Genomic DNA, 115,343 nt, shown 5'->3' with positions numbered 1-115,343 from the left:
AATGTGGGAGCTGGCCTGCCAGCGATGCGGCCACCTCGGTGTGTCAGTCAGACCGAGGTGATGCTATCGCTGGCAGGCCAGCTCCCACAGGGTTACTGCATGTCAGGTCGAGGTCAGACGCCCAAGTAATCCAGGATCCCTTCAGCCGCATTGCGGCCTTCGAAGATCGCCGTTACCACCAGGTCGGAACCGCGCACCATGTCGCCACCGGCGAAGATTTTCGGGTTGCTGGTCTGGTGTTTGTACTGGCCTTGTTCCGGCGCTACGACGCGGCCTTGGCTGTCGGTCTGGATGCTGAACTGTTCGAACCATGATGCCGGGCTTGGACGGAAACCGAAGGCGATGACCACGGCGTCGGCCGGGATGATCTCTTCGGAGCCCGGGATCGGCTCAGGGCTGCGACGGCCACGGGCGTCCGGTTCGCCGAGACGGGTCTCGACCACTTTCACGCCTTCGACACGGTCTTCACCGACGATCGCGATCGGCTGGCGGTTGTAGAGGAATTTCACGCCTTCTTCCTTGGCGTTCTTCACCTCTTTGCGCGAGCCCGGCATGTTCGCTTCGTCACGACGATACGCACAGGTCACCGACTTGGCGCCCTGACGGATCGAAGTACGGTTGCAGTCCATCGCCGTGTCGCCACCGCCCAGCACCACGACCTTCTTGCCTTTCATGTCGACGAAATCTTCCGGCGACTTTTCAAAGCCCAGGTTGCGGTTGACGTTGGCGATCAGGAAATCCAGCGCGTCATACACGCCCGGTAGATCTTCACCGGCAAAACCGCCCTTCATGTAGGTGTAGGTACCCATGCCCATGAACACGGCATCGTATTCTTCGAGCAGTTGCTCGATGGTCACGTCCTTGCCCACTTCGGTGTTCAGGCGGAACTCGATGCCCATGCCGGTGAAGACTTCGCGGCGATTGCTCAGCACGGTCTTTTCCAGCTTGAACTCGGGGATGCCGAAGGTCAGCAGACCGCCGATTTCCGGGTTCTTGTCGAACACCACCGGGGTCACGCCGCCACGTACCAGCACGTCGGCACAGCCCAGGCCGGCAGGGCCCGCGCCGATCACCGCAACACGCTTGCCGGTCGGTTTGACCTTGGACATGTCCGGGCGCCAGCCCATGGCGAACGCGGTATCGGTGATGTACTTCTCGACCGAGCCGATGGTCACCGCACCAAAACCGTCGTTGAGGGTGCAGGCCCCCTCACACAGACGATCCTGAGGACACACCCGGCCGCAGACTTCCGGCAGAGTGTTGGTCTGGTGCGACAGCTCGGCGGCCTGCAGGATGTTGCCCTCGGCCACCAGTTTCAGCCAGTTGGGAATGAAGTTGTGCACCGGGCACTTCCATTCGCAATACGGGTTACCGCAACCCAGGCAGCGGTGGGCCTGGTCGGCCGACTGCTGGGGTTTGAACGGTTCGTAGATTTCCACGAACTCTTTCTTGCGTTGACGCAACAGTTTCTTCTTCGGATCTTTGCGCCCGACATCGATGAACTGGAAGTCGTTATTCAGACGTTCAGCCATTGTTAAAACCTCATCAAACTCTTCAGGCGCATATCACTGCGGGTTGGCACGGGTGCTGGAAAGCAACGATTTCAGGTTGGCAGCCTTGGGCTTGACCAGCCAGAAACGACGCAGATAGTCATCGAGGTTTTCAGCGAGGTTACGACCCCACTCGCTGTCGGTTTCCTCGACGTATTCGTTCAGCACGCGTTGCAGGTGGCTGCGATAGGCTTCCATCGCCTCACCGCTGATCCGCTGGATTTCCACCAGTTCGTGGTTGACCCGGTCAACGAAGGTGTTGTCCTGGTCGAGCACGTAGGCGAAACCGCCGGTCATGCCTGAGCCGAAGTTGTAGCCAGTCTTGCCCAATACGCAGACAAAACCACCGGTCATGTACTCGCAGCAGTGATCGCCAGTGCCTTCCACGACAGTGTGAGCACCGGAGTTACGCACCGCGAAACGCTCGCCCGCGGTACCGGCGGCGAACAGCTTGCCCCCGGTGGCGCCATACAGGCAGGTGTTGCCGATGATGGCGCTGTCCTGAGTCTTGTAGATACTGCCCTTCGGCGGAACGATGACCAGCTTGCCGCCGGTCATGCCCTTGCCGACGTAGTCGTTGGCATCGCCTTCCAGGTACATGTTCAGGCCGCCGGCGTTCCACACACCGAAGCTCTGACCCGCCGTGCCTTTGAAGCGGAAGGTGATCGGCGCGTTGGCCATGCCCTGGTTGCCATGCTTGCGAGCGATTTCACCGGAGATCCGCGCGCCGATGGAACGGTCGCAGTTGCAGATATCCAGGGCGAAATCGGCGCCGCTCATGTCGTTGATGGCCGAGGTGGCCAGATCGACCATCTGCTCGGCCAGCAGGCCTTTGTCGAACGGCGGGTTGCGGTCGACCTGGCAGAACTGAGGCTTGTCTGCCGGGATGTGATCGCTGCCCAGCAACGGGGTCAGGTCCAGGTGATTCTGCTTGGCGGTCTGGCCTTCGAGGATTTCCAGCAGATCGGTACGGCCGATCAGCTCTTCGAGGGAGCGCACGCCCAGCTTGGCCAGCCACTCACGGGTTTCTTCGGCGACGTAGGTGAAGAAATTCACCACCATGTCGACGGTACCGATGTAGTGATCCTTGCGCAGCTTCTCGTTTTGAGTCGCGACGCCGGTGGCGCAGTTGTTCAGGTGGCAGATACGCAGGTATTTGCAGCCCAGGGCGATCATTGGCGCGGTGCCGAAGCCGAAGCTCTCAGCGCCGAGGATCGCTGCTTTGATCACGTCGAGGCCGGTTTTCAGGCCGCCGTCGGTCTGCACCCGGACCTTGCCGCGCAGGTCGTTGCCACGCAGGGTCTGGTGAGTTTCGGCCAGGCCGAGTTCCCACGGTGCGCCCGCGTATTTGATCGAGGTCAGCGGCGATGCACCGGTGCCACCGTCGTAGCCGGAGATGGTGATCAAGTCCGCGTAGGCCTTGGCCACACCGGCAGCGATGGTGCCGACGCCGGCTTCTGCAACCAGCTTCACCGAGACCAGCGCCTTCGGGTTGACTTGTTTCAGGTCGAAAATCAGCTGCGACAAGTCTTCGATCGAATAGATGTCGTGGTGCGGCGGAGGCGAAATCAGGGTCACGCCCGGCACTGCATAGCGCAGCTTGGCGATCAGACCATTGACCTTGCCGCCAGGCAGCTGACCACCTTCGCCGGGCTTGGCGCCCTGAGCGACCTTGATCTGCAGCACTTCAGCGTTGACCAGATATTCCGGGGTTACACCGAAACGGCCAGTGGCGACCTGCTTGATTTTCGAGCTCTTGATGGTGCCGTAGCGCGCCGGGTCTTCGCCGCCTTCGCCGGAGTTGGAACGCGCACCGAGGCGGTTCATGGCTTCGGCCAGGGCTTCGTGAGCTTCCGGCGACAATGCGCCCAAAGAGATGCCCGCGGAGTCAAAGCGCTTGAGCACCGATTCCAACGGCTCGATCTCGCTGATGTCCAGCGGCGTGTCCAGGGTCTTGACCTTGAACAGGTCGCGGATCATCGACACCGGACGGTTGTCCACCAGCGCCGTGTATTCCTTGAACTTGCTGTAGTCGCCCTGCTGCACAGCGGCTTGCAGGGTGCTGACCACGTCCGGGTTGTAGGCGTGATATTCGCCACCGTGGACGAACTTCAGCAGGCCGCCTTGCTGGATCGGCTTGCGCGGGCTCCAGGCTTCGGCCGCCAGGGCTTTCTGCTCGGCTTCGATGTCGACGAAACGCGCGCCCTTGATGCGGCTTGGTACGCCACGGAAGCTCAGGTCGCAGACTTCTTCGGACAGGCCGATGGCTTCGAACAGTTGCGCACCGCGGTACGAGGCGATGGTGGAGATGCCCATCTTCGACAGGATCTTCAGCAGGCCTTTGGTGATGCCTTTACGGTAGTTCTTGAACACCTCATAGAGGTCGCCCAGCACCTCACCGGTGCGGATCAGATCGCCCAGCACTTCGTAGGCCAGGAACGGATAGACCGCCGAGGCGCCGAAACCGATCAGTACCGCGAAGTGATGCGGGTCGCGAGCAGTGGCGGTTTCCACCAGGATGTTGGAGTCGCACCGCAGGCCTTTTTCGGTCAGGCGGTGATGCACCGCACCGGTCGCCAGCGAAGCGTGGATCGGCAACTTGCCCGGGGCGATGTGACGGTCACTCAGCACGATCTGGGTGCGACCGGCGCGAACGGCTTCTTCAGCCTGATCGGCAACATTGCGCACTGCGGCTTCGAGGCCGACGCTCTCGTCGTAGTTGAGGTCGATGATCTGGCGTTCGAAGCCCGGACGATCGAGGTTCATCAGCGAGCGCCACTTGGCCGGGGAAATGACCGGCGAGCTGAGGATCACGCGTGAGGCGTGTTCCGGCGACTCTTGGAAAATATTGCGCTCGGCACCGAGGCAGATTTCCAGCGACATGACGATGGCTTCACGCAGCGGGTCGATCGGCGGGTTGGTGACCTGCGCGAACTGCTGACGGAAATAGTCGTACGGCGTACGCACACGCTGGGACAGCACGGCCATCGGCGTGTCATCGCCCATCGAGCCAACGGCTTCGTAGCCTTGTTCGCCGAGCGGACGCAGCACCTGGTCGCGCTCTTCGAACGTGACCTGATACATCTTCATGTACTGCTTGAGTTGATCGACGTCGTAGAACGCCGAACCATGGTCGTTGTCTTCCATGGTCGCCTGGATGCGCAGGGCATTCTTGCGCAGCCATTGCTTGTACGGATGACGGGACTTCAAGCGGTTGTCGATGGCATCGGTGTCGAGGATCTGACCGGTTTCGGTGTCCACGGCAAAGATCTGGCCAGGGCCGACACGACCCTTGGCAATCACGTCTTCAGGCTGGTAGTTCCAGACACCGATTTCCGAGGCCAGGGTAATGAAGCCGTTCTTGGTGGTGACCCAACGCGCAGGACGCAGACCGTTACGGTCGAGCAGGCACACCGCGTAACGACCGTCAGTCATTACCACGCCGGCCGGGCCGTCCCACGGTTCCATGTGCATCGAGTTATATTCGTAGAACGCCCGCAGATCCGGGTCCATGGTTTCGACGTTCTGCCACGCAGGCGGAATGATCATCCGCACGCCACGGAACAGGTCGATGCCACCGGTGACCATCAGCTCGAGCATGTTGTCCATGCTGGAGGAGTCGGAACCGACACGGTTGACCAGCGGGCCGAGTTCTTCCAGATCCATCAGATCATTGGTGAACTTGGTGCGACGGGCCTGAGCCCAGTTGCGGTTGCCGGTGATGGTGTTGATCTCGCCGTTGTGGGCGAGGAAGCGGAACGGCTGAGCCAGCGGCCATTTCGGCAAGGTGTTGGTGGAGAAGCGCTGGTGGAACACGCAGATTGCGGTTTGCAGGCGCTGGTCGCTCAGGTCTGGATAGAAGGCGGTCAAATCCGCCGGCATCATCAGGCCTTTATAAATGATGGTCTTGTGGGAAAAGCTGCAGATGTAGTGATCGACGTCGGCGGCGTTGGCCACGGACGAACGACGACGGGCGCTGAACAGCTTGATCGCCATGTCCTGATCGCTCAGGCCTTCACCGCCGATGTAGACCTGCTCGATTTGCGGCAGGCGCTCAAGGGCCAGGCGGCCGAGGACGCTGGTGTCGATCGGCACTTTGCGCCAGCCGACCAGTTGCAGGCCTTCGGCCAGGATCTCGCGGTTCATGTTCTCGCGAGCGGCTTCGGCTTTCACCGGGTCCTGGTTGAAGAAGACCATGCCCACCGCATATTGCTTGGGCAGTTCGACGCCGAAGGTTTCCTGGGCAATCGCACGCAGGAATACATCCGGCTTTTGAATCAGCAGACCGCAACCGTCACCGGTCTTGCCGTCGGCGTTGATCCCACCGCGGTGGGTCATGCAGGTCAGGGCCTCAATGGCCGTTTGCAAAAGGGTATGACTGGGCTCGCCCTGCATATGGGCTATCAGGCCGAAACCGCAGTTATCCTTGAATTCATCTGGTTGGTACAGACCTGCTTTCATAGACACTTTCTCACCAGGCTGCCTCTTATCGAGGCAAATTTCTTTTCAATTCAGCCAGTTACCATCCACGCCGAACGTACGCCAGCTTTGCGGGGGCAAAAGGGAGGTCATTGTACACACCGACATAGAGGCTCACAAATTTGACGACGAAATGTCGCAAATCCATGTCGCATTTGTGAAAGGTTTAAAGCGATATGCTGTGCTAGTCAAAACTTTTTTAATTTTGACCGCAACGACTCAAAGACCACTGTGACGCAGACACCACAAGGCACGCGGCCTGGAGAGGCGGCATGCGCTTGCAGAAATTTTGAGGTGCTTGGAGAGGCGGCCTGGGTAAGGCCGCCGAATCTTCAGCGAGTTGTTGCCAGTTCCTGTTGGACGCTGGCGACAGTGCGAGGCCAAGGTTTACCAGCCTGAACCTTCGCTGGCAAGGCCTTGATGGCGGTAACGGCTGCATCGCGGTTGGCGAAGCTACCGTAGGTGATGACGTAAAGCGGCTTGCCGTTGAGTACTTTCTTGAAATAACGGTACTCGCCGCCCTGCTCTTTGACGAAGCTTTGCGCGGCCGATTCGGAGCTGGTGCCGAGGATTTGCACCACGTAGTTACCCGGCGCCTGGCCTGCGTACCAGCTGCCACCGGCGGCTTTAGCCACGGCGACTGGCTTCTCGGCAGGTTTGGCGGCGGCGACCGGCTTGGCGGGCGCTGGAGCCGGTTTGGCAACAGGCGCAGGCGCTGGCTTGGCGGTCGCGACCTGAGTCGGCGCTGGAACCGGTTTGGCCGCAGGTGTTGGCGCCGGCCCCGGCTGGATGCCGGCAGGCGGCGCAGTCGTGGTCACGGTTGGCGGTGTAGCGCTGGAACCTTCGACCGGCACGCCGTCGTCGCCTTCGGTGATACCACCGGCCGCTTCGGCCAACGGGCCACGCATTACCGGCTGCGAGTTGCCGACCAACGGCAATGGCATCGGTTGTGAATTACCGGCGAACTCTACGGCGGGAGCGCCACTGCTGTCAGGTTGTGGCGCGTCCTGGCCCAATGGCAGTTGTGCCTGTTCATTGGCAGGCGCGCCGGTGGTCGGTGCTTTGCTGCGACCCGGCATCAACCAGGCGGCGGCTACCGCGACCACGACTACGGCGGAAATCGCCAATACGTGTTTCTTCGGCATGTTGAACCCCATACTTGGACGCTTCACCGCTGAGCGGCTGGCAATCATGGCTTCGATCATTGCATCGCGGGCGACCTGGTTGATGGTGCCAGGCCAACCGTCGGAGCTTTCGTGAATATCAGAGATCTGATCCGCGGTGAAAAGTTCGATACCCCGGCCAGCGCCTTCAAGACGCTGATCCAGATATTCGCGGGTTTCTTCTTCGGTGTAAGGCTGCAATTCGATGACGTGGAAACGCTCTTCCTCAAGGCTCAGCGCGTCAAGTTGAGCAATCAGCGAGGACTCGCCGAACAGGAACACGTGGGGGCGACCTTCCGGCGCCCCCGCGGCTAAAGCCAGCAAGGCTTCCAGCGCGGATTCGTCGAGTTGCTCGGCATCATCCACCAGCAAATAGACTTCCTGCCCCGTGAGGGCAAGCTGTACCACCTGGGCCAGAATGGCGCCGATTTCGGCCTGTTCGACATTCAGCGCCTGAGCCACCTGACGCAGCACACCAGCCGCATCGCTGGCGCCACGGGCGGAAACCACCACGCTCTGCACTGACTGTTTGTTGGTGCTGGCCACCAGGGCCTGGCGCAACAGGGTTTTGCCGCTGCCTTGAGGGCCAGTGACCACCAGCAACAACTGGCTGTAACGGGCCAGATGATGCAGTTGCCCCAGCACCGGTTTGCGCTGGGCCGGGAAAAATTTGAAGCCAGGCACCCGTGGAGCGAAAGGGTCATGACTTAACTGGTAATGGCCGAGGAAAGCCTCGTCGGCATGCAAACTAGTCATCGGGATCTTATTAACCTTTAAGCTGAGCCAGGGCGCGGTAATCCGCTCCCAGCGTGGCCTGTAAAACCTCTTTCGGATAATCGTCGGTCACCACTGCTTCGCCCATGTGGCGCAGCAGCACCAGGCGCAAACGACCGTCGATCACTTTCTTGTCAATTGCCATGTGTTCGAGAAAATCGGTTTCAGTCATCTCTTGCGGCGGGATGACCGGCAGGCCGGCCCGCTGGAACAGGCGAATACCGCGATCACGTTCCTGTTCGCTGATCCAGCCCAGGCGCGCGGACATTTCCAAAGCCATTACGGTGCCAGCAGCGACTGCTTCACCATGAAGCCAGACACCATAGCCCATATGGGTTTCGATCGCGTGGCCAAAGGTGTGGCCCAGGTTCAACGTGGCACGAACGCCCGTCTCTTTCTCGTCGGCACCCACCACCGCAGCCTTGGCCGCGCAGGAGCGTTCGATGGCATAAGTCAGGGCGGTCTGGTCCAGCGCTCGCAGGCGATCGACGTTTTCTTCGAGCCAGGTCAGGAATGGCTCGTCGCAGATCAGCCCGTATTTGATGACTTCCGCCAACCCGGCAGACAGTTCGCGGGGCGGCAAAGTATTGAGCGTGGCGGTATCGATCAGCACCACGTTAGGCTGATAGAAGGCGCCGACCATGTTCTTGCCCAGCGGGTGATTGATCCCGGTCTTGCCGCCCACCGAAGAGTCGACTTGCGACAACAACGTGGTCGGTATCTGGATGAAATCGACGCCTCGCTGGTAGCAGGCGGCCGCAAAACCGGCCATGTCGCCGATCACACCGCCACCGAGAGCGATCACCGTGGTACGGCGATCGTGCCGTGCAGTCAGCAGGCCGTCGAAAATCAGTTGCAGGGTTTCCCAGGTCTTGAAGGCTTCGCCGTCGGGCAGCACCACAGAAATCACCGAGAATTGCGCGAGGCTGCGGGTCAGACGCTCGAGGTAGAGCGGCGCGACGGTCTCGTTGGAGATGATCGCCACCTGCCGCCCGCGGATATGCGGGGCCAGCAGCTCAGGCTGATCCAACAAACCTTCGCCAATATGAATCGGGTAGCTGCGCTCGCCTAGATCGACCTTGAGTGTCTGCATGTGTCCCCACAGTGAAGATGGAATCAGGCATCCTGCCTTGAGTTTACGAATTCCATGGCGTCTGCCGGTGTGACGCCGCTCGGTAGCCAGCCGCCACAACCTTGAGCGGCTGCGACAGGACGTCGAGGATAGCGCATTTCGCGCCGCGCATTAACGGGGCGGTAGCTGCTGCAAGCGTTCGAGGATGTCGAGCACCACCATCCGCGGTGGCCGCTCATCGGTTTCAACCACCAGGTCGGCAATTTCCCGATACAGCGGATCACGGATCGCCAGCAAGTCCCGCAGGGTTTTCGCCGGGTCGGCGGTGCGCAGCAGTGGCCGATTGCGGTCGCGAGCTGTTCGGCCGACCTGCTGCTCGACCGACGCATGCAGATAGACCACCCGACCACCGGCGTGCAGCGCCCGGCGATTGGCTTCGCGCATCACTGCGCCGCCACCGGTCGCCAATACCACACCGTCGCATGCACACAGCTCGGCGATCATCGCCTGCTCACGGTCACGAAAGCCCGGTTCGCCTTCCTTATCGAAAATCCACGGGATATTGGCGCCCGTGCGCAATTCAATTTCCTTATCGGAATCTTTGAATGGCAGGCGCAGCTCTTTGGCCAGCAACCGGCCGATGGTGCTTTTTCCAGCCCCCATCGGTCCAACAAGAATCAAATTTCGCACAGAATCAATGACTCACAGCAATCGCCTGATTGTTCATGATACGCGGAGTGAGAAATACCAGCAGCTCGGATTTTTTCTCCGAAACCACGTCACGCCGGAAAAGGCGGCCAAGATACGGCACATCACCGAGAAATGGCACCTTATCTACAACCTTGCTCTGAGTATTTGAGAAAACCCCACCAATGACGATGGTCTCGCCGTCGTTAACCAACACCTTGGCGTTGACCTCGTTTTTCTTGATTGGCGGTACATCCTGCACTTTGTTCAGGTAATCCGGTTCATCCTTGGTGACCTTGACCTCCATGATGATGCGGTTGTCCGGCGTGATCTGTGGGGTCACCTCCAGGGACAGCGAAGCCTCCTTGAACGACACCGAGGTGGCGCCGCTGGAGCTGGCTTCCTGATAGGGAATCTCGGTGCCCTTGAGGATTTTCGCGGTTTCCTTGTCGGACGTGACCACCTTGGGCTGCGAGACGATTTCCCCGTTGCCGGTTTTCTCCATGGCCGAAAGCTCAAGGTCCAGCAGCACATTGTCGGTAATGAAGGCGATGCCGATCCCCGAGGTATTGGCAGAGGCCCCCAAGTCGACGAACGGCGAGTTAGTGCTGGTGCTGCCTGGCGTCCCTATGGTGGTCGAAGAGCCGTTGACCCCGGAGGTGTTCCAGTTACCCTTCTGCACCGAACCGCCCCAGCGCACGCCAAGGCTTTTGTCGTAATCGACGTTGGCCTCAACGATGCGCGCCTCGATCATCACCTGACGCACCGGAATATCCAGTTGGGCAACGATGCGACGCAGCTCGTCGAGTCGATCCTGGGTCTGGTAGGCAATGATGTTGTTGGTTCGCTCATCGACAGTGATTGACCCTCGCTCGTCGATTTTCGCTTCGGCGCTGGTCACTGACTGGAACAGCTTGGCGATATCGGCGGCCTTGGCGTAGTTGACCTGTAACAGCTCGCGACGCAGAGGCGCCAGTTCGGAAATCTGCTTCTGCGATTCCAGTTCCTGACGCTCTCGGGCAGCGATCTCATCAGCCGGCGCCACCAGCAGCACGTTGCCAATCTTGCGCTTATCCAGACCTTTGGTTTTCAACACCAGGTCCAGCGCCTGATCCCACGGCACATTCTGCAGACGCAACGTGATGCCACCCTGCACCGTGTCGCTGGCCACCAGATTGAGGTTGGTGAAATCGGCGATCAGCTGCAGCACCGAGCGCACATCAATGTCCTGAAAATTCAGCGAGAGTTTTTCGCCGGTGTAGGCAAAGCGTTCAGTGTTGCGCTTCTGCAAGTCATCGACAGTCATCGGCCGGATACTGACGGTCAGTTTGTTGTCGGTCTGATAGGTCGAATAATCGAAGGCGCCACTGGGTTCGATACTGATAATGGCCCGGTCGCCCGTGGCGCTGGCGTTGACGAACTGCACCGGCGTGGCGAAATCCTTGACGTCGAGACGTACACGCAACCGTTCAGGCAGTTGGGTCTTGGTGAAACCGACGATGATTTTGCCATCGCGTTCCTGGATGTCCGGGGCGATGGACGGATCCGACAGATCGATGACCACATTGCCCTCACCCTGGGTGCCGCGCTGGAAATCCACGCCCCGGATGGCTTTGCCCACGGGCGCATTGACCCTGGCGGGCGCTGGCGTCGCAGTGGCTGCGCGCGGTGCGCTGGCGGCCGGTTTGGGCGCCTTGCTACCAGCCCCTTGCCCGACAACCACGAACAAATTGTTGCCTTCGACGCGAGCGTTGTATGGCGTCAATTGAGTCAGGCTGATGATCAACCGCGTACGGTCCTTGGCCTCAACGACCGTGGCGCTGCGGGCATTGCCGCCGCCCAGATCCCGATTCTTGTTCGCCAGCTGACTGGTGACCCCTGGCAGGTCCAGCGCAATCCGCGCAGGCTGCTCTGTCGTGTAACCGTGGGGCTGCGGTGGCGGCCCATCGAACGACAACTTCAACTCGACACGGTCACCGGGCAGCGCGGCGACATCCAGCGCTTTGAGGTTGGCCGCCAGTACCATCGGCGACAAAAACGCTATCCATAGCGAAATACCGAAGGTTGAGAAAATCCTGTTCATTATTCGAGTTCCACTATGAGTGCTCTTTCAAAGGGATGGTCCGCGGCCGTTCCAGCCAGGCGCCTTCGCCGTCAGGAACGATTTCGACCACGTCGACTTGCGAACCGCTGATGGCGACGATCCGCCCATCGTTACGCCCCAGGTAATCGCCGACTTTCAGCCGATGCACGCCGCCCGCCCCGCGCAATAGCGCAAAGGAGCCGGTTGCATTGGAGAGGGTGCCGACCATTTCAAACTGTTCGATGTTGAAACCTTCGAGGTACTGCTTGACCCGATTGGGGTCGGGTTTGACGTTACGCGAGCCGTGCTTCTGACCGGCCAGATCGACTCTGACCTGCCGGGAGAACGGGCTACGCAGGTTGGCAGCGTTATAGGTGAATGTCGGGTAAGACCGGAATGTCGGCGTTGGTTCAATTTTGCCGGGGGCACGCAGGCGCACTTCGTTCAGGTAGGCGTCCAGGTCGCTGAAATCATTGTCGCCGCCACAACCGGCCAGGATGACCAGGCACATAACCATCGACAGGCAACGAATCGGGCTCATTTCTGCAACCCCTTGTCGTTGTAGCGATAGGTCTTGGCCAGGATGCTCATGCGTAACTTCGGACCGCCATCGGGATTAGCCGGCGCCAGGTCGAAGTCATGCAGGGTGACGATCCGTGGCAGCCCGGCCACGCCACTGACAAAAGTGGCCAGGTCGTGATAAGCGCCGGTGACGGTGATCTGGATAGGGAGCTCGATGTAGAACTGCTGGGTGACCTCCGGGAGCAGCTTGATTTCTTCGAAGTCCAGGCCGCTGCCCAGGCCGGTGCGGGTGATGTCCTCCAGCAGGCCGGGCACTTCGGTGTCGCTGGGCAATTGCCGCAAAAGCATGCCGAAGGAGTTTTCCATTTCCTTCATCTGCTGGGTGTACAGCTCCAGATTCGCCGCCATATGGGCTTTGGTCGCGAATTGCTCCCTGAGCGTCGATTCTTCCTCGCGCCTGAGTTCCAGGTGGTTTTGCAGGTCACTGATCAAGAAGCTGTAGCCAAGGGTTAGCACCAGGATCATCAGCAGGACACTTGCCAGGACCTTGATCGCCGGTGGCCAGGAACCCATGTTGTTGGTGTCCAGATCGTTGATGTCGATCTGGCGCAACCCTTCGAACCATTCGGATGGTTTCATTTAGCGCCCCCCACAATCGCGGGCTGGGTCTGACGGACGGTCAACTGAAAAACATTGGCCTGGTCCAGCTGACCGGCGGTGGTCGCCTTGACTTCCGTGAGGTTGGGCGCATCGAACCAATCGGAGGCATCAAGATTGCGCATCAGATCCGAAACCCGGTTGTTGGATTCCGCCGCGCCGGTGATGGACACGGTTTTGCCGACCATTTTCACTTCGGTGAAATAAACTCCGTCCGGCAAGGTACGCGCCAATTGATCGAAAATCCTCCCGCTGATCGGCCGGTTGCCTTGCAGGTCCTGGATGATGCGCATGCGTTCGACGAGTTGCTGTCGGCGGGCCTTCAGATCGCTGATCTGTTTGATCCGCTCGTCGACCACGGCAATCTGCTTGCCAATGTAATCGTTACGGGCGACTTGCCGATTAATGGCGCTGTTAATGACCTGGTCCGCAATCAGCAGCGCTGCCACCGACCCCACTAGCACACCGACCAATGCCAGTAAAAAGCGTTTGCGACGCCCTTCGCGCAACTCTTCACGCCAGGGTAAAAGATTGATCCGCGCCATCAGTCGAAACTCCTGAGGGCCAGCCCGCAAGCGATCATCAGTGCCGGGGCATCGCTCGCCAAGGCACCGGCGTTGACCTTGCTGCTCAGGGTCATGTTGGAGAATGGATTGGCGACCTGGGTCGGCGTACCCAGTCGCTGCTCGATCAATCGCTCCAGCCCGGGGACCGAGGCGGTGCCGCCGGCCAGGAGGATGTGATCGACCGAGTTGTACTGGCCAGAAGCAAAGAAAAACTGCAATGAACGCGACACCTGCTGCACCAACGCATCACGAAATGGCTGCAAGACCTCGCTGACGTAATCGTCCGGCAAACCGCCCTGCTTCTTCGCCAGCCCCGCCTGTTCGACCGTCAAGCCATAACGACGCTGGATCTCTTCCGTCAGTTGACGCCCGCCGAACAATTGTTCACGGGTGTAGATGATCCGCCCGTTGTGCAACACGCTCAGGGTGGTCATGGTGGCCCCGATATCGACCACCGCCACGGTCAGACGCTCCTGAGAGGCGGCCAACTGGGTTGCCAGCAGGCCGAACGATCGCTCCAGGGCATAAGCTTCGACGTCGACCACGCGCGCGGTCAGCCCGGCCAGAGCCAGGGCCGCTTCACGGACCTCGACGTTTTCCTTGCGACACGCCGCCAGCAGCACATTGACCCGCTCGGGGTTGCGCGCCGACACGCCTTGCACTTCGAAATCGATAGCCACTTCATCCAGTGGATAAGGGATGTACTGATCGGCCTCGATCTTCAGTTGGTTTTCCATCTCGTCGTCGGAAAGACCGGCGTCCATCTCGATGGTCTTGGTGATGACCGCTGAACCGGCCACAGCGACGGCCACGTTCCTGAGGCTGGTCTTGGCCTTGGATAGCACCCGCGCAAGCGCCTGCCCCACCCCTTCGAGCTCGGCGATATTTTTCTCGACCACGGCGCTGGCAGGCAGCGGCTCGACCGCATAGGCCTCGACCCGGTACCGGTCGCCTTGACGACTGAGCTCCAGTAGCTTCACCGACGTAGAGCTGATGTCGATCCCCAGAAGCGTATTGGCTTTTTTATTGAAGAGTCCTAGCACTACCAATTCCCTATGACTATCCGTGAGTTACGGACTCTGTAATATCCATTGCGTTCAATACCCTCCGTCTTGACAGAAGCGCAAATGACGCTCCCCGACGGAAAAATGCTTATAATGCTGAGCGTTTTTTCCGCTTTCACTGCAAGCGCGGGTCATTCTGTGTATAGCCTGAACCCCTGATGCCTAATTCATTCTTTACCCTGGATATCCAAAAGCCTTGATTCGTCTGCTGAAATTTTTCGGTTGGTCCATCGTCGCCGTTTTCTGCGGACTGCTCCTGGGTCTGAGCGGCGCTTTTCTTTACCTTAGCCCCGGATTGCCATCCGTGGAGGCGCTGAGAAGTATTCAGTTGCAGATTCCTTTGCGGGTGTACAGCAGCGACAACAAGTTGATCGCAGAATTTGGCGAAATGCGCCGCACGCCAATCCGTTTCGCCGACATTCCCCCCAATTTCATTAATGCGTTACTAAGTGCTGAAGACGACAATTTCGCCAACCACTACGGCGTCGATCCCAGCAGCCTGATGCGTGCCGCCACCCAGCTGGTTAAGAGCGGACATATTCAGTCCGGCGGCAGCACCATCACCATGCAGGTAGCGAAGAACTTCTTCCTGACCAGCGAACGCAGCTTCTCGCGCAAAACAACCGAAATCCTCCTGGCCCTGCAGATCGAACGGCAGTTGACCAAGGACGAGATCCTCGAGCTGTACGTCAACAAGATCTATCTGGGCAACCGCGCCTACGGCATCGAAGCAGCGGCGCAGGTTTATTACGGCAAGTCGATTCGTGACGTGAGCCTGGCGCAGATGGCGATGATCGCCGGCCTGCCAAAAGCCCCGTCGCGCTTCAACCCGCTGGCCAACCCGACCCGCAGCAAAGAGCGTCGCGACTGGATCCTGGGGCGCATGTATAAGCTCGGCAAAATCACCGAAGCCGACTACACCACTGCCATCAATGAGCCGCTGAACGCCAGCTATCATGTGCCGACTCCGGAAGTGAACGCGCCATACGTCGCCGAAATGGCCCGTGCCGAAATGGTCGGCCGCTATGGCAGCGATGCGTATACCGAAGGTTTCCGTGTCACCACCACGGTGCCGAGCAATTTGCAGGAGATGGCCAACACCGCGGTTCATGAAGGCTTGATGACCTACGACCAACGGCACGGTTATCGCGGCCCCGAGTCACGCCTGCCGGGTAAAACCCGAGAGGCCTGGACTCAGGAGTTGACCAAACAGCGAATCATCAGCGGCCTGGAACCGGCGATCGTGACCCAGGTCGACAAGAACGGCGTGCAGGTGTTGACCCGCACGGGTACCGGCGAAGAGCACGTCGCCTGGGAAACCATGAAGTGGGCTCGTCCGTTCCTGAACACCAACAGCATGGGCGCCAATCCGAAGCAGCCGTCGGATGTCGCACAGGTCGGTGATCTGATTCGCGTGCAGCGTCAGCCAGACGGTTCGCTCAAATTCAGCCAGATTCCGCAGGCTCAAGGCGCGCTGGTTTCCCTCGACCCGCAGAACGGTGCCATTCGTTCGCTGGTCGGCGGTTTCGCCTTCGAGCAAAGCAACTACAACCGCGCCATGCAGGCCAAGCGTCAGCCGGGTTCGAGCTTCAAGCCATTCGTCTACAGCGCCGCCCTGGACAACGGCTATACCGCCGCCAGCCTGGTGAACGACGCACCGATCGTGTTCGTCGACGAGTACCTGGACAAAGTCTGGCGGCCGAAGAACGACACCAACACCTTCCTCGGCCCGATCCGCATGCGTGAAGCGCTCTACAAGTCGCGCAACCTGGTGTCGATCCGCCTGCTGCAAGCGCTGGGTGTCGACCGCACCATCGACTACATCAGCAAGTTCGGCTTCAACAAGCAGGACCTGCCGCGCAACCTGTCCCTGGCCCTGGGTACCGCAACCCTGACGCCAATGGAAATCGCCACCGGCTGGGCCACCTTCGCCAATGGCGGCTACAAGATCACCCCGTACATCATCGACAAGATCGAAAGCCGCAACGGCGACACGCTATTTGTCGCCAACCCGCCGAGCGTTCCGAAAGGCGCCGTAGCCAGCGATGGCATCGCCATGCCGGCCTCCGACACCTTCACGGTCAACGCTACCCCAGGCGAAGCACCGAGCGCCCAGCCAATGCCACAAACGCCGGCCGTGGCCGAGCGCATCATCGATGGGCGCACTACTTACATCCTCAACAGCATGCTTGAGGATGTGATCAAACTCGGCACCGGCCGCCGTGCGCTGGCGTTGGGTCGCAGCGACATCGCGGGCAAGACCGGTACCACCAACGAATCCAAGGACGCCTGGTTCTCCGGCTACAACGCCGATTACGTGACCACCGTCTGGACCGGCTTCGACCAACCGGAAAGCCTGGGCAAACGCGAGTTCGGCGGCACCGTTGCCTTGCCGATCTGGATGAACTACATGGCGGCGGCCCTCAAAGACAAACCGCCCCACACCCAAGCGGAACCCGAAGGCATTCTCAGCCTGCGCGTCGACCCGATCAGCGGCCGCGCGGCCACCCCAAGCACGCCAGGCGCCTACTTCGAACTGTTCAAGGCCGAAGACACACCACCGTCGGTGAATGAGCTGAGCAACGGCAATATGCCGGGCAGCCCGCTGCCAGCCGATGAGGCAGCGCCAATCGATTTGTTCTGATCGGATAGCGCAACGCAAAGCCCCGCCTTCGGAAGAAGAGCGGGGCTTTTTTTGGCCTGCCGATCGTTCCCACGCTCTGCGTGGGAATGCAGCCCGGGACGCTCCGCGTCCCTTTCCAGAGCTGGAACGCGGAGCGTCCCTTGAGGCATTCCCACGCAGAGCGTGGGAACGATCAAACTCCCAGATACAAAAAAGCCCCGACTCAGAATGAGCCGGGGCTTTTGGTTGATGCGCTACAACGGCTTAGCCGTTGAACACGTCATCCACGCTTTTCAGCGGGTAGTTCTTCGGATACGGCAGGGTCGCCACACCGGTCTCGATGGCGGCTTTGGCCACGGCATCGGAGATCAGGGTGATCAGACGGGCATCCATTGGTTTCGGAATGATGTACTCACGACCGAATTCCAGTTTGATGCCGCCGTAGGCGTCGCACACTTCCTGAGGTACTGGCAGCTTGGCCAGTTCACGCAGGGCGTTGGCGGCAGCCACTTTCATTTCTTCGTTGATGCGCTTGGCGCGAACGTCCAGGGCACCACGGAAGATGAACGGGAAGCCCAGTACGTTGTTGACCTGGTTCGGGTAGTCCGAACGGCCGGTGGCCATGATCACGTCGTTACGGGTGGCGTGAGCCAGTTCCGGGGAGATTTCCGGATCCGGGTTCGAGCACGCGAACACGATCGGGTTGGCCGCCATGGATTTCAGGCCTTCAGCACTCAGCAGGTTCGGGCCGGACAGACCAACGAACACATCAGCACCTTTCAGCGCGTCAGCCAGGGTGCGCTTTTCGGTCGCGTGAGCGAACACAGCCTTGTACTGGTTCAGGTCGTCACGGCCGGAGTGGATCACGCCGGTACGGTCGACCATGTAGATGTTTTCGATGTTGGCGCCCATGCTCACCAGCAATTTCATGCAGGAGATGGCGGCAGCACCGGCGCCCAGGCAGACGATCTTGGCGTCAGCCAGGGTTTTGCCAGCGATTTCCAGGGCGTTGATCATGCCGGCCGCAGTAACGATTGCGGTGCCGTGCTGGTCATCATGGAATACCGGAATGTCGCACTGCTCGATCAGAGCGCGTTCGATCTCAAAGCACTCAGGTGCCTTGATGTCTTCCAGGTTGATGCCGCCGAAGGTAATGGAGATACGCTTGACGGTGTCGATGAAGGCTTGCGGGCTTTCGGAGTCGACTTCGATGTCAAACACGTCGATGCCGGCGAAGCGCTTGAACAGCACGCCTTTACCTTCCATAACTGGCTTGGAAGCCAATGGGCCAAGGTTACCCAGGCCGAGAATCGCGGTGCCATCGGAAATGACTGCAACCAGGTTGCCCTTGCCGGTGTATTTGTAGGCCAGTTCAGGATCGCGGGCGATTTCGCGTACTGGTTCGGCTACGCCGGGGCTGTAGGCCAGCGACAGATCGCGGGCGGTAGCGGTGGCCTTGGTGAGCTCGACACTCAGCTTCCCTGGACGGGGATGGGCGTGATATTCGAGAGCGGCAGTTTTCAGATCAGACATAGGGGCATTCCGCTTTTTACTGTTGGACAGACGGACCGCCGAGGATACTCGCCTCGCAAAGTCCTCACAAGACTGACCAGTCACCCCTGTCAAGCGCCCGGCCCTACGACTTTGGGCCAAGAGCCACGGAACACAAGGGATAGACTGTTCACAATTGAAAGAAAAAATGTCTACAATTTTTTCTTACGGCGCCGCCTGCAACATCGCCGGATCGGTCAGCGGCAGAAGCCAGCGCGCCTGCCCCGGTTGCAACCCACCGCGGCGCGAACGATCCACCACCCAGCCACGAGCCTCGATTTGCTTGCCTTTGAGCTTTTCAAGCGATGCGACATCGAATTGGTCCAGTAGATTGGGTGCAACCCGCAATACAACCGAATCCTGCAACTCGATCCAAACCCCGCCGCGATTGCGCTGAACCTTGCTCACACGACCACTGAGCATGGCGAAACCGGACGCGCTGATCTGCTCCGCTTTCAATACAGGTGATTGTCGCCACAGCCCGAGACCAGCCCGACGAGCACTGCGTTCGGCCGCTTGCTGGCAGGCAACCAAATCGACGTTCGGTGCCACCGCCACCTGAAAACCGAGGCCCTCGGCGAGCATCTGCGCTTCGAGGTTGGCCCCATCGACACTGTAGACATGAGCCAGGGTACGGCCGTAATGGTCCCTGCTTTCTTTACCCGGCAACAAACCGACTCGCCCATCGCTGGCAGCCACCAGCGCTTCAAGGCGTTTGCGCGCGGCCACGGCAAACGGTTCGTCGGAGCGACCCTGTTTGCCCAGCTCCGGCGTATTCAAACCGATCATGCGCACACTGCGGCCATCGCTCAGACGCAAGGTGTCGCCATCCACCACCCGTTGCACCGCGACCGGCGTCAGCCCGCTCGGCGCCGGGCAGAAGGCCTGAGCACCGGAAAGCCAAATCGCGGACACAAAAAAGGCGCCCGCGAGGGACGCCTTTTTCATCAGCAAGGAAAAGCCCATCGGGCCTTTCAACCTTACTCTGCAGCAGCAGGAGCTTTCTTGCCGAAAGCGCCGAAACGGTCTGCGAAGCGCTGTACACGACCGCCAGTATCCAGAGTCTTCTGCTTACCGGTGTAGAACGGGTGGCACTCGTTGCATACGTCGATCGCCAGAGGCTTGGCCAGGTTCGAACGAGTTTCGAACTTGTTGCCACAGCTGCAGGTAACTGCGGTGATTTCGTATGTTGGATGGATATCGGCTTTCATGATGTATTCCTCAGGCTAGCGTGCCGCCACTCAACACCATTGTTGAATACCGCACGTAATTAGGCCGCGGATTCTACCAGACCTTTGCAATCACGCAAGCTGTCCCTTACACCGACCGTCTGCTAGGCTCCCGGCCCAAAGCGCCGTCCCTGTGGGAGCGAGCCTGCTCGCGAAAGCGGTGTGTCAGACGGCATGAATACTGACTGACATTCCCTTTTCGCGAGCAGGCTCGCTCCCACAGGGTCATGGCCCTGCTGTTTATTTTCCGTTGATCGAGATCCCCCCGCGTGCCCAACGCCATTCTGCGCCTCGCCCTGCCTTCGCCTCTGCGCCGCCTGTTCGATTATCGTGCCCCGGCCGGTATCTTGCGTGCCCAGTTGCACCCTGGCATGCGCTTGCGGGTGCCGTTCGGACGGCGGGAGATGATCGGGATTCTGGTGGAGGTCACCGACACCAGCGAAGTGCCGGCAGACAAACTCAAGCCGGCCCTGGCACTGCTCGACGCCACGCCGCCCCTGCCGCCAGCGCTGTTCAAGCTGTGCCTATGGACTTCACAGTATTACCAGCACAGCCTCGGCGATACCTTGAGCTGGGCACTGCCGGTACTGTTGCGACAAGGCGAACTGGCCGAAGCACGCCAGGAACGCTTCTGGTCCGCCGCGCCCGGCGCCAGCCTTGATGACCCGCGCATCGCTCGTGCTCCGCGTCAGCGCGAAGCTCTGGCGACCCTGACTCAGCATCCCCACGGCGTCGCTCATCAGCTGCTGAGCAAACTGATGCTGAGCAAGGACAGCCTCGATCTGTTGCTGGCCAAGGATCTGGTGCAAGTCGAAATCCGCAAGCACGCCCCCGGCGCCCGCCACGAACACTGGCTGGCACAACCGGAATTGCCGCTCAACCCGGAGCAGCGCGCCGCTTACGAAGCGATTCGCGCCGGGTTCGACAGTTATCACGCGTTCCTGCTGGCCGGCGTCACCGGCAGTGGCAAGACCGAAGTCTATTTGCAGCTGATCCGCGAAACCCTCGAGGCCGGCAAGCAAGCCCTGGTGCTGATCCCGGAGATCAACCTCGGCCCGCAAACCCTGGCGCGCTTCGAGCAGCGCTTCAATGCGCGCATCGCGCTGATCCACTCCGCAGTCAATGACCGCGAACGCCTGGAAGCCTGGCTGGCGGCGCGGGATGGCGAGGCCGACATTATTATCGGTACCCGTTCGGCACTGTTCACGCCGATGAAAAACCCTGGCCTGATCATTATCGATGAAGAGCACGACGGCTCTTATAAACAGCAGGAAGGCCTGCGCTACCACGCCCGCGACCTGGCACTGGTCCGCGCCCGGCAGGAAAACATCCCGATTGTCCTCGGATCCGCCACACCTTCGCTGGAAAGCCTGCAAAATGCCTACACCGGACGTTACGGCCTCCTACGCCTGAATGAGCGGGCCGGTGGCGCCAAGCAACCGCGTTTCCTGCGCCTGGACGTGAAAAGTCGCCCGCTGGACAGCGGCATTTCCGGGCCGATGCAGCAAGCCATCGGTCAGACCCTGGCCGCCGGCCAGCAGGTGCTGGTGTTCCTCAACCGCCGAGGGTTCGCCCCGACGCTGCTTTGCCATGACTGCGGCTGGATGTCTGAATGCCAGCGCTGCGACGCGCGAATGACCGTACACCAGCGCTCCGGCGAACTGCGTTGCCACCATTGTGGCTACGTCGAACGAGTGCCCCGGCATTGCCCGAAGTGCGGCAAGGTCGATTTGCGGCCTGTGGGCGCCGGTACCGAGCGCGCCGAAGAACGCCTGGGGATTCTGTTTCCGGACGTCCCGGTGCTGCGGGTCGACCGCGACAGCACTTCACGCAAAGACGCGATGAATCAACTGTTCGCCACCATTCAAAAAGGCCAGCCGTGCATTCTGGTCGGCACACAGATGCTTGCCAAAGGGCACCACTTTCCACGGGTGACCCTGGTGTCGATTCTGGATGCCGACGGCGGGCTGTTCTCCGGCGATTTCCGCGCCAGCGAACGCATGGCGCAGTTGATCGTCCAGGTCGCCGGGCGCGCGGGGCGGGCCGAAGAACCGGGCAAAGTGATTATCCAGACGCACTTGGCGGACCATCCGCTGTTGGTGCAACTGACCGAACAGGGCTATTTCGCCTTTGCCGAACAGGCGTTGAGCGAACGCCGCTCCGCCGGTCTGCCGCCGTTTGCGCATCTCGCGCTGCTGCGGGCCGAAGCGCATAAACCGGGGCAGGCCGAAGGCTTCCTCGATGAAGCGTGCAGCGAGGCCGAGCGTTTGCTGGCCGAGCAGAATCTGACCGGTATCGAGTTGCTGGGGCCAGTGCCGGCGCCAATGGAGCGCCGAGCCGGAAGATATCGTGCACAGTTGTTGCTGCAAGCCACGGCTCGGGCGCCGCTGCATCGATTGCTGAGCAGTTGGTTGTTGGTTTTGGAGCAGATGCCGAGTGGGCGGGCGGTGCGTTGGTCCTTGGATGTCGATCCGGTCGATTTGTATTGATTTCAAAATCGCCATCGCGAGCAGGCTCGCTCCCACAGTGGGTCTGTGGTGTTCATTGGTTTTGTGATTGACGCCTATCCCCTGTGGGAGCGAGCCTGCTCGCGATGGGGCCCGATTTGTCACCACATATCCATAACCTGCCCGCTATAGTTGGCAAGCCCGTCTTCGCAACGGATAATGCCCAGTTTTTCCACCAGCGCATCGAAGCGCCGCCGCGCTAGCGGTCGAAAGAGAAGACCATGAAAGACACCATTCGCCAGCTGATCCAACAAGCCATCACCCAACTCGTCAACGAAGGTGTGTTGCCTGAAGGCCTGTCGCCGGCGATCCAGGTGGAAAACTCCCGCGACAAGAAAAACGGCGACTTCGCCAGCAACATCGCCATGATGCTGGCCAAGCCTGCGGGCATGAAGCCCCGTGACCTGGCCGAGAAAATCATCGCCGCGCTGCCGGCTGACGAGAACGTCTCCAAAGCCGAAATCGCCGGTCCTGGCTTCCTGAACTTCTTCCAGAACACTCAAGCCCTGGCGACCCGCCTGGACGCGGCGCTGGCCGACGACCACATCGGCGTGCGCAAGGCCGGCCCGGTGCAGCGCACCGTGGTCGACCTGTCGGCCCCGAACCTGGCCAAAGAAATGCACGTCGGCCACTTGCGTTCGACCATCATCGGCGACGGCGTGGCTCGGGTTCTGGAATTCCTCGGCGACGAAGTGATCCGCCAGAACCACGTTGGCGACTGGGGCACCCAGTTCGGCATGCTGATGGCGTACCTGCAGGAAAACCCGATCACCAGTGATGAGCTGTCGGACCTGGAAAACTTCTACCGCGCCGCCAAGCAGCGCTTCGACGAGTCCGAAGAATTCGCTGATCGCGCCCGTGGCCTGGTGGTCAAGCTGCAAGCCGGCGACCCGGATTGCCTGGCGCTGTGGACCAAGTTCAAAGACATCTCGTTGTCGCACTGCCAGAAAATCTACGAATTGCTGAACGTCAAACTGACCATGGCCGACGTAATGGGCGAAAGCGCCTACAACGACGACCTGATCAACGTGGTCAACGACCTCAAGGCCGCCGGCCTGCTGGTCGAGAGCAACGGCGCTCAATGCGTATTCCTCGACGAATTCAAGAACGCCGACGGCGACCCGCTGCCGGTGATCATCGTCAAGGCTGACGGCGGCTACCTCTACGCCACCACCGACCTGGCCGCCGTGCGCTACCGTAGCGGCAAGCTCAAGGCCGATCGCGCGCTGTACTTCGTCGACCAGCGCCAGGCCCTGCACTTCCAGCAAGTGTTCCAGGTAGCGCGCCTGGCCGGCTTCGTGACGCACCCGATGGAAATGGAACACATGGGCTTCGGCACCATGAACGGCGCCGACGGCCGTCCGTTCAAGACCCGTGATGGCGGCACCGTGAAGTTGATCGACCTGCTGACCGAAGCCCAGGAACGCGCCTACACCCTGGTGAAGGAGAAGAACCCGGAACTGGCCGAAGACGAGTTGCGCAACATCGCCAAGGTCGTGGGCATCGGCGCCGTGAAATATGCCGACCTGTCCAAGCACCGCACCAGCGACTACAGCTTCAACTTCGACCTGATGCTGAACTTCGAAGGCAACACCGCGCCATACCTGCTGTACGCCTACACCCGGGTGGCCGGGGTGTTCCGCAAGCTCGGCAAGGACTTCAGCGAAGTCGAAGGTAAAATCAGTCTCGAAGCAACCCACGAACATGAGCTGGCCGCGAAACTGGCGCAGTTCGGCGAAATACTGAACAACGTGTCCGACAAAGGCACGCCGCACATCCTCTGCACCTACCTGTACGATGTCGCCGGCCTGTTCTCCAGCTTCTACGAGAACTGCCCGATCCTCGGCGCCGACACCCCGGCGCAAATGCAGAGCCGCCTGCGCCTCGCCGCGCTGACCGGCCGCACTCTCAAGCAAGGCCTGGAACTCTTGGGTCTGGAAACTCTGGAGCGTATGTAAGTTGGCTGCCAAGAAAAAACCTGCACCCAAGCGTGGCGCCAGCCGTTACCAAGCTCCTGCAAAGCAACCGATCCCGGGCTGGCTGTGGATGGCCATCGGCCTGACGGTCGGTGCGTTCATTGTGTTCCTGATGAAGCTGGAGCCGGGCAAGGGCAGCGATACCGTCAAGCGCGAGAAGATCGAGCAGCAGAAAGCCACCAAGATCGCCGAGGCCAACAAGACTCCGCCGAGCCCGACGCAACCGGTGAAGCCGAAGTACGACTTCTACACTTTGCTGCCGGAATCGGAAGTCATCGTGCCGCCAGACGCGGTGCCGGAGAAAACCCTGCCGACGCCACAAGTACCGGCCATTCCGACCACGCCGGTGACGCCAGAGCAAGCGGCGAAGATCGACACGGCCCGGGCTCAAGCGGCATTGGCCGGCATCACCCCGCCGCCAGCGCCACCCGTGGCGAAAGCTGCACCGGTGACCAAGTTCTTCCTGCAGGCCGGCTCGTTCCGCAAGGAAGCCGATGCCGACAAGGTGCGTGCGCAGATCATTCTGCTGGGTCAGGCTGTGGCGGTTGAATCCGGCACCGTGAAAGACGAGACCTGGTATCGGGTGCTGGTTGGCCCATTCAGTAATCGCGAACAGCTAACCACGGCCCAGAAACAACTGGCCGGCAGCGGCTTTAGCAACCTGTTGTTACAACAACGTCAGAGTCGCTGACCCTCTGCCACCGCAGCTCCCGCAGGAGACACGAATCCTGTAGGAGCTGCCGCAGGCTGCGATCTTTTCAAGGTTTGCAGGGTGTTCCGTCTTACCCATCATCAAGAGCAAGATCAAAAGATCGCAGCCTTCGGCAGCTCCTACGCGCCTCGCACCGCTCGTCCCCCGCCGCGTCCTACAGTTGAAAAACGCTCCACCACCCCCATATGAGTTGGCATAAGGCATTTTCGCCCCGCTGCGTGGAGACTCTCCCTTGACCACCATCGTTTCAGTTCGCCGCCACGGCAAAGTCGTCATGGGCGGCGACGGCCAGGTTTCGCTCGGTAATACCGTGATGAAAGGCAACGCGAAGAAAGTTCGCCGCCTCTACCACGGCCAGGTTATCGCCGGTTTTGCCGGGGCCACCGCTGACGCCTTCACCCTCTTCGAGCGTTTCGAAGGCCAGCTCGAGAAACATCAGGGCCACCTGGTTCGCGCCGCCGTCGAACTCGCCAAAGAATGGCGCACCGACCGCTCCCTGAGCCGCCTCGAAGCCATGCTCGCGGTCGCCAACAAAGATGCCTCCCTGATCATCACCGGCAACGGTGACGTGGTTGAGCCCGAAGAAGGCCTGATCGCCATGGGTTCCGGCGGCGGTTACGCCCAGGCTGCCGCGAGTGCCCTGTTGAAGAAAACCGATTTGTCGGCGCGGGAAATCGTCGAAACAGCGCTCGGCATCGCCGGCGACATCTGCGTATTCACCAACCACACCTTCACCATCGAGGAGCAGGACCTCGCTGAGTAAGCCTGTTTTGGCCTAGCGCCACGGCTCACTTTTGCTTGAGGACCGCCAATTATTATGCCCATGACCCCCCGTGAAATCGTCCACGAACTCAATCGCCATATCATCGGCCAGGACGATGCCAAACGCGCCGTCGCCATCGCCTTGCGCAACCGCTGGCGCCGGATGCAGCTGCCCGAAGAGCTGCGCGTCGAAGTCACTCCCAAGAACATCCTGATGATCGGCCCCACCGGTGTCGGTAAAACCGAGATCGCCCGTCGCCTGGCCAAACTCGCCAACGCGCCGTTCATCAAAGTCGAAGCGACCAAATTCACCGAAGTGGGCTACGTTGGCCGCGACGTCGAATCGATCATTCGTGATCTGGCCGACGCCGCGATCAAGCTGCTGCGCGAACAGGAAATGACCAAGGTTCGCCACCGCGCCGAAGACGCCGCCGAAGAACGCATCCTCGACGCCCTGCTGCCACCTGCACGCATGGGCTTCAGCAACGAGGACTCCGCACCGTCCCAGGATTCCAACACCCGTCAGCTGTTCCGCAAACGCCTGCGTGAAGGTCAGCTGGATGACAAGGAGATCGAAATCGAAGTGGCCGAAGTGGCCGGCGTCGATATCTCCGCGCCACCGGGCATGGAAGAAATGACCAACCAGTTGCAGAGCCTGTTCGCCAACATGGGCAAGGGCAAGCGCAAAAACCGCAAGCTCAAGGTCAAGGAAGCGCTGAAACTGGTGCGCGACGAAGAAGCCGGTCGCCTCGTCAACGAAGAAGAATTGAAGGCCAAGGCTCTGGAAGCCGTCGAGCAGCACGGCATCGTGTTCATCGACGAAATCGACAAGGTTGCCAAGCGCGGCAATTCCGGTGGCATCGACGTGTCCCGCGAAGGCGTACAGCGTGACTTGCTGCCGCTGATCGAAGGCTGCACCGTCAACACCAAACTGGGCATGGTCAAGACTGACCACATCCTGTTCATCGCTTCCGGTGCGTTCCACCTGAGCAAGCCGAGCGATCTGGTGCCGGAGCTGCAAGGTCGCCTGCCGATTCGGGTCGAACTCAAGGCCCTGAGCCCGGAAGATTTCGAGCGCATCCTCAGCGAACCGCATGCATCGCTCACCGAGCAATATTGTGCACTGCTGAAAACCGAAGGCCTGCTCATCGAATTCCTCCCGGACGGCATCAAGCGTCTCGCCGAGATCGCCTGGCAGGTCAACGAGAAAACCGAAAACATCGGTGCCCGTCGCCTGCATACCCTGCTCGAGCGCCTGCTCGAAGAGGTATCGTTCAGCGCCGGCGATCTGGCCAGCACTCACGAGGACAAGCCGATCCTGATCGATGCCGATTACGTCAACAGCCACTTGGGCGAATTGGCGCAGAACGAAGACCTGTCCCGTTATATCCTGTAGGTCACCTACTCTCCTGTGAGAACGTAACACCTGTAGGAGCTGCCGCAGGCTGCGATCTTTTCCGGCTGACGCCGAAGATCAGAAGATCGCAGCCTTCGGCAGCTCCTACACAACGTTCCACATAGACGGACGACCTGCCATGACCCAACTCCCCACCGACATCAAACTCCACAAAGCCTCGAAAACCCTGTCGCTCAAATACGCGTCCGGCGAGGAATATCACCTGCCCGCCGAGTTTCTTCGCGTGCACTCTCCTTCCGCCGAAGTCCAGGGCCATGGCAAACCCATCCTGCAATTTGGCAAGATCGGCGTCGGCCTGAGCAAGGTCGAACCGGCCGGCCAGTACGCACTGAAATTGACCTTCGACGACGGCCACGACAGCGGCCTGTTCACTTGGGAGTATCTGTACCAGCTGGCAGTGCGCCAAGAAGATCTTTGGAACGATTATCTTGCGGAACTCAAAGCGGCTGGAAAGACCCGCGATCCGAATGAGTCGGTCGTCAAGCTGATGCTCTAATACAGGCCTCTGGCTGTTTAGAGGGCATTTTCTAATTCCATCTGTTTGAATGCTCCGCTGCGGTGTCAACGATTGGCCCGCTTGCGAAAAAAATTAAACTCGGGTAACCAATGGAGCTGGCAAGTTCCGTGCATTTGTAGCTATTCGCAATTAACGGTCACCCGAGCAGTAGTACCTGGCGTTTGCTGTGTGACTACACAGCTGGGCTCAGGTACTCGTCTCAGGACAATGGAGCGTCGTAGATGAGTAACAAGCTTAACGATGACTTGAAATTTCAGGCTTCGGAAAATACCTTGGGGCTGAATCCTGTTGTTGGACTACGTAGAAAGGATCTCTTGGGCTCTGCCCGAATGGTGCTGACCCAGGCCATCAGGCAACCCATCCACAGTGCCAGGCATGTCGCTCATTTCGGCATCGAACTGAAGAACGTACTGTTTGGAAAATCCGAGCTTCAACCGCAAAGTGATGACCGTCGCTTCCTTGATCCGGCCTGGAGTCAGAACCCGCTCTATAAACGTTATTTGCAAACCTATCTGGCGTGGCGCAAAGAGCTTCACGCGTGGATCGATGACAGCAATCTTTCGCCCAAGGACGTCGCTCGCGGGCATTTCGTGATTAACCTCATGACCGAAGCCATGGCCCCGACCAACACGGCGGCCAATCCGGCGGCGGTCAAACGCTTCTTCGAAACCGGTGGCAAGAGCCTGCTCGACGGTCTCTCCCACCTGGCCAAGGATCTGGTGCACAACGGCGGTATGCCGAGCCAGGTCAATATGGGCGCGTTCGAAGTCGGCAAGAGCCTGGGCGTGACCGAAGGCGCAGTGGTGTTTCGCAACGATGTGCTGGAGTTGATCCAGTACCGACCGATCACCGAGCAGGTGCATGAACGCCCGCTGCTGGTGGTGCCGCCACAGATCAACAAGTTTTATGTTTTCGACCTGAGCCCGGACAAGAGTCTGGCGCGCTTCTGCCTGCGCAACAATGTGCAGACGTTCATCGTCAGCTGGCGTAACCCGACCAAGGAGCAGCGCGAGTGGGGTCTGTCGACCTACATCGAAGCGCTCAAGGAAGCGGTCGATGTGGTCACCGCAATCACCGGCAGCAAAGACGTGAACATGCTTGGCGCCTGCTCCGGCGGCATCACCTGCACCGCCCTGCTGGGTCACTACGCAGCGATCGGCGAGAAGAAGGTCAACGCCCTCACCCTGTTGGTCAGCGTGCTGGACACCACCCTGGACAGCGATGTGGCCCTGTTCGTCGACGAGCAGACCCTCGAAGCCGCCAAGCGCCATTCCTACCAGGCCGGCGTGTTGGAAGGTCGCGACATGGCGAAAGTTTTCGCCTGGATGCGCCCCAACGACCTGATCTGGAACTACTGGGTCAACAACTATCTGCTGGGTAATGAGCCGCCGGTTTTCGACATCCTGTTCTGGAACAACGACACCACCCGGTTGCCGGCAGCGTTCCATGGCGACCTGATCGAGATGTTCAAAAACAACCCACTGATCCGCCCCGATGCCCTGGAAGTGTGCGGCACAGCGATCGACCTCAAGCAGGTGACCGCCGACATCTTTTCCCTGGCCGGCACCAACGATCACATCACTCCGTGGAAGTCCTGCTACAAATCCGCGCAGCTGTTCGGTGGCAAGGTCGAGTTCGTGCTGTCCAGCAGCGGGCATATCCAGAGCATTCTGAACCCTCCGGGCAATCCGAAAGCGCGCTATATGACCAGCACCGACATGCCGGTCAAGGCCGAAGAATGGATGGAAAACTCCACCAAGCACACCGACTCCTGGTGGTTGCATTGGCAGGCGTGGCAGGCCGAGCGTTCGGGAAAACTGAAGAAATCCCCCGCCAACCTTGGCAACAAGGCCTATCCAGCGGGTGAGGCTTCGCCGGGTACCTACGTGCATGAACGTTGAGCCTCAAATAACACGCAGTCCGCGGCACTGGGAGGTGCCGCGATCTCTATCGATTACTCTCGAGGCCAGCCTCGAACATTCTGCGACGGCCCGGGACGGCTCGACCAGCGTTTAAAACCTACAGGGCTTCGTGCATGCCGCAACCGTTCGTCTTTCGTACCGTCAACCTGGATGGCCAGACCCTCCGCACTGCGGTACGCCCCGGCAAGCCTCACTTGACGCCCTTGCTGATTTTCAACGGCATCGGCGCCAACCTGGAGCTGATATTCCCGTTCGTCCAGGCTCTGGATCCGGACCTGGAAGTCATTGCCTTCGACGTGCCCGGTGTCGGCGGCTCATCGACTCCCAATCGACCCTATCGCTTCTCGGGCCTGGCAAAACTCACGGCGCGAATGCTCGATTATCTCGATTACGGGCAAGTCAACGTGATTGGCGTTTCGTGGGGCGGCGCTCTGGCGCAGCAGTTCGCCCATGACTATCCCGAGCGCTGCAAGAAGCTGGTGCTGGCGGCCACGGCGGCTGGCACCGTGATGGTTCCGGGCAAGCCTAAAGTGCTGATGATGATGGCCAGCCCGCGACGCTATATCCAGCCCTCCCATGTGATCCGCATTGCACCGATGATCTACGGCGGCTCGTTCCGTCGCGATCCGACCCTGGCAGCCAGTCACGCCGCCAGGGTTCGCTCGGCAGGCAAGCTCGGTTACTACTGGCAACTGTTCGCCGGCCTCGGCTGGACCAGCATTCACTGGCTGCACAAAATCCACCAACCGACCCTGGTACTGGCCGGCGACGACGACCCACTGATCCCGCTGATCAACATGCGCATGCTGGCTTGGCGAATTCCCAACGCCCAACTGCACATTATCGACGACGGCCATCTGTTCTTGATTACCCGCGCCGAAGCGGTGGCACCGATCATCATGAAGTTTCTCGAGGAAGAACGTCAGCGCGCAGTAATGCATCCGCATCCGGCGCCATCGGGCGGTTAACCGACCCCGACTTTTGTTTATGAAAAGGAGTCGGCAGGAGGCCGTGCCGCGCAACAACCCGCAACAACGTCTATGGTGTTTTGTTCGGGTGTGTTTGTTTTTGGCCTGATGACGAAGGAGTGTTAACTCATGCGCGACAAACCAGCGAAGGGCTCTTTGCCCACTCCCGCTGCATTCATCAATGCTCAGAGTGCGGTTACCGGTCTGCGCGGCCGGGACCTGCTTTCGACCTTGCGCAGCCTGGCCACCCACGGCCTGCGCAACCCGGTGTATACGGCCCGGCATGCCTTGAAGCTGGGCGGCCAGTTGGGCCGCGTATTGTTGGGTGAAACCCTGCATCCGACCAACCCGCAAGACAGTCGCTTTGCCGACCCGACGTGGAGCCTCAATCCCTTTTATCGCCGCAGTCTGCAGGCCTATCTGAGCTGGCAGAAAGAAGTCAAAAGCTGGATCGACGAAAGCAACATGAGCCCGGACGATCGTGCCCGCGCCCACTTTGCCTTTGCCTTGATCAATGACGCCGTGGCGCCGTCCAACACCCTGCTCAATCCGCTGGCGATCAAAGAGTTTTTCAACTCCGGCGGCAGCAGTCTGGTGCGGGGTATCGGCCATCTGGTCGACGACGTCCTGCACAACAACGGCCTGCCAAGACAAGTCACCAAACAAGCATTCGAGGTGGGCAAAACGGTTGCCACCACTACCGGCTCGGTGGTGTTTCGCAATGAGCTGCTGGAGCTGATCCAGTACAAGCCGATGAGCGAAAAGCAGTATTCCAAGCCATTGCTGATCGTGCCGCCACAGATCAACAAGTACTACATTTTCGATTTGAGCCCCAACAACAGCTTCGTTCAGTTCGCCCTTAAAAACGGTTTGCAGACCTTCGTTATCAGCTGGCGCAATCCCGATGTGCGTCATCGCGAATGGGGGTTGTCGTCTTACGTCGAAGCCACTGAAGAAGCGATGAATGTGTGCCGGGCAATCACCGGCGCGCGCGAGGTCAACTTGATGGGGGCCTGTGCCGGTGGGCTGACCATTGCCGCATTGCAAGGGCATTTGCAGGCCAAGCGACAGCTACGACGAGTATCCAGCGCGACCTACCTGGTCAGCATGCTCGACAGTCAGATAGACAGCCCGGCCACCCTCTTCGCCGACGAACAAACGCTGGAAGCGGCCAAGCGCCGCTCGTATCAGAAGGGCGTTCTGGAAGGTAGCGACATGGCCAGGGTGTTTGCCTGGATGCGTCCCAACGATTTGATCTGGAATTACTTCGTCAATAACTACCTGATGGGCAAGGAGCCGCCGGCGTTCGACATCCTCTACTGGAACAATGACAACACGCGTCTGCCGGCAGCATTTCATGGTGATCTGCTGGACTTCTTCAAGCACAACCCGCTGAGTCATCCTGGCGGGCTGGAAGTGTGCGGCACGCCGATCGACCTGCAGAAAGTCACCGTCGACAGCTTCAGCGTGGCAGGCATGAATGATCACATCACCCCGTGGGATGCGGTGTATCGCTCGACATTACTGCTGGGGGGCGAGCGGCGCTTCGTGCTGTCCAACAGCGGTCATGTACAGAGCATTCTCAACCCGCCGAACAATCCGAAAGCCAACTACGTCGAGAATCCGAAACTGAGCAGCGACCCGCGGGCCTGGTATTACGACGCCAAACGCGTCGACGGTAGTTGGTGGACGCAATGGCTGGACTGGATTCAGGAACGCTCCGGCGCACAACACGAAACCCGGATGGCCCTCGGTAACCAGAACTATCCACCGATGGAGGCGGCACCCGGTACTTACGTGCGCGTGCGCTGACGTTTAACGAACCACGGCCACCAATGGCCGTGGCATGACTCGACCATTAAGAAGACTGGATGAAAACCCGCGACCGGATTCTCGAATGTGCCCTGCAGTTGTTCAATCAGAAGGGCGAACCGAATGTGTCCACCATGGAAGTGGCCAACGAAATGGGCATCAGCCCGGGTAACCTCTACTACCATTTCCACGGCAAGGAACCGCTGATCCTCGGGCTGTTCGAGCGCTTCCAGGCCGAGTTGACGCCCTTGCTCGACCCACCGTCCGATGTGGAATTGGCGCCTGAAGATTACTGGCTGTTCCTGCACCTGATCATCGAACGCCTGGCCCATTACCGGTTTCTGTTCCAGGACCTGTCGAACCTTGCCGGCCGCCTGCCGAAACTGGCCAAGGGGATACGCAACCTGCTCAATGCGTTGAAGCGCACACTGGCTTCATTGCTGGCGCAATTGAAAGCTCAAGGTCAGTTGGTCAGTGACACCCAGGCGCTGGGGCAACTGGTGGAACAAATCACCATGACGTTGCTGTTCTCACTGGACTATCAGCGAATTCTCGACCGTGAAGGTGAAGTGCGACTGGTGGTGTATCAGATCATGATGCTGGTGGCGCCGCACTTGCTGCCGCCTGTCAAGGTTGCGACCGAGCGGTTGGCGTTGCAGTACCTCGAAGAGCATTAAGATCAAAAGATCGCAGCCTTCGGCAGCTCCTACAGGGAATTGCATACACCGGTAGGAGCTGCCGAAGGCTGCGATCTTTTTTCGACAGACGAGCCAAATCTTGAATCTTCAAAACAAAAACGCCCGACCTTCGCAGGCCGGGCGTTTTTTTAGTCCTGAAATCAGGACTGACTGGTTGGCGTCGATGGAGCCGGCGCAGCAGTCGGGGTTACAGCAGGTGTCGGAGCAGTGGCGGAATTCGCCGTGCTGACCGGGGTTACCGGTGGCTTGGCGGCAGCCACTACTGGTTTCGGTGCAGCCGCTTTCGGGGCGGCCGGTTTTTTCACTGCAGGCTTCTTGGCTGCTGGCTTTTTCGCAGCGGCGGGTTTGGCTGCTGCGGTTTTAGCTGCAGGTTTGGCCGCCGGTTTAGCGGCTGGTTTTGCGGCCGCTTTGGCTGCAGGTTTCGCCGCGGCAGTTTTGGTTGCCGGTTTAGCGGCAGCCTTGGCCAATGGTTTGGCTACGCTTTTGGCCGCTGGTTTGGCCGCCGCGGTTTTCGCCGCAACAGGCGCAACCTTGGCACCGGTGAGTTTTTCGATTTGCTTGGTCAGGGTATCGACCTTGCTGTGCAGTGCCTTGACCTCATTGCGGCTCGGTACACCCAGGCGCGAAATGGCGCTGTTCAGACGCTTGTCGAAAGCCCCTTCCAGCTCATCCCATTTGCCCAGTGCACGATCTTTCACGCCGCTGATGCGCGACTTGGCCGACGAAGCGGAGTCCTTGGCGGCATCGACTTTCTTGCCGACAGCGCTCTTGGTGAGCTTCTCGGCTTTCTCGCCGTCCTTAACCAATGTATCGAAGAGCTTGCTGCCGTCAGTGTCGATCTTCGAGTACACGCCTAAACCAGCCAGCCAGATCTTGCGGGAGTAGTCTTCGACCTTCCCGATCCACGAGCTGCCTTCTTTTTCAGTATTCTTTTTACCAGCCATCCCGTTCTCCTTAAGATTTACGCGCGACACGTTCGAGCAATGCCGTCAGCTCATCGAGCTTAGCAGAGAGTGTCTCAACGTCATGTTTAGACGGAATGCCGATACGATTCAAGGCACTTGCGATACGTGTATCGAAAGCCCTTTCGACTTTGTCGAGTTGAAGTTCGACTTTGCCTTTGAAAGTGCTCACTTCACTCTTGGCTTCATCGATCTCGGCATTGGCCGCTTCAAGTTTTTCAGTGACTACTTTTTTGCCTTTCTTTTCAACAGCTTGACCAGCCTTGATCAGCTCTTGAACGTACTCGCTACCCTCTTGGCCGACCTTGGTGTAAGCACCCAGGCCAGCGAGCCAGATCTTGCGGGCATACGATTTGACGTCGCCCAGAGCGTTAGTTTCAACGTCGACTTTTTTCTTCAAAATAACTTTGGCCATGGTGCACCTCACGCGCAGAAGGGTCGAGGAACTGCCCGCAGAGAGTCGGGCTCAGGCACAAAGTAGTGAGAATAATTAGAAACGGCACCCTAACAAGTGACATGAATCGGTGGTGCCCTTTTGGAAAAGATCGCAGCCTCGTTTCACTCGACAGCTCCTACAGAGGATGGCGGTGCTCACCTGTAGGAGCTGTCGAGTGAAACGAGGCTGCGATCTTTTCGGCATCAAGCCAACGCTTTATCGAGCGCCCTTTCAATTTCCGATTTGATCGTGCCGCTCATGGCAGACATCAACAGGCCCAGTTCGACATCGACCTTGATCGAGTCCTCGCCCACATACACCGCCCCTTTTACGCCCGAGCGTCTGAGGTTCAGAGTGTCACCAGACCACTGCGGCTCCAGGCCATATTGTTCGGACAGTTTCTGCGCCAACTTGTCGGCCTTCTCGCGGGCCGCTTCCTTACCCAGGCCGTGGGCACGCTCAACACTAATACGGGCCATCGAATGACTCCTGCTTTATCGTGACTTGCTCAAGACATCTTGACCCTGCATGCGTCAAAACGTCCCGGTAGTTGCCTATCTTACCTTCAGCCTTGCCAAGACAAAGCAGGCCACCGGGATTAGAATGTCCCGCATTCTCTTTTGGTGACAGCGATATGACTGATCAGCGCAAAGGCAGCGATGCCGAACCCACCACTCACTTCGGCTTCAAAAACGTTCCGGAAAGCCAGAAAGCGGAAAAAGTCGCTGAGGTTTTCCACTCGGTAGCCGCCAAGTACGACCTGATGAACGACCTCCTGTCGGGCGGCATGCACCGCCTGTGGAAGCGCTTCGCAATCGAACTGTCGGGCGTGCGCACCGGTAACCGCGTGCTGGACATCGCCGGCGGCACCGGCGACCTGACCAAAAAGTTTTCGCACCTCGTTGGCCCGACGGGCCAGGTCGTTCTGGCCGACATCAACGAATCCATGCTCAAGGTCGGTCGTGACCGCCTGCTGGATCTGGGTGTGTCCGGCAATGTCAAATTCGTCCAGGCCGACGCTGAAAAGCTGCCGTTCCCGGACAACCATTTCGATTGCGTGACCATCGCCTTCGGCCTGCGCAACGTGACGCATAAAGAAGACGCCCTGCGCTCGATGTTGCGCGTGCTGAAACCGGGCGGCCGTTTGCTGGTGCTGGAATTCTCCAAACCGACCAACGCGCTGATGTCCAAAGCCTACGACGCCTACTCGTTCGCCTTCATGCCGCTGATGGGCAAGCTGATCACCAACGACTCGGAAAGCTATCGCTACCTGGCCGAATCGATCCGCATGCACCCGAATCAGGAAACCCTGAAGTCGATGATGGTCGAGGCCGGTTTCGATCGCGTGACCTATCACAACATGACCGCAGGCATCGTCGCCCTGCACCGCGGCATCAAGCCCTGATGCTGCTGGCCGGCCTGCTTGCCAGCGTTGAGCTCGGCCTGAACCGGGTGCTGCGTCTCGACAGCACGGCGCTACCGCGGCTGGCGCATTTGAGTGGCAAGGTGATTGCCGTCGACTGCCGCAGCCCGGCGTTGCAAGTGTTCATCCTGCCCAGCGATGAAGGCCTGATGCTCGCCTCCCAATGGGAAACCGGTGCCGACTGTACCTTGCGCGCACCGGCCTCAAGCCTGCTGAAACTGGCGACGAGCAAGGACAAGACTTCGGTTCTGCATGCGCCAGAAGTCGAACTCGACGGCGACAGCGGCGTGCTGCTGGAACTGGCGGCGATCCTTCAGGACCTCGAACTGGACTGGGAGTACGAACTCTCGCGCTGGCTGGGACCTGTGGCCACGCAACTGGTCGGCGGTCACCTGCGCAGTCGCGCACGCTGGTATCAACAAGGGTTCGCCAGCCTGAATCAGAACCTGGGTGAATACCTGGCCGAAGAATCGCGCGCGCTCGTCGGTCAGCGCGAAGCTGACGCCCGTTTTAATGAACTGGACCAGATCAAGCTCGATCTGGAACGTCTCGAGGCGCGTTTCGAGCGTCTTTTCCGATCCCTCGACCCAAGCGATAACGCATGAAGCTGCTTGCCGTCCGCCGTTTGTTGCGCATCCAGCGCGTTGTGATTCGCTACCGCCTCGATGACCTGCTGTTCGCCCTGCCATTGCCCTGGTTTCTGCTGGCGCTGCGCTATGCCTTGCCGTGGCGCTGGTTTCCGCGCAAAACGCTGGACCTGAGCCGTGGCGCGCGACTGCGCCTGGCGTTGCAGGACCTGGGGCCGATTTTCATCAAGTTCGGCCAGATCCTGTCCACGCGCCGCGACCTGCTGCCCGAAGACATCGCCGATGAACTGATGAAGCTGCAGGACCGCGTGCCGCCGTTCGACTCGCAAGTGTCGATCCGGCTGATCGAAGAGCAGCTCGGCAAAAAAATCAGTGAAGTCTTCAGCCGCTTCGACGTCGAACCGCTGGCCTCGGCTTCGGTGGCGCAAGTGCATGCCGCGCAGCTGAAAACCGGCGAAGAAGTCGTCGTCAAAGTGATCCGCCCGGGGCTGAAACCGATCATTGCGCAGGACCTGGCGTGGCTGTTCATTCTTGCCCGTGCGGCGGAAAAGCTCTCGGCCGACGCTCGCTTGCTGCACCCTGTAGACGTGGTCAGCGACTACGAAAAAACCATCTACGACGAACTCGACCTGCTGCGCGAGGCGGCTAATGCCAGCCAGCTGAAGCGCAATTTCGAAGGTTCGCCTCTGCTCTATGTGCCGCAAGTCTATTGGGACTGGTGCCGGCCGAAAGTGCTGGTGATGGAGCGCATCTACGGGATTCAGGTCACCGACCTCGCGACCCTGGCCGACCAGCGCACCGACATGAAAATGCTCGCCGAGCGGGGCGTGGAGATTTTCTTCACCCAGGTGTTCCGCGACAGCTTCTTCCACGCCGACATGCACCCCGGCAACATCTTCGTCAGCACCGTGCAACCGTGGAGCCCGCAGTACATTGCGATCGACTGCGGCATCGTCGGCAGCCTGACCCCGGAAGACCAGGACTATCTGGCGCGCAACCTGTTCGCGTTCTTCAAGCGTGATTACCGGCGTGTCGCGCAGTTACACATCGATTCGGGCTGGGTGCCAGCGGAAACCAAACTCAACGAATTCGAAGCAGCGATCCGTACCGTGTGCGAGCCGATCTTCGAAAAACCATTAAAAGATATTTCCTTCGGTCAGGTGCTGATGCGCCTGTTCCAGACCGCTCGACGTTTCAACATGGAAGTGCAGCCGCAGTTGGTCTTGCTGCAAAAAACCCTGTTGAACATCGAAGGCCTGGGCCGACAGTTGTACCCGGACCTCGACCTGTGGAACACCGCCCAGCCGTTCCTCGAACGCTGGATGCGCGAGCGCGTCAGCCCCAAAGCCTTGATCGGCAACGTGCAGAGCCAGTTCGAGCAGATCCCGCACCTGGCCAACATGGCCCGCGACCTGCTCGAGCGCATGTCCCAGCCCCACGCCAACGACCCGCCTCCCCCTTGGCACAAACGCAAGGATGACTGGCTCCTGCGGTTGCTCGGCACCGCTCACCTGGCGGGTGGCACGATACTCGCCGCCGGTGGCCCGTTGAACGAACTGGGGCACTGGCCCGCCGGAATCATGGTGGCGGTCGGCTTGTATCTGGTCGTTCGCCGATAGCCAGTTGGATGATCGGCTGGCACACTGTTTGAACGCTGAATTTGAACATTGGCCTCAACTATTGAAGTAGAGCCCGCGTCGGAGTCGAAGATGAAAAACTGGCTGGACGAGATCAAGTGGGACGCCGATGGCCTGGTGCCGGCGATTGCCCAGGATCACAAGACCGGACGCGTCCTGATGATGGCCTGGATGAACCGCGAAGCACTGGAATTGACCGCTGCCGAGAACCGTGCCATTTACTGGTCACGTTCCCGTGGCAAGCTGTGGCGCAAGGGCGAAGAGTCCGGCCACGTGCAAACCCTGCATGAGATGCGCCTGGACTGTGACGCTGACGTGATCATCCTGATGGTTGAGCAGATCGGCGACATCGCCTGCCATACAGGCCGTCAGAGCTGCTTCTATCGCGTCTTCGAAAACGGCGACTGGAAAACCGTCGACCCGGTGCTGAAAGACCCGCACGCTATCTACTGCGCAGGACACAAACATGAGTGACACTTTGACCCGTCTGGCTCAAGTACTGGAAGAGCGCAAAGGCGCCGCCGCCGACAGCTCGTATGTCGCCAGCCTGTACCACAAGGGTTTGAACAAGATTCTGGAAAAAGTCGGCGAAGAGTCGGTCGAAACCATCATTGCCGCCAAGGATGCCGCCATCAGCGGTGACTGCAGCGATGTGATCTACGAGACCGCCGATTTGTGGTTCCACAGCATGGTCATGCTCGCCCAACTGGGGCAGCATCCACAGGCTGTGCTCGATGAACTGGACCGTCGCTTTGGTCTGTCCGGACACGCCGAGAAAGCCTCTCGCCCGTCCGCCTGAACAACTATTAGAGAGGAACGCAACATGGGCATTTTTGACTGGAAACACTGGATCGTCATCCTGGTTGTCGTGGTGCTGGTGTTCGGCACCAAGAAACTGAAAAACCTCGGCACTGACGTGGGCGAGTCGATCAAGGGCTTTCGTAAAGCCATGAACGACGACGAGAAACCGGCCGACCCGACAGCGACCCCGGCCCAACCGGTTCCACCTGTTCAGCCACAGACCACACAGTCCGTGAACCCGCCGCACACCATCGACGTGCAGGCGCAAAAAGTCGAAGAGCCGATCCGCAAAGACTCGTGAGCACTGACTAATGTTTGGTATCAGCTTCTCTGAACTGCTGCTCGTCGGCCTCATCGCCCTGCTGGTGCTGGGCCCCGAGCGTCTGCCGGGTGCTGCGCGCACCGCCGGCCTGTGGGTCGGGCGGCTGAAGCGCAGCTTCAACGCGATCAAACAGGAAGTTGAACGTGAAATCGGTGCCGACGAGATCCGCCGGCAACTGCACAACGAGCACATTCTGTCTCTGGAGCAGGAGGCGCGGAAGATCTTCACGCCGACTCAACAGGAGCCGACGCCAGTGGAACCTGTAGCGACGCAGACGATTCATGCGCCGGCGGCTGAGGTTATGCCGACGGTTGCAGCCGCCGAACCTGCTACTCCAGTAGAACCTGTTTCTCCTGCGGCTACGCCTGTTGCGCCAGCCCCTCACGACCCAACATTGCCGCCGCGAGCCCCATGATAAGGGCCTGTCATCGGTCATTTCCTGTGTCGCGTTGTCGCCTGAAAGCGGGCCAGGCAAGGCGTAGGCCGCAGGGAATGGTTGCTCCCTTCCCAAGGACTACAACGCAGCCTGGCCCGCTTTCAGGCACAACCCGGAGGGCCGGCCTGTATTTGCGCAGGGCTGCGTTACTCGTCGCTTATTTGAAACGCCAAACCACGCTCCTCGCGCCTTGCCCTGCGCAAATACAGGCTCGGCGCGACACAGGAAATGACCGATGACAGGCCCTAATCTCCCCGAAAACGACCAGCACATGCCGCTGGTTTCGCACCTCACCGAGTTGCGCACTCGCCTGCTGCGTTGTGTCGTGGCGGTGTTCATCATTTTTGCCGGGCTGTTCGCCTTCACCCAGCAGATCTACACCTTCGTCTCCACACCGCTGCGCCAGTACCTGCCGGCCGGCGCGACGATGATCGCCACCGACGTGTCGTCGCCGTTCCTGACGCCGCTGAAGCTGACGATGATGGTCTCGCTGTTCCTGGCGATCCCGGTGATCCTGCACCAGATCTGGGGCTTTATCGCACCGGGCCTGTACAAGCATGAGAAGCGCATCGCGGTGCCGTTGCTGGTCTCCAGCATTCTGCTGTTCTACACCGGCATGGCCTTCGCCTATTTCCTGGTGTTCCCGCTGATCTTCAAGTTCTTCGCCGCCGCCACTCCGGCCGGCGTGGAAATGATGACAGACATCACCAGCTACCTCGATTTCGTCATGACGCTGTTCTTCGCCTTCGGCGTGGCGTTCGAGATTCCGGTGGCGGTGGTGCTGCTGGTGTGGATCGGCGTGGTCAATGTCGCCTACCTGAAGAAAATCCGCCCGTACGTGATCATTGGCTGCTTCGTGGTCGGCATGATCCTGACGCCGCCGGACATCTTCTCGCAGACGCTGCTGGCTGTACCGATGTGGTTGCTGTTCGAGATCGGCATCCTGTTCGGCAGCCTGATCAGCAAGCGTGGCGAGCACCCGGACGATCAGCCGGCTGACGATCACAACGACCAGCCGCCAGCGACTCAAGCGTGAATTTGCTGCTCCTCGAAGAGGCCGACTTCATTGCGGCCGACCGGGCGATCCTGCGCGATCGCCGGTTGACCCACATGCAGGAAGTCCACCGCTCGGCGGTTGGCGACAGCCTGCGGGTCGGGCGTATCGGCGGCTTGATGGGCTCGGCCGAGTTGCTGCGCCTGGACGCCGATGAAGCCGAGTTGCGCATCACCCTCGACCAGCCGCCACCGGCCAAGCTGCCACTGACTTTGGTGCTGGCGCTGCCGCGACCGAAAATGCTCCGTCGGGTGTTTCAGACCGTGGCCGCCATGGGCGTGCCGCGCATCGTGCTGGTGAACAGCTATCGCGTCGAGAAGAGCTTCTGGCAAACCCCGTTCCTGGAACCCGAGGCGATTCGCGAGCAATTGATCCTGGGTCTTGAACAGGCCCGGGACAGCGTGCTGCCAGAGGTCGTCATCGAGAAGCGCTTCAAGCCTTTTGTCGAAGACCGTCTGCCGGCCATTACCGAAGGCACCCTCGGCCTGGTCGGTCATCCCGGTGACTACCCACCCTGCCCTCGCGGCCTGGACGAGCCAGTGACCCTGGCTATCGGCCCCGAAGGCGGCTGGATTCCCTACGAAATCGACTTGCTGGGCAAGGCCGGCCTGCAACCGGTGCAACTCGGCGAGCGCATCCTGCGGGTCGAAACCGCCGTTACGGCGCTGCTTTCTCGTTTGTTTTAACCCTTCCGGATCACACCTCCCCATGTAGGAGCTGCCGAAGGCTGCGATCTTTTGATTTTCAGAATCAAGATCAAAATATCGCAGCCTTCGGCAGCTCCTACGGGATCGTGCCTTGACGCCTACAGAATGCCGTCTGCCGGCCGATACAGCTCCCATAAAACCAATTAATGGTCCGAGGGAGTAGCAGCATGTACCGATGGCTGGCCGAGAAACTGGGAAACGTAAGCGTCAATCGCAAACTGGGTGTCGGCTTCGGTCTGGTGCTGCTTCTGACCTTGTTGATCACCTTTACCGGCTGGACCGGCCTGAGCGGTGTGATCAGCCGTGGCGATACGCTAGGGTTCATTTCCAGCCTCAATGAGCTGACCAAAGACCTGCGTCTCGCCCGCCTGGATTACGACATGCGCCGTGGCGAACAAGGCCCGGGCGCCGTCAACGAGCTGATCGGTCAACTCGATACCGGCCTGAAAACCGCCCGTACGCTGATCGAACAGCCTGCCGACGTGGCCATGATCGACCAGCAATTGGCCGCAGTCAGCGAGTACAAACGCGCCTTCGCTGATATGACTCAGGCCACCGCCACCCGCGAAGATGCTCGCAGCAAATTGGGCGCCACTGCCGATAACGCTGTGGCCCGGGTCGCTGAAGTCGAAAAATCCCTGCTGCAAGGCGACAGTGTCGCCCAGTTCAACAGCGTGATCGACCTGAGCAAACTGATCCAGCAAGCACGTTTCCAGGTACGCGGCTACACCTACAGCGGCAAGCCCGAAGCCGAGCAGCCAGCGCTGGACGCCATCGGCAATGCTCTGAAAAACCTCGAAAGCCTGCCGTCTCAACTGCCGGAACAACACATCGCCAACCTGCAACAAGCGACCGACTCGCTCAAAGCCTATCGCGCGGCGGTCAGCCAATTCCGCGACTCCCAGGTCGCCAGCGCTGCCGCCCTCAAACGCATGAGCGCGCAAGGCGACATTCTGTTCGACGTCAGCAAAAAGCTCACTGTCTCGCAAACTGTCGTACGTGACACCGATGCGGCACATGCAAAAAACCTGCTGCTGTTGGCCACCGTCCTGGCGTCAGCCTTTGGTTTGTTCGCGGCTTGGGCCATCACTCGCCAGATCGTCATTCCCCTGAGCCAGACCCTCAAAGTGGCCGAGCGTGTCGCCGCGGGCGACCTGACTCACAATCTCATTTCAGAACGTCAGGACGAACTGGGTCAGCTACAGCGCGCCATGCAGAGCATGACCCTGGGTCTGCGAGAACTGATCGGTGGCATCAGCGATGGCGTGACCCAAATCGCCAGCGCCGCTGAAGAGCTGTCCGCCGTCACCGAGCAGACCAGCGCCGGGGTCAACAGCCAGAAAGTCGAGACCGATCAAGTGGCCACCGCCATGCACGAAATGACCGCCACTGTGCAGGAAGTCGCGCGCAACGCCGAGGAAGCGTCCGAAGCTGCCGTCGCCGCCGACCAGCAGGCCCGCGAGGGTGACAAGGTGGTGGGCGAAGCCATCGCCCAGATCGAGCGCCTGGCCGTCGAAGTCGGCAACTCCACCGCCGCCATGGGCGATCTGAAACGCGAAAGCGACAAGATCGGCAGTGTGCTCGATGTGATCAAGTCCGTGGCCCAGCAAACCAACCTGCTGGCGCTCAATGCCGCCATCGAAGCCGCCCGCGCCGGTGAAGCGGGACGCGGTTTTGCGGTGGTCGCCGACGAGGTCCGCAGCCTGGCCCAGCGCACCCAGAAGTCTACCGAAGAAATCGAAGAGCTGATCGTCGGTCTGCAAACCGGCACTCAGCAGGTCGCGACCATCATGGACAACAGCCGCAGCCTGACCGACAGCAGCGTCGAACTGACCCGCCGCGCCGGTGGCTCGCTGGAAAGCATCACCCGCACCGTATCGGCGATCCAGTCAATGAACCAGCAGATCGCCGCCGCTGCCGAGCAACAGAGCGCCGTGGCTGAAGAGATCAACCGCAGCGTGCTGAACGTGCGTGATGTGTCCGAGCAGACCTCGGCAGCCAGTGAAGAGACCGCGGCCTCCAGCGTCGAGCTGGCGCGGCTGGGGACGCATTTGCAGATGCTGGTGGGGCGGTTCAAGGTTTAACAACGCGTAAAACGAAAAGATCGCAGCCTTCGGCAGTTCCTACAGGTGTACACATAACCCTGTGGAGCTGCCGAAGGCTGCGATCTTTTAGAAGCGCCCCGCTTCCTTTCAGAAGCGGGGGCTTTTCGTTATGCCAACTGAGGCTGAACGCTCACAGGCTTGAGCGGCAACAGCGGCGCATGGGGATCGGCATCCACCGATGTGCGCCAAGCTTGCAGCCACTCGGTGTGGCCTTCGTTCCAGACTTGCTCATGCAAGCGACCCAATGCCACCGGATCACTCAGCAGGGCCACGCGCTCGTCGTTGGTCAGCCCGGCAGGCCCAACCTTCATCGCATGGCGAACCCGCTCGATACGCAGCCATTCGATTGGCTCGGCCTGACGGTGGCGGGATGTCGCCAGCGCACACGCCAAAGCGTTCTGCTGAGGATCGACCACCGACCGGACGAAGCCGTCGTTCAGCGCATGCCAACGGTTTTCGTGGGTGTACTGGTCGGTTGCCAGCAACGCCTGTGGCGGATTGTATTCCTCAGGGATCAGGAACAGGCTTTCGTCACGGGACTTCAGACCCAGGCCGACGCGACTGGAAATCACCGATACCGGGATCGACAACATCAGCGAACCGACGATCGGCACCAGCCACCACAGGAAGCTCGGGTTCAGCCAGATCACCAACAGTGCCCAGAAGAAGCCCAGCAAGGTTTGCGGGCCGTGGCGTTTTACCGCTTCGCTCCATGGCGTCGAATCATCGTCACGTTGCGGCGAGTTCCAGGTCGCGGCCCAGCCGAGGAACGCGGCGAGGACGAAACGGGTGTGGAAAATCATCCGCACCGGCGCCAGCAGCATGGAGAACAGCATCTCCAGCAGCATCGACAGCGTCACCTTGAACTTGCCACCGAACTCTTTCGCGCCCTTGGTCCAGATCAGGATGATGCTCAGCAACTTCGGCAGGAACAGCAGCACGATAGTCGTCGAGAACAGCGCAATTGCCTTGTCCGGCTGCCATTGTGGCCACAGTGGATAGAGCTGACGCGGTTCCAGGAAGTACTGCGGCTCCATCAAGGTGTTGACCGCCAGCAAGGCCGTCGACAACACCAGGAACAAGAACCACAACGGCGCAGACAGATACGACATCACGCCGGTCAGGAACACCGCACGGTGCACCGGGTGCATGCCCTTGACCAGGAACAGCCGGAAGTTCATCAGGTTGCCGTGGCACCAGCGACGGTCACGCTTGAGTTCGTCCAGCAGGTTCGGTGGCAGTTCTTCGTAGCTGCCCGGCAAGTCGTAGGCAATCCATACGCCCCAGCCGGCACGGCGCATCAGCGCAGCTTCGACGAAGTCATGGGACAGAATCGCGCCGGCAAACGCGCCTTTACCGGGCAACGGCGCCAGGGCGCAGTGCTCGATGAACGGCTTCATGCGGATGATCGCGTTGTGACCCCAATAGTGGGATTCGCCCAACTGCCAGAAGTGCAGACCGGCGGTGAACAATGGACCATACACACGCGTGGCGAACTGCTGCATACGCGCATAAAGGGTGTCCATGCCCGACGCACGCGGCGCGGTCTGGATGATCCCGGCGTCCGGCGTGGCTTCCATCAGGCGCACCAGACTGCTCAGGCATTCGCCGCTCATCACGCTGTCGGCGTCGAGCACGACCATGTACTTGTAGTCACCACCCCAACGACGGCAGAAGTCGTCGAGGTTGCCGCTTTTACGTTTTACGCGGCGACGGCGGCGACGATAGAAGATCTTGCCGAAGCCTTTGCCTTCACGGCAAACGTCCAGCCAGGCCTGCTGCTCGGCAACGCAGATATCGGCGTCGTTACTGTCGCTGAGTACGAAAAAGTCGAAGCGATCCAGGTTACCCGAGGCCGCAACCGATTCGAAGGTCGCCCGCAAACCGGCGAACACCCGCGGCACGTCTTCGTTGCAGATCGGCATCACCAGTGCAGTGCGTGCGTCCTTGGCGATCGGCTCGTTGCCGGCGCTGGCGCCGGAAATGCGATACTTGTCACGACCGGTGATCAGCTCGAGGAAGCCCATCAGCGCAGTCCAGAAACCGGCCGAGACCCAGCAGAACAGAATCCCGAACATAATCAGAATGCTGGTTTGCAAGGCATAGGGCAGCACTTGCGTGGCGGTTTGGGTCAGAGGTTGATGCAGGACTTCTTCAAGATCGACGAACGACCAGCCCTGGTACGGCATGATGCCTTTCATGTACCAGCCGGCGACGATCGTCTGACCGAGCATCAGCACCAGAAGAATGTAGCGTCGGATCGAACCGACGGTGCGCCAGCGAGCCGCCGGCAGCACGTTCTCATCCTTCGGCGGGGCCGGCGGATTGGTGCGACCGGTCAGCCGACGCCAGCCACGCACCAGAATGTTGGTGCGCCACGGCTCGGGCACGACTTTGGTCCGACGGATCGGTGGGGTTGCCTTCAGGCAAACCCGACCACTGGCGTCGAGCACCAGCATTTCCGCGTCCGCCAGTTCTTCGGCGGAGTTCAGGGTCAGGCGCCGGCCAACCGAGGCTTGAGCAGCCTCGGTTGGTGCGTCGAACGTCGAGGACGACAGACGTTCGTGCAGTTCACTGAAAGACTTGCAGCCCGCGAGTTCCGCGCGCTGCTCGTCGCTCATCGGCAAATGCGCCAGGTACTCGGCAAGCGTTTGTGGCTGTACGTGTGAATTACTCATCGGCGGGCAACTGATAGCTCCAGGTCTCGGTCAGGACTTGTTCAGTCGGTGCCGATTCCGTTGTGGCTGGGGCCGCTTGGGCAGCGACAGGCTGCTTGGCGTCTTTGTTGTCCTTGTCCTTGGTATCCTTGACTTGCAGGGCTTGTGATTCAGCCTGCCTGGTTTCCTTGTCCTTCTTCTCTTGCTGGCGGGCGGCAATCTTGTCGGCCTTGGCAACGGAAGAACTGGACGCTGGCGCAGCGGTCTTGAGCGCCTCGGCAGGCGTGATGTTCTTGACCAGCGCAGCGCGCATTTCGGTGGCCTTGCCCGGATCCTTGATCTTCATCCGCAAAGTCAGGCGCCAGCCCTTGGTTTCAGGGTTGTAACGGACGCTGTTCTCGACCAGTTCTGCGTTGTCGCCAACGCTCACCTGGCTGCGCACTTCAGCATCTTCCGGCAGGACTTGCAGGGACGGGCCTTGGAAATCCACCAGATAGGCCACGCTGCCGTCCGGCTGACGAATCAGGTTCGACTGCTTGACGTCACCCGTGGAACGCAGGGTCTGTTGAACCCAGGCGCTGTCCGGCGAATGCAGGGAGGCTTCGTCGATGGTCCAGTGCATGCGGTAGGCAACGTCCAGGGACTGGCCAGGCTCTGGCAGTTTTTCCGGGCTCCAGAAAGCGACGATATTGTCGTTGGTTTCGTCGGCCGTAGGAATCTCTACCAGATCGACGGAGCCTTTGCCCCAATCGCCTTTCGGTTCGATCCAGGCACTTGGGCGCTTGTCGTAGCGGTCATCGAGGTCTTCGTAGTGACTGAAGTCACGGCCACGTTGCAGCAAGCCGAAACCGCGCGGGTTCTCGATCGAGAAGTTGCTCACCGCCAGGTGTTTCGGATTGTTCAGTGGGCGCCAGATCCATTCGCCGTTGCCGGCATGGATCGACAGGCCGCTGGAATCGTGCAGCTCGCGACGGTAGTTCAGCACTTTCGACGGCTGGTTGGCGCCGAACAGGAACATGCTGGTCAACGGCGCAACGCCGAGCTTGGTGACTTTGTCACGCAGGAACATCTTGGCTTTGACGTCGACGACCGTGTCGCTGCCTGGACGCAGGGTCAGGCGATAGGCACCGGTGGCACGCGGTGAATCCAGCAGGGCGAAGATCACCAGATGCTTGTCGCCTGGCTTCGGCTGTTGAATCCAGAACTCGGTGAAGCGCGGGAACTCTTCGCCGGACGGCAACGCGGTATCGATGGCCATGCCGCGAGCGGAGAGCCCGTAGGTCTGCCCCTTGCCGATGACGCGGAAGTAGCTCGCGCCAAGCATGGTCATGATTTCGTCTTGCTTGTCGGCCTTGTTGATCGGGTACAGCACACGGAAACCGGCATAGCCCAGCTGTTCGGTGGCTTTAGGATCGAACTTCACGTCGCCGAAATCGAAACGACTTGGGTCGTATTTGATCTCTTCGACGGTGTTGGCCGTGATTTCGTTGATTTTCACCGGTGTATCGAAGTGCATGCCCTGGTGATAGAACGACAGCTTGAAGGGGGTTTTCTGGTTCGCCCATTCGGCTTTTTCCGTGAGGAACCGGATTTTTTGATAGTCCGCGAATTTCATCTCGCGAAATTCATTCGGCAGGTTACTGCGCGGGGCTTCGTACTTTTGCCCGGCCAGCTCTTTTGCCTTGACCGATACGTCATCCAGATTGAATGCCCAAAGTTGGCCGGCGCTGAACAGGCAGAGCAGTGCAGAGCCTGCTACCAGAGCGCTTCGAAACCGTTTGGCAGACAATTTTGGTGCATTACAGGGACTAACAATCACGAGCAACCCTCGCCGAAAACAGATCAAAAAACCAACGGCCAGTTAAAGTGCCAGCACGGTGTGCGGTGGAAAAAAACCGACCCTGCGAACGACTCTTGCCAAGTTGGCGAGCATTGTTCCGACTCCTATGGGGCAAAATGATTCCCCAACAGGTCTCGGACAAGTCTCTACCTAAGTCAAAACGGACCAACGAACGCTGATCCCCGTAGCGCGCGATTATCTAGCAGGCCGCGTTACAACGCATCAGGTGGAACCAAGTATTTATCGGGAAAAGCCTCGTTTTTCAGTCGAAATGCACTTAAAAAGATGTTTCAAGCGCTTTCACGTCTGTAACAGGAAGGTTACCGGGCCATCATTGACCAGATGCACCTGCATATCCGCGCCGAATCTACCTGATGCCACAGTGCCATGCATCTGTTTCGCTTTACCTGTTAGATAGTCGAACAGCTCCTCACCCAAACCTGGAGGAGCCGCAGTCGAAAAACTTGGGCGCAACCCGTTTTTGGTGTCAGCGGCCAGGGTGAACTGCGAGACCAGCAGCAACCCGCCGCCTACGTCCGCCAGGGACAGATTCATCTTGCCCTCGGCGTCGCTGAATACTCGATAGTTAAGCAGTTTATGCAGAAGTTTGTCGGCGCTGGCCCGCGTATCGTCGGGCTCGACCGCCACCAGCACCAGCAACCCCTGATCTATCGCGCCAACCACCTCTCCCGCAACCTCGACTCGCGCGCCACGCACGCGTTGTAGCAGGCCCTTCATGCTTCGTCAGGCGACAAGTCGAGCATACGACGGGCCATCAGATCGGCGGCGCGTACCAAGGCATCAGTAATACCTGTTTCGGACGCCGCATGGCCGGCGTCGCGAATCACCTGCAATTCGCTGTTCGGCCAGGCCTGATGCAGTTCCCAGGCGTTGTCCAGCGGACAGATCACGTCGTAACGACCATGGACGATGACGCCAGGCAGGTGGGCAATCTTGTCCATGTCACGAATCAACTGGTTCGGCTCGAGGAAAGCATTGTTGGTGAAGTAGTGGCACTCGATACGGGCGATGGACAACGCACGCTGAGGCTCGGAGAAGCGGTCGACCACCAGCGGATTCGGCCGCAGGGTCGCGGTGCGGCCTTCCCACATGGACCAGGCTTTGGCCGCGTGCATCTGGGCGATCTGATCGTTGCCGACCAGGCGTTTGTGGAACGCCGAGAGCAAGTCGTGGCGCTCATCCTGCGGGATCGGCGCGATGTAGTCCTGCCAGTAATCGGGAAACAGGCGACTGGCGCCACACTGGTAGAACCACTCGATTTCCTGGGGACGGCAGAGAAAAATCCCGCGCAGAATCAAACCGTGCACGCGTTCCGGGTGGGTTTGTGCGTAGGCCAGGGCCAGGGTCGAACCCCAGGAGCCGCCGAACAGCACCCATTTGTCGATGCCAAGGTGCTTGCGAATCCGCTCCAGGTCGGCGACCAGATCCCAGGTGGTGTTGTTTTCCAGGCTGGCGTGGGGGGTGGAGCGACCGCAACCACGCTGGTCGAAAGTGACAATGCGATACAGGTTCGGATCAAAATACCGGCGGCTCTGGGCATCACACCCGGCGCCGGGGCCGCCGTGGATGAACACCACCGGCAAACCTTCCGGCGAACCGCTTTCGTCGACATACAGCGTGTGGGTTTTATCGACGGCCAGATCGTGCCGGGCGTGGGGTTTGATCTGCGGGTACAAAGTCTGCATTGCGCGCTCCGTAAGGGGTCGAGGTCATCCCTGGGGGGACTTCTATTATTCTGCCGTCCGGCATCATAAACCCGAATTACGTCAATGAGCATGCCCCTTGCAGCGTCAGAGTTTGTCAGCCGTCGTCTCAGCCAAATAGCCGAGTAGGGTTTCATAGAGGCGGTCGACCTCGGCGACCTGCCCCCGCGCCCGCAAACAGCCGTGAACCAGCCCTTCCCCGTGATAAAGCGTTGCGCCCACGCCTGCTGCGTTGAGTCGCTCGGCGTAAAGTACGCCGTCATCGCGCAGCGGGTCGAACTGCGCTACGGCGATCAACGCCGGTGGCAGACCGCTGAAATCGTCGGCGAGCAAGGGCATCGCATAGGCACCCGGTTGTCGGCTACCGCCCAAATACAACGCGTGATAACAATCCAGGTCGCTGCTGCTGAGCAATGGCGCATCAGTGCATTCGCTGCGCGACGGCAATCGGTGATCGCCGCCCAGTCCCGGATAGATCAGAACTTGCACGCACGGCATAGGCTCGTCGGCATCGCGTAAAGCGAGGCACAACGCGGCGGCAAGGTTGCCGCCAGCGCTGTCGCCCACCACCAGGGTGCGTGCAGGGTCGAGCCGAAACGGTCCTGTACGCAGCGCGCGCCAGACACCCAGGCAGTCATCGAACGCCGCTGGAAACGGATGCTCCGGCGCCAACCGATAATCGACGGCGATCACCAGCACGCCGAGCACCGACGCCAGTTCGGCACAGATGAAGGCGTGGGAGTCCAGATCCCCCACCACCCAACCACCGCCGTGCAGATACACAATGCACGGCCAACCGTTGGTCGATGGCGGGACCGATGGTTGCCAGGAGCGTAGAGCTACGCCTGCCAACTCGAAATCGACCACCTCAAGCCCTGCGGGACAAGGCGGAGTAAACGCCCGACACATGTCGTTGTAGGCCTGACGCAAATCGGCGGGGCTGCTGTCGGCGCTGTTGAAGCTGAGGGTTTTCTCGACGAAAGCCGACATCTGTTCAGAGAGAGGATAAGGAGCCATGAGCCTGCAACCAGTCAGGTTTGGGATTGGAGCCCAGTTCTGTGGCGAGGGAGCTTGCTCCCGCTGGGTTGCGAAGCAGCCCCCAAACCATTCAACCGGGTTGTATCAGATACACCCGATCAGCCGGGTTTACGACGGCTGCGCCGCCGAGCGGGAGCAAGCTCCCTCGCCACAGACAGCATACTTTCCGAAGTAATGGTGGTCAGTTTTTCAAACTGGCCTGAACGGTTGCCACACCCTCCTTGCCATCAAAACTGCTGACACCTGCCAGCCAGCGCTGAAGATCTTCAGGATGATCTCGCAGCCATTGCCTGGCGACATCCTGCGGCGTCTTGCGCTCCATGATCGGCACCATCAACTGACTTTCCTGAGCGGCGGTAAAAGTCAGGTTTCCCAGCAAGCGGTTCACGTTCGGGCAGCGCTCGGCATAGTCCGGCGCAGTCACGGTGGAAACGGTCGCCGCGCCCTCGTTCGGCCCGTAGACGTCTTCGCTGCCGGTCAGGTAGGTGACGTTCATGTTGATGTTCATCGGATGTGGGGTCCAGCCGACGAACACCACGAACTCCTTGCGATTGACCGCCCGTTGTACGGCGGCGAGCATCCCGGCCTCACCGGACTCGATCAGTTTGAAGTCCTTCAAGCCAAAGTGATTGGTCTCGATCATGGTTTTGATCGTGGTGTTGGCGCCGCTGCCCGGCTCGATGCCGTAGATCTTGCCGCCGAGCTGATCCTTGAATCTGGCGATGTCGGCGAAGGTTTTCACGCCGGCAGCCGCGACATAGTCAGGCACGGCAAGGGTCGCCTGGGCATCCGAGAGGCTCGGTTTGTCCATGACCTTCACTTGATTGGCAGCCACAAACGGCGCGATGTTTTTGTCCATCGCCGGTTTCCAGTAACCGAGGAAGATATCGAGGCGTTTGTCGCGGATGCCGGCGAAGATGATTTGCTGCACGGCGCTGGTTTGCTTGCTTTCGTAGCCAAGGCCGCTGAGCAATACGTCAGCCATGCCGCTGGTGGCGATCACGTCGGTCCAGTTGACCACGCCCATGCGTACGGTTTTGCAGGATGGCTCGTCACTGGCCAGAACGCTGGTGCTCAGAAAAGCCGTGCCGCAGAGGATTGAGAGACAGCGGGTGAATAGTCGTTTCATCGGGGAGGTTCTCGGCGGCAGCGGATTATTGTCGGGCCGGTGTCTTCATGCACCGTGCCCAGAACATTACGCAGCGTCGAGAGGCTAAAAGCGAACTGTGGCGACCGAGATTTGCACAGTGGCGACAGCTCGAAAAGATCGCAGCCTTCGGCAGCTCCTACAGGACCGTATTCCAATGCAGGTTATGCGCGCACCGAAAACCCGATGTAGGAGCTGCCGCAGGCTGCGATCTTTTGATCCTTATGCTTTGTAGTGTTCCTGCCCCCACGCCAGCAACCCTTGCAGCAATTCCCTGAGCACCACTTGCGTCGGCGCCGCCAAATCCGGGCGATAACGGAATGGCTCGAACTCTTCCATGTATGTGCACTGGCCTAATTCCAGTTGCACGGCATGGGTGTTCTCGGCCGGGTTGCCGTAATGCCGGGTGATGTGCCCGCCCTTGAAGCGACCGTTCAGCACATGGCTGTAATCGCCGTGCCGTGCGCAGATGGCTTCCAGTTGGCTGGCCAATTGTGGATCGCAACTGGCGCCGTTGAAGGTGCCGAGGTTGAAGTCCGGCAGTTTGCCGTCGAACAGGTGCGGGATGATCGAGCGGATCGAGTGTGCATCGAACAGCAGCGCGTAGCCGAATTCGGCTTTCAGTCGCGCCAGCTCTTCCTGCAAGGTGCGATGGTATGGCGTCCAGATGTGCTCCAGATAAGTCGCCCGCTCTGCAGCCGATGGCTCCATGCCCTCACGGAACAATGGAATACCGTCGAACAACGTCGCGGGGTACAAACCAGTGGTGGCGCCGACATATAAGGGCTTGTCATCGGACGGTCGGTTCAGATCGATGACAAATCGCGAGTACTCGGCGGCGAGCGTGCTGGCGCCCAGCTCGGCGGCGAATTCGTAAAGCCTGGGGATGTGCCAGTCGGTGTCCGGCAGGCTTTTCGCGTCAGGAATCAACCCGGCTTCGACCGCCGGGGTCAGGCGCAGGCCGGCGTGGGGCATGCTGATCAGCAGCGGTACGCGACCTTGTTTGAAGTTCAGAACCTTATCCACAACTGCTCTCCTAAACGCTTGTTTCGACGCCGTGATGGACGACGCGTTTTTCCAGGTCGCCGCCCAGCCAGTACGACAGGTCGGCTGGTCGATCAATCTGCCAGGCGACGAAGTCTGCGACTTTGCCGGCTTCCAGCGAACCGTGAGTCTCGGCCATGCCCAGCGCGGCGGCGGCATGAATCGTTGCGCCAGCCAGGGCCTCTTCCGGGGTCATGCGCAAACAGGTGCAGGCCATGTTCAACATCAAGCGCAACGACAGCGCCGGCGAAGTGCCAGGATTGAGATCGCTGGCGATGGCCATTTTTACGCCGTGTTTGCGCAGGGCTTCCATCGGCGGCAATTGGGTTTCCCGCAGGAAGTAGAACGCGCCGGGCAGCAACACCGCGACCGTGCCGGACTTGGCCATGGCGATGGCGTCGTCTTCGGTCATGAATTCCAGATGATCGGCGGATAATGCGTGGTAACGCGCCGCCAGGCTCGAACCGTGCAGCGACGACAATTGCTCGGCATGCAGCTTCACCGGCAAACCGAGGTTCTGCGCGGCGACGAAAACCCGTTCGACCTGTTCCGGCGAAAACCCCAGGTATTCACAGAAAGCGTCCACTGCATCCACTAGCCCTTCGGCAGCCAGGGCCGGGAGCATTTCAGTGCAGATGTGATCGATGTAAGCATCGGCGCGGTCTGTGTATTCCGGCGGCAAGGCGTGGGCGGCCAGGCAGGTGCTGCGCACGCTGACTGGCAGCTCGGCGCCGAGACGACGAACGACCCGAAGCATCTTGCGTTCGTTAGCCAGGTCCAGGCCATAACCGGACTTGATTTCAATGCTGGTGACGCCATCGCGCATCAGGCTTTTCAGACGCTTGGCGGCGCTGGCGAACAACTCGTCTTCGCTGGCAGCTCGGGTGGCGCGCACGGTGCTGGCGATACCGCCGCCGGCCGCTGCAATTTCCGCATAGCTGACGCCTTGCAGACGCTGCTCGAATTCACCGCTGCGGTTGCCACCGAACACCGTGTGAGTGTGGCAGTCGATCAGGCCCGGCGTCACCCAGGCCCCGTTAAGATCATTGACTGCCGGGTACTCGCCCGACGGCAGTTCGCCGCGCGGACCAATCCACTCAATGTGCGCTCCTGACGTCACGATGGCCGCATCCTCGATGATCGAGTAGACGCCTTGCGCCATGGTTGCGACGTGGCAGTGTTGCCAGAGAGTTTTCATCCTGGCCTCCGTTAGGTTATCGATGAGAAAAATCAGGGTCCCGTGCCACCAATGCTGCCTGGCCTGCCGCCGGTTTCACCCAGGTCAGGTAGGCCAGCACCAGCAACACGATCCAGACCACGCCGACGATCAGCGCTGCCTGGGTGTCCGGGAAATAGCCCAGCACGCCGAAAATGAACAGCATGAAGGCAATCGCCGCCATTGGCGCATAGGGCCAGAACGGCACCGGGAACTTCAGTTGTGCGACCTGCTCGGCGCTCATGGAACGACGCATCGCCACCTGGGTGAACAGAATCATCAGCCAGACCCACACCGTGGCAAAGGTCGCGACGGAGGCGATTAACAGAAAGACGTTTTCCGGAATCAGGTAATTCAGCAGCACGCCCAACAGCAACGCGACGCTCATCACCACCACTGTCAGCCACGGCACACCATTGCGCGACAAGCGGGCAAAGCCTTTGGGGGCGTGCCCTTGCTGAGCCAGGCCATACATCATGCGACCCGCGCCGAAGATGTCACTGTTGATGGCCGATACCGCCGCCGAGATCACCACGATATTGAGGATGGTCGCCGCCGAGCTGATACCCAGGTTGTCGAAAATCTGCACGAATGGGCTGCCTTGGCTGCCGATCTGCTGCCACGGAAAGATCGACATCAGCACCAGCATCGTCAGCACGTAGAACAACAAAATACGCAACGGTACGGCATTGATCGCCCTAGGCAGCACGCGCTGTGGGTCTTTGGCCTCACCAGCCGTTACGCCGATGATTTCAATGCCGCCAAACGCAAACATCACCACGGCAAACGAAGCGATCAGGCCACCCACGCCGTTGGGCATGAAGCCGCCATGGCTCCAGAGATTGCTGATGTCAGTCGCCTGGGCACCAGGGGCCGTGCTGATGCCGAACAGCATGATGCCGAAGCCACCGAGGATCATCGCGACGATGGCCGCGACCTTGAGCAGCGACAACCAGAACTCCATTTCGCCAAAGACTTTGACGTTACACAGGTTCAAGCCGCCGACCACCGAAACGATGCCCAGGACCCAGATCCAGCGATCGACTTCCGGAAACCAGAAGCCCATGTAGATACCGAACGCGGTGACGTCGGCCATGCCGACGATGACCATTTCAAACGCGTAGGTCCAACCGAGGATGAAGCCCGCCATCGGCCCAAGATAGGTGCTGGCGTACTGGCCGAATGAGCCGGCCACCGGGTTGTGCACCGCCATCTCGCCGAGGGCGCGCATGACCATGAACACCGCCGCGCCACCGATCAGGTAAGCGAGCAGTACCGCCGGCCCGGCCATTTGAATGGCCGAAGCAGAACCGTAGAACAGCCCGGTGCCGATCGCCGACCCCAGCGCCATGAAGCGAATATGTCGGGCAGAGAGCCCGCGTTTGAGTCCTTTTGTTTGCTGTTGCATTGCTCGTCCCTAATTATTTTTATTCGACGCCAAACCGAATCACCTCCTGTAGGAGCTGTCGAGTGCAACGAGGCTGCGATCTTTTAAAAAGCAAGATCAGAAGATCGCAGCCTGCGGCAGCTCCTACATTGGAACCATTACAGGCTAGGCAGCAACTTCGCCACGACCAGCTCGTTCAGGCAACGCGTGGCCAACAACTCGCTCGCCGCGTTAATGTCTGGAGCAAAGAAGCGATCCTTCTCATAGAACGGCACTTCTTTGCGCAGGATCGCCCGCACCTGTTCCAGTTTCGGCGAGGTCTTCAGGCCATTGCGCAGGTCCAGGCCCTGAACCGCCGCCAGCCATTCAACCGCCAGAACACCGCGAGTGTTCTCGGCCATTTCCCACAGACGCTTGCCCGCCGCCGGAGCCATCGACACATGGTCTTCCTGGTTGGCCGACGTTGGCAGACTGTCCACCGAGTGCGGATGAGACAGCGCCTTGTTCTCGCTGGCCAATGCCGCCGCAGTCACCTGGGCGATCATGAAGCCGGAGTTCACGCCGCCATTGGCCACCAGGAATGGCGGCAGTTGCGACATGTGCTTGTCCATCATCAGCGAGATGCGGCGCTCGCTCAGGGAGCCGATTTCGGCGATGGCCAGGGCCATGTTGTCGGCGGCCATGGCCACCGGTTCGGCGTGGAAGTTACCACCGGAGATCACATCGCCTTCAGCGGCGAACACCAGCGGGTTGTCGGAAACGGCGTTGGCTTCGATGGCCAACACTTCGGCAGCCTGACGGAACTGGGTCAGGCAGGCGCCCATGACTTGCGGCTGGCAGCGCAGGGAGTACGGGTCCTGGACCTTTTCGCAGTTCTGGTGCGAGTCGGACACTTCGCTGCGCTCGCCCAGCAGATCGCGGTAAGCGGCAGCGGCATCGATCTGGCCTTTCTGGCCACGAGCGGCGTGGATGCGGGCGTCGAACGGCGAGCGCGAGCCCAATACCGCTTCAACCGTCATGCCACCAATAGCCAGGGCGCCAGCGAACAGGTCTTCACCTTCGAACAGACCACGCAACGCGTAAGCGGTGGACACCTGAGTACCGTTGAGCAGCGCCAGACCTTCTTTGGCAGCCAGGGTCAACGGGGTCAGACCGGCGACTTTCAGCGCTTCGGTGGCTTCCATCCACTCGCCTTTGTAGCGCGCCTTGCCTTCGCCCAGCAGCACCAGCGACATGTGCGCCAAGGGCGCCAAGTCACCGGACGCACCCACCGAACCTTTCAATGGAATGTGCGGGTAAACCTCGGCATTGATCAGGGCGATCAGTGCATCGATTACCACGCGACGGATACCCGAGAAGCCACGGCTCAGGCTGTTGACCTTGAGCACCATGACCAAGCGAACCAGTGCGTCGCTGATCGGCTCGCCGACACCGGCGGCGTGGGACAGCACCAGCGAACGCTGGAGGTTTTCCAGGTCTTCGCTGGCGATACGGGTCGAAGCCAGCAGGCCGAAACCGGTGTTGATGCCATAAGCGGTGCGGTTCTCGGCGAGGATCTGTTCCACGCAGGCAACGCTGGCTTCGATCTGGGCCGAGGCACTGTTGTCGAGGGTGACTTTGACCGGGTGCTGATAAACATCACGCAGTTGGGCAAGGCTCAGTTGGCCGGGAATAAGATTTAACGCAGTCATTTCATGCTCCTTTTGAGAGTTTTATTCTTCATAAATGAAGAGGACTCACCAGACGCTCCGGAGATGTCCGTTGTCCGTCGCGTCTCGCCTTCTGGGGAGCCGCGCCTTGGCACGCTGGTGTGGTGGAAATCAGTTCAGGTTCGGTAAAGCCTTGTGCAGCAAAATCGGGTCTTTCAATACGCTGGCAGCAGCGGCGATGTCCGGTGCCAGCCAGCGGTCCTGGTCGTAGGCCGGAACCCGCTCACGCAGCAGACGCCACGCCGTATCGGTGCCAGCGCCAAAGCGTTGCTCTTTGAGGAACTCAAAAGCCTGGGACGCCAGCAAATATTCAATGGCGAGGATCTGCGTGCAGTTTTCCAACGCGCGATGCAGCTTCAGCGCCGCGTTGGTGCCCATGCTCAAGTGGTCTTCCTGCAAGCCCGAGGTGACGTAGTTGTCGAGCACCGCCGGTTGCGCCAACTGGCGATTTTCCGCACACAGGGACGCGGCAACGTACTGGACGATCATCATCCCGGAATTCACCCCGGGATTGGCCACCAGAAACGCCGGCAGACCGCTGACGTGCGGGTTGATCAAGCGGTCCAGCCGACGCTCGGCGATGGAGCCGATTTCGGCCATGGCGATCGCCAGCAAATCCGCCGCCAATGCCACTGACTGACCGTGCGGGTTGGCTTGGGACACCACCCGGAAGTTGTCCGGCGTGCCCAGCAGCATCGGGTTGTCGGTGACAGAGTTGAGTTCGGTTTCGATCTGCTGTTTCGCGTGTTCAAGTTGATCGCGAGCGGCGCCGTGGACTTGCGGGATCGAGCGGATGCTCAACGCATCTTGAGTGCGAATGCCTTTGCTGCTGGCAATCACTTCACTGCCATCAAGCAATGCCCGCAAGTTGATGCCAACTTGTTGCATGCCCGGGTGAGGCTTGAGTGCGATGATCTCGGCATCGAACGCGGCGATCTGACCGCGCTGGGCTTCGAAGCTCATGGCACCGATCACATCGGCCCACTGCACCAGACGCGTCGCATCGGCAATTGCCAGACAGCTGAGACCGGTCATGCATGGCGTGCCGTTGACCAGGCACAAACCATCTTTGGCGCCGAGCTGAACCGGCTGCAGACCTTCCTCGCTCAAGGCCTGCTGCGCGGAAACGATCTGCCCGCGATAGCTGACATTGCCGACACCCAGCAGCGTGATTCCGATGTGGGCCATGTGGGTCAGGTAGCCCACCGAACCTTGGGACGGTACTTGCGGGGTGATGCCGCGATTGAGCAGTGCCAACAGGGCTTCGACCACCCGGCGATGAATGCCGGATTTGCCATGGCTATAGTTGCGAATAGCGGCGCAGATGATTGCGCGGGTCTGTTCGTCGGCCAATGGCGCGCCGACGCCACAGGCGTGACTGAGCAAGGTGTTGCGCGACAGTTGGCTGAGTTGTTCGCCTTTGAGCGAGACGTTGCACAAGGCACCCAGGCCGGTGTTGACGCCGTAGGCACGCTCGCCGCTGGCGACGATGCGCTGGACGATCGCCTGGGCGTTCTCGATCCGCGCCCAGATCTGGGGCGACAGCTCGAGCTGCGCGCCGTGACGAGCGACTGCGACCACATCCTGCCAGCGCAACGGGGCGTCGCCGATAACGATTTTTTCAGCCTGGGACATCTGGAGCCTCATACAAAATTCATGGACGTATGACACCTGTGGCGAGGGAGCTTGCTCCCGCTGGGCTGCGAAGCAGCCCCAAAAATCTTGCGACCGCTTCGCGCTCGAGCGGGAGCAAGCTCCCTCGCCACAAAAGCAGTCTCACCACCCTTCAACTTCAAACCACCGCAGCCCGCCGCTGTACGAACCGGTCCACATACTCATCCGCCGGCGAATGCAGGATCTCTCGTGGTGTGCCGACCTGAATCAGCCGGCCATCCTTGAGGATCGCGATGCGGTTGCCGATGCGCACGGCCTCGTCGAGGTCGTGGGTGATGAAGACGATGGTCTTGTGCAGGGTCTTTTGCAGTTCCAGCAACTGATCCTGCATTTCGGCGCGGATCAGCGGGTCGAGGGCGCTGAAGGCTTCGTCCATCAAGATGATGTCGGTGTCCGCCGCCAGGGCGCGCGCCAGGCCCACACGCTGGCGCATACCGCCAGACAGCTGATGCGGGTATTTGTTTTCGTAGCCCTTCAGGCCCACGGTGTTGATCCAGTGCAGCGCGCGCTCGGCGCACATCTGCTTGCTCTCGCCACGCACTTTCAAGCCGTAGGCGACGTTATCCAGCACGGTCTTGTGCGGCAGCAGGCCGAAGCTCTGGAACACCATGCTGATCTTGTGCCGGCGAAATTCGCGCAGGGCTTCCATGTCGTATTGCAGGATGTCCACGCCGTCCACCAGGATCGCGCCGCTGGTAGGGTCGATCAGGCGATTGAAGTGGCGCACCAGGGTCGACTTGCCGGAACCCGACAGGCCCATGATCACGAAGATCTCGCCGGTGCCGATGCTCAGCGACAGGTCGTTCACGCCGACCACACAACCGGTTTCGGCCAAGACCTGGTCCTTGGTCTTTTTCTGGCGAATCATTTCCAGCGCGTCTTTGGAACGGTTGCCGAAAATCTTGAAGACGTTCTTGACTTCAATCTTGCTGATGGCTTCGTTGCTCATTTGCTCACCTCATGCCGTGGCCGACCATACGCCTGAGTAATGCGGTCGATGACCACTGCCAGAATCACGATCGCCAGACCGGCTTCAAGGCCACGTCCGACGTTGAGGGTCTGAATCCCCACCAACACATCTTCACCCAAGCCACGGGCACCGATCATCGAGGCGATTACCACCATCGACAGGGCCATCATGGTGGTCTGGTTGATCCCGGCCATGATGCTCGGCAGGGCCAGCGGCAGTTGCACGCCAAACAGTTGCTGCCAACGATTGGCGCCGAAGGCGTTGATCGCTTCCATCACTTCACCGTCGACCTGACGAATACCCAGATCGGTCAGGCGGATCAGCGGCGGCGCGGCGTAGATCACTGTGGCGAAAATCGCCGGGACCTTGCCCAGGCCAAACAGCATCAATACCGGGATCAGGTACACGAAACTCGGCATGGTCTGCATGATGTCCAGCAGCGGCATCAGCACCGAACGCAGGCGATTGCTGCGTGCCGAGAGAATACCCAGCGGAATGCCGATCAGCACCGAGATGACCGTCGCTACCATCATCAGAGCCAGGGTCTGCATCAGCTTGTCCCAGAGGCCGACTGCTCCCACCAGGAACAGCAGACCGACGATGACCGACGTGGTCACGACTTTGCGGGTCGCGTGCCAGGCAACGCCCCCCACAATCGCCAGCATCAGCCACCAGGGCGCCGCACGCAGCAGACCTTCGAGATTGACGATGGCCCACAGCAGGGTGTCGGAGATGCTGCGAAACACATCGCCGTAGTTGGTGACCAGCGAATCGACCCAACTGTTGACCCAGTCGGCGATGGAAAAGGTAAAGCTTTCGGGAAACATAAGAGACTCTCAATCAAGGGCTTTTCAGCACCGCTGCGGTGCTGAAAAGCTTGCCCTTATAAACAAGCTGTTTGAAAACGTAGCGAGCGAAGGCAAGACAAGGCGAAAGCAGGCGAGAAAGCGGAGTTGACTTTAGTCAATGAGCATTTCGAGTCTGCTTTCAACGCAGTATTGCCGAGCGCAGTAGTTTTCAAAGTGCAGCGTCGATCTTTTTGGCTGCGTCTTCGCTCACCCATGCGTGCCAGACTTCAGGATGTTCCTTCAAGAAGATCTTGGCCAGTTTTGGCGATTCGATCCGCTCTTTGGCCATGCGCCCGAGGTTCTGATTCAGCAGGTCGATCGGCAGGTTGACCTTTTCCAGCACAGCCACCAGTTCCGGGGCTTGCTCGTGGAAGGTCTTGGACAGGCCGACCTTGATGGTCACGCTCTTGTCCACGCCTGGCTTTTCTTCGAGTTTGACCAGGTCAACCTGACCCATCAGCGGGGTTGGCGACCAGTAGTAGAACAGGATCGGCTCGCCACGCTTGTAGCTCGACAGCACCGCCGCATCCAGCGCCGGGCCGGTGCCTGGGCGGAAGTTGGTGTAGGTGCTTTCCAGACCATAGCTTTTGAGCATTTCGCTGTTGTCCAGCTCACAGGTCCAGCCGGCCGGGCAGTTGTAGAAACGGCCCTTGGATGGCTCTTCCTGATCCTTGAACACGGCAGCGTATTTGCCCAGATCGGCGATCGCTTTCAGGTCCGGGGCTTTTGGCTCCAGCTTGCGCTTGGCATCGCCTTCGATCACGTAACGCGGCACGTACCAGCCTTCGATGGCGCCAACGACCGGAGCGCCGACACCGATAACCTTGCCGGCCTTCTCGGCCTTGTTCCAGACTTCGCTACGACCGACCCACTCTTCGGCAAACACTTGAATGTCGTTGCTGCTCAGGGCGTTTTCCATGGTGATGGAGTTGCCTGGCAGGCTGTCAGTCTTGCAGTCGTAGCCTTTCTCCAAGACGATTTGCATCACGTCGGTCAGCAGCATGCCGCTTTCCCAGTTCAGGCCGGCGAATTTCACCGGTTTGCCCGATTCGCACCAGCCAGCCGCCTGGGTGGCGCCAGCACTGGCCAGCAGGCCCATGGAAAGCAATGTGGTCAGCAGGGTCTTGTTCGATTTCATTGTTTGACGCTCCTAATCATGAGTTGGCTTACGGCAGTCAAGAGGCATCCAGCCCTGTCCACGTCCAATCAGGCCTGCGCAGCAGCGCGACCGGCCCCGCTTGTTTCAGGTTGTACATCGCTGTCCTGCTCGACCGGCAGAATCAGGTGATCGGGTACTGCGCTGTGCCATTTTTTCGCGCACACGTAATACAGGCCTGCGGGAAGCACCAGACCGATGATCCAGGAAATATCCACACCACCCAGAGCGTCCACCAGCGGACCGGTATAGAACTTGGTAGCGATGAACGGCAGTTGCACCAGCACACCGAAGACATAGACGCTGATACCGAGCGGGTTCCAACGGCCGTAGCGACCGTTCGGATCGGCCAGCGCCGGCACGTCATAGCGCTCGCGAGTGATGCAGTAGTAGTCCACCAGGTTGATCGCGCTCCATGGTGTGAAAAAAGCCAGCAAAAAGAGAATGAAGGACTTGAACGCACCGAGGAACGAGTGCTGACCGAGCAACGCGATCAGGGTCGCAGTGCCAACGATGACCAGCACGAAGACCAGACGCTGCAAGCGCGTTACCCGCAGGTCTCCACGGAAACCGCTGATGATGGTCGCAATGCACATGAAGCTGCCGTAGGAGTTCAGCGTGGAGATGGTGACCTTGCCGAACGCGATGCTGAAGTACAGCAGCGCAGCAGTGGCACCGCTGCCGCTCAAGCCAACGATGTAAGCCACTTCGTGGCCGGCGAATTGCCCGTTGGCCATGGCGGCGGCAAACACACCGAGGATCATCGCCACCTGTGCGCCAATGACCGAACCGGCGCCTGCGGCGAAAAAAGTCTTCACCGAGGAAATCTTGCTCGGCAGGTAGCGTGAGTAGTCAGCCACGTAGGGGCCGAAGGCGATCTGCCAGGACGCCGCGAGCGATACCGCGAGCAGAAAGCTGCTCCAGCTGAAATGGCGGATTTGCAGGAGTGCGCCAACGTCAGTCTGGCTCATCAGGCGACTGAACAGGTAAACGAAGGCAATCACGCCAATGACGCTGGCGACACGGCCGATGAAATGGATCACCCGGTAACCGAGCACCGTGACCAGCACGATGACACTGGCGAAGATGAGGATCCCGATGCTGTCGCTGACGCCAAACAACTGGCCCAGCGCCTGGCCGGAAAGCACGGTGCCCGTTGCGGTGAAGCCCAAGTACATCAGGCACACCAGCACGATCGGGATGGCTGCGCCATACACGCCGAACTGTACCCGGCTGGAGATCATCTGCGGCAGGCCAAGCTTGGGCCCTTGCGCCGCATGCAGCGCCATTACACCACCGCCGAGCAGTTGACCGATCAACAGACCAATCAACGACCAAAACACATCACCGCCCAGCACCACGGCCAGGGCCCCGGTGACAATCGCGGTGATTTGCAGGTTGGCACCCATCCACAGGGTGAACTGGCTCAACAGACGACCGTGTCTCTCCGCTTCCGGGATGTAGTCGATCGAACGTTTCTCGATCAACGGTTTACTGCCTGCACGATCGTCATTAACAGCCATGATTCAACCTCTGTGGATTGTTATTCGATGTTGGTTGTATCTGCATAGAAACTGGTAGGAGCTGGTAGGAGCTGTCGAGTGAAACGAGGCTGCGATCTTTTGATCTTGATCTTCGGCGCCAATAACGACGCCAAAAGATCGCAGCCTGCGGCAGCTACTACAGGGTTCCGCGTTATTTACCGGTAATCATCGGCAGGTTCAGACCCTGCTCCTTGGCGCAATCGATCGCGATCTGGTAACCCGCATCGGCGTGACGCATGACACCGGTAGCCGGGTCGTTATGCAGCACGCGAGCGATACGCTCGGCCGCTTCGTCCGTACCGTCGCAGACAATCACCATGCCCGAGTGCTGGGAGAAGCCCATGCCGACGCCGCCGCCGTGATGCAGGGAAACCCAGGTCGCACCGCTCGCGGTGTTGAGCAGAGCGTTGAGCAGTGGCCAGTCGGACACGGCGTCGGAACCGTCCTGCATCGATTCGGTTTCGCGGTTAGGGCTGGCAACAGAGCCGGAGTCCAGGTGATCGCGACCGATCACGATTGGCGCGGACAATTCACCGCTGCGCACCATTTCGTTGAACGCCAGACCCAGCTTGGCGCGCAGACCCAGACCAACCCAGCAGATACGTGCCGGCAGCCCCTGGAAGCTGATGCGCTCGCGCGCCATGTCCAACCAGTTGTGCAGGTGGGCGTCGTCCGGGATCAGTTCTTTTACTTTGGCGTCGGTCTTGTAGATGTCCTGCGGATCGCCCGACAGCGCAGCCCAACGGAACGGGCCGATGCCGCGGCAGAACAGCGGACGGATGTAAGCCGGTACGAAGCCTGGGAAGTCGAACGCGTTTTCAACGCCTTCTTCTTGTGCCATCTGACGGATGTTGTTGCCGTAGTCGAAGGTCGGAATACCCATTTTCTGGAATTCGAGCATCGCTTTAACGTGCACGGCCATGGACTGCTTGGCGGCTTTGACCACGGCAGCCGGCTCGGTCTTGGCGCGAGCGCGGTACTCTTCCCAGGTCCAGCCGGCTGGCAGGTAGCCGTTGAGTGGGTCGTGGGCGCTGGTCTGGTCGGTGACCATGTCCGGGCGCACGCCACGCTTGACCAGTTCCGGCAGGATTTCAGCCGCGTTGCCCAGCAGAGCGATGGAAATCGCTTTGCCTTCCTTGGTGTATTTGGCGATGCGGGCCAGCGCGTCGTCGAGGTCGGTGGCTTGCTCATCGACATAACGGCTGTTCAGGCGGAAATCGATGCTGACCTGCTGGCATTCGATGTTCAGCGAGCAAGCACCGGCCAGTGTTGCAGCCAGAGGCTGAGCGCCGCCCATGCCGCCGAGGCCTGCGGTCAGGACCCAACGACCTTTCAGGTCATCGTTGTAGTGTTGGCGACCGGCTTCGACGAAAGTTTCGTAGGTGCCTTGAACGATGCCCTGGCTGCCGATGTAGATCCAGCTACCAGCGGTCATCTGGCCGTACATGGCCAGGCCTTTGGCGTCGAGTTCATTGAAGTGTTCCCAGCTCGCCCAGTGTGGCACCAGGTTGGAGTTGGCGATCAGTACACGCGGGGCGTTGCTGTGGGTCTTGAACACGCCGACCGGCTTGCCGGATTGCACCAGCAGGGTCTCGTCGTCGTTCAGGTTGGTCAGGCTTTCGACGATCTTGTCGTAGCATTCCCAATTACGTGCCGCACGACCGATGCCACCGTAAACCACCAGTTCTTTAGGGTTCTCGGCGACTTCCGGGTCGAGGTTGTTCATCAGCATGCGCAGCGGCGCTTCAGTCAGCCAGCTTTTGGCGGTCAGCTTGTTACCGCGTGCGGCACGGATTTCTACATTGCGGTATTTAGTAGGTTTCTGGGTATTGTCAGTCACGAAAAAGACTCCTCAGCGATCAATCCAAACCAACCCTGGCGGTGGGCAAGCCAGCCTGTGCGCGTCAACGCGACACAAGCGAATCAGTGGACGTTGCGAGGAGTCTCGAATCGACTCATACGCATACGTCTTTACTTGTACATACAAGCATATGCAATCGAGCGGCCAACTTCTTGGATGGGTGTTCAAGAAAAGTTTTGAAAATGGCTGGAGAGCGCCTGAATCAAGGGTTCTGGCGAAGATGAAATTTTTCTGGGGGATTTTGCGAGGGGCGTGGCTGTTGTTACTTGAGTGTGGTTTTGCGCCACGCTGGGGCGTTCGGTAACAAGTTGGTGCGCGATGGGAAATGCTGAAAAGCAAAAGATCGCAGCCTCCGGCAGCTCCTACATTGATCATGCACACCACAAATTTTGCGGATGAACATCAAACTGTAGGAGCTGCCGAAGGCTGCGATATTTTGAGAATTTTTGATCAGCGTGCAGTCAGTTCGATCACACAGCACGGGCCATTGCTGGAGACTTCCAGCAGGCCGGTGTTACCGTCGAGTTGCAGGCAATCATGGCGACCGAGCTGTGAAGTGCTGTTACCGACTTTCACTTCAAGCTCGTCGGTGACACTGAACACGAGCACGGTACCCGCCGAGCTGAAAAACCGCTGCTCGCCGTCCAGCCACTGCAACCGCGCGCTGTAACGCTGCGGTGCATAAATCAGGTTGAAGTCGCGGATCGGCCCACCGAGCAATGTGCAGGAAACCTGGCTCTCGCCGCTGAAAGCAAAGGGGTCCAGTGGTAACAATGGCCGAGTGTCCTGACCATCAACCCGCAAGGTCATGCCGTCGCCTTGCAGCACGGTGATCACCCGCTCATAGCCGGCAAAGGTGGAAAACCCGCCCGACTCTCCTATGTCGGCAATGGACAGCCGCCAGCCGAAACCCTCAAGGCCAGCACCTCCATCCCGGGTGATTTCTTCAGTGCTGCCGCCGCCGTTTTTCCACGGCATGCGCGGGTAATCTGCTGCGCGTAAAACTTTCAACTGGCTCATTTATGGCTCTTTATTTATGGAACCGTCCTTCCAGACGATGACGGGAACCGGGGTGGATCAAGCGGGCGGCGGTCACTGGCTGACGGCCGGACCAGGTGCGGCGACGAATCAGCAGGCACGGCTCGCCCTTTTCAATCTGCAGCAATTTGCATTCAGACGGCTCGGCAAGAATCGCTTCGACCACGTGCTCGCCTTCGGTCAGCGGCGCAACCTGATTCAGATAGGCGTAAGGCGTTTGCAGGGTGAAGTCTTGCTTGAGGTACTCCGGCGCCACCAGCGCGTTGACGAAACGGTCTTCGATTTGCACCGGAATATCGTTTTCGAAATGCACGATCAGCGAGTGGAACACTTTCTGCCCTTCGCGCATGTCCAGCGCCAGGGCGCGCTCGGAACCGGCGGCCTCTTCTTCGAGAGTGATCACCTTGCACGTATGGCGATGGCCACGGGAGGCAATTTCGTCGGCGATGTTGTGCACTTCAAACAGGGCGGACTGGCTTTTCGGTTCGGCGACGAACGTTCCGACGCCTTGCATACGCACCAACAGGCCATCGGCGGTCATCTCGCGCAGGGCGCGGTTGATGGTCATGCGGCTGAAACCCAGCTGGCTGACCAACTCGCTTTCCGACGGAACGCGGTAGTGCGGCGGCCAGTTTCCACTGTCGATTTGCTGGGTGATCATCTGTTTGACGCGGGCGTACAAGGGCGCCGGACTGTCGCCCAGATTGGCGCTCAGATTGGCATTCGGCGGCAATGTGGCAGAGGGAGTCGGCACGGTTAATCCTTGTTCATCTGTTAGAAGTTGCTAGCTTGCCGGAGTTTACCGAGCAGGCAAACGTCTGTATATGTATATACAAATAACACACGATGGGGTGCTGAACCATGTCCGCCTTCTTTGCCGAACGCGCGCTGCTGCCTAGTGGATGGGCCAACAATGTACGTCTTGAGGTCAGCGCCAATGGCGTGCTGACCCATATCCAGGCCGATTCTCACGCAGATGACGCCGAACGGCTGAGCGGTCCGCTACTACCGGGGATGCCGAATTTGCACTCCCACGCCTTCCAGCGGGCCATGGCCGGGTTGGCGGAAGTGGCGGGCAATCCGAATGACAGTTTCTGGACCTGGCGCGATTTGATGTACCGGCTCGTCGGAAAAATCAGCCCGGACCAACTTGGCATCATCGCGCGTCAGCTGTACATCGAAATGCTCAAGGCCGGTTACACCTCGGTCGCGGAATTTCATTACGTACACCACGACACCAACGGCCAACCGTACGCAGACCCGGCCGAACTGGCGCTGCGCATCAGCCAGGCCGCCAGCTTCGCCGGTATCGGGCTGACCTTGCTGCCAGTGCTCTACAGCCACTCCGGTTTTGGTGGCCAGGCCCCGAACGAAGGTCAGCGCCGCTTTATCAACAGCACTGAAAACTACCTCAAACTTCAATCGCGCTTGCAGCCGATCCTGGCGCAGCAACCGGCGCAGTCGCTGGGATTGTGTTTCCACTCGTTGCGCGCGGTCACCCCGCAGCAGATCAGCGAAGTGCTGGCGGCCAGTGACCAGCAGTGCCCGGTACACATTCACATTGCCGAACAGCAGAAAGAAGTCGACGACTGCCTGAGCTGGAGCGGTCGCCGTCCGCTGCAATGGCTGTACGAAAACACCGAAGTCGATCAGCGCTGGTGCCTGGTCCACGCGACCCACGCCAACCCGGAAGAAGTCACGCTCATGGCCCAGAGCCGCGCCATCGCGGGTCTATGCCTGACCACCGAAGCCAACCTGGGCGACGGGATTTTTCCGGCGGTGGATTTCCTGGCGCAGGGCGGGCGCATGGGCATCGGTTCCGACAGCCATGTGTCGTTAAGCGTGGTGGAAGAATTGCGCTGGCTGGAGTACGGCCAGCGTCTGCGCGATCAGCGGCGAAATCGTTTGTATGGCGCCGATCAGCCGATGGTCGGCCGCACACTGTACGACGCCGCGCTGGATGGCGGTGCCCAGGCGCTGGGGCAACCGATTGGCGCCCTGGAAGTCGGCAAGCGTGCGGATTGGTTGGTACTGGACGGTAACGATCCGTACCTGGCGACGGCCAGTGGCGACGGGATTCTCAATCGTTGGCTGTTTGCCGGTGGTGACCGTCAGGTGCGGGATGTGCTGGTCAACGGCCAGTGGGTTGTGCGTGACGGGCGGCATGCCGGGGAAGAAGAAAGCAATCGGGCGTTTACCCAGGTTCTGCGCGAACTGCTCGGTTAACCGAAAAAACAAAAGATCGCAGCCTTCGGCAGCTCCTGCATTGATCCGGTTGGTCGCAATAATGCGGATCAACACGGACTCTGTAGGAGCTGCCGCAGGCTGCGATCTTTTTTCGGTTGCGCCGCTAGTTGGAAGTCTTGGCCATCTGCGAATCCGACGCACGCCAGATCAGTCGCGTCGTGTCATAACCCTGCTGACGCGCCTTGCTCAGCAGTTCTTCTCGCACGACACCATTGACCGTCGGGGTGCGTGACAACAGCCAGAGGTGACGGCGGCTCGGGTCGCCGACAATCGCGGTCTTGTAATCATCGCTGACGTACAACACCCAGTACTCCCCCTTCGCCACACCCGGGATCAGTCGCGAGAACCAGGTATCGAACTCGACCCACAGCTTGTCGGCCTTGCCGGGTACTTGTGGATAAGCCGTGCCTTTGGCCTCTTCCCATTGCCAGTCCGACGTCAGGCAGCGGTTCAACACCGCCATGTCACCGTCAGGCTTGAGGGTGTAATGGGCCTCGGATTGCGCGCAGTTGCGCTGGAAATACATCGGCAGCCGCGCCAGCTCGTACCAGGTTCCCTGGTAACGCTTGAGGTTGACCGTGTTGACGGTCTTGGGTGCCAATGGATCTACGCCAGAAGTGGCGCAGCCGGCCAATACCAGGCCGGCAAAAAGAACGATCAGTAACCGCTTCATTATTCTTTTCTCCCGTGGGCGAATAGCCCCGGTTTACTTCAGGCCTTGGCCAGAAAACATCAGCACTTTGTCACCGGCATACTGCACGCTGATAAAGCTGTTTTTGTCACCCCAGGTGCAACTGGACATGCCGAGTGCGCCCGAGCAATCAGTCGGTTTGCCCAGCAAGGTCTCAACCTCGGCCTTGGGCATGCCGGTCGACAGCTTCGAATAATTTTCCTGATTGATCTTGCCGCACGCTGCCAACAACACGCAGAACGAGAGCAAGGCGATAGATCGCAGCGACATGGTGTAACTCCTGGGGCGTAGGGAATGGCATGGCTGCCAAGCTGAAGCTTAGAAGAGAAAACCCCTCTCTGGTTCCCTGACCCTGCGGCTATTTGTTCGGCCATCCGTCTGCCCTTTACGATAAATCAGCCACTTTTTCGCGCCGTTGAGTATTTCGTCGGTTTTCCCGCAGGCCGCCTAATCTTTGGTGCCGGCCAGTCGACATAGAAGCAGTGTAAAGCCTTCCACTGTGGCAAATTGACACCCCTTGTTGACCAGCCCTTCGCGGTAGCTCATTTAATGACCAGAAACATGAAATTCAGCCACAAAATCCTGTTGGCCGCCGCCCTTGTGGTGGCCGTTGCATTCGCCTGTTTCATCCTGTTCAACGATTACCGCCAGCGGCAGACTCTGCGCAGCAGTACCGAGTCCTCGATGCAGGAACTCGGCAGCCTGACCACCAGCAACATTCAGACCTGGCTGGAAAGCCGCATTCAATTGCTGCAATCGCTGGCCCAGCAAATCGCCGTGGACGGCAGCGCCCAGGCCAATCTCAAGCGCGCCATCGATCTGCCGGCCTACACCGGCAACTTCCAGCTGAGTTACTTCGGAGGCACCGATGGCGTGATGTTCTCGGTCCCGGCCGGCAATCGCGCCGCGGACTACGACCCGCGCGCCCGTGGCTGGTACAAGGCGGCCAACAACGCGCAACAGACCATCGTCACCGAACCCTACATTGCGGCATCGTCGGGCAAACTGGTGATTACCGTTGCCACGCCGGTGAAGCACCAGAATCAAATGATTGGCGTCGCCGGTGCAGACATTGATCTGTCCAGCGTCAGCGCGATCATCAACTCGCTGAACTTCGGCGGTCATGGCCATGCGTTTATCGTCAGCGCCGATGGCAAGATCCTGATCCACCCGGACAGCAAACTGGTGCTCAAGAACCTGGCTGACGCGTACCCCAACGGGGCGCCGAAAATCAGCCCGGGCCTGAAGGAAGTCGAACTGGACGGCAAAACCCGGTTCATCTCCTTCACTCACGTCAACGGCGTGCCGTCTGCAGACTGGTACGTGGCGCTGGTGCTGGATAAAGACACCGCGTTCTCGATGCTCAGCGAATTCCGCACCTCGGCGATCATCGCCATGGTCATCGCAGTGGTGATCATCATCGCGCTGCTGAGCATGTTGATCCGTGTGCTGATGCAACCGCTGCTGACCATGGGCCGCGCCATGCATGACATCGCCGAGGGCGAAGGTGACCTGACCAAGCGCCTGACCATTCACGGCCAGGATGAATTCGGCGCATTGGGCATTTCGTTCAACCGTTTTGTAGAACGTATTCATACCTCGATCCGCGAAGTGTCCTCGGCCACCGGCCAGGTCAACGAAGTCGCCTTGCGCGTAGTAGCTGCATCGAACTCATCGATGTTCAACTCCGATCAGCAAGCCTCACGCACCAGCAGCGTGGCTGCAGCCATCAACGAATTGGGTGCCGCCGCCCAGGAAATCGCCCAGAACGCCGCCCTCGCCTCGCAACATTCGAGCGACGCCCGTGCCTTGGCCGAAGACGGTCAGCAAGTGGTGGATAAAACCATCGCAGCCATGCAGCAGCTATCGGCAAAAATCAGTGATTCCTGCGGCAACATCGAAACCCTGAACAGCAACACAGTGAACATCGGCCAGATTCTGGAAGTGATCACCAGCATCTCGCAGCAAACCAACCTGCTGGCGCTCAACGCGGCCATCGAAGCGGCCCGTGCCGGTGAAGCCGGCCGTGGTTTTGCCGTGGTTGCCGATGAGGTGCGCAACCTCGCCCACCGCACTCAGGATTCGGCGCAGCAAGTGCAGAAGATGATCGAAGAACTGCAAGTCGGCGCCCGGGAAGCGGTCAGCACCATGACCGACAGCCAGCGCCAGAGCGAAAGCAGCGTCGGCATCGCCAACCAGGCTGGCGAGCGCCTGGGCAGCGTGACGCAGCGCATCGGTGAGATCGACGGAATGAACCAGTCCGTGGCCACCGCGACCGAGGAGCAAACCGCTGTGGTGGAGTCGATCAACGTCGACATCACCGAGATCAACACGTTGAACCAGGAAGGTGTGGAGAACTTGCAGTCGACTTTGCGTGCGTGCGCTGACCTTGAGCAGCAGGCGGCGCGGTTGAAGCAGTTGGTAGGTAGTTTCAGGATCTAATGAGTTGATCGTTCCCACGCTCTGCGTGGGAATGCCTCAACGGACGCTCCGCGTTCGGCTCTGGAAGGGACGCGGAGCGTCCCGGGCTGCATTCCCACGCGGAGCGTGGGAACGATCAAAGCTAGAAGCGGGATCCGGGGCCTGAAAGAAACTCCAGCTCCTCAGCCGTAGATTCACGCCCCAACACCGCATTGCGATGGGGAAACCGTCCAAACCGCGCAATGATCTTCTGATGTCGCTCGGCATAATCCAGGTTGTCGGCAAACACCGCCCGATCCGCCTCCGGTTGCTGTTCAACCAGATCCAGAAACCGCGAAACCGCTTCGTTCTGCACCGCCAGATTTTCGCAGTGCTCAAACACCAGATAGATAAACACCCGCTGGATCGGCCGCAGTTGCCGATCGAAATCCGCAGCAATGCCTTGCGCTACCAGTGCCTGAGCCCTGAGATCGCCGGAAAAGGATTTGGGGGTATCGCGAAAGATCATTCGCGGAAGTTGATCGAGTAGCAGCACCAAGGCCAGCCAACCTTCAGGGTGTTGCACCCATTCGGTCAAACCGCCGGCCAGTGCCTGCTCGACCAGGTTCCCGAAACGCGTCCGCGCTTCGAGGTCCTGGCTGTCGCGCTTGCCGAACCATAACTTGCCCTTGTCAGCCGCTATTTCGTTGGGTGATTCGAAAGATCCAAACCACCATTCGAGTAACGGCTGCCAGGGCGCAGTCATGGTTTATTCCTTGTGGTAAGCCGTGACGCGGGCAACTTCTTCTTTCGAACCGAGGAACACCGCAACACGCTGGTGCAAGCCTTCCGGCTGGATGTCGAGGATGCGCTGGTGGCCATCGGTGGAAGCGCCGCCAGCCTGTTCAACGAGGAACGACATCGGGTTGGCTTCGTACATCAGACGCAGTTTGCCCGGCTTCGACGGCTCACGGCTGTCGCGTGGGTACATGAACAGACCGCCGCGGGTCAGGATGCGGTGCACGTCCGCGACCATCGCCGCGACCCAGCGCATGTTGTAATTCTTTTTCAACGGGCCTTCTTCGCCAGCCAGCAATTCGCTGACGTAGCGTTGTACCGGAGCTTCCCAGTGCCGCTGGTTGGACGCGTTGATCGCGAACTCCTGAGTGGACTCCGGGATCTTGATGTCTTCATGGGTCAGCACGAAGCTGCCCATTTCGCGGTCCAGGGTGAAGCCTTTCACACCGTCGCCCAGGGTCAGGATCAACATGGTCTGTGGACCATAGATGGCATAACCGGCGGCCACTTGCTGGGTACCTGGCTGCAGGAAAGCCTTTTCATTCAAGGGCTCGTTCTGGCTCAGGTATTCGTTCGGGCAACGCAGTACCGAGAAGATGGTGCCGACCGGCGCGTTGATGTCGATGTTCGACGAACCGTCCAGTGGGTCAAATACCAGCAGGTACGCGCCTTTCGGGTATTTGCCTGGGATCTGGTAGGCGTTGTCCATTTCTTCGGACGCCATGCCGGCCAGGTGACCGCCCCACTCGTTGGCTTCGAGCAGGATTTCGTTGGAGATCACGTCGAGTTTCTTCTGCACTTCGCCCTGGACGTTTTCAGTGCCCATGCTGCCCAGGACGCCACCCAGGGCGCCTTTGGAGACGGCGTGGTTGATTTCCTTGCAGGCACGCGCCACCACTTCGATCAGGAAGCGCAGATCGGCAGGAGTGTTGTTGCTACGGGTCTGCTCAATCAAATAGCGACTCAAGGTAACGCGGGACATGGACGGCTCCGGTGGAATGGGGGGGCTAAAAACCCGCGCAGTTTAACGCGAGTCGGGGCGCATTTCCTCCTATCAGACGTGATACACCCAATAGAGTTCATGTGCGGGGTTGAGCGTAGTTCGAAATGGGGCCGTGATTGGCGGCAGGTTTCAATATTTTTGGTGGCCGGAAGGACGCCTTCGCGGGCAAGCCTCGCTCCTACAGGTAATCCACCAATCCTGTGGGAGCGAGGCTTGCCCGCGATCTGGCGCGAAACGCCAGCCTAGGATTTGACGGGTGGCTTGCGCAGCAAGCTGAACGCCATGGCCCCCAAAAACAGCACACTGAGCAACAGCACCGCCCACAACCCGAATTTCTTCCAGTTCGTGTCCGCCACCGCAGGCACGGTCGCCGCCGGAGTCACCACGACCCCACCCTCCACGGTCGCCTTGCCCAACGCCGCCAGCTTCGCAGCGCTGTAATCGGGAATCAGCGTCGATAATGGCAAGTTCGCCGCCTTCACCGTCGCACTCCCCAACGCCAGCGTATAAGGCCCGGCCCCGCGCGCCAGGAACACCAGTTGCGTGGAGCGCACGGCAAACCGCACGGTCGGCGCTTCGGCGCCCAGGCCTCCGCCGCGCTCATCCACCGTCAGCTTCAATTGCTGCACGGTCTGGCCCGGCAGCTGCAATTCGTTCTGTACCACGTCCTGGCCATTCTGGGTCAAGCGGTAGAGCAAACCGCTGGTCAGCGTTTGCCACGGCAGGCTGGTTTCCCGACGACCCGACAACGTCACCGGTGCCAGGCTGTTGGGCTGATTCAGCTCGATCTGCAAGCGCTGGACATTCAACCCCATCGGCAATTGCCAGATGTACTCACCGGCCTTCACGCTGGTGCCAGCCAACGGTTGTGACCAGACCAACGGCAGCGGCAAGGTGCGAGGGTTGGTGCTTTCCAGTTGCGCCGAAGTCAGCGCTGGCGCCGATTGCGGTGAGCTCCACAGCAAACGCAGATAGCGCGCCGATTGCCCCGGCAGGCCGACTTCATGCTGCTCGACCCGTTCGTCGGCAAACGTCAGACGCGCCACTTGCCCTTCGCCCCACGACTGCCAATGCTGCAAATCGTCGCTGGCTTCGATGCTGAAACGCTGGAAGCCGTCGCGATCGCTGGTCCAATCGAGGATCAATTGCTGTAACGGCGCCTTGATTCGACTGGCATCGAGTAACCAGCCGCGCAGCTCTTCTTCGCCCGCCTCCAACTGGCTGGACGGCTGCACCTCGATCAACGTGCCGTTGGTGTTCGATTGCACGCGCACACTCGGCGCGCGCTCGGTGGCATCCGCCGAGTTGTACAACGGGAACCACTTCACGTCGTGAAGCGTACGGTTTTCGCGGGTCTGCGCGGGTTCTCGGGCCAGCGCATAAGCCTGAGGCTCACCGGCGGCGTTGAACACGCGTAGATCGCTGAGATCGGTTTGCCGCGCTTTCAGTTGCACGCCCAAGGGCAATTCCAGGCGATACCACGGGCCCTCGCCGCTCACCGACAACGGCACCTGCGCGGCAAAGTCCGCCGGTTGTTCCTGCGCGCCGGCCGACAGCGTCACACCCAACACCACAGCCCCCCACCAGCCCAGGTTCAGTTTCTGACTCAAGACGACACTCCTTCGGTTTCAGGGGCCGGTTTTTCAACATCCGGCACAGCTTCGGCACGCTTGGGTGGCAATGGAGCGAAATAGCCCACCACCAACAGCAACACGCCAACGCCAATAAACGACACGATCCGCGCCAGCCCGCCGCGGTTACTCAATTCAACGAAGAACAGCTTGGCGACCACCAACGCGATCAGCGCCGCGCCGATCAGCCAGACTTCGCGGCGATGACGCAGATGCCCACCGATCATCAGACTCAGGGCCATCAGGGTCCAGACGATGGATAGGCCGGCCTGCACCAACATCGACCCAAGCAGCAGATCCAGCGCGTACGGCACGCCGCCCCAGTGGTGAGCCGCGCGCATCACCAGCGCGGTGAAGAAAACGAACAACGAAACCCCGGCAATCACTTGCGTGGCGTTATCGGCGTACTCCTTGCGTATCGCCAATTGCGTCACGGCGGTCCGAGACCAGACGTAAACGCCGAACAGGGCAAACAACAGACCCAGCTCCAGCGGATTAATCAGCGGCACATACGGCAACGGCTCGGCGGTGCCGTCACTGGCGATGTTCGCCAGCCAGAACCAGCCGAGCATCAACAACGCCAGCGGCGCAGCGGCATAAACCCGGTACTCGCGGGGATACTCCGACACCGGCCATGGCCACGCACGCGGCGCGGCCATCAGCACCAGATACAGGCTCGGCAGAATCGCCCAGCCCAGCCAGCGCCAGGCATTGTACTGCTCCGACAACAGCAGCAGACCGTAACGCAGCTCCAGGGCCAATACGCCGATCAACAACCAGCAGCCGAGCACATGGGCGGTGCTCAGGGCTGTTGCGGGCAGCGTCGGCGCCAGACGCCGCAGCGAGATGAAATGCACGACGAACACCGCGATCCAGACCAGCCAGCCGAAGTTGGCGGCCGGGTGATAACGCGAATGCCAGGCCGCGAGCAGCACCAAACCGGCAGCGGGAATCAGCAACGTGCAGAGCAAGCCCAGCGACGACCACTTCAGGCGCAACGCCAATACCGTCCACAACGCGACACTCACGGCGGCGACGGCCAGCAACAAAGTGGCTTGCAGATTCAACGGCGCAAAGCGCAGCACTTCGCTGACCCACGCCAGCGCCCACCAACCCGCGCCCCACACCAGCAATACTTCGGACAAGCGCTGCAGGCTCAACCCATCGAAGGCCGAGGCATGGTTGCCGAGCTGCAAACGCCAGGCCCCGACGAAGGCGGCCAGCCCCAGCACCAGCGGCGTCCAGAAACCGCTGTGCGCCAGCGGTCGCAACCCTTCGCTGAGCAGCGGGCCGAGCAGGTCTGGCCCGGCGAACAGGAACGCCACGCCGCCGATCACCTGCAACAGCAGACCAAAGACAAAACTCACCCGCTGCTTCAGGTACAGGCTCAACCAGATGATGAACAAACCACTGGCGGCCCACACCGCGCTCGCGGTTTGCCACGGCAACACGAACAGCACCGCGAGGTTGATCAGCACCAGACCGGCCAGCAACACCACTGACAAGCCGCGCAGCAAACGCACGTCGCTGCGCACCATTTCGTCGCGGGCCGCCAGCAACATCCCGGCGATCAATGCCAGCCCGATCAGGGACGCGCTGAGCAAACCGCTCCAACCGGCGCTGAACACCGCGGCAGACTCACCGCCCGCCCCTTGCAGCCGCAACAGGAACAACGCACCGCCAAGCAGTTGCACGGCGAACGCGGTGAACAGAAAGGTTCTCGATTGCAGGCGCAGGCCGACGAACAGCGTCGCCAACCCGGCCAGCGCCCAACTGATCGCCGTGCCATGAGTGAAGAAGAACAGCGGCGCCAGCAGATAGAGGAACGTCAGCCCCAGGCAGGCCAGCACCGGCAGCGCTTGGCGCTCCCACTGCGACGCCTGTTCAGGCAACGCTTTGCGTAATTGGTAGAAGCTGAACAGCAGCGCCACGCCGAGCATCAACGCTCCCAGCGGTGCGCCATCGAGCAGGCTGCTCTCACCAGTCCGCAGCTCACTGAGAAAGGCCAGTGCCGAGCCCAGCTGCAGCAGCAAGGCAAAGGCTCGCGCCAGCGGTCGCTGTTGACGCAGGCCGAGCCAGAATATCCCCGCACCTTCCACCGCCCAGGCGGCTGCGGTCCAACGCGCATCGAGCCCCAAGGGAATCGCCAGGCTGGCGAAGATCACGCCAAGTGCCAGACAGGTTTCCGCCAACAACAGCGCTCGACCGCCCATCAGCAACCGGGCCAGCCCCATGTAAATCATGCCCAGTGCCAAGGCGCTGAAGGCGGCGGCAAATTCCAGATGCTCCACCAGCGCGAACTGCAAACCGAAACCCACCAGCGGAGGGGCGAACAGCATCGTGCCGTCGACGTAATCGCCCTTGCGCGCCGACCAGTGCAGCAACGCCTCGCGGCTGTCGTCCTCGGGCGCATCGCTCATTTCCAGCAGTTTGCGCCGGGCGAACAACAGGCCGATGGCCAGGTACATCAGGAAAAACAGAATCAGGAACGGCTCGGTACTCCACAGCAATTCCGGTGTATAGGAACGCAGGCCCCAGGCCAACCCGATGCCGAAGGTGCCGACAAAACCGATCAGGTTAAGCAGCCGCCAGGCCTTGAACCACGCGATGGCGAGGATGCCGGCATTGAGCAAGGCGAAGTAGCTGAACAGCGCGACATGGTTGCCGGCGCCGGTGGAGGTCAGGATCGGCGCGGCGAAACCACCCAGGGCAGCTGCGGCGGCCAAGCCCAAGGCGTTTTGGGTAATGGCGAGAATCGCCGAGAACACTGTGACCACCACCAGCAGCCCCAGTGCAGCCGTGGGGTCGAGCAATGGATGCAGACGCATCGCGGCAAATACGGTCAGGTACAACACCGCGATCCCGGTGCCTTGCAGCATCAACGCGTAATTGCTGTTGCGCAGACGCAGCCACCAGCCCAACGCGAGCAAGCCCAAGGCCGCCGCCGCGACACCGGCGTAACGCAACTCGACCGGCACCACCATGCCCTCGGTGGCATAGCGCAACAGGAAGGCCAGGCCAAGGAACAACAGCACCACGCCAACTCGCAGCACGGTATTGCCGCCGAACAGCCAGTTGCGCGCGCCGCTGATGGCGCGCTCGATGAAGTTCGGGCCGCGAGGCTCAGCCGGTTGCTGTGGTTCGCGGGCAATCGGTTCGGGTTTCCAGGCATCAGCGGGCGGCGGACGACTGGCTTCGGTGGAGGCCGCCGTGATGGGTTCAAATTCAGGCGGCAGCTCCCAGATCAGCTCCGGGGATGCGACAGGCGCTTGTTCAAGAATGATTTCAGGGGATGGAACCGGCTCGCTAGGCGCAGGTTCACTGGCTTCAGGTGTTTTGACGCCCGACACTTCCAGCAATGCCAATCGCTGCTCGACCGCACGCAGCGCAACTTGCGCCTGATCGAGCATGCGTCGCTGCTCGGCGCTTTGAGTGCTCAAGCGGCCGATGCGGATGGCCTGGCCAATACCCAACCCGAGCAAAGCGCCCAACAGCGCATCGCTGAACGACTCGTCGAGTAGCCAGCCCAGCAGCAGCCCAATCAGCATGAACATCCATTGCATGGTCGATATCCCTAAGCGCATTGGCCAATCCAGAAAGATTAGCGTAGCCAGTTCCAAAAAGATCGCAGCCTTCGGCAGCTCCTACAAGGGCGTGGTAGCACGCGATTGTGTAGGAGCTGCCGAAGGCTGCGATCTTTTCCGGCGCGCCAGTATATCGAGCCGATCGAAGACTTACTCCAAAGCCTTCCAAATATCCGTGGCGTACTCACGAATGGTCCGGTCGGACGAGAACCAGCCCATCCGCGCGCTGCTCAATACCGCCGAGCGCCACCACTCTTTGGAGTCGTGCCAATGAGCCTCGACCCGCATCTGAGCGTTCCAGTAAGAGTCGAAATCGGCGCAGACCAGGAAGCGGTCATAGTCCACCAGCGAATCAATCAGTGTGGTGTAGCGGGACGGATCGTCTGGTGAGAACACCCCTCCGCGAATCGCTTGCAACACATCGTTGAGTCGATGGGAGGCGGCAATGTCCGGTGCCGCGCTGAACTCATGGTTGAGCTTGCGCGCTTCCACTTGCTCGGCGCTGAGGCCGAAGATGAACATGTGTTCGACACCAATGCGCTCGCTCATCTCCACGTTGGCCCCGTCCAGGGTGCCAATGGTCAGCGCGCCGTTGAGGCCGAACTTCATGTTGCTGGTGCCCGAGGCTTCGAAGCCTGCGGTGGAAATCTGTTCCGACAAATCCGCCGCTGGAATGATGCTTTCGGCCAGGCTGACGTTGTAGTTGGGCAAGAACACCACTTTGAGCAAACCACGCACGGTCGGGTCGTTGTTGACCACCCGGGCGATGTCGTTGGTCAGTTTGATGATCAATTTGGCTTGGTGATAACTGGCCGCCGCCTTGCCGGCGAAGATCTTCACCCGCGGCACCCAGTCGATTTCCGGTTCGGCACGAATCGCCTGATACAGCGCAACGGTGTGCAGCAGGTTGAGCAACTGACGTTTGTATTCGTGGATCCGCTTGACCTGCACGTCGAACATCGCCGCCGGGTTGATCGCGACCCCCAGCCGTTCATGAATCAGGTATGCCAGGGCTTTCTTGCTGTGCAGCCGCTGTTCGGCGAACTGTTTGCGGAATGCAGTCTTCTCGGCAAACGGTTCCAGCCCTATCAGGCTTTCTTCGGGGTTATCCAGCATATCCGGGCCGAGGGCGTCGACCATCATCGAGGTCAGCTCGGGGTTGGCCTGGTAGAGCCAGCGGCGGAAGGTAATGCCGTTGGTCTTGTTGTTGATCCGCTCTGGATAGAGTTTATGCAACTCGGAAAACACGGTGCTGCGCATCAGTTGCGTGTGCAGGCCGGACACGCCGTTGACGCTGTGAGAACCAAGGAATGCCAGGTTACCCATGCGCACGCGACGACCGTTGTCCTCCTCGATCAACGAGACCGCACGCAACACGTCGAAATCGTGAACGCCCTTGGCTCGCAATGAGTCGATGTGCTGGGCGTTGATCAAATAAATGATCTGCATGTGCCGTGGCAGCATCCGCTCCATCAAACCGACCGGCCAGGTTTCCAGCGCCTCCGGCAACAGCGTGTGGTTGGTGTACGACAGCGTGTCGACCGTAACTTGCCAAGCCGCATCCCACGCCACGTCATAAACGTCGACCAACTGACGCATCAACTCGGCCACGGCAATCGAGGGGTGAGTGTCGTTGAGTTGAATGGCCGCGTGATCGCCCAGGGTCAGCACCGAGGTGTGCATGTTGCGATGGCGGCGCAACAAATCCTGCAGGGATGCAGCGACGAAGAAGTATTCCTGACGCAGACGCAGTTCCTGGCCGGCCTCGGTGCTGTCCGCCGGGTAGAGCACGCGGGAGATACTTTCGGCCCGGGCCACTTCTGCCACCGCGCCCAGGTGGTCGCCAGCGTTGAAGCGCTCCAGGTGCAACTCTTCCATGGCCCGGGCACGCCACAGTCGCAGCGTGTTGACACTCGCGCCGCGCCAACCGACCACCGGGGTGTCATAGGCAATAGCCCGCACGGTTTCCGCCGGGGACCAGACTTGCCTGGATTTGCCGTTTTCATCGGTCACGGTTTCGACACTGCCGCCGAAGCCGATCGGGTAGGCGACTTCCGGCCGTTCGAACTCCCACGGGTTGCCGAAATCCAGCCAGTGTTCGGTCTGTTCCTGCTGCCAACCGTCGACGATGGCCTGGCGGAACAAACCGTGTTCGTAACGAATGCCGTAACCATGGCCGGCGATGCCGAGGGTCGACATGCTTTCCATGAAGCACGCCGCCAGACGCCCCAGGCCTCCGTTGCCCAGCGCCGCATCGGGTTCCAGCAGACGGATGCGTTCGATGTCGACGCCAAGTTCGGTCATGGCCTCGCGAGCCACATCGAGCAGGCCGAGATTGCTCAGGCTGTCATAGAGCAAGCGGCCGATCAGGAATTCAAGGGAGAGGTAATAGACCCGTTTCTGGCCTTTGCGGTAGATCTGCCGGGTGTGGTCCATCCAGTGCTCGACCATGTGATCGCGCGCCGCCAGGGCGATGGCTTCGAACCAGTCATGGTCGAAGGCGTGATCAGGGTCTTTGCCCACCGCGTAGGTAAGCTTGGTCAAGACGGCGTCGCGGAATGCGGCCACCTCTGCTTCGCGAACAAGTGGTTCTTGAGTCATCGATAAGACCTCGAGCGAGCGTGAAGTTGTCTGAGCCTAGTCGGTCTGACAGACCATTGAGACTCTGGTTCGGCAGTTTTTCCTGTTAGTGCGAGATAGGTCGACATTACGTTGTCGCGTGCCAGAAACAATGCAGGGGCCGTGCCGGACACAGGGATTATTTTGCGCCAAGCGAAAAAATCTGGCGAAAGGTTGTTCAAAAATCCACCAGTCCCGGTATGATCGCGCGCCCTGATGCACACGCTGGTAACAACCGATGATGAAGCCCAACCTGATCGCCGCCGCGGAGATCGATCGCCTCGATACCTGGGCAAAATACTCTGCCCCGATGTGCGGTTCCTGCGTGTCCAGCTGCTGCACCTTGCCGGTCGAGGTCAAGATCAAGGATCTGATCCGTATCGGCATCGTCGACGAATTCGAGCGTGGCGATCCGCCGAAGAACATCGCCAAGCGTTTGCAGAAGGAAGGTATCGTCGAGCGCTATAACCAGAAGTCCGAGATCTTCACCCTTCAGCGCATGAGCAACAACGATTGCCTGTACCTGGATCGCAAGAGCCGTTTGTGCACTATTTATGATAAGCGCCCGGATACCTGCCGCAATCACCCGAAGATCGGACCGCGGCCGGGGTACTGCGCGTACAAGCCTAAAGAAGTGGTGCGCGAGAGCAGCGCCAGCCGTCGCACCCTCGAAAAATTCTGATCCGGAATCGCGCTGCCTGAGCCGGCCTCATCGCGAGCAGGCTCGCTCCCACAGTTGATTTTTGTCGTACACATAATCCATGTTCAACACCGAACCCTGTGGGAGCGAACCTGCTCGCGATGGGGCCAGAACAAACACCGCAAAAAACCCAGACAAAAAAACGCCCCTGACCTTGCGGTCGGGGGCGTTTTTTTAAGCGCTAACTAAGTCGAAACTCAGTTACCAGCTTTCTTGGCAGCGCGGGTACGCTCGCTTTCGCCCAGGATCTTCTTACGAAGACGGATGGACTTAGGAGTGACTTCGCACAATTCGTCTTCTTGAACGAATTCCAGAGCCTGCTCCAGGGTGAAGCGGATAGGCGGAACCAGAGCGATGGTTTCGTCTTTACCCGAAGCACGCATGTTGTCGAGCTTCTTGCCTTTGGTTGGGTTGACGCCCAGGTCGTTGTCGCGGCTGTTGATGCCGACGATTTGACCTTCGTACACGTCTTCACCGTGACCCAGGAACAGTTTGCCGCGAGCTTGCAGGGTTTCCAGCGAGTAAGTCAGCGCCTTACCGGTAGCCACCGAAACCAGCACGCCGTTCTGACGGCCGGACATGTCGCCGGATTTCATCACGTCGTAACGGTCGAAGATCGAGGTCAGGATGCCTGCACCGGAGGTCAGGGTCAGGAACTCGTTACGGAAACCGATCAAGCCACGAGCCGGGATGTTGTACTCAAGGCGCACACGGCCCTTGCCATCCGGAACCATGTTGGTCAGGTCGCCTTTACGGATACCGATCTGTTCCATGATCGAACCTTGCGATTCTTCCGGCAGGTCGATGGTCACGTTTTCGTACGGTTCGTGCTTGACGCCGTCAACCATGCGGATGATCACTTCCGGACGACCAACACCCATTTCGAAGCCTTCGCGACGCATGGTTTCGATCAGTACCGAGAGGTGCAGCTCACCACGGCCGGAGACTTTGAACTTGTCGGCGGTGTCGCCTTCTTCAACGCGCAGGGCAACGTTGTAGAGCAGTTCTTTGTCCAGGCGTTCCTTGATGTTACGGCTGGTGACGAACTTGCCTTCTTTACCGCAGAAAGGCGAGTCGTTTACCTGGAAGGTCATGGAAACGGTTGGCTCGTCAACGGTCAGCGGCTTCATCGCTTCGACGTTCAGTGGGTCGCACAGAGTGTCGGAGATGAACAGCTGGTCGAAGCCGCTGATGCAGACGATATCGCCGGCAGCTGCTTCTTCAACGTCGATGCGGTGCAGGCCGTGGTGACCCATCAGCTTCAGGATACGACCGTTACGCTTCTTGCCGTCGGCGTCGATAGCGACAACCGGAGTGTTCGGCTTGATGCGACCACGAGCGATACGGCCAACGCCGATAACACCCAGGAAGCTGTTGTAGTCCAGAGCGGAGATTTGCATCTGGAACGGACCGTCACGGTCGACTTTCGGCGCAGGTACGTTGTCGACGATCGACTGGTACAGCGGAGTCATGTCTTCAGCCATGTCGGTGTGTTCCAGACCGGCAATGCCGTTCAGGGCCGAGGCGTAGACGACTTTGAAGTCCAGCTGTTCTTCGGTAGCACCGAGGTTGTCGAACAGGTCGAAGATCTGGTCCAGAACCCAGTCCGGACGCGCGCCTGGACGGTCAACCTTGTTGATCACCACGATTGGACGCAGGCCGGCTTCGAAAGCCTTCTTGGTCACGAAACGGGTTTGCGGCATAGGGCCGTCTTGAGCGTCAACCAGCAGCAGAACGGAGTCAACCATCGACATTACGCGTTCAACTTCGCCGCCGAAGTCGGCGTGGCCCGGGGTGTCCACGATGTTGATGTGGTAGCCGTTCCAGTTGATGGCGGTGTTTTTCGCCAGAATGGTAATACCGCGCTCTTTCTCCTGGTCGTTGGAGTCCATCACGCGCTCGTCGTTGAGCTCGTTGCGCTCCAGGGTGCCGGATTGACGCAAGAGTTTGTCTACCAGGGTGGTTTTACCATGGTCAACGTGAGCAATGATGGCGATGTTGCGTAGATTTTCGATCACTTGTGTATCTCGATCAGAGGATTCGGTGTGCTGACAAGTCTTGGCAGCGATTTACAGTAGAGTCCGGCAAAGCCGTTACAGCTTGACGGCGGCGTCGGGGGGCCGGTGACGCAGGCCACAGGCAAACAGCCCCGGGCACTTAGCTCGGTCGATAAACGCGCACATTGGCATGCCCCTCACTGAGCAAATGGTGGGCATGCAGGCGACTCATCACGCCTTTGTCGCAATACAGCAGGTACTGGCGAGTAGGGTCCAGTTCCTTGAAACGAGCGTTCAACGCATAAAACGGCATCGTCCGCACCTCAATGCCAGCAAGTTCCAGCGGCTCGTCTTCAGCGGCATCCGGGTGACGGATGTCGATGATGATCTGGCCCGCCAGAGCTTCGCTGACTTCTTCGATCTGCAAATCCTGGCCCAATTCGTCGATTACGCGATCGATCGGCACCAGTTTGGCGTTTTCGAGCGCACGCTCGAGTACCGCCATGTCGAATTCTTTCTCTTCATGCTCCACGCGCGGACGCTTGGCGTGGGTCTTTGGGTTCACCGAGATGACCCCGCAGTATTCCGGCATGTGCTTGGCGAAATCGGCAGTGCCGATTTCGTTGGCCAGGTCGATAATGTCCTGCTTGTGACTGGCGATCAGTGGACGCAAGACCAGCTTGTCGGTCACGCAGTCAATCACGGACAGGTTCGGCAACGTCTGGCTCGACACCTGGGAAATCGCTTCGCCGGTGACCAGCGCTTCGATCTCCAGCCGATCGGCAATACGGGAAGCAGCGCGCAACATCATACGCTTCAAAACTACACCCATATGACTGTTATCGACTTTCCCGAGAATTTCTCCCAGTACTTCCTCGAACGGCACACTGACAAATAACACGCGTTGGGAGCTGCCGTACTTCTTCCAGATGAAGTGCGCGACTTCCATGACGCCCAGTTCGTGGGCTCGTCCGCCCAGATTGAAGAAGCAGAAATGGCTCATCAGCCCGCGGCGCATGATCTGGTAGGCGGCGACGGTGGAATCGAAGCCACCGGACATCAGTACAAGCGTCTGTTCCAGGGCACCCAGCGGATAACCGCCGATGCTGTTGTGCTGGCTGTGGATCACGAACAACCGTTTGTCGCGAATTTCGATGCGAACTTCGATTTCAGGCTCTTTGAGCGAGATTCCGGCGGCGCCGCACTGACGACGCAGTTGGCTGCCGACGTATTTCTCGACGTCCATGGAGCTGAATTCGTGCTTGCCGGCACGCTTGCAGCGCACCGAAAAAATCTTCCCGGCCAGGGCGTCACCGAAGTGCTGCTTGCACTTGGCGACGATGTCGTCGAAGTCGCCCAACGGGTATTCATCGACCTGCAGGAAATGCGCGATACCCGGCATGCAGCTCAGGCGCTCGGTCATCTCCTTCAGGGCTTTCGGCTCGCTGACGCGGGTTTCCAGCTCGAGATTGTCCCACACACCGTTGACCACCACAGCCGGGTCCAGATCGCGGAGCACGGTACGGATGTTTTTGGCCAACTGGCGGATGAAACGCATCCGTACCGGGCGGCTCTTGATGGTGATCTCGGGGAAGACTTTTACGATTAGTTTCATGAAAACAGCGCGCGCTGGGCCAGCCGAAAAAGGGGGGCGCGGATTATAGCGGAAATTGCTCAAGGTTTAACCAGTTAATGTGCAGAAGGTTTTGCGCGCACCAAAACAGGTCATTTATGGAATTCGACGCTACATTACAGGGCGAGGTTTGGCGCTTTTCGAGGCTTTGCACCTTTATAAGCGTGATATTGGGGCAAAAAACCCATGGTGGGGCACTGGCATGCAATTTGCTCCCTTGTGAGGCAGGTTGCCTTGGCAGAGTATTCGCGCCGGCATCACCCACATTCTAAGGGCATCCACTACTAAGCCCGAAGCCACCCGGAGGACACTATGTCGAAGTCGGTTCAACTCATCAAAGATCATGACGTCAAGTGGATTGATCTGCGCTTCACGGACACCAAAGGCACTCAGCACCACGTGACCATGCCGGCTCGCGATGGGCTGGATGAAGCTTTCTTCGAAGAAGGCAAAATGTTCGACGGTTCCTCCATCGCTGGCTGGAAAGGCATCGAAGCTTCCGACATGATCCTGATGCCGGACGACAGCACTGCCGTTCTCGACCCGTTCACCGAAGAGCCGACCCTGATCCTGGTTTGCGACGTGATCGAGCCTTCGACCATGCAAGGCTACGACCGTGACCCACGTGCGATCGCCAAGCGTGCCGAGGAATACCTGAAGTCGACCGGTATCGGCGACACCGTATTCGTTGGCCCAGAGCCTGAGTTCTTCATCTTCGACGAAGTGAAGTTCAAGTCCGACATCTCCGGCTCGATGTTCAAAATCTTCTCCGAACAAGGTTCGTGGATGTCCGACCAGGACGTGGAAGGCGGCAACAAAGGCCACCGTCCAGGCGTCAAAGGCGGCTACTTCCCTGTTCCGCCGTTCGACCACGACCACGAAATCCGTACCTCCATGTGCAACGCCATGGAAGAAATGGGCCTGGTCATCGAAGTTCACCACCACGAAGTGGCGACTGCCGGTCAGAACGAAATCGGCGTGAAGTTCAACACCCTGGTTGCCAAGGCTGACGAAGTTCAGACCCTGAAGTACTGCGTACACAACGTTGCTGATGCATATGGCCGCACCGCGACCTTCATGCCTAAGCCTCTGTACGGCGACAACGGTTCGGGTATGCACGTTCACCTGTCCATCGCCAAAGATGGCAAGAACACCTTCGCCGGCGAAGGCTATGCCGGCCTGTCCGATACCGCTCTGTACTTCATCGGCGGCATCATCAAGCACGGTAAGGCTCTGAACGGCTTCACCAACCCGTCGACCAACTCCTACAAGCGTCTGGTTCCAGGTTTCGAAGCGCCAGTGATGCTGGCTTACTCGGCTCGTAACCGTTCGGCCTCGATCCGTATTCCTTACGTGTCCAGCCCTCGCGCTCGCCGTATCGAAGCTCGCTTCCCGGATCCGGCAGCTAACCCGTACCTGGGCTTCGCTGCACTGTTGATGGCTGGCCTGGACGGCATCCAGAACAAGATCCACCCTGGCGACGCAGCTGACAAAAACCTGTACGACCTGCCGCCTGAAGAGGCGAAAGAGATCCCACAAGTTTGCGGCAGCCTGAAAGAAGCCCTGGAAGAGCTGGACAAAGGTCGTGCGTTCCTGACCAAAGGCGGCGTTTTCAGCGACGACTTCATCGACGCTTACATCGCCCTGAAAAGCGAAGAAGAAATCAAGGTTCGTACCTTCGTACACCCACTGGAATATGAGCTGTACTACAGCTGCTGATCCGGTAGCGCCGCGCTACCCGGCGTGACAAAAGAGAGGCCTCCTTCGGGAGGCCTTTTTTATGGGCGACCGTCTGTCATCGGATGCCCGGTTGCGTGCATCATGGCTTTCATCCGATAAAGCCGAGATGCCCCATGCGCCTACGCCCATGCCTTGCCCTGCTCACCACCCTGCTGGCCAACAGCGCTTTTGCCAGCCCGGCACCTGCCACCCTCGCCCCGTTGCTTGGCACCATCGAAGAACGCCTGGCGATTGCCGATCAGGTCGCGCTGAGCAAATGGGACAGCGGCAAACCGGTCGAAGACCGGCAGCGCGAGCGCGAGGTGATTGCCAGCGCCGTCGCCCTGGCACCTGCCTATAAATTGAGCAACGAAGCCGTCGAACAGTTCTTCTCGGCGCAGATCGAGGCCAACAAACTGGTGCAATACGCGCACCTGTCTGACTGGCATGCCCAAGGCAGGGCGCCCAATGATCCTCGCCCCGATCTCATCGGGCAGATCCGCCCACAACTCGATCAGTTACAAAAACGCCTGCTGCAACAACTGGCCGATTTCAGCCCTTATCGCAACGACCCGCAGTGCCCGAACTGGCTGGCCAAGGCCAATAAAACCGACGCCCACACGCCATTGCGCGAGCTTGCCCAAGTACGCGCCACCGCCGAGTTGTGCAGCACCAGCCCCTGAGCCGGTCTGCCGGCGTGCGCTGAAGTGCTCTATGCTGTCGCCATGAACGGAACAGGGCCGGACACTTGCCCAACGGCCAATGGAAGCCTGCAATGCGCTCATTGTTGTTATGCCTGCTTGTGCTGATCACCCTGCCCGCCGCCGCGCAGATCTACAAATACACCGACGCCAACGGCAACACCGCGTACAGCAATCAACCGCCCGATGGCGTAAAGGCTCAGCCCGTGGAGTTGCCACCGCTCAACAGCGTCGAGCTTCAACCTCCGAGCGAGCCTGTAGCGCCTGCGCAAGCCAGTAGCCGCGAACAGCCCGGCAGCGCCTATCAAGTGCTGGAGCTAACCGGCTTGCCCACCGAAGAAGCCTTGCGCGCCAACAACGGCACGTTCGCGGTCAACGCATTGATCCAACCGCGCCTGCAGGGCTCTCATCGATTCAGGCTGTTACTGGACGATCAACCCTACGGCCAACCGAGCAACGTGCCGATTCTGCAACTGGTGAACATCGACCGTGGCGAACACCGCCTCGCGGTTCAGGTGATCGATGGGCAAAACGTGGTGCAGCAGAGCCCCACCGTGACCTTCACCGTACAACGGGTGCATAAGCCTTGAGGTGCTGGCTGTTGGTCGCATGCCTGATCAGCCTGCCGGCAATGGCCGAGGTTTTCACCTACATCGACGCCCAGGGCAATCGGGTCTTCACCGATCAGCCGGGCACCCGTAATGCCAAGCGTGTACCACTGGCGACCAGCAATCGGATGTCGGCCAACCCGAGCGGTGCCGCGCCAGTGATGGCCACGGAAGCCAAACCACTGTTTCATTACGACATGCTTCGTGTGCTTGTGCCGGACCCGGATGCCACGATCCGTAGCACTGCCGGTGAATTGATCGTCAGCGTTACCAGCGAACCCGGCCTGCAACAGGGCCATCGCTATCGTCTGCTGCTGGATGGCCAACCCACCGCCGAGCCCGGCCCGAGCCCGGTGTTCGCCCTGAGCAACATCGATCGCGGCAGCCATCACCTGTCGGTGGAAATCCTCGACGAACAGGGCCGTACCGTCGAACGCACGGCCAATCAACCCTTCCACATGCAGCGCATTTCCCTCGCGCAGAAACGTCAGGTCAAACCCTGCGTCCTTACCGACTACGGCCAACGGCCGGAATGCCCCCTCAAAGACAAACCCGAAGAAGAAAAAAGCTTCTTTTAGCGCTAACGCCGGTCCGTTAAGACGTAGAACCTGTGGGGGCGTGGCTTGCCCGCGAAGAACAATGACGCGTAATACCTGAAAACCGCGGTGCATTCTTCGCGGGCAAGCCACGCTCCCACAGGATTCTCGTCGCTCAAAGTTGTTCGCCACAGTTCTGTACTTGGCCCGGGCTCTTCTGCTTCTTTTACTTTGTTCAGATTTGCGCACTATATTGGTGCAACAGAGTGCACAGTACTCACAACACAACCCATTTTGGTTCGAAAGTACCCGCAAAAGCTGGCAGAACGCCACGCAAACGAGCGTCAAACGCCCGTTTCAGGCGTTTAACGCTTCTTTTCGGAGCCTTGGTTTGGTTTTTGCATTTTCCTCGTATCAGCGCTTGTTTCTTACGCGCGCTCCGCTCCAAAAGAGGTCCTGATGACCATTAGCGACGCACTACACCGCTTGCTACTCGACAACCTGACCACCGCAACCATTCTGCTCGACGCCGAACTGCGCCTTGAGTACATGAACCCGGCGGCGGAAATGCTGCTGGCCATCAGCGGCCAGCGTAGCCATGGACAGTTCATCAGCGAGTTGTTCACCGAATCCACCGAGGCGCTGAACTCCCTGCGCCAGGCAGTCCAGCAGGCGCACCCGTTCACCAAGCGCGAAGCGATGCTCACCGCCCTCACCGGCCAGACCCTGACCGTCGACTACGCCGTGACACCGATCCTGAGCAATGGCAATACGCTGCTGTTGCTGGAGGTTCACCCGCGTGACCGCTTGTTGCGGATCACCAAGGAAGAGGCGCAGCTGTCGAAGCAGGAGACCAGCAAAATGCTGGTACGCGGCCTCGCTCATGAAATCAAAAACCCGCTCGGCGGGATTCGTGGCGCGGCTCAATTGCTCGCCCGTGAATTGCCGGAAGAGAGCCTGCGCGATTACACCAACGTCATCATTGAAGAAGCCGATCGCCTGCGCAATCTGGTGGATCGCATGCTCGGCTCCAACAAATTGCCGTCACTGGCCATGTGCAATGTCCATGAAGTGCTGGAACGCGTAGGTCAGCTGGTAGAGGCCGAAAGTCAGGGCTGCATCACTTTGGTGCGTGACTACGACCCAAGCATTCCGGATGTGTTGATCGATCGCGAACAGATGATTCAGGCCGTCCTGAACATCGTGCGTAACGCGATGCAGGCCATCAGCAGCCAGAACGAGCTGCGCCTTGGCCGCATCAGCTTGCGTACCCGCGCCATGCGCCAGTTCACCATCGGCCACGTGCGCCACCGCCTGGTGACCAAAATCGAAATCATCGACAACGGCCCGGGGATCCCCGCCGAGCTGCAGGAAACCATCTTCTTTCCCATGGTCAGCGGCCGCCCGGACGGTACCGGGCTGGGCCTGGCCATTACCCAGAACATCATCAGCCAGCACCAGGGCCTGATCGAATGTGAAAGCCATCCAGGCCACACCACGTTCTCGATCTTTCTGCCACTGGAACAAGGAGCCACATCGACATGAGCCGTAGTGAAACCGTGTGGATCGTCGATGACGACCGTTCTATCCGTTGGGTCCTGGAAAAAGCCTTGCAGCAGGAAGGCATGACCACGCAAAGCTTCGACAGCGCCGACGGCGTCATGAGCCGCCTGGCGCGCCAGCAGCCGGACGTGATCATCTCCGACATCCGCATGCCGGGTGCCAGCGGCCTGGACCTTCTGGCACGGATTCGCGAACAGCACCCACGACTGCCGGTCATCATCATGACCGCGCACTCCGATCTGGACAGCGCTGTCGCGTCCTATCAGGGTGGCGCGTTCGAATACCTGCCCAAACCGTTCGATGTCGACGAAGCGGTTTCACTGGTCAAGCGCGCCAACCAGCACGCTCAGGAACAGCAAGGCCTGGAAGTCCCGGTCGCCCTGACCCGTACGCCAGAAATCATCGGCGAAGCGCCGGCGATGCAGGAAGTGTTTCGCGCCATCGGCCGCTTGAGCCACTCCAACATCACCGTGCTGATCAATGGCGAATCCGGTACCGGTAAAGAACTGGTGGCCCACGCCCTGCACCGTCACAGCCCACGGGCGGCCTCGCCGTTCATTGCGCTGAACATGGCGGCGATCCCCAAGGATCTGATGGAGTCCGAGCTGTTCGGCCATGAAAAAGGCGCCTTTACCGGCGCGGCTAACCTGCGTCGCGGGCGTTTTGAGCAGGCTGACGGCGGCACGCTGTTCCTCGATGAAATCGGCGACATGCCAGCGGACACCCAGACGCGCTTGCTGCGGGTATTGGCGGACGGCGAATTCTACCGTGTCGGCGGTCATGTGCCGGTGAAGGTCGACGTGCGCATCATCGCCGCGACTCACCAGAATCTGGAAACCCTGGTGCATGCCGGAAAATTCCGTGAGGACTTGTTCCACCGCCTCAACGTGATCCGCATTCACATTCCACGGCTGTCGGACCGTCGCGAAGATATCCCGACCCTGGCCAAGCATTTCCTCAGTCGCGCCGCGCAAGAACTGGCGGTGGAACCGAAGCTGCTGAAAAGCGAAACCGAGGAATACCTGAAGAGTCTGCCGTGGCCAGGCAACGTGCGTCAGCTGGAGAACACCTGCCGCTGGATCACGGTGATGGCTTCGGGTCGCGAAGTGCATATCAGCGATCTGCCGCCAGAGCTGTTGAGCCTGCCGCAGGATTCGGCACCGGTGACGAATTGGGAGCAAGCGTTGCGTCAGTGGGCTGATCAGGCGTTGGCTCGCGGCCAGTCGAGTCTTCTGGACAGTGCCGTGCCAGCCTTCGAGCGGATCATGATCGAGACCGCCCTCAAACACACCGCCGGCCGCCGCCGCGACGCTGCCGTGTTGCTGGGTTGGGGCCGCAATACCTTGACGCGCAAGATCAAGGAATTGGGGATGAAGGTTGATGGTGGGGATGATGATGAGGGGGATGAGGGTTAAGCAGCCTTGATCGTTCCCACGCTCTGCGTGGGAATGCCTCACAGTGGGTTTTTCAGTGTGTTCACTATTCTGTGAACACCATTGAACCCTGTGGGAGCGAGCCTGCTCGCGATGCTTTTGGAGCCATAGTGCACCGACTGAATGCACCATGAACCGCAATCGAGCACGACAACCGATCCAAAACCCCGCCTCCATCTGCAAGAAAAACCATAACGCAGAAACACAAAAGCCCCGAATTACGGGGCTTTCAGCGCTGTCGGGCGGCTTTCTGTTGCAACTTGTTAAAAACTGGCACGCCCCCTGCAATGGTCCAATCAGTGATTCGATTCACTACCCAGTTTCGGGGACCTTGGTACAGGCAGGCCGGGGATTCCCCTCTTTACACCGGGCTCATACCGCAATTGCGACGAGCCCATCCCGTTTTGGGGTCCTTGGTACAGGCAGGCCGGGGATTCCCTCTTTACACCGGGCTCACGCCGCAATGCGCGAGCCCTCCCGTTTTGGGAACCTTGGTACAGGCAGGCCGGGGATTCCCTCTTTTATTGCTCTCGGAGATGGATCTCCAGCCGCCAGCGGTCATCGACCTCGCTACCGGCCCACTCGCCCTGCAGCGGCCGGGCCGCCACCACAGTCAGCAACAATCCCCCATCACTCAAACGCGTTCGCCAGTTCACGTCCTTGCCGTTGAGCTTGAGCTGCCCTTTCTGTGCCTTGCCTTGCGCCTCGAACAACAGCGCCACGCTGCCGTCGACTATCTCGCCGTGGGTTTTGGGTTCGTTGTTGAACCACACCACCAGTCCATCGTTCGTCACCTCGACCTGCTGCAAAACGCTGGGGTCGGGCGCGGTCAGGCGACCGATCATCAGGCCCACCATCACCCCGACAATCGCCAACGAAGCCATCACCCGAGGGAATAGTTTCGAACGAGGGTCCTTTGGCGGCGTAGAATGCCCGTCATCTTTACCTTCGGAGCCGTGCATGTTTCACGTCATCCTTTTCCAACCAGAAATTCCGCCGAATACCGGCAACGTTATCAGGCTGTGCGCCAACAGTGGCTGCCACCTGCATTTGATCGAACCGCTGGGCTTCGAGATGGACGACAAGCGTCTGCGCCGGGCCGGCCTCGATTACCATGAGTATGCCACCCTGCAACGCCACGCAGACCTCGCCAGCTGTCTGGAAAGCCTCGGCCATCCCCGGCTGTTCGCCTTTACCACCAAGGGCTCGCGGCCCTTTCACGACGCCAGCTTCGCCGAGGGCGATGCCTTCCTGTTCGGCCCGGAAAGCCGTGGCTTGCCGGCCGAGGTGCTCGACGCCCTGCCCGCCGAACAACGCCTGCGCCTGCCGATGCGCGAAGGTTGTCGCAGCCTGAACCTGTCCAACACCGTGGCCGTCGCCGTTTACGAAGGCTGGCGTCAGCTCGGGTTCAAGTAAGCCCACGTCATCGGGCGATACGACAATCCAAATGTAGGAGCTGCCGAAGGCTGCGATCTTTTGATTTTGATTTTCAAGATCAAAAGATCGCAGCCTTCGGCAGCTCCTACAGGGGACCGCAGGGTCACCGTGCATCCAGCGATTTCGTTTATCCCATGAAAAAAGCGCCTGTTACGGCGCTTTTTTCGTTACTGCATCGAACGCTTACTGAACGGTCGGAGTCTCGCCAGCCGCCTGCATGCGTTGCAGCTCTTGTGCGTACAGCGCGTCGAAGTTCACCGGGGCCAGCATCAGGGCCGGGAACGAACCGCGGGTCACCAGGCTGTCCAGGGCTTCGCGAGCGTACGGGAACAGGATGTTCGGGCAGAACGCACCGAGTGTGTGGCTCATCGAAGCATCGTCCAGGTTCTTGATCAGGAAGATCCCGGCCTGTTGCACTTCAGCGATGAACGCCACTTCCTCACCGTTTTTCACGGTGACCGACAGAGTCAGCACGACTTCGTGGAAGTCGCCTTCCAGAGCCTTCTGGCGGGTGTTCAGATCCAGACCGACACTCGGCTCCCACTGCTGGCGAAAGATCGCCGGGCTTTTCGGGGCTTCGAAGGACAAGTCGCGTACGTAGATGCGCTGCAAGGAGAATTGCGGTGCGGTTTCTTCTTCGCTAGCTGCAGTGTTCTGTTGGTCAGTCATCTCAGATCCTTTCTGATCTCGGGTCTTGTAGGGTTGGCTATTTCAAGTAAGGCAGTCAGGCCTTGAGCAGAGCGTCGAGCTTGCCGGCGCGCTCCAGGGCAAACAAATCATCACAGCCGCCAACGTGGGTGTTGCCGATCCAGATCTGTGGCACGGACGTTCGTCCGGCTTTCTGAGCCATCGCGGCACGCACCTGCGGCTTGCCATCGACCTTGATCTCTTCGAAGGCTACGCCTTTGTTCTCGAGCAGGTACTTGGCTCGCGAGCAATAAGGGCAGTAATCGCTGGAATAGACGACGACGTTGTTCATATCACTTCACCAGCGGCAGATTGTCGGCTTTCCAGCTGGAAATACCGCCGGACAGCTTGGCGGCGGTGAAGCCGGCTTTCATCAGTTCGCGGGCATGAGTGCCGGCAGTCTGGCCCATGGCGTCGACCAGGATAATGGTCTTGGCCTTGTGCTTTTCCAGTTCGCCGACGCGAGCGGTCAGTTTGTCGTGAGGAATGTTCAACGCGCCAACAATGTGACCAGCGGTGAAATCCTTGGTCGAACGAATGTCGATCACAACGCCCGCGTCCTTGTTGACCAGCCCGGTCAGTTCACCGGTGCTCAGGCTGCGGCCGCCGCCTTGCATCTGATAAGCGATCAGCAACGCCAGCAGTACGACGAAGATACCGACGAGCAAATAGTGGTTAGTGGCAAATTCAATCAGGTGAGCAACCATCGAAGGAGGTTCCAGGGCGTTAAAATGTCGGCCAGTATACACAGCCACTATGGTGGGCCAAACCCCGTCCGGCGGTGACGGCGTCGGAACTTCGCTTTAAACTCCTACTCCCTTTTCCATCGCCCTCTTTTAATTCAGCCACGAGTGGAATCCATGACTACCACGCCTAAACCTTTGGTCCTGATTATTCTCGACGGCTTCGGTCACAGTGAGAGCCCTGAATCCAACGCCATCTATGCGGCGAAGAAGCCCGTACTGGACCGCCTGTGGGCTACCGTACCGAACGGCCTGATCTCGGGCAGCGGCATGGACGTCGGCTTGCCGGACGGCCAGATGGGCAACTCCGAAGTCGGCCATATGAACCTTGGCGCCGGCCGCGTGGTGTACCAGGACTTCACGCGCGTGACAAAAGCGATCCGCGACGGCGAGTTCTTCGAGAACCCGACCATCTGCGCCGCAGTGGATAAAGCCGTTGCTGCCGGCAAAGCCGTGCACTTCATGGGCCTGCTGTCCGATGGCGGCGTTCACAGCCACCAGGATCACCTGGTCGCCATGGCTGAACTGGCCTACAAGCGCGGCGCCGAGAAAATCTACCTGCACGCGTTCCTTGATGGCCGTGATACGCCACCGAAAAGCGCCCAGTCGTCGATCGAGTTGCTGGACGCGACCTTCGAAGCCCTTGGCAAAGGCCGGATCGCCAGCATCATTGGCCGTTACTACGCCATGGACCGCGACAACCGTTGGGATCGCGTGTCCCAGGCCTACAACCTGATTGTCGATGGCGCCAGCGAATTCAACGCCGCCACCGCACAGGAAGGCCTGCAAGCCGCTTACGAGCGTGGCGAAAGCGACGAATTCGTCAAAGCCACCAGCATCGGTGAACCGGTGAAAGTCGAAGACGGCGACGCCGTAGTCTTCATGAACTTCCGCGCCGACCGCGCTCGCGAGCTGACCCGCGTGTTCGTCGAAGACGATTTCAAGGAATTCGAGCGCGCTCGCCAGCCTGCACTTGCCGGTTTCGTCATGCTGACCCAATACGCCGCCAGCATCCCCGCGCCGTCGGCGTTCGCCGCGAGCAGCCTGGACAACGTGCTGGGCGATTACCTGGCGAAAAATGGCAAGACGCAGCTGCGCATCGCCGAAACCGAGAAGTACGCCCACGTGACTTTCTTCTTCTCCGGCGGTCGCGAAGAACCGTTCCCGGGCGAAGAACGCATCCTGATCCCGTCGCCGAAAGTCGCCACCTATGACTTGCAGCCGGAAATGAGTGCGCCAGAAGTCACCGACCGCATCGTCGACGCCATTGAAAACCAGCGTTACGACGTGATCGTGGTCAACTACGCCAACGGCGATATGGTCGGCCACAGCGGTGTGTTCGACGCGGCAGTCAAAGCGGTTGAATGCCTGGACCTGTGCGTCGGCCGTATCGTCGATGCGCTGGAAAAAGTCGGCGGCGAAGCCCTGATCACCGCCGACCATGGCAACGTCGAGCAGATGTCCGACGAAACCACCGGCCAGGCGCACACTGCACATACCACCGAGCCGGTGCCGTTCATCTATGTTGGCAAGCGTGACTTCAAGGTCCGCGACGGCGGCGTACTGGCGGATGTCGCGCCGACCATGCTGATGTTGCTGGGGCTGGAAAAACCGGCGGAAATGACCGGGACATCGATTCTGGTGTAATCCGCCCTATCAAACACCGCCAAAACCCTGTGGGAGCGAGCCTGCTCGCGATAGCAATCTGACAGCCAACATCTGTGTTGAATGTACTGATGCCATCGCGAGCAGGCTCGCTCCCACATTGGTTTTCAGTGTTTTTCTGTCCAGTTATCACACAACCCCAATTGGGCATTTTTTTTGCTGCGCTTGGCGGGCATACTAGGCCGTCCCTTTCCCTGGTGTCGCCCGCCTCTATGCTTCGCGTCCTGATAGCCCTTGCCCTGACTTGCCTGCTTCAACCGGCCTTTGCCGACGAGCGCACGCAAACCCAACAACAGTTGGACGCCACGCGTCAGGACATTGCCGAGCTGAAAAAATTGCTGGGTAAACTCCAGGAAGAAAAATCCGGGGTGCAGAAAGACCTCAAGGGCACCGAAACCGAGATGGGCAAGCTCGAGAAGCAGGTCGAAGCCCTGCAAAAAGAGCTGAAGAAAAGCGAATCCGAGCTGCAGCGACTCGATGCCGAGAAAAAAAAACTCCAGAGCGCGCGCATTGAACAGCAACGACTGATCGCCATCCAGGCCCGCGCGGCCTATCAGAATGGGCGTCAGGAATACCTCAAGCTGCTGCTCAACCAGCAGAATCCGGAAAAATTCGCTCGCACCCTCACCTATTACGACTATCTGAGCCAGGCCCGCCTGGAGCAGCTGAAGAATTTCAACGAAACCCTGCGCCAACTGGCCAATGTCGAAAAAGACATCGGCCTGCAGCAGGCGCAATTGCTAGTGCAGAAAAGCAGCCTCGACAGCCAGCGCGACGAACTCGACAAGGTCCGCAAGGAGCGCCAGCAAGTCCTGGCCAAACTCAGCGACGATGTGAAGGCCCGCGATCAGAAACTGGCGGCGCGCGAGCAGGATCAGGCAGATCTGTCTAAAGTCCTTAAAACCATTGAAGAAACCCTGGCCCGTCAGGCCCGAGAGGCAGAAGAAGCGCGGCAAAAAGCGCTGATCGCCCAGCAGGAAGCCGAAAAAAAGCGTTTACGTGAGGCTCAGGCTGAAGCAGATGCCACTGACGCCCCGCGCAAAACCGTTAAATCGACACCCGGCGCACTGGTTTCAAGTTCAGGCGAAACCTTTGGCGGCCCCTTTGCCTCCTCCCGCGGCAAACTTCCATGGCCGGTTGATGGTCGACTGCTGGCGCGCTTCGGTGAAAGCCGTGGCGACGATGCCCGTACCAAATGGGACGGCGTAATGATCAGCGCCTCCGCCGGCAGCCAGGTGCATGCCGTTCACGGCGGCCGCGTGGTGTTTGCCGATTGGTTACGAGGCGCCGGGTTGCTGGTGATCCTCGACCACGGCAACGGTTTTTTGAGTCTTTACGGTCACAACCAGACGCTGCTCAAGTCTGCGGGTGACGTGGTAAAAGCCGGTGAGTCCATCTCCACTGTCGGTAGCAGTGGCGGCCAGGACACACCAGCACTGTATTTCGCTATTCGTCAGCAGGGTCACCCGAGTGATCCGGCGCAATGGTGTCGCGCGCAAGGATAGGCGTTGAGTCACCTACATTAGGAGTTCGTTCGACATGCTGTATTTGTCCCGCCTTACCTCGCTGGCCCTGACGATTGCCCTAGTGATCGGCGCACCGTTGGCGTTTGCCGCTGAGCCTGCCCCGGTGATCGCACCTGCGGGCACTGCTGCGACCACCAAGGCGCCATTGCCGCTGGACGAGTTGCGCACTTTTGCCGAAGTCATGGACCGGATCAAGGCCGCCTATGTGGAACCGGTGGACGACAAGACCCTGCTGGAAAACGCCATCAAAGGCATGCTCAGCAACCTCGACCCGCACTCCGCGTACCTCGGCCCGGAAGACTTCGCTGAATTGCAGGAAAGCACCAGCGGCGAATTCGGCGGCCTGGGCATCGAAGTCGGCGCCGAAGACGGTTTCATCAAAGTGGTTTCGCCCATCGATGACACCCCGGCCTCCAAGGCGGGCATTCAGGCCGGCGACTTCATCGTCAAGATCAACGGCCAGCCGACTCGCGGCCAAAGCATGACCGAAGCCATCGACAAGATGCGCGGCAAGATCGGCCAGAAGATCACCCTGACCCTGGTACGCGATGGCGGTGCGCCGTTCGACGTGACCCTGGTCCGCGCCATCATTCAAGTGAAGAGCGTGAAGAGCCAGCTGCTGGAGTCCGGCTACGGCTACATCCGTATCACCCAGTTCCAGGTCAAGACCGGCGAAGAGGTCTCCAAGGCCCTGGCCAAGCTGCGCAAGGACAACGGCAAGAAACTCAGCGGTATCGTCCTCGACCTGCGTAACAACCCGGGCGGCGTGCTGCAATCGGCGGTGGAAGTGGTCGACCACTTCATCACCAAAGGCCTGATCGTCTACACCAAGGGCCGTATCGCCAACTCCGAATTGCGCTTCTCCGCCACCGGCAAGGACGAAAGCGAAGCCGTGCCAATGGTCGTGCTGATCAACGGCGGCAGTGCCTCGGCCTCGGAAATTGTCGCCGGCGCCCTGCAGGATCAGAAACGCGCCGTGGTCATGGGCACCACCAGTTTCGGCAAAGGCTCGGTGCAGACCGTGTTGCCGCTGAATAACGAGCGCGCACTGAAAATCACCACGGCGCTGTACTACACGCCGAACGGCCGCTCGATCCAGGCTCAGGGCATCGTCCCGGACATCGAAGTGCGCAGGGCCAAGATCACCAACGAGCAGGACGGCGAATACTTCAAGGAAGCCGATCTGCAAGGTCACTTGGGCAATGGCAACGGCGGCGCCGATAAACCGACCGGTTCCGGTGGCAAAGCCAAGGCCATGCCGCAGGATGACGATTACCAGTTGGCCCAGGCCCTGAGCCTGCTCAAAGGGCTGAGCATCACCTCCGGCCGCTGAGATGCGCCTGCGGTTGCTCCTCGGCCTGCTGTGTTGTCTGGCGGGTGTCGCTCACGCGGCGCCTGCCACGACGGCGGCCACACCGGCGAAGGCTTATCTGAGCCTGATCATCGATGACCTGGGGCAGAACCTGCTTCAGGATCGCCGCGTGCTGGCGCTGCCCGGCCCGGTCACTGCGGCAATCATGCCCGACACCCCCCACGCCACCGAGTTCGCCCGCGAAGCCCATCGCGCCGGCAAGGTCGTCATCCTGCACATGCCCATGGCCCCGGCCACCGGGCCATTCGCCTGGCATCCCGAGTTACCCATCGAAGAACTCGAGAAGCGCTTGAACGCGGCGTTCAAGGCTGTGCCGTATACCGCTGGTATCAACAACCACATGGGCAGCCGCATGACCGCCCAGCAACCGGCCATGGCCTGGCTGATGGCCGACTTGCAGCGTCGACACAAGTTCTTCGTCGACAGCCGCACCAGTGCACAAACCGTGGCCGCCGCCGAGGCGCAGAAGATCGGTTTGGCGAGCGTTTCGCGGGATGTGTTCCTCGATGACGAGCCCACTGAAGCCGCGATTTTCACTCAGCTACAAACGGCTATCAGCCTGGCGCGCAAGCAGGGTTCTGCGGTGATGATCGGGCATCCGTATCCGCAGACATTGGCGGTGCTTGAACGTGAATTGCCCAAGCTCAAGGCTCAGGGCATTGACTGGATCGATATCCAACAAATGATCAGCGTGCGCGGCAATCGCGCGACGGCGGCACATGGCAAGGATGGCCAGTACCGCCTCCCAACCGCCCGGTAATTGCTCGCAGCCCACTCCATTTCGCGATAACTATTTATACCTGTCGGCACACAGACGCGTGCCACGATAGCGCTCACCCCGAATTTCATCACCAAGGAATGGACATGAAATATCTCAGCTTGTTTTGCTTCACCGGCCTGATTGGCCTGCTGGCTATTTCCGCCGTGCAGGCCCGCGACCTGGGCGAAGGCGCTGTCAACGACTCACCGTCAAGGGCACTGCAAAACAGCGAACATTTTTATGAAATCTGGAGCGGCGTGGGACGACTCAGTCTCCACTCGGGCGAGACTTGCAGCGCCGTTCTACTGGATACGCGAAACAGGCAAGGCCGAGCCACCGGCCCTGCTTACCTGCTCACCAGCGGTCATTGCGTATTCTTTGGGTACGGTTCGGCGCGGACCAATCTGCCTTTGAAAGCCAGCGTCACCTTCCGCTACTTCCATGACGTACCACAGCGCAAGCGCCAATACGCCATCCGAACTGCCCGATGGAGCAGTCTGGTCGGGACCGATCTTGCAGTACTGGAAGTAGACGCAACATTGGCGTCGCTGATACAGGCCGGGATCAACCCGCTCAAGCTGGCCTCCCATCAAACCTACGAAAGTCAGGATGCGCTTAACGTTGGCGCGCCGGGCGGCTTTACCGAACAGGGGCTTCGATTGAGCGCCTGTGCTGAACAAACCGCCGGAACGTTTATCGATCACCCTGGGGTTTTCCCTTTGGCCATGAAAAACAGCTGCGATCTTCACGCTGGCAGCTCCGGTAGCCCGATGCTGATCCGCCGCACCAATGAAATCACCGGCATCGTCAGTAAAGTCGGGATCTCGCGCAATACCCCGGCGCCGCCCGATTGTAAGCACTCGACGTCTTGCAAGGCCGCCCGTTTCAACTACAGCTACTCGGCCAACTTCCTGCACAAGTGCTTTATTGACGGTGTTTTTACCCGCGATGGGGCGCAGTGTTCGTTGGAGCCGGTCGAACTGACTGTCATGGAGCCCTGGAAGCTCAAGTCATACGTTTATAGAACGCAAAATGCGGATGAGCAGATCGTATTGCCTACGTGGGACTTCAGGTTCTCCCTCGAGGCGCCCTTCTACCGCTACAAAACGGTCCATAACGCTCAGGATTGTCAGGCGCCACGCAACTATAGCGCCGCCATCCGCGCTGAAGATGCTTACATCAATACTGAAATCGGACCACAAAGCGGCGCCTATGCGCTCTGTATTATCGGTGTCGCCTCACGGGAACAGCAGCTGACAAGGGCGACATTGAATAACGTGTTTACAAGCGCCATGTACTTGAGCGCGACGCCGGACGCTGCGCTTCAGACCCCATCGAGGTAATTGCTACAGATAGCGCCCCATGATGTCGTCAACAATGCCTTCCTTGCGCAGTTGATCCAGCGCCGCTTGCAGCTTGGCGACGGTTTCGTCCGGCACGTCCTTGTTCAGCGCCAGGTAGAGCTCGGCGCTGTTGAAGCGCAGCACGGTCTTGAGCCCGTTCACGCCTTCCTGGCGCGCCAGGTAGCGGCCTGCCGGGTCACCCGTGGCCCACAGATCAATCTGGCCGTTGACCAGTTTTTTGGCGTTATCTTGATCGCGCAGCACAACAATCGGTTTCAATCCTTGCTTGGCCAGTGTCTCGGCAATCGCATCGCCCTTGTAGGCGCCGATCTTGTACTTGCGCGCCTGCTCCAGCGACTCGAGGGTGATCTTGCTATCGGCCTTGGCCAGCAGGATCCAGTCGTCCGGGCCGATAGGGCCGACCCACTTGAAGAGTTTCTCGCGGTCCGGCAACCGTGCTATCACGAACACGCCATAGCCAGGTTTTTCCAGGGCGAGTTTGTAGATTCGCTCCCAAGGGAAACGCAGTGTCAGGCTGTAGGTAATGTCGGCGCGTTTGAACATCTCGCGGACGATATCCACGGCGATGCCATTGATGTTCTCGTCCTGAGCAAAATTCTTGCCGTTCTTCGCCATGTTGTACGGCGGGAAGTTTTCCGTCAGCAACACCAGACCGGTGCCGGGATTTTCTTCGGCGTGAACTCCGTTGATGAACAACAGAGAAGCGCTGGCGAGGACAAGAAGAAGACGTTTAAGCATGTCGGGCTACCAGAATCCATGGCGTGCCCAAGAGTGCCTTGAGCCCGCCATACTGTCCACTGGCCTGTTTAACGCATCACGATGCCGCGATGAGCCATGTAAGCCTTGGCTTCCTGCACGGTGTATTCGCCGAAGTGGAAAATACTCGCCGCCAACACCGCGCTGGCGTGGCCTTCAAGGATGCCGTCGGCCAAGTGCTGCAGGTTGCCAACACCGCCGGACGCGATCACCGGAATCCCCAGCGCATCACTGATGGCGCGGGTGACACCCAGGTCAAAGCCGTTTTTCATGCCGTCCTGGTCCATGCTGGTCAGCAGGATTTCGCCGGCGCCGAGGCCTTCCATCTTCTTCGCCCACTCAACGGCGTCGAGGCCGGTTGGCTTGCGACCGCCATGGGTGAAGATTTCCCAGCGCGGGGTTTCGCCCGGACCGGACACTTTCTTCGCGTCGATGGCGACGACGATGCACTGCGAGCCGAAATGCTGAGCTGCTTCGCCGACGAATTCCGGGTTGAACACTGCTGCGGTGTTGATCGAGACCTTGTCCGCACCGGCATTGAGCAAGTTACGGATGTCCTGCACGGTACGCACGCCGCCGCCGACGGTCAGCGGGATGAACACCTGGCTGGCCATGCGTTCGACGGTATGCAGCGTGGTGTCGCGACCGTCGACGCTGGCGGTGATGTCGAGAAAGGTAATCTCGTCGGCACCTTGCTCGTCGTAGCGACGGGCTATTTCCACCGGGTCGCCGGCGTCGCGAATATTCTCAAACTTGACGCCCTTGACCACCCGGCCGTTATCCACGTCCAGGCAAGGGATGATGCGTTTGGCCAGCGCCATGGTGAGTCCTCAGCCTTTGTACGAATCGCAGAAAGCTTGCGCTTGCGCGACATCGAGGGTGCCTTCGTAAATCGCCCGGCCGGTGATGGCGCCGATGATGCCTGGCGCCTTGGCGTCGAGCAGCGACTTGATGTCACCCAGATTGTGGATACCGCCGGAAGCGATCACCGGAATCTTCGTCGCCGCGGCCAAAGCGGCGGTGTACGAAACGTTGCAGCCCTGCATCATGCCGTCTTTGGCGATGTCGGTATAAACGATCGCGGACACGCCGTCGGCCTCGAATTGCCTGGCCAGGTCGATCACCTGAATGGTGCTGATTTCAGCCCAGCCGTCGGTGGCGACAAAACCGTCTTTGGCATCCAGACCGACGATCACTTTGCCCGGAAACGCGCGGCAGGCTTCTGCAACGAAAGCCGGATCTTTCACGGCCTTGGTGCCGATGATCACGTAGCTCACGCCCGCTTTCACGTAGTGTTCAATGGTTTCCAGCGAGCGGATACCGCCGCCGATCTGAATCGGCAGGTTCGGGTAGCGCTTGGCGATGGCGGTGACTACTTCGCCGTTGACCGGCTGGCCTTCGAAAGCACCGTTCAGGTCGACCAGATGCAGACGGCGGCAACCGCCTTCCACCCACTTGGCAGCCATGCTCACCGGGTCATCGGAGAACACCGTGGAATCTTCCATGCGGCCCTGGCGCAGACGAACACAGGCACCGTCTTTGAGATCGATAGCGGGAATAATCAGCATCTGGCAAACCTTCAAATTCGAGTGTTCAGCTTGGCTCGGAAATCAGTTTTTCTCGAGCGCCCACAGGTCGCTTTCGATGCTTTCGAACCTCTCTTTGAGGTGCGTCTGCACATCGAAAATCGCCCTGTTGTAATAGTGCGGAGCAATTTCGCGGGTAAACAGCTCAAGGATTTCAGCCGCTTCGAACGACCCCAGGTCCAGCTCGAAGCGATCCTCCATGAAGCGTTTGATCTTGTGATTGGCCTCGTTCTCCTGCTCGGGAGTGAGGCTCAGGATCGGCGGCTTGCCCTTCTTGACGGCCATTTACCAGCGACCATCCCACGCCGCGAAGTTCTGCAGTAATTGCAGGCCATGGGTATGGCTCTTCTCCGGGTGGAACTGCACGGCGAAACGCGAGCCGTCGGCCAGCGCTGCGGCGAAATCGACCCCGTAGTGACCGCTACCCACCACCTGCCGCGCATTGCCGGCAGCGATGTAGTAGCTGTGCACGAAGTAGAAACGCGCCAGGTCCGGAATGTTGTGCCACAGCGGGTGTTCTACCGTCTGCTTCACTTCGTTCCAGCCCATGTGCGGCACTTTCAAGTGTTCGCCGTCTTCGTGCAAATCCTTGCCGAAGAACTTCACCTGACCCGGGAACAGGCCAATACAGTCCACGCCATCGTTCTCTTCGCTGCTGTCGAGCAAGGCTTGCATGCCCACGCAGATGCCGAGGAACGGACGGTCCTGGCTGACTTCACGCACCAGCGAGTCGAAGCCCAGGCGACGGATCTCCGCCATGCAATCGCGAATCGCACCAACGCCGGGGAAAACCACCCGGTCGGCTTCACGAATCACATCGGCATCGCTGGTGATCAGTACCTTGCCGGCACCGACGTGCTCGAGGGCCTTGGCCACCGAGTGCAGGTTGCCCATGCCGTAATCGATAACCGCGACCGTCTGCATTACAGAACGCCTTTGGTCGACGGCATCTGACCGGCCATGCGGTCATCCAGCTCTACGGCCATGCGCAGGGCGCGGCCGAAAGCCTTGAACACGGTTTCGATCTGGTGGTGGGTGTTGTGCCCACGCAGGTTGTCGATGTGCAGGGTGACGTTGGCGTGGTTGACGAAGCCCTGGAAAAATTCCTGGAACAGGTCAACGTCGAAACCGCCGACGGTCGCGCGGGTATAAGGAACATGCATCTGCAGGCCAGGACGACCGGAGAAGTCGATCACCACACGCGACAGCGCTTCATCGAGCGGCACGTAGGCGTGGCCGTAGCGACGAATGCCTTTCTTGTCGCCGATGGCTTTGGTGAAGGCTTGACCCAGGGTGATACCGACGTCTTCCACCGTGTGGTGGTCGTCGATATGCAGGTCGCCCTTGCTGACAATATCCAGGTCGATCAGCCCGTGACGGGCGATCTGGTCCAGCATGTGCTCAAGAAAAGGTACACCGATATCAAATCGGGCCTTTCCGGTGCCATCCAGGTTGATCGAGGCTTTGATCTGGGTTTCCAGAGTGTCGCGCTCGACAGACGCCATACGTTCGGCCATCACCAGCTCCGCAAAAATCATTGGGGCGAAAAAGGCAGCCATTATAGGGTCGCGGGCGCTAAACAGAAACACGAGAGGTGATATCACTGACGGACTGACTCCCCTGCTGTCGGGGATAGACATGTCAGTACAAGCAAAAAGATCGCAGCCTCCGGCAGCTCCTACACCGACCGCATCCACACGATGCTATGTGAACACTGACTGTAGGAGCTGCCGAAGGCTGCGATCTTTTCGGGCATAAACAAATGTGCCTGACACAAACCTGTCAGGCACAAACGGTGCTTAGTGAAACAACACCGCAGTCTTCTGCAACGTCACCCAAACACCCCATGCCAACGGAATGCCCACAACCAGCCACGCAGCCACCGCCAAAGGCTTGGTACCCGCATCCGCTTTCCACTCCAACACAGTGCTGGCGTCAGCACCTTTGTCGTGGCCCAGCGCTTGTTCGGCGGCCAGTTCGGCCTCGGTCATGAAGTACTTGTCGGCCACCGGACGCACCAGCAGGTTGCAGATGAAACCCAACACCAGCAGGCCCGCGAGGATGTACAGGGTGATGTCGTATGCCGCAGCGCGTTCAACGCCGATGCTCAGCTGATATTCACGCAGGTAGTTCACCAACACCGGCCCCAACACACCCGCCGCCGCCCACGCCGTCAGCAAACGACCGTGGATCGCGCCGACCATTTGCGTACCGAACAGGTCAGCCAGATACGCCGGCACCGTCGCAAAACCACCGCCGTACATCGACAGAATGATGCAGAACGCAGCCACGAACAGCGCAACGTTGCCCAGGTGACCGAGGTTCGGGATCAGCGCGTACAGGGCAAAACCCAGGGCGAAGAACACGAAATAGGTGTTTTTGCGACCCAGGTAATCCGAGAACGAGGCCCAGAAGAACCGGCCGCCGATGTTGAACAGACTCAACAAACCAGTGAAACCGGCAGCAATCGCCGCGATCGAGGCCAGTTGCGAAGCGTCCAGCTGACCGAATGTCAGGCCGTTACCCAACAACGTGCCGGCAAACACTTCCTGCAACAGCGGCGAAGCCATGCCGAGGATGCCGATACCCGCAGAAACGTTCAGGCACAACACCAGCCACACCAGACGGAATTGCGGGGTCTTCCACGCCACATTCACGTGCACGTGACGGTGAGTGATCATCGCGTTCGAGGCTTTTTTTGCCGGAGCAGTCCAGCCTTCAGGCTTCCAGCCGGTTGGCGGAACGCGGTAGGACAGCGCGCCACCGATCATGAACACGAAGTAGATCGCGGCCATTACCAGGAAGCTCTGCCATACGCCCACGCTGGTTGGCGAAGCGAAGTGCCCCATCAGCGCGGCTGCCAGTGGAGCACCCACCATCGCGCCTCCACCGAAGCCCATGATCGCCATGCCGGTTGCCATGCCGCGCTTGTCCGGGAACCACTTGATCAGGGTCGAGACCGGCGAGATGTAACCCAGCCCCAGGCCGATACCACCAATGACCCCGGAGCCGATCCACATCAGCCAGATCTGGTGGGTATAGACCCCCAGCGCCGAAATCAGCAGACCACCACACCAGCACAGTGCCGATACCACACCGGCCTTGCGAGGACCTGCGTGTTCCAGCCAGCCGCCCCAGATCGCTGCCGAGCAGCCAAGGAAGATGAAGAACAGGGTGTAGATCCAGCCGAGCATCGAGATCGGCCAGTCGCATTGAGACGAAAAGACCTGAGCGATGAAGCTCATGTCCGGCGCGCAAGTCACGGCCTTGGTGACGCCCAAGGCTTTGGACAACGGCAACCAGAACACCGAAAAGCCGTAGGCCATGCCGATGCACAGGTGGATGGCCAGAGCGGCCGGTGGTACCAGCCAACGGTTGAAACCGGGCCTGGCGATGATGCGCTCCTTGGACAGGAACGCGGGCTGGTCGGCTTTGATGCCGTCCGCCGTGATGCTCGTAGTCATGGTGTTTCCCCCAATTATTAGTATTGTTCGCCAGCCGTACTTCACCCCCAGCCTTAATGCACGCAGGCATGACTTTTTTTAGGTGAAGCTCCATTTTGGTGCGACATCACGTCGCAGAAGGGACGGACGAACGGGCAGAGGTTACCATTTGCAGGTGACAGAAAAACCAAACTGATATCACCTTTTTGTACGTCGTCCGATCTCGTACCACTGAACGAACATGTGTTCACCCGCATTAACTTTTCAAAGGAAGCGCCATGCCGATCATTGTCGAGCTGCTGAACGAAGCCACTTACCAGGATCAGCAAGATCTGCAGAAGATCTACCGCGACGCACCGGACTGGCTGTTTGCGCCATTCACAGGGGATAGGCAGTTGATCGAAGGCTGCCTGCAGGACGGTTCGCTGATCGCCGGACGATTCAACGATCGGCTGTTGGGTGCGGCACGCTTGCAACGACACCAGGACGCTTGGCATCTGTCCCATTTATGCGTACGAAAAATCACTCGTCGCCGTGGCGTTGCCGAGCGTCTGGTGAACGAAGCGCAGAAAATGGCGTCGCAATCGGGCGCGACATTACGGCTGTTGGCGCCTGCCGGGCACCTCGAAGCTCAAGCGCTGGCGGCTAAGCTGAAGGTGCCGCTGGATGAGCTCCCGATGTGATCGCTGACCGGTCAGCCACTTCGGAGCGCTATACTCCCCGGCTAAATTTCGAATTCGACTAATACAAGGACTCGCCCATGAAAGCGTTCGGCAAAATCCTGGGTCTGGTACTTCTCGGGCTGTTGCTGATCATTGTGGCGCTGGGCTTTGCCCTGACCCACCTCTTCGATCCCAACGACTATAAAGACGAGATTCGCCAGATTGCCCGCGACAAGGCCCACATCGAGCTGACGCTCAATGGCGATATCGGCTGGAGCCTGTTTCCCTGGCTAGGCCTGGAATTGCACGAAGCCAGTGTTGCGACCCTGGCCAAGCCTACCGAACCGTTCGCCGACTTGCAGATGCTCGGCCTGTCGGTCCGCGTGATTCCGCTGCTGCGCCGCGAAGTGCAAATGAGCGATGTGCGCGTCGAAGGCTTGAACCTGCGCCTGAACCGCGACAAGGATGGCCACGGCAATTGGGAAGACATCGGCAAGGTCCCGGCGCCTGCCACCCCGAGTACCTCGGCCACGCCGCCCGCCGCCACCGGCGAACCCGCGCCAACGACTACCGCTCAAGCAGAAAAACCGGCCCAGCCGATCCGCCTGGACATCGACAGCCTGACCGTTAACAACGCCCGCGTTGAATACAGCGATGAGAAAACCGGCAAGCAGTTCAGCGCCGAAAGCATCCAGCTGAGCACCGGCCCCGTGCACGACTCGACCAACATCCCGGTCAAACTCACCGCATTTCTCGGTACCAACCAACCGGTTCTGCGGGTGCGGACCGAGCTGGCCGGCGAGTTGCGTTTCGAGCGGGCGCTACAGCGCTACAAATTCGAAGACATGAAACTCTCCGGTGAAGTCGCAGGCGATCCGCTGCAAGGCAAGACCATGACCTTCGCCGCTCAAGGTCAGTTGCTGCTGGACAAGGCCGCCAACGTCGCCGAATGGACCGGCATCAAAATCTCCGCCAACCAGCTGCGCGCCTTGGGTGAACTGAAGGCCAACGACCTCGACAAGACCCCGCAAATCAGCGGCGGCCTGTCGATTGCCCAGTTCGATCTGGCGAAATTCGTCGACAGCATCGGCCAGAAACTCCCGGCGATGGCCGAAGGCAGCCTGAGCAAAGTCGAACTGGCCAGCCAGGTTGCCGGCACGCCGACCAGTTTGTCCCTCGACAACCTCAACCTGAAACTCGACGACAGCACTTTCAGCGGCCGCATTGCTGTCGAGGACTTCGCCAAGCAATCGCTGCGACTGAACCTCAAGGCTGACACCTTCAACGTCGATCGTTACTTGCCACCAAAATCCGCCGAAGCCAACAGCGCGAAACAGGTGCGTCAGGCTGAAGTGGCCAACACCGAGAACGAGGCCATGGCCGGCGCAGGCAGTTCACCGCTGCCACCCTCACCGACCAAAGGCCCGTGGAGCACCGAGCGTCTGTTGCCGGTGGAGCGTCTGAGCAAACTCGACGTGAACGCTGACCTGACCTTCGGCCAGCTGACCCTCGACAAACTGCCGATTCAGAATGCGGCCCTCAAGGCCACAGGCCTTGGCGGCCTGCTGACGCTGGAGAACCTGCGCGGTGACCTGTACGACGGCAACTTCGAAGCCAAAGGTACCCTGGACGTGCGCCAGCAAGTGCCGGCGCTGAACATGCAGACGCGCATCAGCAAAGTGCCTGTAGAAAAAATCCTCGAAAGCCAGGGGAAAAATCCCCCGGTTCAAGGCATGGTTACACTCGATAGCACGCTGACCAGCAGCGGCAATAGCCAGAGCGTGCTGATCGATAACCTCAACGGCAACGCCAGTTTCGTCATCAACAACGGCGTGCTGCTCAATGCCAATCTTGAACAGCAACTGTGCAAAGGCATCGCCACCCTGAATCGCAAAACCCTCACCGGCGAGCCACGGGGCAAGGACACACCGTTCGAAGAGCTCAAGGGCAACCTGACCTTCCACAACGGCGTGGCCAGCAACCCCGACCTTAAAGTGCGCATCCCGGGTATGACCGTCAACGGTAACGGCGACATCGACCTGCGGGTGCTGGGCATGGATTACCGCGTCGGCGTGATCGTCGAAGGCGACAAGAGCGACATGCCGGACCCGGCCTGCCAGGTCAGCGAGCGCTTCGTCGGCATCGAGTGGCCACTGCGCTGCCGTGGTCCGCTGGAACTGGGTGCCAAGGCTTGCCGCGTCGACAACGAACGCATGGGACAAGTCGCGAGCAAACTGGCTGGCGAGCGGATCAGCGAAAAAATCGACGAAAAGCTTGGCGATAAAGTCAGCCCGGAACTGAAAGACGCGCTCAAGGGGCTGTTCAAGCGATGAGAGCCGAGCAGTTTTCAACGGCGGTACTGGATTGGTACGACCGCCACGGCCGCCACGATTTGCCTTGGCAGCAGGGCATCACCCCTTACCGGGTATGGGTCTCGGAAATCATGTTGCAGCAAACCCAGGTCAGCACTGTGCTGAACTACTTCGACCGTTTCATGGCGTCGTTGCCGACGGTCGAAGCCCTGGCCGCTGCGCCGGAAGACGAAGTGCTGCACCTGTGGACCGGTCTCGGTTATTACACCCGCGCGCGCAACTTGCAGAAGACCGCGAAGATTATCGTTGCCGAATATGGGGGCGAGTTTCCCCGTGATGTGGAAAAGCTCACAGATCTGCCGGGTATCGGCCTGTCCACCGCTGGCGCGATTGCCAGCCTGAGCATGGGCCTGCGGGCGCCGATCCTCGATGGCAACGTCAAACGGGTGCTGGCGCGCTTTACCGCGCAAGAGGGTTATCCGGGCGAGCCCAAGGTTGCCAAACAGCTGTGGGCCAACGCTGAGCGCTTTACGCCACATGATCGGGTCAACGCCTACACCCAGGCGATGATGGACCTGGGCGCCACGCTCTGCACCCGCAGCAAACCGAGCTGCCTGCTCTGCCCGCTGGAAAAGGGCTGCGAGGCGCACATGCTTGGCCTGGAAACCCGCTACCCGATTCCCAAACCACGCAAAGCCGTGCCACAGAAGCGCACGCTGATGCCGATGCTCGCCAACGGTGAAGGGGCAATTCTGCTTTACCGTCGCCCTTCCACGGGCCTGTGGGGCGGTCTCTGGAGCCTGCCGGAACTCGACGACCTCGACGACCTGCAACATCTGGCTTCGCAGCACTCGCTGGAACTGGGCGACCAACAGCCACTGCCGAGCCTGGTACACACCTTCAGCCACTTTCAGTTATCCATCGAACCCTGGCTGGTTCAGGTTCAGGAGGCTGGCCATCACGTGGCCGAGGCCGACTGGCTCTGGTATAACCTCGCCACCCCGCCGCGCCTGGGCCTTGCCGCCCCGGTCAAAACCTTGCTCGAACGCGCGGCCGCCGTATTGAACGCAGGAGAGTCGTCATGACCCGCACCATCATGTGCCGCAAGTACAAAGAAGAATTGCCCGCCCTGGAACGCGCTCCATTTCCGGGCGCCAAAGGTCAGGACATTTTTGACCACGTCTCGGCCAAGGCCTGGGCCGACTGGCAGAAACACCAGACCCTGCTCATCAACGAAAAACGCCTGAACATGATGAATGCCGAAGATCGCAAATATCTTCAAGGCGAGATGGACAAGTTCTTTTCCGGCGAGGAATACGCCAAGGCTGAAGGCTACGTTCCGCCGGCTGAATAACCCCGCTTTTTCGGGGGGTGGATCGTAAGCGACGGTAATAATTAAAATTTTTTTGAAAACTTTCTTGACGACCCCCTGAAAAACCAGTTTAATGCGCCCCGTTGCCCAGATAGCTCAGTCGGTAGAGCAGGGGATTGAAAATCCCCGTGTCGGCGGTTCGATTCCGTCTCTGGGCACCAAATACCGAAAACCCTGAATCGCGAGATTCAGGGTTTTTTTATGTCTGGGATTTGATGGCGCTCGATTTCCGGCTGTCTTCTACGACTGATTCCTACAGGCGGAGGCCTTAAAACAGCCGCACGTTTGCGCTTTAATACTCGGAATTTCTTTTCTGAAAAGGGCAGAAGCCTATGGCATCCCTGACCAAGCAACAAAAGCGAGCCAAACGCGCCAAGGTAAAAGCCAAGCAACAGCGCGTAGCCCGAAGCATTCACCACCCTGCCCTGTTCGACGATTTGTCTGATGAACCAGATGCCTATCCGGCTGAGTTCTTCGAAACTCTGTTTACCCAATTTCATGAAGCGGAAAACCAAAGCCGCAAAGCGCTGTTTGTCGCGCTATTCATCGCTCTGGCCGATGTCATATCGGCAGCCCCCGACCTTCAACAGGAACTGGTCGAGACGGGCGATGCTTGCGAATCGATGGCGATGCTCAGTCAATCCTTTTTGATTGATTATCGGGAGTGGGCTTATGGCGCCACAGAGGCCGAAACCCTGGAATGGCTTACCAGGCCTGATGTACTTGATGATTTCAATCTGGCCGCGGAAGAAGCGGTTGCCGAGTTGGCAGCAAATCTATCCGAAGACGACGAATAGTCCCGCTCGCTACGGACAAACCGAACAGGTGATGCCTCGCACTCATCCTCGAAGCTCTGCACAACTGTATTGCCCACAAGGAATATCAATCGCGCACGCAAATTATTGTTACCGGACGCATCGACCGGCTAGTGTTCGAAAACGCCGGCGACTTCTTCGAGGGCCAGCCCGAAGACTATTTTCATCGGTGAGCAGACTCCGATTTGATACCGCAATCCGTGGCTGACCCAGGCCATGGTCAATCTAAGCATGATCGACACCATGGGCTTCGCCATCCGCACCAAGACCCTGTCACAGCGCAGCCGCTATTTTCCGCTTCAAGCACTATGGCTCAGCATCCCGTGACGAGTGGTCACGCTGATCCTAGACAAACTTCAGACGCTTTAGACGAAAAACAGAAGCAGAACAAATTCCGCAACCTGCTGAACGCTATGTCGACTTGCGACAATCATCGAAAAATCAGGGCGATTTACACAAAGGCCGATGGATTCCAAAGCCCGAACCAAGCATCTTTATCTAGACAAACTTTAGTCAAACTAAAGACAAACTCCGCCGCCGAGCCGAGTACCGTCTCCGGGACACCAAAACCCTGAACCGTAAAGATTCAGGGTTTTTTTATGCCTGGGATTTGATCAGGCGTCGCGCAAGTCGTCTCTCTTTGGCTAGTTTTCACTACCCCAATGGAAGACAAGATTGCGAGCAGCGCCACTTCCTACCTCCGCCGTATCACGCCGCTCCTCACCATTGCGTGTCGCGATGACTGTGTACTTGCCAGGTGGCAGTTGTACGTAAACCAGCGGCCCGGCCTCACTCAGGGTCAGTACGGGCTGCCCCGGGTCTTTCTGAATGACCAGATTCACATCCGGAACATATTTGTTCTCCACACCGGTAGAGAAGGTCATGTGTAGGTTGTAGCCCTTTGTTTGCTGGATAGCTTTAGCCTCATCCTCTCCGATACCGCCGGACAGGTAGGTAATCCCGTTTTGCTGTTGCTGCTGGACTTGCACGCCTGAGGGATCGATCGGTTCAAGACTGGCGGCGTTAAGCACGACTGGAAGCATCAATACGCCAACAGCGGCGATGGGCAGCATGAATGAATGGACGTACTTCATGATGGCGACTCCCGGGTTACGCAGAACCCAATCGTTACTCTTTTTAGATTTGTTGCTAAATGTTCAAGTTTTAGATCGATTTGAACTTGGGATCACTGCGAATCGGACTACGTGATGTGCTCCTCATGCATGGGCTGTCGTCGGCCCGGTCCTGCAAAGCAAATTCGCCTTTCCTTCCGATTTACCAGCAACGCCCGGCATCGCGGACTATCACTCCCTTGCCATCCTCTTCCGCCTGTTTCCTTCAGCCGCGGAAAATCTCATGAATCCTCTCAAACCCGGTAACACTCAAGATCCACAGATCACTTCACTGCTCGGCAATCTTGGCGAGTTGATCCGTGAAGCGCGTCAGAAGGTGCTGCGAGCGGTCGATACCGTTCAGGTGCAAACCTGTTGGCAGATCGGACGGCATATTGTGGAGTTCGAGCAGGAAGGCGCTCGACGGGCGGTGTATGGCAAGCAGTTGCTGTCGACGCTGGCGAAAGTACTGACGGAGCAATTTGGGAAAGGTTTCGACGCTTCCAACCTTCGCTACATGCGCCTGTTCTACCAAGCATTCCCAATTCGTGACGCACTGCGTCACGAATTGAGCTGGACCCATTACCGCAGGCTGCTACGAGTCGACAATGACAATGCTCGCCACTGGTACATGAACGAATCTGCTCTGCAGAACTGGTCAAGTCGCGCCCTTGAGCGCCAAATCAATACCCTCTATTACGAACGCTTGCTGGCGAGCCGCGACCGGGCTGCCGTCAAAAGCCGACACCAACATCCAGCAAATGAACGCCAGCCCTCGGGAGTTCATCCGTGACCCCGTGCTACTGGAGTTTCTCGGCCTGCCCAATGCGGGCTTGATCCAGGAAAGCGAACTTGAACAAGCCTTGATCGATCAACTCCAGGGTTTCCTGCTCGAATTGGGCAAAGGCTTCGCCTTCATCGCTCGCCAGCAACGCATCAGTACCGAGAGCAAAGACTTCTACATCGATCTGGTGTTCTACAACTACCTGCTCAAGTGCTTCGTCATCTTCGACCTCAAGCGCGGCGTACTGACCCACCAGGATGTTGGCCAGATGGACATGTACGTGCGCATGTACGACGATCTCAAGCGCGGACCGGAGGATAGTCCCACCGTCGGTCTCATTCTCTGCGCGCAAAAAGATGAATCGGTGGTGCGCTATTCAGTGCTGCAAGGCAACGAACAACTGTTCGCCAGTACCTACAGACTGGTGCTGCCGAGCGAGGAGGAACTTCG

At 59.6% G+C, this 115,343-nt stretch carries 97 protein-coding genes, 1 tRNA gene and 2 pseudogenes (1 of these 100 only partly in view); 44 read left to right on the top strand and 56 right to left on the bottom strand.

The features are described from left to right. Window positions 1-113: 113 nt before the first annotated feature. The 10 genes from ACZ89R_RS20370 to ACZ89R_RS20325 all read right to left on the bottom strand — a co-directional run bounded on the left by ACZ89R_RS20370 (window position 114) and on the right by ACZ89R_RS20325 (window position 14,596). Complete coding sequence (locus ACZ89R_RS20370) at window positions 114-1,532, bottom strand: FAD-dependent oxidoreductase (protein ID WP_105340576.1); 1,419 nt, start codon at window positions 1,530-1,532, stop codon at window positions 114-116. 33 nt (window positions 1,533-1,565) lie between these two features. Continuing rightward, window positions 1,566-6,011: a glutamate synthase large subunit gene (gene gltB, locus ACZ89R_RS20365; RefSeq protein ID WP_429544779.1), complete on the bottom strand. Its 4,446-nt coding sequence runs from the start codon at window positions 6,009-6,011 to the stop codon at window positions 1,566-1,568. A gap of 350 nt (window positions 6,012-6,361) precedes the next feature. After that, complete coding sequence (locus ACZ89R_RS20360) at window positions 6,362-7,948, bottom strand: SPOR domain-containing protein (protein ID WP_429544780.1); 1,587 nt, start codon at window positions 7,946-7,948, stop codon at window positions 6,362-6,364. 10 nt (window positions 7,949-7,958) lie between these two features. Next, window positions 7,959-9,059, bottom strand: coding sequence for a 3-dehydroquinate synthase (aroB, locus tag ACZ89R_RS20355; RefSeq protein WP_429544781.1), 1,101 nt, complete (start codon window positions 9,057-9,059; stop codon window positions 7,959-7,961). Window positions 9,060-9,209: 150 nt separating this feature from the next. Beyond that, complete coding sequence (gene aroK, locus ACZ89R_RS20350; protein ID WP_032830073.1) at window positions 9,210-9,728, bottom strand: shikimate kinase AroK; 519 nt, start codon at window positions 9,726-9,728, stop codon at window positions 9,210-9,212. Window positions 9,729-9,732: 4 nt separating this feature from the next. Beyond that, window positions 9,733-11,808, bottom strand: a complete 2,076-nt coding sequence (locus ACZ89R_RS20345) for a type IV pilus secretin PilQ (RefSeq protein ID WP_429544782.1) — start codon at window positions 11,806-11,808, stop codon at window positions 9,733-9,735. 13 nt (window positions 11,809-11,821) lie between these two features. Continuing rightward, complete coding sequence (locus tag ACZ89R_RS20340) at window positions 11,822-12,349, bottom strand: pilus assembly protein PilP (protein WP_123499940.1); 528 nt, start codon at window positions 12,347-12,349, stop codon at window positions 11,822-11,824. After that, window positions 12,346-12,969 carry a type 4a pilus biogenesis protein PilO gene (pilO, locus tag ACZ89R_RS20335; RefSeq protein WP_218397038.1) on the bottom strand — a complete coding sequence of 208 codons (624 nt, stop codon included), beginning with the start codon at window positions 12,967-12,969 and terminating at the stop codon, window positions 12,346-12,348. Before pilO ends, ACZ89R_RS20340 begins: the two co-directional genes overlap by 4 nt. After that, a complete protein-coding gene (locus ACZ89R_RS20330) occupies window positions 12,966-13,532 on the bottom strand; it encodes a PilN domain-containing protein (protein WP_218397036.1) in 567 nt (188 codons plus the stop codon). Before ACZ89R_RS20330 ends, pilO begins: the two co-directional genes overlap by 4 nt. Then, window positions 13,532-14,596 carry a pilus assembly protein PilM gene (locus ACZ89R_RS20325; RefSeq protein ID WP_123499947.1) on the bottom strand — a complete coding sequence of 355 codons (1,065 nt, stop codon included), beginning with the start codon at window positions 14,594-14,596 and terminating at the stop codon, window positions 13,532-13,534. The genes ACZ89R_RS20330 and ACZ89R_RS20325 overlap by 1 nt, the downstream gene beginning before the upstream one ends. Window positions 14,597-14,816: 220 nt before the next feature. On the opposite strand from ACZ89R_RS20325, the gene ACZ89R_RS20320 reads away from it, so the two are divergent. After that, window positions 14,817-17,261, top strand: a complete 2,445-nt coding sequence (locus ACZ89R_RS20320; protein ID WP_429547832.1) for a penicillin-binding protein 1A — start codon at window positions 14,817-14,819, stop codon at window positions 17,259-17,261. A gap of 243 nt (window positions 17,262-17,504) precedes the next feature. Here the strand turns inward: ACZ89R_RS20320 and ACZ89R_RS20315 are convergent, their stop codons facing one another. The 3 genes from ACZ89R_RS20315 to rpmE all read right to left on the bottom strand — a co-directional run bounded on the left by ACZ89R_RS20315 (window position 17,505) and on the right by rpmE (window position 20,002). Beyond that, complete coding sequence (locus tag ACZ89R_RS20315; protein ID WP_429544783.1) at window positions 17,505-18,773, bottom strand: malic enzyme-like NAD(P)-binding protein; 1,269 nt, start codon at window positions 18,771-18,773, stop codon at window positions 17,505-17,507. A 183-nt stretch (window positions 18,774-18,956) separates the two neighbouring features. Next, window positions 18,957-19,757, bottom strand: coding sequence for a thermonuclease family protein (locus tag ACZ89R_RS20310; RefSeq protein ID WP_429544784.1), 801 nt, complete (start codon window positions 19,755-19,757; stop codon window positions 18,957-18,959). Between the two features lie 14 nt (window positions 19,758-19,771). Then, window positions 19,772-20,002 carry a 50S ribosomal protein L31 gene (gene rpmE, locus ACZ89R_RS20305; protein ID WP_007899231.1) on the bottom strand — a complete coding sequence of 77 codons (231 nt, stop codon included), beginning with the start codon at window positions 20,000-20,002 and terminating at the stop codon, window positions 19,772-19,774. 287 nt (window positions 20,003-20,289) lie between these two features. Here rpmE and ACZ89R_RS20300 point away from each other — a divergent pair, with 287 nt between their 5' ends. From ACZ89R_RS20300 to ACZ89R_RS20255, 10 genes are all read left to right on the top strand, one after another. Continuing rightward, window positions 20,290-22,509, top strand: coding sequence for a primosomal protein N' (locus tag ACZ89R_RS20300; protein ID WP_429544785.1), 2,220 nt, complete (start codon window positions 20,290-20,292; stop codon window positions 22,507-22,509). A gap of 239 nt (window positions 22,510-22,748) precedes the next feature. Beyond that, complete coding sequence (gene argS, locus ACZ89R_RS20295) at window positions 22,749-24,485, top strand: arginine--tRNA ligase (protein ID WP_429544786.1); 1,737 nt, start codon at window positions 22,749-22,751, stop codon at window positions 24,483-24,485. Between the two features lies 1 nt (window position 24,486). After that, the gene (locus tag ACZ89R_RS20290) at window positions 24,487-25,194 is read left to right on the top strand and encodes an SPOR domain-containing protein (RefSeq protein ID WP_008009226.1); all 708 of its coding nucleotides are present in this window, start codon (window positions 24,487-24,489) and stop codon (window positions 25,192-25,194) included. Window positions 25,195-25,447: 253 nt separating this feature from the next. After that, the gene (gene hslV / locus ACZ89R_RS20285; protein ID WP_007899242.1) at window positions 25,448-25,978 is read left to right on the top strand and encodes an ATP-dependent protease subunit HslV; all 531 of its coding nucleotides are present in this window, start codon (window positions 25,448-25,450) and stop codon (window positions 25,976-25,978) included. Between the two features lie 54 nt (window positions 25,979-26,032). Next, window positions 26,033-27,373 carry an ATP-dependent protease ATPase subunit HslU gene (hslU, locus tag ACZ89R_RS20280; protein WP_429544787.1) on the top strand — a complete coding sequence of 447 codons (1,341 nt, stop codon included), beginning with the start codon at window positions 26,033-26,035 and terminating at the stop codon, window positions 27,371-27,373. A 139-nt stretch (window positions 27,374-27,512) separates the two neighbouring features. After that, entirely contained in the window at window positions 27,513-27,890 is a 378-nt protein-coding gene (locus ACZ89R_RS20275) for a gamma-butyrobetaine hydroxylase family protein (RefSeq protein ID WP_008009230.1), read from the top strand. Between the two features lie 242 nt (window positions 27,891-28,132). Beyond that, window positions 28,133-29,812: a class II poly(R)-hydroxyalkanoic acid synthase gene (gene phaC, locus ACZ89R_RS20270; protein ID WP_007899254.1), complete on the top strand. Its 1,680-nt coding sequence runs from the start codon at window positions 28,133-28,135 to the stop codon at window positions 29,810-29,812. 134 nt (window positions 29,813-29,946) lie between these two features. Continuing rightward, entirely contained in the window at window positions 29,947-30,801 is an 855-nt protein-coding gene (gene phaZ, locus ACZ89R_RS20265) for a poly(3-hydroxyalkanoate) depolymerase (protein WP_008067658.1), read from the top strand. Window positions 30,802-30,930: 129 nt separating this feature from the next. Next, the gene (gene phaC / locus ACZ89R_RS20260; protein ID WP_429544788.1) at window positions 30,931-32,613 is read left to right on the top strand and encodes a class II poly(R)-hydroxyalkanoic acid synthase; all 1,683 of its coding nucleotides are present in this window, start codon (window positions 30,931-30,933) and stop codon (window positions 32,611-32,613) included. Between the two features lie 59 nt (window positions 32,614-32,672). Beyond that, window positions 32,673-33,290 (top strand): TetR/AcrR family transcriptional regulator, encoded by a 618-nt coding sequence (locus ACZ89R_RS20255; protein WP_123499966.1) that lies wholly within the window; start codon window positions 32,673-32,675, stop codon window positions 33,288-33,290. A 161-nt stretch (window positions 33,291-33,451) separates the two neighbouring features. On the opposite strand, the gene ACZ89R_RS20250 is transcribed toward ACZ89R_RS20255, so the two are convergent. From ACZ89R_RS20250 to ACZ89R_RS20240, 3 genes are all read right to left on the bottom strand, one after another. Further along, window positions 33,452-34,255 (bottom strand): phasin family protein, encoded by an 804-nt coding sequence (locus ACZ89R_RS20250; protein ID WP_218397016.1) that lies wholly within the window; start codon window positions 34,253-34,255, stop codon window positions 33,452-33,454. Window positions 34,256-34,265: 10 nt separating this feature from the next. Continuing rightward, complete coding sequence (locus ACZ89R_RS20245) at window positions 34,266-34,688, bottom strand: phasin family protein (RefSeq protein ID WP_007899266.1); 423 nt, start codon at window positions 34,686-34,688, stop codon at window positions 34,266-34,268. 224 nt (window positions 34,689-34,912) lie between these two features. Next, entirely contained in the window at window positions 34,913-35,188 is a 276-nt protein-coding gene (locus ACZ89R_RS20240) for a polyhydroxyalkanoic acid system family protein (protein ID WP_007899268.1), read from the bottom strand. A gap of 155 nt (window positions 35,189-35,343) precedes the next feature. On the opposite strand from ACZ89R_RS20240, the gene ubiE reads away from it, so the two are divergent. From ubiE to ACZ89R_RS20190, 10 genes are all read left to right on the top strand, one after another. After that, a complete protein-coding gene (gene ubiE / locus ACZ89R_RS20235) occupies window positions 35,344-36,114 on the top strand; it encodes a bifunctional demethylmenaquinone methyltransferase/2-methoxy-6-polyprenyl-1,4-benzoquinol methylase UbiE (RefSeq protein WP_429544789.1) in 771 nt (256 codons plus the stop codon). Next, window positions 36,114-36,737, top strand: a complete 624-nt coding sequence (locus tag ACZ89R_RS20230) for a ubiquinone biosynthesis accessory factor UbiJ (RefSeq protein ID WP_429544790.1) — start codon at window positions 36,114-36,116, stop codon at window positions 36,735-36,737. The genes ubiE and ACZ89R_RS20230 overlap by 1 nt, the downstream gene beginning before the upstream one ends. After that, window positions 36,734-38,338 carry a ubiquinone biosynthesis regulatory protein kinase UbiB gene (gene ubiB / locus ACZ89R_RS20225; RefSeq protein ID WP_429544791.1) on the top strand — a complete coding sequence of 535 codons (1,605 nt, stop codon included), beginning with the start codon at window positions 36,734-36,736 and terminating at the stop codon, window positions 38,336-38,338. The genes ACZ89R_RS20230 and ubiB overlap by 4 nt, the downstream gene beginning before the upstream one ends. Window positions 38,339-38,428: 90 nt before the next feature. After that, on the top strand, window positions 38,429-38,830 hold the full coding sequence (hisI, locus tag ACZ89R_RS20220; RefSeq protein ID WP_123470722.1) for a phosphoribosyl-AMP cyclohydrolase: 402 nt from the start codon (window positions 38,429-38,431) through the stop codon (window positions 38,828-38,830). Continuing rightward, a complete protein-coding gene (locus tag ACZ89R_RS20215) occupies window positions 38,823-39,155 on the top strand; it encodes a phosphoribosyl-ATP diphosphatase (protein ID WP_007899279.1) in 333 nt (110 codons plus the stop codon). The genes hisI and ACZ89R_RS20215 overlap by 8 nt, the downstream gene beginning before the upstream one ends. Before the next feature lie 24 nt (window positions 39,156-39,179). Then, the gene (locus tag ACZ89R_RS20210) at window positions 39,180-39,458 is read left to right on the top strand and encodes a twin-arginine translocase TatA/TatE family subunit (RefSeq protein ID WP_123358799.1); all 279 of its coding nucleotides are present in this window, start codon (window positions 39,180-39,182) and stop codon (window positions 39,456-39,458) included. 10 nt (window positions 39,459-39,468) lie between these two features. Next, entirely contained in the window at window positions 39,469-39,894 is a 426-nt protein-coding gene (gene tatB, locus ACZ89R_RS20205) for a Sec-independent protein translocase protein TatB (protein WP_429544792.1), read from the top strand. A gap of 256 nt (window positions 39,895-40,150) precedes the next feature. Further along, entirely contained in the window at window positions 40,151-40,951 is an 801-nt protein-coding gene (tatC, locus tag ACZ89R_RS20200; protein ID WP_429542137.1) for a twin-arginine translocase subunit TatC, read from the top strand. Further along, window positions 40,948-41,655 (top strand): 16S rRNA (uracil(1498)-N(3))-methyltransferase, encoded by a 708-nt coding sequence (locus ACZ89R_RS20195; RefSeq protein ID WP_429544793.1) that lies wholly within the window; start codon window positions 40,948-40,950, stop codon window positions 41,653-41,655. The genes tatC and ACZ89R_RS20195 overlap by 4 nt, the downstream gene beginning before the upstream one ends. A 188-nt stretch (window positions 41,656-41,843) precedes the next feature. Next, the gene (locus ACZ89R_RS20190; RefSeq protein ID WP_429544794.1) at window positions 41,844-43,760 is read left to right on the top strand and encodes a methyl-accepting chemotaxis protein; all 1,917 of its coding nucleotides are present in this window, start codon (window positions 41,844-41,846) and stop codon (window positions 43,758-43,760) included. Between the two features lie 128 nt (window positions 43,761-43,888). On the opposite strand, the gene mdoH is transcribed toward ACZ89R_RS20190, so the two are convergent. From mdoH to hutC, 18 genes are all read right to left on the bottom strand, one after another. Next, on the bottom strand, window positions 43,889-46,459 hold the full coding sequence (gene mdoH, locus ACZ89R_RS20185) for a glucans biosynthesis glucosyltransferase MdoH (RefSeq protein WP_429544795.1): 2,571 nt from the start codon (window positions 46,457-46,459) through the stop codon (window positions 43,889-43,891). Beyond that, on the bottom strand, window positions 46,452-48,257 hold the full coding sequence (locus ACZ89R_RS20180; RefSeq protein WP_429544796.1) for a glucan biosynthesis protein G: 1,806 nt from the start codon (window positions 48,255-48,257) through the stop codon (window positions 46,452-46,454). The genes mdoH and ACZ89R_RS20180 overlap by 8 nt, the downstream gene beginning before the upstream one ends. A gap of 321 nt (window positions 48,258-48,578) precedes the next feature. Then, on the bottom strand, window positions 48,579-49,016 hold the full coding sequence (gene dtd / locus ACZ89R_RS20175; protein WP_008068825.1) for a D-aminoacyl-tRNA deacylase: 438 nt from the start codon (window positions 49,014-49,016) through the stop codon (window positions 48,579-48,581). Beyond that, window positions 49,013-49,984, bottom strand: a complete 972-nt coding sequence (gene pip / locus ACZ89R_RS20170; protein ID WP_192346716.1) for a prolyl aminopeptidase — start codon at window positions 49,982-49,984, stop codon at window positions 49,013-49,015. Before pip ends, dtd begins: the two co-directional genes overlap by 4 nt. Window positions 49,985-50,089: 105 nt before the next feature. Further along, window positions 50,090-51,019, bottom strand: a complete 930-nt coding sequence (locus tag ACZ89R_RS20165; RefSeq protein ID WP_429544797.1) for an alpha/beta hydrolase — start codon at window positions 51,017-51,019, stop codon at window positions 50,090-50,092. 202 nt (window positions 51,020-51,221) lie between these two features. Next, window positions 51,222-52,169 carry a choline ABC transporter substrate-binding protein gene (locus ACZ89R_RS20160; RefSeq protein WP_429544798.1) on the bottom strand — a complete coding sequence of 316 codons (948 nt, stop codon included), beginning with the start codon at window positions 52,167-52,169 and terminating at the stop codon, window positions 51,222-51,224. Between the two features lie 240 nt (window positions 52,170-52,409). Further along, window positions 52,410-53,213 (bottom strand): N-formylglutamate deformylase, encoded by an 804-nt coding sequence (gene hutG, locus ACZ89R_RS20155; protein WP_429544799.1) that lies wholly within the window; start codon window positions 53,211-53,213, stop codon window positions 52,410-52,412. A gap of 10 nt (window positions 53,214-53,223) precedes the next feature. Beyond that, the gene (gene hutI / locus ACZ89R_RS20150) at window positions 53,224-54,429 is read right to left on the bottom strand and encodes an imidazolonepropionase (protein ID WP_429544800.1); all 1,206 of its coding nucleotides are present in this window, start codon (window positions 54,427-54,429) and stop codon (window positions 53,224-53,226) included. Window positions 54,430-54,445: 16 nt separating this feature from the next. Further along, entirely contained in the window at window positions 54,446-55,855 is a 1,410-nt protein-coding gene (locus ACZ89R_RS20145) for an amino acid permease (protein ID WP_429544801.1), read from the bottom strand. A gap of 137 nt (window positions 55,856-55,992) precedes the next feature. Beyond that, complete coding sequence (hutH, locus tag ACZ89R_RS20140; RefSeq protein ID WP_429544802.1) at window positions 55,993-57,525, bottom strand: histidine ammonia-lyase; 1,533 nt, start codon at window positions 57,523-57,525, stop codon at window positions 55,993-55,995. A gap of 129 nt (window positions 57,526-57,654) precedes the next feature. Further along, window positions 57,655-59,178, bottom strand: coding sequence for a histidine ammonia-lyase (hutH, locus tag ACZ89R_RS20135; protein WP_429544803.1), 1,524 nt, complete (start codon window positions 59,176-59,178; stop codon window positions 57,655-57,657). Between the two features lie 157 nt (window positions 59,179-59,335). Next, window positions 59,336-60,166 carry a quaternary amine ABC transporter ATP-binding protein gene (locus ACZ89R_RS20130; protein WP_007907824.1) on the bottom strand — a complete coding sequence of 277 codons (831 nt, stop codon included), beginning with the start codon at window positions 60,164-60,166 and terminating at the stop codon, window positions 59,336-59,338. Continuing rightward, window positions 60,163-61,014 (bottom strand): ABC transporter permease, encoded by an 852-nt coding sequence (locus ACZ89R_RS20125; protein ID WP_429544804.1) that lies wholly within the window; start codon window positions 61,012-61,014, stop codon window positions 60,163-60,165. The genes ACZ89R_RS20130 and ACZ89R_RS20125 overlap by 4 nt, the downstream gene beginning before the upstream one ends. 190 nt (window positions 61,015-61,204) lie before the next feature. Next, the gene (locus ACZ89R_RS20120; RefSeq protein ID WP_123500000.1) at window positions 61,205-62,173 is read right to left on the bottom strand and encodes an ABC transporter substrate-binding protein; all 969 of its coding nucleotides are present in this window, start codon (window positions 62,171-62,173) and stop codon (window positions 61,205-61,207) included. 68 nt (window positions 62,174-62,241) lie between these two features. Next, window positions 62,242-63,714, bottom strand: coding sequence for a purine-cytosine permease family protein (locus ACZ89R_RS20115; protein WP_429544805.1), 1,473 nt, complete (start codon window positions 63,712-63,714; stop codon window positions 62,242-62,244). 172 nt (window positions 63,715-63,886) lie between these two features. Continuing rightward, the gene (hutU, locus tag ACZ89R_RS20110) at window positions 63,887-65,575 is read right to left on the bottom strand and encodes a urocanate hydratase (RefSeq protein WP_038978575.1); all 1,689 of its coding nucleotides are present in this window, start codon (window positions 65,573-65,575) and stop codon (window positions 63,887-63,889) included. A gap of 471 nt (window positions 65,576-66,046) precedes the next feature. After that, window positions 66,047-66,616, bottom strand: coding sequence for a HutD/Ves family protein (locus ACZ89R_RS20105; protein ID WP_429544806.1), 570 nt, complete (start codon window positions 66,614-66,616; stop codon window positions 66,047-66,049). Window positions 66,617-66,626: 10 nt separating this feature from the next. Beyond that, the gene (gene hutC / locus ACZ89R_RS20100; protein WP_232252242.1) at window positions 66,627-67,295 is read right to left on the bottom strand and encodes a histidine utilization repressor; all 669 of its coding nucleotides are present in this window, start codon (window positions 67,293-67,295) and stop codon (window positions 66,627-66,629) included. Between the two features lie 200 nt (window positions 67,296-67,495). On the opposite strand from hutC, the gene ACZ89R_RS20095 reads away from it, so the two are divergent. After that, window positions 67,496-68,860, top strand: a complete 1,365-nt coding sequence (locus ACZ89R_RS20095) for a formimidoylglutamate deiminase (RefSeq protein WP_429544807.1) — start codon at window positions 67,496-67,498, stop codon at window positions 68,858-68,860. A gap of 124 nt (window positions 68,861-68,984) precedes the next feature. On the opposite strand, the gene ACZ89R_RS20090 is transcribed toward ACZ89R_RS20095, so the two are convergent. After that, window positions 68,985-69,554: a lipocalin family protein gene (locus ACZ89R_RS20090; RefSeq protein ID WP_429430066.1), complete on the bottom strand. Its 570-nt coding sequence runs from the start codon at window positions 69,552-69,554 to the stop codon at window positions 68,985-68,987. A gap of 33 nt (window positions 69,555-69,587) precedes the next feature. Then, on the bottom strand, window positions 69,588-69,842 hold the full coding sequence (locus tag ACZ89R_RS20085) for a hypothetical protein (RefSeq protein ID WP_007907841.1): 255 nt from the start codon (window positions 69,840-69,842) through the stop codon (window positions 69,588-69,590). Between the two features lie 279 nt (window positions 69,843-70,121). Between ACZ89R_RS20085 and ACZ89R_RS20080 the strand changes: the two are divergent. Both ACZ89R_RS20080 and ACZ89R_RS20075 read left to right on the top strand, forming a co-directional pair. After that, window positions 70,122-71,156 (top strand): annotated as a pseudogene (locus ACZ89R_RS20080) (HAMP domain-containing protein); the annotation flags it as partial. Between the two features lie 93 nt (window positions 71,157-71,249). Further along, window positions 71,250-72,014, top strand: a complete 765-nt coding sequence (locus ACZ89R_RS20075; RefSeq protein ID WP_370694726.1) for a methyl-accepting chemotaxis protein — start codon at window positions 71,250-71,252, stop codon at window positions 72,012-72,014. A gap of 121 nt (window positions 72,015-72,135) precedes the next feature. Here the strand turns inward: ACZ89R_RS20075 and ACZ89R_RS20070 are convergent, their stop codons facing one another. The 5 genes from ACZ89R_RS20070 to ACZ89R_RS20050 form a co-directional block, all read right to left on the bottom strand. Beyond that, entirely contained in the window at window positions 72,136-72,738 is a 603-nt protein-coding gene (locus ACZ89R_RS20070) for a DUF924 family protein (protein ID WP_429544808.1), read from the bottom strand. Between the two features lie 3 nt (window positions 72,739-72,741). Continuing rightward, window positions 72,742-73,752: a class 1 fructose-bisphosphatase gene (locus ACZ89R_RS20065; RefSeq protein WP_063341843.1), complete on the bottom strand. Its 1,011-nt coding sequence runs from the start codon at window positions 73,750-73,752 to the stop codon at window positions 72,742-72,744. A gap of 263 nt (window positions 73,753-74,015) precedes the next feature. After that, entirely contained in the window at window positions 74,016-75,383 is a 1,368-nt protein-coding gene (locus ACZ89R_RS20060) for a DUF3999 domain-containing protein (RefSeq protein WP_429544809.1), read from the bottom strand. Further along, window positions 75,380-78,967, bottom strand: coding sequence for a DUF2339 domain-containing protein (locus ACZ89R_RS20055; protein ID WP_429544810.1), 3,588 nt, complete (start codon window positions 78,965-78,967; stop codon window positions 75,380-75,382). Before ACZ89R_RS20055 ends, ACZ89R_RS20060 begins: the two co-directional genes overlap by 4 nt. Window positions 78,968-79,138: 171 nt before the next feature. Continuing rightward, window positions 79,139-81,589 carry a glycogen/starch/alpha-glucan phosphorylase gene (locus tag ACZ89R_RS20050; protein WP_123500018.1) on the bottom strand — a complete coding sequence of 817 codons (2,451 nt, stop codon included), beginning with the start codon at window positions 81,587-81,589 and terminating at the stop codon, window positions 79,139-79,141. A gap of 259 nt (window positions 81,590-81,848) precedes the next feature. On the opposite strand from ACZ89R_RS20050, the gene ACZ89R_RS20045 reads away from it, so the two are divergent. After that, the gene (locus ACZ89R_RS20045) at window positions 81,849-82,289 is read left to right on the top strand and encodes a YkgJ family cysteine cluster protein (RefSeq protein WP_123361160.1); all 441 of its coding nucleotides are present in this window, start codon (window positions 81,849-81,851) and stop codon (window positions 82,287-82,289) included. 215 nt (window positions 82,290-82,504) lie between these two features. Here ACZ89R_RS20045 and typA read toward each other — a convergent pair whose 3' ends face one another. Together typA and thiI are read right to left on the bottom strand one after the other, a co-directional pair. Beyond that, window positions 82,505-84,325 (bottom strand): translational GTPase TypA, encoded by a 1,821-nt coding sequence (gene typA, locus ACZ89R_RS20040; protein ID WP_007907857.1) that lies wholly within the window; start codon window positions 84,323-84,325, stop codon window positions 82,505-82,507. A 139-nt stretch (window positions 84,326-84,464) separates the two neighbouring features. Beyond that, window positions 84,465-85,919: a tRNA uracil 4-sulfurtransferase ThiI gene (gene thiI / locus ACZ89R_RS20035; RefSeq protein ID WP_429544811.1), complete on the bottom strand. Its 1,455-nt coding sequence runs from the start codon at window positions 85,917-85,919 to the stop codon at window positions 84,465-84,467. 330 nt (window positions 85,920-86,249) lie between these two features. Here thiI and glnA point away from each other — a divergent pair, with 330 nt between their 5' ends. The 6 genes from glnA (at window position 86,250) to ntrC (ending at window position 92,479) form a co-directional block, all read left to right on the top strand. Then, window positions 86,250-87,656: a glutamate--ammonia ligase gene (gene glnA / locus ACZ89R_RS20030; RefSeq protein WP_007907861.1), complete on the top strand. Its 1,407-nt coding sequence runs from the start codon at window positions 86,250-86,252 to the stop codon at window positions 87,654-87,656. 134 nt (window positions 87,657-87,790) lie between these two features. Beyond that, window positions 87,791-88,339, top strand: coding sequence for a chorismate mutase (locus tag ACZ89R_RS20025; protein WP_429544812.1), 549 nt, complete (start codon window positions 87,791-87,793; stop codon window positions 88,337-88,339). 92 nt (window positions 88,340-88,431) lie between these two features. Continuing rightward, window positions 88,432-88,947 carry a DUF4124 domain-containing protein gene (locus tag ACZ89R_RS20020; protein ID WP_429544813.1) on the top strand — a complete coding sequence of 172 codons (516 nt, stop codon included), beginning with the start codon at window positions 88,432-88,434 and terminating at the stop codon, window positions 88,945-88,947. Further along, on the top strand, window positions 88,944-89,543 hold the full coding sequence (locus ACZ89R_RS20015; RefSeq protein ID WP_429544814.1) for a DUF4124 domain-containing protein: 600 nt from the start codon (window positions 88,944-88,946) through the stop codon (window positions 89,541-89,543). The genes ACZ89R_RS20020 and ACZ89R_RS20015 overlap by 4 nt, the downstream gene beginning before the upstream one ends. A 417-nt stretch (window positions 89,544-89,960) precedes the next feature. After that, window positions 89,961-91,046, top strand: coding sequence for a nitrogen regulation protein NR(II) (glnL, locus tag ACZ89R_RS20010; RefSeq protein WP_008068785.1), 1,086 nt, complete (start codon window positions 89,961-89,963; stop codon window positions 91,044-91,046). Further along, the gene (ntrC, locus tag ACZ89R_RS20005; protein WP_429544815.1) at window positions 91,043-92,479 is read left to right on the top strand and encodes a nitrogen regulation protein NR(I); all 1,437 of its coding nucleotides are present in this window, start codon (window positions 91,043-91,045) and stop codon (window positions 92,477-92,479) included. The genes glnL and ntrC overlap by 4 nt, the downstream gene beginning before the upstream one ends. Window positions 92,480-93,018: 539 nt before the next feature. Here the strand turns inward: ntrC and ACZ89R_RS20000 are convergent. Continuing rightward, window positions 93,019-93,459, bottom strand: coding sequence for a hypothetical protein (locus ACZ89R_RS20000; protein WP_429544816.1), 441 nt, complete (start codon window positions 93,457-93,459; stop codon window positions 93,019-93,021). Between ACZ89R_RS20000 and ACZ89R_RS19995 the strand changes: the two genes are divergently transcribed. Continuing rightward, window positions 93,458-93,913 carry a tRNA (cytidine(34)-2'-O)-methyltransferase gene (locus ACZ89R_RS19995; protein ID WP_019691309.1) on the top strand — a complete coding sequence of 152 codons (456 nt, stop codon included), beginning with the start codon at window positions 93,458-93,460 and terminating at the stop codon, window positions 93,911-93,913. The genes ACZ89R_RS20000 and ACZ89R_RS19995 overlap by 2 nt on opposite strands. 204 nt (window positions 93,914-94,117) lie before the next feature. On the opposite strand, the gene secB is transcribed toward ACZ89R_RS19995, so the two are convergent. The 3 genes from secB to ACZ89R_RS19980 are packed head-to-tail and all read right to left on the bottom strand — an operon-like array spanning window position 94,118 to window position 95,328. After that, window positions 94,118-94,603, bottom strand: coding sequence for a protein-export chaperone SecB (secB, locus tag ACZ89R_RS19990; RefSeq protein ID WP_008058540.1), 486 nt, complete (start codon window positions 94,601-94,603; stop codon window positions 94,118-94,120). A gap of 55 nt (window positions 94,604-94,658) precedes the next feature. Beyond that, window positions 94,659-94,913, bottom strand: a complete 255-nt coding sequence (grxC, locus tag ACZ89R_RS19985) for a glutaredoxin 3 (RefSeq protein WP_007897411.1) — start codon at window positions 94,911-94,913, stop codon at window positions 94,659-94,661. A 1-nt stretch (window position 94,914) separates the two neighbouring features. Further along, on the bottom strand, window positions 94,915-95,328 hold the full coding sequence (locus tag ACZ89R_RS19980; protein WP_007897412.1) for a rhodanese-like domain-containing protein: 414 nt from the start codon (window positions 95,326-95,328) through the stop codon (window positions 94,915-94,917). A 153-nt stretch (window positions 95,329-95,481) separates the two neighbouring features. Here ACZ89R_RS19980 and gpmI point away from each other — a divergent pair, with 153 nt between their 5' ends. The 5 genes from gpmI (at window position 95,482) to ACZ89R_RS19955 (ending at window position 102,030) form a co-directional block, all read left to right on the top strand. Then, window positions 95,482-97,011 carry a 2,3-bisphosphoglycerate-independent phosphoglycerate mutase gene (gpmI, locus tag ACZ89R_RS19975; RefSeq protein WP_429544817.1) on the top strand — a complete coding sequence of 510 codons (1,530 nt, stop codon included), beginning with the start codon at window positions 95,482-95,484 and terminating at the stop codon, window positions 97,009-97,011. Between the two features lie 230 nt (window positions 97,012-97,241). After that, entirely contained in the window at window positions 97,242-98,534 is a 1,293-nt protein-coding gene (locus tag ACZ89R_RS19970; RefSeq protein WP_429544818.1) for a murein hydrolase activator EnvC family protein, read from the top strand. A 34-nt stretch (window positions 98,535-98,568) separates the two neighbouring features. Then, window positions 98,569-99,888 carry a S41 family peptidase gene (locus ACZ89R_RS19965; protein ID WP_123500034.1) on the top strand — a complete coding sequence of 440 codons (1,320 nt, stop codon included), beginning with the start codon at window positions 98,569-98,571 and terminating at the stop codon, window positions 99,886-99,888. Between the two features lies 1 nt (window position 99,889). Further along, window positions 99,890-100,687: a divergent polysaccharide deacetylase family protein gene (locus ACZ89R_RS19960; protein WP_429544819.1), complete on the top strand. Its 798-nt coding sequence runs from the start codon at window positions 99,890-99,892 to the stop codon at window positions 100,685-100,687. 104 nt (window positions 100,688-100,791) lie between these two features. Further along, window positions 100,792-102,030: a trypsin-like serine peptidase gene (locus tag ACZ89R_RS19955; protein WP_429544820.1), complete on the top strand. Its 1,239-nt coding sequence runs from the start codon at window positions 100,792-100,794 to the stop codon at window positions 102,028-102,030. Window positions 102,031-102,033: 3 nt separating this feature from the next. Here the strand turns inward: ACZ89R_RS19955 and ACZ89R_RS19950 are convergent, their stop codons facing one another. The 7 genes from ACZ89R_RS19950 to ACZ89R_RS19920 form a co-directional block, all read right to left on the bottom strand. Further along, a complete protein-coding gene (locus tag ACZ89R_RS19950; protein ID WP_429544821.1) occupies window positions 102,034-102,789 on the bottom strand; it encodes a substrate-binding periplasmic protein in 756 nt (251 codons plus the stop codon). A gap of 68 nt (window positions 102,790-102,857) precedes the next feature. Continuing rightward, complete coding sequence (gene hisF / locus ACZ89R_RS19945) at window positions 102,858-103,628, bottom strand: imidazole glycerol phosphate synthase subunit HisF (protein WP_007897430.1); 771 nt, start codon at window positions 103,626-103,628, stop codon at window positions 102,858-102,860. Between the two features lie 9 nt (window positions 103,629-103,637). Then, on the bottom strand, window positions 103,638-104,375 hold the full coding sequence (hisA, locus tag ACZ89R_RS19940) for a 1-(5-phosphoribosyl)-5-[(5-phosphoribosylamino)methylideneamino]imidazole-4-carboxamide isomerase (RefSeq protein ID WP_305447824.1): 738 nt from the start codon (window positions 104,373-104,375) through the stop codon (window positions 103,638-103,640). 42 nt (window positions 104,376-104,417) lie between these two features. Next, complete coding sequence (locus tag ACZ89R_RS19935) at window positions 104,418-104,678, bottom strand: DUF2164 domain-containing protein (RefSeq protein ID WP_429387942.1); 261 nt, start codon at window positions 104,676-104,678, stop codon at window positions 104,418-104,420. Further along, on the bottom strand, window positions 104,679-105,317 hold the full coding sequence (gene hisH / locus ACZ89R_RS19930; protein WP_123500044.1) for an imidazole glycerol phosphate synthase subunit HisH: 639 nt from the start codon (window positions 105,315-105,317) through the stop codon (window positions 104,679-104,681). Further along, the gene (gene hisB / locus ACZ89R_RS19925) at window positions 105,317-105,910 is read right to left on the bottom strand and encodes an imidazoleglycerol-phosphate dehydratase HisB (protein ID WP_007939452.1); all 594 of its coding nucleotides are present in this window, start codon (window positions 105,908-105,910) and stop codon (window positions 105,317-105,319) included. Before hisB ends, hisH begins: the two co-directional genes overlap by 1 nt. A gap of 282 nt (window positions 105,911-106,192) precedes the next feature. Next, window positions 106,193-107,857: an OFA family MFS transporter gene (locus tag ACZ89R_RS19920; RefSeq protein WP_429542152.1), complete on the bottom strand. Its 1,665-nt coding sequence runs from the start codon at window positions 107,855-107,857 to the stop codon at window positions 106,193-106,195. 257 nt (window positions 107,858-108,114) lie between these two features. Here ACZ89R_RS19920 and ACZ89R_RS19915 point away from each other — a divergent pair, with 257 nt between their 5' ends. The 6 genes from ACZ89R_RS19915 to ACZ89R_RS19890 all read left to right on the top strand — a co-directional run bounded on the left by ACZ89R_RS19915 (window position 108,115) and on the right by ACZ89R_RS19890 (window position 112,979). Next, the gene (locus ACZ89R_RS19915; RefSeq protein ID WP_429544822.1) at window positions 108,115-108,519 is read left to right on the top strand and encodes an acetyl-CoA sensor PanZ family protein; all 405 of its coding nucleotides are present in this window, start codon (window positions 108,115-108,117) and stop codon (window positions 108,517-108,519) included. 77 nt (window positions 108,520-108,596) lie between these two features. Further along, window positions 108,597-110,831, top strand: a complete 2,235-nt coding sequence (locus ACZ89R_RS19910) for an AsmA family protein (RefSeq protein WP_429544823.1) — start codon at window positions 108,597-108,599, stop codon at window positions 110,829-110,831. Further along, a complete protein-coding gene (mutY, locus tag ACZ89R_RS19905; protein ID WP_429544824.1) occupies window positions 110,828-111,895 on the top strand; it encodes an A/G-specific adenine glycosylase in 1,068 nt (355 codons plus the stop codon). Before ACZ89R_RS19910 ends, mutY begins: the two co-directional genes overlap by 4 nt. Next, window positions 111,892-112,164, top strand: coding sequence for an oxidative damage protection protein (locus tag ACZ89R_RS19900; protein WP_007897448.1), 273 nt, complete (start codon window positions 111,892-111,894; stop codon window positions 112,162-112,164). Before mutY ends, ACZ89R_RS19900 begins: the two co-directional genes overlap by 4 nt. A 103-nt stretch (window positions 112,165-112,267) precedes the next feature. Continuing rightward, window positions 112,268-112,343: transfer RNA gene (locus ACZ89R_RS19895), tRNA-Phe, on the top strand. Window positions 112,344-112,514: 171 nt separating this feature from the next. Beyond that, window positions 112,515-112,979, top strand: a complete 465-nt coding sequence (locus ACZ89R_RS19890; protein ID WP_429544825.1) for a hypothetical protein — start codon at window positions 112,515-112,517, stop codon at window positions 112,977-112,979. A gap of 128 nt (window positions 112,980-113,107) precedes the next feature. Here the strand turns inward: ACZ89R_RS19890 and ACZ89R_RS19885 are convergent, their stop codons facing one another. Both ACZ89R_RS19885 and ACZ89R_RS19880 read right to left on the bottom strand, forming a co-directional pair. After that, complete coding sequence (locus ACZ89R_RS19885; protein WP_259698701.1) at window positions 113,108-113,230, bottom strand: hypothetical protein; 123 nt, start codon at window positions 113,228-113,230, stop codon at window positions 113,108-113,110. Between the two features lie 411 nt (window positions 113,231-113,641). Beyond that, window positions 113,642-114,091 carry a carboxypeptidase regulatory-like domain-containing protein gene (locus ACZ89R_RS19880; RefSeq protein ID WP_429544826.1) on the bottom strand — a complete coding sequence of 150 codons (450 nt, stop codon included), beginning with the start codon at window positions 114,089-114,091 and terminating at the stop codon, window positions 113,642-113,644. 262 nt (window positions 114,092-114,353) lie between these two features. Here ACZ89R_RS19880 and ACZ89R_RS19875 point away from each other — a divergent pair. Beyond that, window positions 114,354-115,343: pseudogene (locus tag ACZ89R_RS19875) on the top strand (PDDEXK nuclease domain-containing protein); it runs 64 nt beyond the window's last position.

The organism is Pseudomonas sp. TE3728, assembly GCF_056279145.1.
This window is presented reverse-complemented; position numbering and strand designations above follow the sequence as displayed.

Excerpts from the sequence above, each read along its gene's own strand:
- hutI (WP_429544800.1), bottom strand. The coding sequence starts at position 54,429 with ATGAAAACTCTCTGGCAACACTGCCACGTCGCAACCATGGCGCAAGGC.
- ACZ89R_RS19910 (WP_429544823.1), top strand. The coding sequence starts at position 108,597 with ATGAAAGCGTTCGGCAAAATCCTGGGTCTGGTACTTCTCGGGCTGTTG.
- ACZ89R_RS20345 (WP_429544782.1), bottom strand. The coding sequence starts at position 11,808 with ATGAACAGGATTTTCTCAACCTTCGGTATTTCGCTATGGATAGCGTTT.
- ACZ89R_RS20075 (WP_370694726.1), top strand. The coding sequence starts at position 71,250 with ATGTTCAACTCCGATCAGCAAGCCTCACGCACCAGCAGCGTGGCTGCA.
- ACZ89R_RS20255 (WP_123499966.1), top strand. The coding sequence starts at position 32,673 with ATGAAAACCCGCGACCGGATTCTCGAATGTGCCCTGCAGTTGTTCAAT.
- aroB (WP_429544781.1), bottom strand. The coding sequence starts at position 9,059 with ATGCAGACACTCAAGGTCGATCTAGGCGAGCGCAGCTACCCGATTCAT.
- ACZ89R_RS20215 (WP_007899279.1), top strand. The coding sequence starts at position 38,823 with ATGAGTGACACTTTGACCCGTCTGGCTCAAGTACTGGAAGAGCGCAAA.
- ACZ89R_RS20310 (WP_429544784.1), bottom strand. The coding sequence starts at position 19,757 with ATGGGCTTTTCCTTGCTGATGAAAAAGGCGTCCCTCGCGGGCGCCTTT.
- hutH (WP_429544802.1), bottom strand. The coding sequence starts at position 57,525 with ATGACTGCGTTAAATCTTATTCCCGGCCAACTGAGCCTTGCCCAACTG.
- hutC (WP_232252242.1), bottom strand. The coding sequence starts at position 67,295 with ATGATCACCCAGCAAATCGACAGTGGAAACTGGCCGCCGCACTACCGC.
- ACZ89R_RS19970 (WP_429544818.1), top strand. The coding sequence starts at position 97,242 with ATGCTTCGCGTCCTGATAGCCCTTGCCCTGACTTGCCTGCTTCAACCG.
- ACZ89R_RS19955 (WP_429544820.1), top strand. The coding sequence starts at position 100,792 with ATGAAATATCTCAGCTTGTTTTGCTTCACCGGCCTGATTGGCCTGCTG.
- ACZ89R_RS20065 (WP_063341843.1), bottom strand. The coding sequence starts at position 73,752 with ATGTCCCGCGTTACCTTGAGTCGCTATTTGATTGAGCAGACCCGTAGC.
- ACZ89R_RS20145 (WP_429544801.1), bottom strand. The coding sequence starts at position 55,855 with ATGCAACAGCAAACAAAAGGACTCAAACGCGGGCTCTCTGCCCGACAT.
- ACZ89R_RS20165 (WP_429544797.1), bottom strand. The coding sequence starts at position 51,019 with ATGGCTCCTTATCCTCTCTCTGAACAGATGTCGGCTTTCGTCGAGAAA.
- ACZ89R_RS20070 (WP_429544808.1), bottom strand. The coding sequence starts at position 72,738 with ATGACTGCGCCCTGGCAGCCGTTACTCGAATGGTGGTTTGGATCTTTC.
- ACZ89R_RS20370 (WP_105340576.1), bottom strand. The coding sequence starts at position 1,532 with ATGGCTGAACGTCTGAATAACGACTTCCAGTTCATCGATGTCGGGCGC.
- hisA (WP_305447824.1), bottom strand. The coding sequence starts at position 104,375 with ATGCTGATTATTCCCGCTATCGATCTCAAAGACGGTGCCTGTGTTCGT.
- gpmI (WP_429544817.1), top strand. The coding sequence starts at position 95,482 with ATGACTACCACGCCTAAACCTTTGGTCCTGATTATTCTCGACGGCTTC.
- ACZ89R_RS20050 (WP_123500018.1), bottom strand. The coding sequence starts at position 81,589 with ATGACTCAAGAACCACTTGTTCGCGAAGCAGAGGTGGCCGCATTCCGC.
- ACZ89R_RS19980 (WP_007897412.1), bottom strand. The coding sequence starts at position 95,328 with ATGGTTGCTCACCTGATTGAATTTGCCACTAACCACTATTTGCTCGTC.
- ACZ89R_RS20250 (WP_218397016.1), bottom strand. The coding sequence starts at position 34,255 with ATGGCTGGTAAAAAGAATACTGAAAAAGAAGGCAGCTCGTGGATCGGG.
- tatB (WP_429544792.1), top strand. The coding sequence starts at position 39,469 with ATGTTTGGTATCAGCTTCTCTGAACTGCTGCTCGTCGGCCTCATCGCC.
- ACZ89R_RS19965 (WP_123500034.1), top strand. The coding sequence starts at position 98,569 with ATGCTGTATTTGTCCCGCCTTACCTCGCTGGCCCTGACGATTGCCCTA.
- mutY (WP_429544824.1), top strand. The coding sequence starts at position 110,828 with ATGAGAGCCGAGCAGTTTTCAACGGCGGTACTGGATTGGTACGACCGC.
- ACZ89R_RS19915 (WP_429544822.1), top strand. The coding sequence starts at position 108,115 with ATGCCGATCATTGTCGAGCTGCTGAACGAAGCCACTTACCAGGATCAG.
- hslU (WP_429544787.1), top strand. The coding sequence starts at position 26,033 with ATGCCCATGACCCCCCGTGAAATCGTCCACGAACTCAATCGCCATATC.
- gltB (WP_429544779.1), bottom strand. The coding sequence starts at position 6,011 with ATGAAAGCAGGTCTGTACCAACCAGATGAATTCAAGGATAACTGCGGT.
- ACZ89R_RS20085 (WP_007907841.1), bottom strand. The coding sequence starts at position 69,842 with ATGTCGCTGCGATCTATCGCCTTGCTCTCGTTCTGCGTGTTGTTGGCA.
- ACZ89R_RS20115 (WP_429544805.1), bottom strand. The coding sequence starts at position 63,714 with ATGGCTGTTAATGACGATCGTGCAGGCAGTAAACCGTTGATCGAGAAA.
- ACZ89R_RS19885 (WP_259698701.1), bottom strand. The coding sequence starts at position 113,230 with ATGCTTAGATTGACCATGGCCTGGGTCAGCCACGGATTGCGGTATCAA.
- ACZ89R_RS20090 (WP_429430066.1), bottom strand. The coding sequence starts at position 69,554 with ATGAAGCGGTTACTGATCGTTCTTTTTGCCGGCCTGGTATTGGCCGGC.
- glnL (WP_008068785.1), top strand. The coding sequence starts at position 89,961 with ATGACCATTAGCGACGCACTACACCGCTTGCTACTCGACAACCTGACC.
- ntrC (WP_429544815.1), top strand. The coding sequence starts at position 91,043 with ATGAGCCGTAGTGAAACCGTGTGGATCGTCGATGACGACCGTTCTATC.
- ACZ89R_RS20190 (WP_429544794.1), top strand. The coding sequence starts at position 41,844 with ATGTACCGATGGCTGGCCGAGAAACTGGGAAACGTAAGCGTCAATCGC.
- ACZ89R_RS20020 (WP_429544813.1), top strand. The coding sequence starts at position 88,432 with ATGCGCTCATTGTTGTTATGCCTGCTTGTGCTGATCACCCTGCCCGCC.
- ACZ89R_RS19995 (WP_019691309.1), top strand. The coding sequence starts at position 93,458 with ATGTTTCACGTCATCCTTTTCCAACCAGAAATTCCGCCGAATACCGGC.
- grxC (WP_007897411.1), bottom strand. The coding sequence starts at position 94,913 with ATGAACAACGTCGTCGTCTATTCCAGCGATTACTGCCCTTATTGCTCG.
- ACZ89R_RS20160 (WP_429544798.1), bottom strand. The coding sequence starts at position 52,169 with ATGAAACGACTATTCACCCGCTGTCTCTCAATCCTCTGCGGCACGGCT.
- ACZ89R_RS20125 (WP_429544804.1), bottom strand. The coding sequence starts at position 61,014 with ATGTTTCCCGAAAGCTTTACCTTTTCCATCGCCGACTGGGTCAACAGT.
- phaZ (WP_008067658.1), top strand. The coding sequence starts at position 29,947 with ATGCCGCAACCGTTCGTCTTTCGTACCGTCAACCTGGATGGCCAGACC.
- rpmE (WP_007899231.1), bottom strand. The coding sequence starts at position 20,002 with ATGAAAGCCGATATCCATCCAACATACGAAATCACCGCAGTTACCTGC.
- ACZ89R_RS20045 (WP_123361160.1), top strand. The coding sequence starts at position 81,849 with ATGAAGCCCAACCTGATCGCCGCCGCGGAGATCGATCGCCTCGATACC.
- ACZ89R_RS19890 (WP_429544825.1), top strand. The coding sequence starts at position 112,515 with ATGGCATCCCTGACCAAGCAACAAAAGCGAGCCAAACGCGCCAAGGTA.
- ACZ89R_RS20095 (WP_429544807.1), top strand. The coding sequence starts at position 67,496 with ATGTCCGCCTTCTTTGCCGAACGCGCGCTGCTGCCTAGTGGATGGGCC.
- ACZ89R_RS20315 (WP_429544783.1), bottom strand. The coding sequence starts at position 18,773 with ATGTCTGATCTGAAAACTGCCGCTCTCGAATATCACGCCCATCCCCGT.
- ACZ89R_RS20055 (WP_429544810.1), bottom strand. The coding sequence starts at position 78,967 with ATGCAATGGATGTTCATGCTGATTGGGCTGCTGCTGGGCTGGCTACTC.
- ACZ89R_RS20340 (WP_123499940.1), bottom strand. The coding sequence starts at position 12,349 with ATGAGCCCGATTCGTTGCCTGTCGATGGTTATGTGCCTGGTCATCCTG.
- ACZ89R_RS19920 (WP_429542152.1), bottom strand. The coding sequence starts at position 107,857 with ATGACTACGAGCATCACGGCGGACGGCATCAAAGCCGACCAGCCCGCG.
- ACZ89R_RS20120 (WP_123500000.1), bottom strand. The coding sequence starts at position 62,173 with ATGAAATCGAACAAGACCCTGCTGACCACATTGCTTTCCATGGGCCTG.
- hutH (WP_429544803.1), bottom strand. The coding sequence starts at position 59,178 with ATGTCCCAGGCTGAAAAAATCGTTATCGGCGACGCCCCGTTGCGCTGG.
- argS (WP_429544786.1), top strand. The coding sequence starts at position 22,749 with ATGAAAGACACCATTCGCCAGCTGATCCAACAAGCCATCACCCAACTC.
- ACZ89R_RS20025 (WP_429544812.1), top strand. The coding sequence starts at position 87,791 with ATGCGCCTACGCCCATGCCTTGCCCTGCTCACCACCCTGCTGGCCAAC.
- hisI (WP_123470722.1), top strand. The coding sequence starts at position 38,429 with ATGAAAAACTGGCTGGACGAGATCAAGTGGGACGCCGATGGCCTGGTG.
- phaC (WP_007899254.1), top strand. The coding sequence starts at position 28,133 with ATGAGTAACAAGCTTAACGATGACTTGAAATTTCAGGCTTCGGAAAAT.
- glnA (WP_007907861.1), top strand. The coding sequence starts at position 86,250 with ATGTCGAAGTCGGTTCAACTCATCAAAGATCATGACGTCAAGTGGATT.
- pip (WP_192346716.1), bottom strand. The coding sequence starts at position 49,984 with ATGCAGACTTTGTACCCGCAGATCAAACCCCACGCCCGGCACGATCTG.
- ACZ89R_RS20240 (WP_007899268.1), bottom strand. The coding sequence starts at position 35,188 with ATGGCCCGTATTAGTGTTGAGCGTGCCCACGGCCTGGGTAAGGAAGCG.
- ACZ89R_RS19960 (WP_429544819.1), top strand. The coding sequence starts at position 99,890 with ATGCGCCTGCGGTTGCTCCTCGGCCTGCTGTGTTGTCTGGCGGGTGTC.
- ACZ89R_RS20130 (WP_007907824.1), bottom strand. The coding sequence starts at position 60,166 with ATGAGCAACGAAGCCATCAGCAAGATTGAAGTCAAGAACGTCTTCAAG.
- hisF (WP_007897430.1), bottom strand. The coding sequence starts at position 103,628 with ATGGCGCTGGCCAAACGCATCATCCCTTGCCTGGACGTGGATAACGGC.
- ACZ89R_RS20330 (WP_218397036.1), bottom strand. The coding sequence starts at position 13,532 with ATGGCGCGGATCAATCTTTTACCCTGGCGTGAAGAGTTGCGCGAAGGG.
- ACZ89R_RS19950 (WP_429544821.1), bottom strand. The coding sequence starts at position 102,789 with ATGCTTAAACGTCTTCTTCTTGTCCTCGCCAGCGCTTCTCTGTTGTTC.
- mdoH (WP_429544795.1), bottom strand. The coding sequence starts at position 46,459 with ATGAGTAATTCACACGTACAGCCACAAACGCTTGCCGAGTACCTGGCG.
- ubiE (WP_429544789.1), top strand. The coding sequence starts at position 35,344 with ATGACTGATCAGCGCAAAGGCAGCGATGCCGAACCCACCACTCACTTC.
- ACZ89R_RS19935 (WP_429387942.1), bottom strand. The coding sequence starts at position 104,678 with ATGGCCGTCAAGAAGGGCAAGCCGCCGATCCTGAGCCTCACTCCCGAG.
- secB (WP_008058540.1), bottom strand. The coding sequence starts at position 94,603 with ATGACTGACCAACAGAACACTGCAGCTAGCGAAGAAGAAACCGCACCG.
- ACZ89R_RS20360 (WP_429544780.1), bottom strand. The coding sequence starts at position 7,948 with ATGACTAGTTTGCATGCCGACGAGGCTTTCCTCGGCCATTACCAGTTA.
- ACZ89R_RS20000 (WP_429544816.1), bottom strand. The coding sequence starts at position 93,459 with ATGCACGGCTCCGAAGGTAAAGATGACGGGCATTCTACGCCGCCAAAG.
- pilO (WP_218397038.1), bottom strand. The coding sequence starts at position 12,969 with ATGAAACCATCCGAATGGTTCGAAGGGTTGCGCCAGATCGACATCAAC.
- ACZ89R_RS20105 (WP_429544806.1), bottom strand. The coding sequence starts at position 66,616 with ATGAGCCAGTTGAAAGTTTTACGCGCAGCAGATTACCCGCGCATGCCG.
- ACZ89R_RS20245 (WP_007899266.1), bottom strand. The coding sequence starts at position 34,688 with ATGGCCAAAGTTATTTTGAAGAAAAAAGTCGACGTTGAAACTAACGCT.
- ACZ89R_RS19880 (WP_429544826.1), bottom strand. The coding sequence starts at position 114,091 with ATGAAGTACGTCCATTCATTCATGCTGCCCATCGCCGCTGTTGGCGTA.
- ACZ89R_RS19900 (WP_007897448.1), top strand. The coding sequence starts at position 111,892 with ATGACCCGCACCATCATGTGCCGCAAGTACAAAGAAGAATTGCCCGCC.
- hisH (WP_123500044.1), bottom strand. The coding sequence starts at position 105,317 with ATGCAGACGGTCGCGGTTATCGATTACGGCATGGGCAACCTGCACTCG.
- ACZ89R_RS20275 (WP_008009230.1), top strand. The coding sequence starts at position 27,513 with ATGACCCAACTCCCCACCGACATCAAACTCCACAAAGCCTCGAAAACC.
- ACZ89R_RS20210 (WP_123358799.1), top strand. The coding sequence starts at position 39,180 with ATGGGCATTTTTGACTGGAAACACTGGATCGTCATCCTGGTTGTCGTG.
- hisB (WP_007939452.1), bottom strand. The coding sequence starts at position 105,910 with ATGGCCGAACGTATGGCGTCTGTCGAGCGCGACACTCTGGAAACCCAG.
- tatC (WP_429542137.1), top strand. The coding sequence starts at position 40,151 with ATGACAGGCCCTAATCTCCCCGAAAACGACCAGCACATGCCGCTGGTT.
- dtd (WP_008068825.1), bottom strand. The coding sequence starts at position 49,016 with ATGAAGGGCCTGCTACAACGCGTGCGTGGCGCGCGAGTCGAGGTTGCG.
- thiI (WP_429544811.1), bottom strand. The coding sequence starts at position 85,919 with ATGAAACTAATCGTAAAAGTCTTCCCCGAGATCACCATCAAGAGCCGC.
- ACZ89R_RS20230 (WP_429544790.1), top strand. The coding sequence starts at position 36,114 with ATGCTGCTGGCCGGCCTGCTTGCCAGCGTTGAGCTCGGCCTGAACCGG.
- phaC (WP_429544788.1), top strand. The coding sequence starts at position 30,931 with ATGCGCGACAAACCAGCGAAGGGCTCTTTGCCCACTCCCGCTGCATTC.
- ubiB (WP_429544791.1), top strand. The coding sequence starts at position 36,734 with ATGAAGCTGCTTGCCGTCCGCCGTTTGTTGCGCATCCAGCGCGTTGTG.